This is a genomic window from Aeromonas sp. 25-AL00135 (assembly GCF_054052385.1).
This window is the reverse complement of the sequence record NZ_JBSTYQ010000005.1, coordinates 171,632-286,974: the sequence shown is the minus strand read 5'-3', so window position 1 is coordinate 286,974 and position 115,343 is coordinate 171,632. Positions and strand designations below refer to the sequence as shown.

Sequence of the window (115,343 nt, the reverse complement as noted above, 5' to 3'; positions counted from 1 at the left end):
CCAATGCGCCGACCCTGCGCACCATAGATACCGACCCCAACATCGCCGACATCAAGCTGATTGCCGAGGCCTGGGATGCGGGGGGACTCTATCAGGTGGGGTCACTGGCCGGCGCCCGCTGGCGTGAGTGGAACGGCCAGTTCCGGGATGATGTGCGCCGTTTTCTGCGCGGGGATGACAACAGCGTCACCGCCTTTGTCGAGCGGCTGTGCGGCAGCCCCGACATCTACCACTATCACCACGCAGATCCCGAGAAGAGTATCAACTTCGTTACCTGCCACGACGGTTTTACCCTGTGGGACTGGGCCAGTTACAACAGCAAGCACAACGAAGCCAACGGGGAGGAGAACCGTGACGGCTGCGATCACAACTTCAGCTGGAACCACGGCCATGAAGGGGTAACGGAAGATCCCCAGATCAACGCCCTGCGGATGCGCCAGGCCAAAAACATGATGGTGGCGACCCTGCTCTCGGTGGGATCCCCCATGCTGCTGATGGGAGACGAGCTGCTGCGCACCCAGCGGGGCAACAACAACGGCTACTGCCAGGACAATGCCACCTGCTGGATGAACTGGCTGCCCAATGCCCGCAGTCAGGAGATGTTCCGCTTTATGAAGGAGCTGATCCAATACCGCAAACACCTGTTCCAGCGCCCGGAGCAGGAGAGCATGCCGCTGTCGCTCACCGAGATCCTGCGCCACAGCGAGATCTGCTGGCATGGGGTCAACGCCGGCCAACCGGATTTCAGCTCCCACTCCCACGCCATCGCCATGTCGGCGCTGTCGAGCGAAACCAAGCTGGCGCTCTATGTACTGTTCAACGCCTACTGGGAGCCCCTCACCTTCAACCTGCCGAGCCCCCCCAAGGGAGTCGGCGGCTACTGGCGGCGGATCCTCGATACCGCCCTCCCCTCGCCGCAGGATATCTGCACCTTCGGCATGCCGCTGGAGGGGCTGACCCGCGAATATCTGGCCCAGCCGCGCAGCAGTTGCCTCTTTATCTGCGGGGCCGACGATTTCTATTGATCGATTGCTGTGAATTGATAGCAGCGATACCTGCAAGCCAGATATGCAAAAGCCCCGAGTGTTGGCTCGGGGCTTTCTCTTTTCAGCGCCAGTGTCAGATCAGCTGGTGCAACACACTGGTAGCGGCAATCTGGGCGATCAGCAGGCCACACAGGGAGGTGGAGACCACCACTGGCGCGGTATCACGCTGCAAATAGAGCGGGCTGAACCAGAGCAGCAGAGAGGCCACCAGCAACGCTGCCTGGGTCACCACCGCCGGGATCAGGGCATCGAGATTGGCCTCCCCCCCTTGCCAGCCCACCAGCACTGCCAGCCAGACAAGGCTGGCCATCGCCCCCACCAGACCGGCCAGCGGCAACAGGGTGTTGAATGCCTTGAGACGATGACGGGCCCGCAGCAGCATCAGGTGGGCAAAGGCCGCCCCCAGTATCGCCATCTGCAGCAGGCCGCTCACCCAGCCCTGCAGTTGCAGCAGCCCGATGCCATAGAGAGCGAGCGGCAACGCTGGTAGCCAGAGCAGTGTCGAGGGGACTGAACGCTTGCCCTCCAGCCGTGACTGAGCCAGTGACAAGCCGACGCCGAGCACCAGTGCGCCCCCACCACTCCAGATGAGCCAGCTGGCCGCCTTGGCCTCTACCGCCAGCATCAGGGAGAGCGCGGTAATCACCCAGATGGAGAAGAGCTGCTGACTGATGCGCGAGCGCTGGCCAGGGCAGATATCACCGCGCCACAGCACGATGCCGAGGGCGATCAGGGCGCCAAGCGCCATCAATCCGGTGAGAGGAAAGAGCCAAAAAGGGAGTTGGACGAACACGACGCCTCCAGCAGTAAAGATTCGAGGTGCGCCACCGGGGCGCCAGAGAGGGGCGAGTATACCCAAACCGAGGGCTATCCCCAATCGCGACAAACAATCGTGGGCAAACAATCCGGGGCAATTTGCTGCCAGCAGAGCCCACCTTGAGGGGCGCACTGCTGGCAGCCATATCCATAGTGACGGGATGCAGCGCTGGCTTTAGCCCTGACCGCGGGCCAGCGCCACCACCCGGGCAAACATCTGGCGGATCACCGGCGGAATATGTTCGGCGCCGAGCCGCTCCGCCTCTTCCACCACCGCCAGTGCCATTCCCGGCTTGCTGCGGTGATGGATCGCCTTGTTGATGATGTGGCTGGCGCTCCACATGGCGCGCCCGCCCACCCCGGCCTCGCGGCGAAACACAGCTTCAAAACCGTTGTGATAGAGGTAGTGCTCGATGTCGGCGGCAGGGAGCTGAGTCAGTCGGTCCCGCTCCCGCTCGCCCTTGAGCTGGCCACGGGCCGAGGTGGCATACTTGAGCCCCGCCTCGTCGCCATCGGTCAGCAGGTGCCACTCGATGCCAAAATCCCGCGCCACCTTGATGAGCGGCGACTGGCCGCACTGGGCAAACTCGATGATCCGTACCCCCTCGGCCCGCAGACTGTAACCGCAGATCTGCGCCAACTCGGAGAGCAGCCAGATCTCGGTCTCCCCCTCCACCAGCAGCCAGCAACGGGCAAACAGCGACATGGGGCGGTTGATCCGCACGTGAAAGGCGATCTTGCGCAGATCGTCGCTGCTGTAACGCTCCCCCCCCAGCTGGTGACAGAGGATATCCTGCTGACGGCGCACCAACCGCCGCACCTGATTGAGCGGCAGGGAAGAGAGCAAGTCCCCCGAGTTGGTGGTGAGCAGCTTCTGGCCCGGCAGTTGTTCCAGCAGCCCCCACGCCAGCGCCAGCATGGTCGGGTGCAGCCGGCTCTCCGGGTCCTCCAGGATCATGATGGGACGGGCCCCCTCCTCCAGCTCGCGGTTGCCCCGCGCTTGCAACAGGGTAGCCGCCATCCCCGCCATCGCCAGCTGCAGCGCGCGGTTATCGGCGCGGCGCAGCAGGGTATGAAGGTTGCCCGGATTACGCAATGTCATGGGGCGATTGATGATGTCGCGCTGACTGCGCGGCTTGTTCTTGATGGGGGCCAGGGCGTTGAAGTAGTGATCCATCAGCTGGCGCACCGCCTGCAACGCCTCTTTGAGCTCCGGTTCGCCGATCCGCTGGGGTTCGTCGATCAGCTTGTCCGCCAGCTCGCTCAGGCGATGCTCGGAGAGATCTCCCCACTGCAATGTCTCCACCCCGTTGCGAGCGGTACGGGCGTCCCGCAACCGGAACACCGGGTTCATGGTGATGAGCATGCAGACCAGCTCGTGGGTGTTGGCGATGGGCAGGCTCTTGCCTACCCCGTCGAGAAAGTCGTGAATGGTGAGCACAGAGCCATCCGCCTGCAGCTCGGCGCTGGCGCGATAGTGAATGCGGTGGAATTTGTCCTTGTGCAGCACCCAGGAGGGGCAAAGACGGGCCAGCCGACGGGAGTGCTGACACATCTGGGGTCTGTGCTCACTGAAGGTGAGCACCAGTTGCAGGTGGCGCGCCGGGGCCAATTCGGGATCTTCCGGTTGGTGAAAATCCTCGGCGGTGAACTGATAGGGCTCGGCATCCTGCCCCAGCAGACACCAGAGGGCGCGCAGCAGGCTCGATTTACCCCAGGTATTCTCGCCGATCAATACTGTGGTCTGATCCAGCCCGAGCGACAGGCGATTTATACCGCGAAAACCTTTGACTTCAATACGTTCCAGAAACATCCAGCCATGTCCACATCATTGTGATGGGGCAATAGTGGCAAAGTTACCGGAAAAATCCTATCGCAGGCGGGGCTTTTTCAACGTGAACTGTGAGGCACTGCAGGTTCGGGAGGGGTAACAACAGCGGTGCGATCTTGCGGGGCATTCCAGTGGCTGAACCAGAGATGACGGGTACGGATTTGACGTTTGCGATAATTCAATGGGCATTCCTTTCAATGGATAAGTGGTAGAGAGTACACCTCTTTTGCCCAAAGTCTCAGGGTTATCTGTGACGAGAAGATGACAATTGCGCCCGCCACTGCCCCGGCGTCAAACCAAACGCCTCGCGAAAACGATTACCGAAATGGGCCTGGGAAGAGAAGCCACACTGACTGGCGATACTGGCCAGCGGCTCGGGGCCAACCAACAGCTGCTTGGCCCGTTTGAGGCGCAGCTCCAGCAGATAACGATGGGGCGGGCAGCCGAGACTCTGACCGAACATGCGGGCAAAGTGATACTCGCTCAGCCCCGCCTGCTGGGCCAGCTCTGCCAGCGTGACCGAATCGGCCAGATGGGCCTGCAGATACTCCTGCACCCGTTTGATCACCACGGGCGCCAGCCCGCCGCGTAGAGGCGGCAGACCGGGAGCCTCCTCGGTGTGGTGGCGATAGGCGTGGAGGATCAACATCCAGGCGCCGTGGGAGAGTGCCAACCGATCGACCCCGTGCTGCCACTGCAGTTGCATCAACTGGCGCTGCACCAGTCCGGCCGCCTGCGGATCGTCGATAAAGGTCTTGTCCACCAGTTGCAGGTGGCGCCCCTCCTTGTCACACACCTCCTCGGCGATACGGGTGAGGTGAGCCGGGGTGAAGTAGAGATGAAAGAAGCGAAACTCTTCGCGCACCAGCCACTCGGATCTGTGGTGATCCGGCATGATGCACACCTTGCCGGTGCCACCGTGGCCACCCGGCCCATCGAGTCGCTCGGTCTGCTCGCCTCCTTGCAGATAGACACTCAGGGTGTGGTGGCCCGGCTTGTGATAGCGGGTCTGGTCATAGCAGTTGCGCCAACTGGCGACACCAAGCCCGGGTTCGAGCCAGCAGGCGTCCTCCAGCCGGGCGCCGGTGCTGACCAGTGCATCAAATACCCCTGCTGTTTTCATTCTCCCCTGCCACCTGTTCCGGTTATGTGTACGGGTTATCTCGCTGCCATCCATCTTACCGACCGCGCCCGCAGATGACAGCGCAGGGCGATGAAAAACCGCAAGATGGTGCAATCCAGTCATCAGGGCTCGCCCCATAGTGGGTCATCTCTCCCTGACTCACCGGAACTGTGATGAACCTGATGCTCTATCTTGCCACCGTGCTTATCTGGGGCAGCACCTGGATTGCCATCGCCTGGCAACTTGGCCCCATCCCCATCGAGGTGTCGGTGCTCTACCGTTTCCTGCTGGCAGCGGTGGCACTGTTTGCCCTGCTCACCGCCAGCGGCCGCTTTCCACGCCTCCCCTGGCACGGCCAGCGTTACGCCGCACTGCTCGGTGCCCTGCTCTTTTCCACCAACTTTCTCTGCTTCTACCACGCCACCCGCTATATCCCGAGCGGCATGTCGGCGGTGATCTTCGCCAGTGCCAGCATCTTCAACGGCCTCAACCTCTGGCTGTTCGAGAACAAGCGCCCCACCCTGCGCTGGTTGCAAGGCTCCTTGCTGGGGCTCTTTGGCACCCTGTTACTGTTCTGGCCGGTGCTGGCAGATGCGCAACTGGGTGCAAACGGCTGGAAGGGGCTGCTGCTCGCCTGCGGCGGCACCCTCTGCTTTTCGCTGGGCAATCTGGTCTCGGCACGAGGCCAACGCCACGGCTACCACGTACTGCAACTGGTGCCCTGGGGCATGGTTTACGGCGTGGTGCTGTTGCTGGGCTGGGTCATATTGCTCGGGCAGCAACTGGTGGTGCCGACCGATGGCCACTATCTGGCGGCCATGGTCTACCTCGCCCTGTTTGGCTCGGTGATCGCCTTTACCGCCTATCTGACGCTGGTGGGGCGCATCGGTGCCAGCAAGGCCTCCTACGCCACCGTGCTCTTTCCGCTGGTGGCGCTTACCCTCTCCACCTTTTATGAAGGCTTTGTCTGGCAGCCGGTCTCGGTGGCCGGAGTGGTGATCAGCCTCATCGGCAATCTGGTGATCTTCGCACCGCCCTTAAGTGAATGGCGCATTCGACCGGCCAAGGCAGCAAACGACCCTTGCTCCTGAGCCAGTCAGCCCCTAAGGTAGCGCTGATCAATCTGTGACGATCCTGATGGCGATAAACAAGGGGGCGAGATGTTACTGGAAGGGCTGGAGACGCTGAGCCTGCTGGCAAGTGAAGGAACCATGGCCAAGGTGGCCAGTCGCCTCTATATCAGCCAGTCGGCGGTGAGCAAGCGGATTGCCCAGCTGGAGCAACGCCTTGGCAAGAAGTTGATTGAGCCGGAGGGGCGCCAGACCCGCCTCACCCCGCAGGCAAAGGAGCTGCTGGAACGAGTGGCCCCGAGCTTGGCCGAAATGAAGGGGGTGCTGGCCGATAGTCAGGATCTGGCGGATCAGAGCCCCCTCCCCATCGCTTGCTCCGAAACCCTGCTGGCGGGTTATCTCGCCTACTTTATGCGTGACTATCTGGAGCGCGATCCCCACCTTGCCCTCTCTACCCACCACACCCCGGTCATTCTGGCGCGGGTGCGCAGCGGTGATGCCCTGCTCGGCATCTGCGCCGGTCGGCTCCCACCCGGCCATGGCCTCGGCGCCGATCTGCTACTGGAGGAGCCCTTTTATCTGGTGGGCGAAACGCAGCAGAGCCTGCCACCAGCCAGCGCAGAAAGCAGGCGCAAGATCCTTACCATGGATCTGGAGAACCCCTCCAACCGCTACCTGCGCGAACCGCTGGCAGATATGGGATTGGAGCCCACCATGGAGCTCGACTCCTATCTGGCGCTCATCGAACTGGCCAAGGCAGGCATTGGCCCTGTGCTGCTCCCCGCTGGCCTGCTGGGGCTGGTGGGCGAACAGGGGGAGATGGCCCGCCCACTGCCCGGACTGGGCCGTCCCCTGCATCTGGTCTACCGACCAAACAGCCTAAAGCGAGAGCGGATCGCCCGGCTGGTGAGCGCCCTGCGCCAACACTTTCGCCACTGCAGCGACACGCCGCGCTAACTGTCTCGACCCACCAGATGTGACAACGGGGCCAAAAGGCCCCGTAAACATCCGATTTGTCGCCCACTCGCCGCGGCTCAGATCCAGGCAAACAGCTCCGGATACTGGCTCCACACCAACTTGGCAGACATCAGCAAGGAGACGGTCACCAGCAGCGGCTTGATCAGCTTCACCCCTTTTTTCAACACCATCTTGGAGCCGAAGCGGGCGCCGATAAACTGCCCCAGCGCCATGCAAAAACCGACACTCCACACCACCTTGCCACCGAGGGCAAAGAACAGCAGGGAGGCGATATTCGAGGTGAAGTTGAGCAGCTTGGTATGGGCGGTGGCGCGCGCCATGCCAAAGCCCGCCAGCGCCACGAAACCGATGGCAAAAAACGAACCTGTGCCCGGCCCGAAGAAGCCGTCATAAAAGCCGACACCGCCCCCCACCAGCAACGCAAACAGCATGGGAGTCAGACGGCGGGAGCTCTCGGCATCGCTTACCCGCGGCGAGAAGTAGAAGTAGCAGGCAAAGGCCATCAGCAGGAAAGGGAGCAGGCGCTCGAGAATGGCGGCGTCTATGGTCTGCACGGCCAGCGTGCCGATGGCCGCACCGATAAAAGTGCAGATCACCGCAGGCCAGATCATGGCCCACTCCAGCAGCCCCTTGCGGGCATAGAACCAGGTGGCGGAGAAGGAGCCAAAACTGCTCTGCAGCTTGTTGGTACCGAGCACCAGCGCAGGGGGCATGCCGGTGGCCAGCAGGGCCGGCACCGTCAACAGGCCGCCGCCACCGGCGATGGCATCGATAAAGCCGGCGACAAGCGCTACACCGAACAGGGCAAACAGGGTAACCAGTTCCAATTCCATCCATAGACCTCACGAGAGTGGGTTGCCCGAAGGGTCGGGCAACCGGAGATAACCAAAACGACGTTGTGCGGGGGGCTGCACAGGCTGTCCGCTATCCTAGCGGGCCACTGACCATGAATCTAACGAAACAGTGGCAGCCAATTGATTCCTGATTTTCATTAATTTGAGCGGCCACGTCCCTGGCCCAACCCTCAGAGTGCCCGTTAGCAAGCCGTTGAAGCGACGTTCGCTTCCTTGATGGCCGCCAGTGCCTCACAGAGATGATCCTCATCGGCACCGGGGAAACGGCTGACCCGACCGGCCATGTAGCGGCTGCTGAACAGATTGAACCAGTGCTGCAGTGCCTGCCCCGCCTTGAGCTCCCCCGCCACTTCCAGCACGCAGGCCGCCACTTCGGCGGTGCAGAGGTGCTCCTCGCTGTTGGCCACCCGCATGCCGTAGGTGGAGAGCGCATCGGGTTTGATGGCAAGCACCGGAAAACCGTCCAGGTAGGGGCTCTTGTTGAACATCTTGCGCGCCTCCGGCCAGGTGCCATCGAGCAGGATAAAGAGCGGTTTTTTACCCGGTGTCAGCGTCACCTCGCCGGTCAGGCGGGCAGGCTCCTTCTCGCAAGCGGGAAAGACCACATAGGGCTGCCAGGTGGGATCGGCCAGCAGGGCCAGCAACTCGGGATGGGGCTGGGTACGTGACCAGAGAAACGCCCAGGTGGTATCCGGCAACACATCGGCGATGAGGCGACCGGTGTTGGAGGGCTTCATCGGCTCGCTGTCATACATCAGCAGGCAGAAACCGGCCTCCGCTTTGAGCTCGGGGCGCCACTCGCAGGCACACCAATCCTCGCGCAGCTGACAGGCCGGACAGCGGGCCAGGGTGCCGCCACGGGCAAGAAACGGTCGGGTAGAGATACTCTTGCGCCAGGCCCGCAGGCGGTTGACGGCGTGATCAGGAACAGGCTTCATCTAGGTTCACAACTGGAGTCAAAACAGGAACGGCAGCGGTGCCAACATGTCATGGCGCCACGGGGGCGCGATAACAGGGGGGACTGCCGGAAAAGCGCAAGATTGTACCGAGTTACGCGCTGGCGGAACAGCAATCCCTGCCCCTTTCGCCAGACGCAGCGCCAACACCTCTTGCCTTACGACTCCTGACAGCTGCGCAGCAGCTCCAGCAACAGGCTGCCATCGCGCAGTGCCTTGTGCACCTGCACCGAGGTGGGCTTGGTGGGGTCTTCGTAGAAGTGGGTGGATTCAATCTGCAGCCGCACCAGATATTCGGCGGGCAACTGGCTGGCCAGCGACTGGTGCAGCATGGGGAACAGCAGCCGATCGGCACGGGTGATTTCTCCCCCCAGCAGCAGCTTGCCCGGATTGAGCAGGCAGATGAGGTTGGAGAGCACCTTGGAGAGGCGACCCGCCGCCTGATGGAGAATATCCTGACAAAGGCCGTTGCCTGCCAGTGCCAGCTCGCACAGCTCGCGAATGGTGACGCTCTCGGGCAAGTCGTGCTCCTGCATCCGCTCGCGCAGATCCCGGTATTGCGCCTCCAGCGCCTGATTGGTCACCAGGGTGCAGGCGCAGCCAAAGCCGCCGCAGTAGCAGCGCTGGCCATAGGGCTCGAGCTGCAGGTGGCTGAGATCCCCGAGCAGCGCATTTTCGCTCTCGATGAGCTGGCCATTGACCACCATGCCAACACCGATGTCGTTGTGGACAAACACCAGCACCGCATCGGCGCAATTCTTGGCGGCTCCCCACTCCCGCTCGGCCTGGATCCAGGTGCGCACGTCTCCGCTCACCAGCACAGGTACCGAGAACGCCTGTTGCAGAGTCGGGCCAAGGGGCCAGTTGCGCAGATCGTAGAAGGGGAAGTGTTTGACCATGCCGGAGTGGCGCTCCACCTGACCCGGCAGGCAGAGGGCGATACAGGCCAGACTGAGGGACTTTCTCGGCAAAAACACCTTGATGGCGTGCACCAGACTGCCCAGCAGATCGGCGCGCTCCTCCTCGGTAAAGAGGTGGCGCTGGCGGGCCAGCGAACGGCCGGAAAAGTCAAACAGCGCCATATCCACGTAGCCACGGCCAAGACGCATGGAGAGAAACTGGAAGCGGCGTTCGTTGATGCGCAGCAAGGTCTGACGACGGCCGCGCCCCACCGAACTTTCACCACAGGTGACCACCAGCCCCCCATCGAGCAGTTCCCTGGTGATCTTGGTGATACTGGCAGGCGAGAGGCCGGTCAGGCGGGAGAGATCGGTGCGCGACAGCTCCTTGTGCTCTTCCAGGCTGGCATAGACCAGGCCGTAGTTGAGCTGCCGGATCAAATCGATACTACCTTTCACGATCTCATTCATAGGGTATGGGGCAAAGGCTGAAAAAAAGAGGCTGGCAATTTTCACACATTATTGGTCAATCCCCAAATAAAGTGCGGCCTGAACCGGAGGTCAGGCCGCATCTTGTGGTTGCCGTCACGGACCATTGCAAGATCAATAGCGGAATTGCGAGACCAGTTTGCGCAATTTGTCGCCGGTACTGGCCAGATCGCGAGTGGTGCTGTTGGATTCCACCGCCGCGCTGGTCAGCTCGCTGACAATCTGCTGAATGGCCACCAGGTTCTTGTTGATCTCCTCGGAGACTGCGTGCTGCTCCTCGGCGGCGGTGGCGATCTGGATGTTCATGTCGTTGATGGTACTGACCGCCATCACCATGCTGTCGAGGGAGCTGGCGATGTGGCTCGCCTCCTGCACCGTCTCCTGGCTGCGCTCCTCGCTCGCCTGCATCACGTCCACCGCCTGCTTCACCCCGCCCTGCAGCCGCTGCAGCATCTCGTTGATCTCCTTGGTGCTCTGCTGGGTGCGACCGGCGAGAGAGCGAACTTCGTCCGCCACCACCGCAAAGCCGCGCCCCTGCTCGCCAGCCCGGGCCGCCTCGATGGCGGCATTGAGCGCCAACAGGTTGGTCTGCTCGGCAATGCCGCGAATGACCTCCACCACGGAGCCAATCTTGCCGGTCTCGTGGGCCAACTGCTCAATTACGCCGGAGGCGGTGTGCACCTCACCCACCAGCCTGTTGATACTGTTAATGGCTGTGCTGACCACGCCGCGAGCGGCATCGGATTCGCGCGCCGCATCGCTGGTGGCGGTGGCCGCGTTGGAGGCGCTGGCTGCCACTTCCTGGGCGGTGGAGCTCATCTCGGTCACTGCGGTGACTACCTGATCGGTCTCTCGGCTGTGGCCGTGCATCTGATGGTCATAGTGTTCGCTCAGGTGGTGCAACTTCTCTACTGCGCTGAACAGATGATTGCTGGTCTCCCCCACCTGGCTCACCACCGACTGGATCCGCGTCACGAAGCGGTTGAAGGCGCTGGCCAATTGGCCAATCTCGTCCTGACTCTGCACCTTGAGCCGCTGGGTCAGATCACCCTCCCCGTCGGCGATATCATTAAGTGCCGACACCGCATCCGCCAGCGGTTTGGTGACCCGGTTACCCACAATCACCGTCACGACCAGAGTGATACCCAGGATCAGCAGGATCACCAGCACGCTGCTCTGCAACGATGCATACATATTGCTCTCGCGCTCGGCGCGCAGGGCGGCCAGATCGTTGTCAATATCATCGATATAGAAGCCGGTGCCGATCACCCACTGATACTTGTCCAACACCATGTTGAAGGCCAGCTTGGGGGCGTCGCGACCGATGGAAGGTTTGGCCGTCCAGTACTCGGAGAATCCATCCCCCTGACGGGCCACCTTGAGGATATCCTGGATCAGCAACTTGCCCTTGGCATCCTTGTCGTTCCAGCGGTTTTTCCCCTCCAGCTCGGTACGGGTCGGCAGCAGTACGGTGTTGCCCTCGAAGTCATAGACAAAGAAGTAGCCGTCACTGCTGTAACGCAGCGGCCTGAGCAACTCTTTGACCTTTTGACGATTTTCCGGTGAATCCGGCAGGGCATAGACAGCATCGACGGCGGTCTTGGCCATCATGATGTAACTGCTGAGCAGCGCTTTACGCTCCTTGATGGCATCTTCCCTCGCCACCACCAGTTCCGACTCCAGCGCGCTTTTGGAGACCATGTAGTTACTGAGGTTGACCACCAGGGCCATCAGCAGCACGGGCACCACACCCAGTAACAGGATTTTCTGTTTTAGCGTCATCTTTCACATCCTTGCAGCTGTTTTTATTGGAATTTCTAGCCTACTCATCAGTATAGATGCTGGCAGGGCAAGCCCCGCTTTCGTTACAATTCCCTTAAACAAATCGGCCAGAACGTGAAAATCATGAATCTTTGTCCTTGCGGCTCAACCCTTTCTCTCGAATTGTGCTGTGGCTCACTACACGATGGCGCGGTGGCTGACACCCCGGAGCGGCTGATGCGCTCGCGCTACAGCGCCTTCGTGCTCGGTTTGGGGGAGTATCTGGTCCATAGCTGGCACCCTGCCCACCTCGGTGGCCTCACCGCCGAAGAGCTCTCTCACACTGACACCCAGTGGGATGGTCTCGAGATCATCGCCAGTCAGGGTGGCCCACAGGATGAAACCGGGATGGTGGAGTTCAAAGCCTGGTTTCTGGAGGGAGATGAGCGCCACTGCCTGCATGAGCGCTCCCGCTTCGTGCGTTATCAGGGGCGCTGGGTCTACACCGAAGGGGAGATCGATCCCCTGCCGCTCAAAACCGGCCGCAACGATCCCTGCCCCTGTGGCAGCGGCAAAAAGCACAAGAAGTGCTGCGGCTGACGCACCACACACCGACCTGACTCGTTAAACACCAACAAGGGGCATCAGATGCCTCTTTCTTGTCCCTGCCATTCGCCACCAGCCCAAAAACCGATGGGATGACAAGCGTGACAAATGTCACATAATGCTGATTAACGCGCGAGCAAATGAGCGTTTGCGAGCGCAAATTTGGCCCATATCAAACATTTTCACTCAGAAGTGCGCCACACTGGCCTCATCTGGAAGAGATGAGACGGGCAACAATGAAAAGAATAACCACACAAGTCGTCATCATAGGCGGCGGTGCCACAGGGGCCGGCATCATGCGCGATTGCGCACTGCGCGGCATCGACTGCATCCTGCTCGAGCGCGATGATATCGCCGCTGGCACCACCGGCCGCAACCACGGCCTGCTCCACTCCGGTGCCCGCTACGCGGTGACGGATCAGGAATCCGCCCGCGAATGCATCCAGGAAAACCGCATCCTCAAGCGGATTGCCAGCCACTGTGTCGAGGACACCGGCGGTCTCTTCCTCACCCTGCCGGAAGATGACATCAATTTCCAACGCACCTTTATGGATGCCTGCGCCCTGGCCGGCATTGAAACTCGCCAGCTCGATCCCCGCGAAGCGCTGCTGCTCGAGCCCAATGCCAACCCGGCGATGATCGGCGCCATCCATGTGCCGGACGGCACGGTCGATCCATTCCGCCTCGCCGCGGCCAACGTGCTGGACGCGAAAGAACATGGCGCCCGCATCTTCACCCACAGCAAGGTGCTGGGGCTGCTCCGCACGCAGGATCGGGTGCACGGGGTCAAGGCCATCAACACCCGCACCGGCGAAGCGTTCGAGGTGGAGTGTCAGGAGGTGATCAACGCAGCCGGCATCTGGGGCCAGCAAATTTGCGAATACGCCGATCTCGGCATCCGCATGTTCCCGGCCAAGGGCTCCCTGCTCATCATGGATTACCGCATCAACCAGCTGGTGCTCAACCGCGCCCGCAAACCGGCGGATGCGGACATTCTGGTACCGGGCGATACCATTTCCCTCATCGGCACCACCTCCAGCCGTATCGATTACAACAAGATTGACCAGCTCACCGTCGAACCGGAAGAGGTAGAGGTGCTGCTGCGCGAGGGGATCAAGCTCGCTCCCATCATGGCGCGCACCCGTCTGCTGCGCGCCTACGCCGGCGTTCGCCCGCTGGTAGCGGTGGACGGTGACGACACCGGCCGCAACATCAGTCGCGGTATTGTGCTGCTGGATCACGCCGAACGCGACGGTCTCAAGGGCTTCAACACCATCACCGGTGGCAAGCTGATGACCTACCGCCTGATGGCTGAGTGGGCCACCGATCTGCTGGCCAAGAAGCTTGGCAACAACAAACCCTGCCAGACCGCCGAACTGAGTCTGCCCGGCTCGCGGGATCCGGAGAAGGTCTCCGCTCCCGGTCTCTCGGTGCCGGTCGAAGGCTCAGCCCAATACCGCCACGGCGAGCGGGTCATTGCCTTCTTCCGTGACAATCCCAAGGCCAACGCCCTTATCTGCGAGTGCGAAATGGTCACCGCGGGCGAAATCGAATACGCCCTGCGCGAGCTCGATGTGGACAACCTCATCGATCTGCGCCGCCGCACCCGTCTGGGGATGGGGCCCTGTCAGGGCGAGCTGTGCGCCTACCGCGCCGCCGGTCTGATGCAGGAGTATGGCAAGGCTGACGGTCGTCAGGCCTGCGTCATGCTGCGCCAGTTCCTCGAGGAGCGTTACAAGGGGACCCGCCCCGTCCTGTGGGGCGATGCCCTGCGCGAGGCCGAGTTCACCTACTGGATCTACGAAGGGCTGTTTGGCCTGGGGGAGTGGACGGCGCCGCAGCTGGTTGCCGATACGCCTCGCAGCCCAACCAGCGAGACCACTCACAAGGAGAGCCGTCATGAAGTTTGACAATATCGTTATCGGCGGTGGCATGGCGGGACTCTCGGCCGCCCTGCGGCTGGTAGAGGCGGGCCAGAAGACCCTGCTGATGGCCTCCGGCCAGAGTGCCCTGCACTTCTCCTCCGGCTCAATCGATCTGCTGGAAAGCGAGGGCGATCCCCGCGCTGCCCTGCCCGCCTTTATGGCAGCCCATCCGGATCACCCCTACAGCAAAGTAGGAATGCAAAATATCGAAGCGAGCCTGGCCGATCTGCAGCGCCACTGCGCCGAGCAGGGGCTGCCGCTGGTTCGCCACGAGACCAATCACCAGCGCCTGACTCCCATCGGTACCCTCAAGCGCACCTGGCTCTCCCCCGATACTTGCGCCTGTGTCACCGATGCGCCGATCCCGGACGTGCTGCTGCTGGCCACCCTCGAGGGCTTTCGCGACTTTCACCCGGCACTGGCGGCGGCCAATCTGGCGACCCATCCGCGCTTCGCCCACTGCCGCATTCTGACTGGCGAAATCCGCCTGCCCCAGCTGGCCGAATTCAGCCGCAATCCCCATGAGTTTCGCTCTGCCGACATCGCGCGCCTGTGTGACAAGCACCATCTGGTGGCGGACCTGGCCCGCGAGATCAGTCGAATGGTGCAGGAGAGCGGCGTGCCCGACTGCCGCCACATCGTGCTACCCGCCTGTCTGTCGCTGGGGCTGGTTGGCCCGCGCCTGGCGGAGCTGGAGCAGCGTACCGGCTGCACCATCAAGGAGGTGGCCACCATGCCGCCGTCGCTGATTGGCATGCGGATGCAGGAGGCGCTCAAGCGCCGCTTCATGGCCCTTGGCGGCACCTTCCTCACCAGCGAGCGGGTGCTGGGCGCCCGTTACGAGGGGGATCGGGTTGTCGGCGTACACACCCAGAATGGTGATGATCAGCTGTTTGAAGCCGACAACTTCGTGCTCGCCTCCGGCAGCTTCTTTAGCCGCGGGCTGGAGTCCCGCCTGCGCGGCATTCGCGAACCCATCTTCGATGCCGATGTGCTGAGTCTGGAGGAGCGCGACGCCTGGGCCGGTCGCCGCCTGTTCGACCACCACCCCTTTATGGGGTTCGGGGTCAAGACCGACGACAAGCTCAGAGTGCTTCGCGGTGGCAAGCCGCTCGCCAACCTCTACGGCGCCGGCAGCGTGCTGGCGCACTATGACCCCATCAAGGAGGGGTCAGGCTCAGGTGTCGCGGTTGCCACCGGCTGGCAGGCCGCCGGTCATATTCTGGGCGCCGCCCAATGATTACTTCGTCCCATATCCCGTGCCTTCACACCCTACGGGAGGAGAACTGACATGCTACTGGATCATGCCAACCAAACTTTCGATCAGTGCATCAAATGCACCGTCTGTACCGCCTACTGTCCGGTGGCCAAGGCCAATCCCGCCTACCCCGGCCCGAAACAGGCGGGCCCGGATGGGGAGCGGCTGCGGATTAAGAGCCCGGAGCTGTTTGACAACGCCCTCAAGCACTGCACCAACTGCAAACGCTGCGAAGTGGCCTGCCCGAGCGGAGTGCGCATCGGCGACATCATCGCCAAGGCCAAAGACAAGTACAGCGGCTTCAAACCGGGGATCCGCGAGTTCGTGCTCTCTCACACCGACCTGATGGGCAGCATGTCTACCCTGATGGCTCCGGTGGTCAACTTCACCACCGGCCTCAAGCCGATGAAGCTGGTGCTGGACAAGGCGCTGGGGGTCTCCTCCCACCGCGACCTGCCCAAATACTCCCAGGGCACCTTCCGCGGCTGGTACAAGAAGCAGAAAGAGACTCAGGCTCGTTATGAGCGCCAGATAGCCTATTTCCACGGCTGCTACGTCAACTACAACCACCCGCAACTCGGCAAGGAGCTGGTGCAGGTGCTCAACGCCATGAACATCGGCGTGCAGTTGCTGGAGCGGGAGAAGTGCTGCGGCGTGCCGCTGATTGCCAACGGCTTCATGGACAAGGCCAAGCAGCAGGCGGCCTTCAATATCAAGCAGATGGAGAACTCCCTGCTCGGCAACGAGATGCCGCTGCTGGCTACCTCCTCCACCTGCGGCTTTACCCTGCGCGATGAATATCCCCACCTGTTGGAGCAGGACAACCACAAGGTGCGAGATCGCATCTCACTAGTGACTCGCTTCCTGTGGAACGAGTTCTACAAGGGCAACAAACCGGCGATGAAGCCGCTCAATCTGCACATCGCCTACCACACCCCCTGCCACATGGAGAAGATGGGGGGCGTCATCTACACCCTCGAATTACTGCGCGCCATTCCCGGGGTCAAGGTGACGGTACTGGAGTCCCAGTGCTGCGGCATCGCCGGCACCTACGGCTTCAAGTCGGAGAACTACCAGACCAGCCAGACCATCGGCGAGGGGCTATTTGATCAAATCAACCGCCTCTCCCCCGATCTGGTGATCACCGACTGCGAGACCTGCAAATGGCAGATCGAGATGAGCACCAGCTTCCGCTGTGAACATCCGATCCACCTGCTGGCCCAGGCGCTGGCCTGAATCCCCTCGGCCCTTGCGGCCGCATAAAAACAATCCACGCAGAGATAAACAAAGAGCCGGCAATTGCCGGCTCTTCTTTTTACGCTTCACGCTCGCTATCAGGGGTGCTGGATGATCAGGCTATGTTGATCTTCCAGCATGCTCTGCAGGATATCGTGGGACGAGGTGCTGGTGAGATTCCAGCTGGTCAGGTCCACATCCTTCAGGGTGATCTGTTGGGTTATCTGGCCATCACCCGCGGGGGAAATCGAAAGATTCACATCGCTCAGGCCATTGCTCCCTGTGGTCACCGAGGCGGAGAGATGCTTGAGCAGATCATCGACACCATTGCCAGTGACCCCTTGCAGCATGTCAGCCAAATCGATCTTGTCCCCTTGCTCCGGATGGAAGTCGGTGATGGTATCGATGGCGGGCAGCCCCTGACTACCCTCATCCCCTTGCTGCCAAACGAAGAGATCGCTGCCAGCCCCGCCGGTGAGAATGTCGTTGCCATGGCCCCCCAATAGACGGTCATCGCCGGAGGAACCAAACAGCCAATCCCCCTGATCGGAACCGACCAGCTCATGACCACTCTGGCCGTGCACCGTAATGGTCTCAAGGGGCGTGCTGACGGTTGAACCGCCGACATTCGACTCGGCACTGATCCCCAGCACATGGTCACCGTCACCAAAACCGCTGAAGTAGAGCGGAACCGAGTGATCGGCCGGGATCAGCCAGTCGCCATTGCCATCGGCATGACCGACGCTCTGACCATGCTCGTCCTGCACCTGCGCCCCATTCAGGCCGCTGATGCGGATGGAGAGCTCGCCGGTGGCCGGATTGACCACGCTGGCGTTGATGCCAAGGGGGATAACGGCCCCCTGCAAGGCATGGAACGCATGCTGATCTACCGTCAGACCCGGCATATCCGGCTCGGGAGTGACCGTGATGGTCACCTGATCGGTGTCGCTCAGAGAACCGCCCGCACCACTGTTGCCCTGATCGGAGGTAGTAACGGTAAGGGTATCTTCTCCCCAGAAATCTTTGGCCGGTTCATAGTGCAGGTTGCTTGCCAGCAACTGGTTGAGATCAGCCAGCGACCCCACCAGAGTGATCTCGCTGGTACCCGCCCCCTGCACCATCACGGCACCGGTTGCACCCAGCAAGGTCAGTACACCATGTTCGACCCGCAGCACCATGGAGACAGGCGCACTGCCTGCATCCACATCCTTCACGCTGACGCCGGAGAGCGACAGGGAGCCATCTTCCTTCACCGTCATGCTGCCAGGCAGCTGATTGACCGGGGCATCATTGACCGGCTGCACTTCGATGGCTACCACGTCGGTATCGCTGAGCGCGCCGCCGCTACCACTATTGCCAAGATCATTGGTCACCATGGTGAGCTGATCCTGGCCATTGAAGTCCTGCTCACCCTGATAGCTCACCCCACCAGAGAGCAAGGCATTGAGATCGGCCAGCGTGCCGGTCAGCACCAGCGAACCGGTGCCGTTGCCGACCACCGTCACGCCACTGCCAGCAGGTAGCGTCAGGGTGCCATGTTCCACCGACAGGGTGATCTTGATGGGGCTGTTGCCCGCATCCACATCTTTCACCTGCAAACCGTGGATGACGAAGGGCTGATCTTCCTGCGCGACCTGAGGGGTCGTTGGCAATACGTTGATTGGCGCATCGTTGACCGGGCTTACATCCACATGGATGGTGCCATTAACCTCGGGGCCAAGGGCGCCGTTGTCGAGGCTCTGGGCGGTGATCTTGAGATCCAGTGCACCGTTAGCATCATTGGTCACCAGCTCGACCGCACCCAGCTTGCCGCCCTCGGTAGTGACCTGCCAGCGACCGCCACCCAGATCAACAACCGTCCCCGCCACGCCATTTGGCAAGCGGATCTCGGCACCATCAGGCACCCCTTCGATAGTGACCCGCACCTGCTCGGGCTTGTTCTCATGCACATTACCCGCACTGCCGCCGGTTGGCTGGTTATCCCGGGTCTCCAGCCCCAGATCCAGCGTGATCACATCCCCTTCGGTACCGCTCGCCTGATCCTGAATGTCGGCGATAAGGGCATCCCCCACCGGATTGACGGTGACGGTAAAGCTGCCACTGGTTTCGAGCGGAATGGTGAGCCCCTTGTCGAGGGTAAAGGCGCTCAGCGACAGCTCCACGGTGCCGCTGAAATCAGCTGGCGGGATCAGGGTCAGCTTGGAGAAATCGGTCCCCACCGGGATCTGCCAGACGCCGCCGCCATTGTTGACCGCCGGAGCCGACAGGGTGAAGCCATCCGGTACCCCCTTGATCTGCAGAGCGACTATCTGCTCCGAGCCATCGTTATCGATGAGGGTTGCGCCAAATCCGGCAAGGTTGACCGTGCCATCCTCGCTCCCCGTGACGCTATGCACCGAAAGCTGGGCCGGATCGTTGACCGGTCTCACCTCAAAGCCGACCTGGCCGCTCCAGCTGCCGCTGTCAGTCACCTGTTGGCCGCCGACCAGCGCGGTATCGACGATATCGACCTTGATGTCGAGCGGTACCTGACCGCTGAAATGCTCTTTGGGCACAAACACCAAATCCTTGAGCGCCGCCACGTCGTTGACCACCAGGGTGTTGACCGGCTTGCCGCTGCCATCGAGGAAGTAACCATATCTCGCATCCACCGTGATGGTGACCCGCTCCACGGTTTCGAGACCGCCGCCCGCGATGGAGGGGCTGATATCGGCCAGTTTCACCGAGAGATCGAGGTGGATCTCGCTATCTTCCAGATTGTCCGGCTGTCCGTCGCCGTTGACATCCTTCACATCCAGCTGCAGGCTCGGCATACCATCACGACCACCGTTGACGTCCACCTCGGGGGTGATGGAGAGCGACACGTCCTTCTCCACCACCTTGGTGTCGCCACTCACCGTATCCGTGTTGACCAGCCGCACATTGAAATGCAGGCCATCACCGGCGTAGTCCTCTGGCAGGGTCAGGGTCAACTTGTCGAGATCACCGAGGCCGCCAGGCAGCTTGATCAGATACTCGCCATTGACAAAGTCATAGGTCAGCCCCTGTACATTCACCCCTGCTGGCAGGCCAGTAATCACGATGCTGAGCTCGTCGTCAGCAATGTCTGCAGTCCCTAGGGTTACCATGCTCTTGAGCTGGGTGCCGAAGTTGACGCGATAATCTTCCACCCCGGTGATGGGGCTGGCGTTGTCGAAATAGACGTCGGCCGCAATTTGCCCAGAGTTGGTCGAGCCACTGAACTCGGCCTGGACGGTCAGCTCCCGATACACTGGCGCGCTGACATCCCCCTCGCTGTTGTCACCCAGATCGATCACTTTGGCACTGACCTTGAATGTGACGATACCACCAGGATAACCATCGGGAGCGTGTAAAGAATAATTGCCTAGCGCACTACTCGGCACAGTCCAGTTGCCCATGCCATCGTTGATCCCACCCACCACAACGAAGCCGGGTGGCAGATCGCTGATGACCAGATAGTCGATGACTTCATCGCTGGTCGGATCCCTGTCATCGAACACGAAGACACCATTCAAGGGAATATCCTGCCCATGGTGGCTCTCAAGGGGGCCGCCGGTCTGCACCAGCTTGCCATCGGACTCCACCACGGCCTGGATATCGACATGCAGATTGCCATCGATCACCTTCTCGGCCACGGCGCCCGAATCCACATCGTGCTGGGTCACGGTGACGTGGCTCTGGATATTGGTATCCCGATCGCTATCCTCCGGCGCCTTCATCAGCAGCTGGCTCCCTTTGAGCAGGCTGTCGAGCTGGGCGGCTGTCAGGGTGACCTTGCCACTGACTACGGTCAACTGGCTCTCGACACCGCCGACTCGCAGCCAGATCTGGTAACCATCCTCCACCCCGGAGAGACTCAGCGCCGTGACCTTCTCGGCACCGTCAGTAAGGGTCGGATGCCAGTCCAGCACGGTGAACTGATCTTCCAGGCCATGGCTGGTTTTGCTGTAGTCGGTGGCGTCAATCTCGGGTTCCACCTTGATATGCAGCGGCACATCGAAGCTCTTGTGGTCGCCATCGTTCTCGGTCACCACCACCTTGGCGATCAGGTTCAAATCCGCCGTGCTGTTGTGAGGCGGCTGGATAAGCAGGTTGCCAAAATCGGAGACATTGACCTGATAGGTCGGTTTACCGCTGGCATCGAGCCCGGCAAAGGTAAGGGTCAGCTCCTTGCCGTTGGCATCAAAGACTCGGGCACCTTCCGGCAGCCCTTGCAGCACCACGTTGAGGCTCTCGGAAGTGTCGTGCGGGGTATCGACCCACTCGCCCGAGGTGAGGGTAAAGTTGAGCGGTGCCCGTCCATCCTCACCCACTGTGGTGGCATAGCCTGTCCCCTCGACCACCCAACCGGTATTGCCAAGCTCGAAGTGAGGCTGATCCACCACCCCCACCAGATCCACATGAATGGTCTGGGAGCCGGTCTCCTTCTCGTTCACCACGGTATGGGTCTGGCCATTGGCATCGGTCAAGGTCGCCGTGTCTTTCACCACCCCCTTGATGGTCAGATCGAAATCGACGTTGCTGTTTTTGGGCGGCAGCAGCTTGAGCTCATTGATGCGCTCAAAGGGCACCTCGTAATACCCGGCAGCATTCTGGCTGACGGCAACGCCCCCCAGCAGCAGCGTCGCACCGGCGGGCAGGCCGCTGATGCGGACAAACATCTGCTCGGAGCCATCAAGTTTGTCACCCAGATGAGCAAGGGCGATCTTGCTGCCCAGATCGAGCAGGGTGTCTTCCTTGCCCTGAATGTCACGCACGGTGAGCTTGGCGTCATCGGCCACCGGATTGACGTTGATCACCAGATCAATTTTGTCTCCCTGCGCCGTACCCTGGCCCGTAGCGATCGGGTTCTTCTCGGTGCTGATCGGCGTCACCGACAGCTTGATGTCACCGCTGAAATCCTTGCCCGGAACCACAGTCACCTTGTTGATGTTGCCGGCCGAAACGGTGTAGATGCCACTGCTATTTGGCTTGAGCTCGGCACCGTTGAGCATCAGGGTTCCCTTGCCCGCTTCCAGCTTGATCTGATAGGTCAACGTCTCGGATCTGTCGGTATCAGTCAGGCTCGCCTTGACGTCCAGCTTGATACCCGTGCTGTCTTCATTGGTGTCATAGTGGCGAGTGGTGTTGGCTGTGTCCCACATCGGCTTGTCGGCCACGCCGCGCACTGTCACAGCCAGATCCCCCGTTACGGCCGCAGGTGCCGCCCCTTCGGTGACACCGACCTGCAGTTGCACCTGGAAGTGCAGTGGTTGACCGCCATTGCTCCAGCTCGACCAGTTGCTTGAAGGCACAAAGGTCACCCCCTGAGTGCTGTAGTGAACATTATCACTGGTCACCATGGCCGCAGGCGGCACGATAAACCACTTGCCATCAGCCGTAGTGGTAAGCGCTACGCCGTTGTAATAGAAGGTGCCATGGGCATTGGCAGGCGCCTGAATCAGGAGCTGATCCACATGCTCACCGCGATCGAAATCGCCAATATCGAGCTGCATGTTGATAGGGATACCCAGCCTCGGGTCTTGCGACCCCTGATCTTCGTTACCAATGGCTGCGCTAACGGTAAAGCGCACCGCTTCATCCTGCAGATTGAGGGTCAGTGTGCTGTCTGCACGATCGCCATCGCCATCGACCAGATGGGCTGTCACCACCTGACTGAGCTGACTTGCATCGTGATTGAAACCGGCCGCAGGCTTGAAGGAGTAGGAGCCATCGGCAGAGATGGTCAGGGTTCCCATCACCTGCTTGCCATCGGGGCTCATCACATCTTGTATCAAAGAGCCATTGATGGCGTACGTCTGGCCATTGATGGTAATCGACTCGACGCGGGCACCATCCGCACCTTCATTGGCAGTAGGCAGCAGATCGCCGGTCACGGCACGGCTCCCCTCGCTCAGGGTATGAGCCAGCACGGAGCCGATGGGCATATCGTCCTGCACCGTTACGGTCACACTGACGTTCGGACTGCGATCACCATCATGATCGGTGACAAACAGCGGCACTTCGATGGTCAACTCATCCTTGCCCTGTGCACCGTGATCAAGCTGGCCTACCAGATGAACGCTGTAACTACCGTTAACATCGAGGTGGACCCAGAAAACGGGTTTGCCCCCCTCGGCCGTAGCCAGATACCAGCCTGTGCTGTGTGGAGCCAGCGTAACCGCTTTGCCACCCGACGTGAGGTGATTGACCTGATTGAATGCAGCCACATCCAGCTCAAGGGAGGCAACCCGATCCGAACCGGCTGTGATGGTCACCTTGCCACTATCGGTTTCTCCACTCTCTGCAGGTGTGGTCCCCGGATGCTGACCGTTCACTGCATCGAGATCCGACTCCTCGACCCGAACCGGTTCAATGGCGGATATGATCGGGTTGATGCCATCAGTCACCGTGACAGTGGTGGTGCCCTGATTTTTGCTGCCATCGCTGTCGGTCACCTTGATGGGCAAGGTCAGGTTGAGTTTGTCATCCGCCCCGTGATCCAGGTTGGTATGCACTGTCACCTGATAACCTATCTCTGCGCTAGTGTGAGCGGCAATGCTGGCTGGCACAGTGGGGATGGACACCGTCATCACTACCAGGCCGCCGCTGGTCACTGCCTGGAAGGTGTGACCATCCGTGCCAACCGCTTTCCAGGTCAATGCTTCGCCATTGTGGGTAATGAGTTTGCCGCTGGCATCCATAACCTGACCGGAGAGGGTCAGTCGAACATCAGTCACCGGATCCGAGTCAGCCTTGATGGTGATCTTGCCGCTCGTCTGCTGGTCATCCACGGCCGAGTTGGCACCATCGAAACGCCCTTCGCTTAAGGTGACGCCAGTCAGGGTGAGGGTCGGTTTCTCCCCTTCCCCAATCTGGATATTGAGGGTGCCGCTGGTGCTGTCGTTGTTGCCACCCGCCTTGTCGTAATCGTTGACGATCACCTTGATGGGCAGCTCGGTCACGGCGTTGCCGCCCTGATGAAGCCCCTGATAAAGGGTGACCTGATAGTCAAACCCGTTCTTGCCTGCCTGATCGAGGCTGCCAACCAGCTTGACCTCGAACACCTCGACCCGCTGGCCATCCACCATCACATAGCCCTTGATGAGCTGGCTGCCAGGGATCAGCGGGTCACCATCCACCAGCTCGTACTGCACCGGTTTACCCAATGCGGTCAGCGCAGGCTGTTCGCTGGCATCGGCAAAGGCCACCTCGACCACCCGATCCGACCCGGCTTGCACATCGAAGTGACCGGTTTGACTCAGACTGTTGCTGCCAGTGAGGCCCCCCTCATCCAGGGTCACACCAGCGCCCGGGATAAAGCTCGGCGCCTTGCCGTCCGCAATGGTGAGCGGCAGCGTGGTACCGATGCGATCGCCATCCTTGTCAGCCAGGGTGACGGCAAGCGGCAGGTTGAGGGATTCACTCCCCTTGTGATCCAGCTCGCCGCTCAGGGTGACCTTGGCGGTGACGCTCCAGTTACCGTTGTTATCGACCAGGCTCAGCTCGGCGCGCAGCACCACCTGGCCACCGGCGGTTCCGACCAGCTGGCCGGTTGCGGGATCGACGGTGAAAGTGACCGGGTTGCCGTGACTGGTGAGTCCGGTCAGGGTGCTCTGGATAGCGGCGATATCAAAACCAAGAGAGTTGGGGTCAAGGGCATCGCTGCCGTGCGCGACCGAGAAACTCATGGTGCTGACGGCAGCCGTCTCCCCTTGCGCCATCTCGGTGATGGTGGTGCCGGTCACGGCGGAGATGGTCGGATTGGCACCATCCCCCACCGCCACGGTAATAGTGGAGGAGACCTTGTCACCATCGCTGTCGAGCAGGGTAAAGCCCGCCTTGAGCAGGTTGTCGGCACTGCCCTGATCCAGCGGTTGATGGAGGGTAAAGCTGTATTTGCCATCGTTACCGAGGGTCAGCTCAAACACCAGCTTGCCATCTGGGGTACGCCCCTCGATACGATGATCGGCCACCGTGATGGTCACGGCCTGCTTGCCCGAAGTGAATCCTTGCAGCCCCAGTTGGTTGGCATCGAAGGTGATGCTGGCCAGCGGATCGCTGCCTGCGGTGATGGTCAGATCACCGTCAAGAGTCTGGCCCTGCTGCCAGTTGCTATCTTCGGTGAGCGTGAGGGAGACAGGATCGACCTGCGGCAAGGCACCATCGGTAATGGTGATATTGAGGGTACCGAGGTTGCTCTTGTCGTCGTCAAAATCGGTGCCCTGTACTTTCAGGCCTAGATTGAGGCTGTTGGTCGCTTCCGGTTCGTCAAACACACCGTTCAGCGAGACGTTGTATTTGCCATCCAGCCCGATGGTAACAGTGAGGAGCGTCTTGCCCAGCCAATCCTTGACGATCAGCTGGTTGTCTTGAACCTCGTAACTCGTCGCCTTGCCCTGGCTGGTGAGCCCCGCCAGCGCCGGTTGGTTAGCCTCAAAGTTGAGGGAGACCAGACGATCACTCCCCACCGTCACCGGCAGTTGACCATCGATGCTCTGGTTGCCCCCTTCTTGCAGGGCGACCTCCTTATCGATGCCCAATGCGGGATCACTGCCATCATTGACGGTCAGGGTCAGGTTGGCGCTGGTGCTGTCCCCATCTATCTCGTTGGCGCTCACCTGCAAATCGAGGGAAAGCATGTCGCTCCCCTGATGATCGAGCGGGCCGGTGAGGGTGACCACCACCCGCCCAGCCAGATCGCTGCCCTGCTGCTGCGCATTCAATTCGGCGCGCAGCACCTCCACCCGTTGGCCACTGCCATCCAGGTAGTAACCCACCAAGGTGCGATCATCGGCAAATTCAAAGGTCAGCGGATGACCATCGCTGGCAAGACCCGAGCCGTTGAGGGTAGTCAGGGTACTGTTCTGATTACTGAACACCAGCGAATCCACCAACAAAGGATCGACACCGTGTTTGACTACAAAACGGCTCTCACCCACTACGGCAGCACCGTTGATAAAGGCATCTTCGGTCAGGGTAATGGGCGGGAGATCAACGTCAAAGTTGGGCGGATTGCTGTCCACCAGATTGATCACCAGCGGCGCCTTCACCAGATCGCCGTCGCTGTCGCGATATTCGAGGTTGAACGGCAGGCGCAACACGTCCTGACCGTGATCCAGGCTTTGACTCCAGACGATGCGGTAACTTCCGTCATTGTTGAGGGTCAGGGTGAAGACAGTCGCCCCACCAGCACTGGCGGTCAGGGTCTGACCGTTGATGGTGTAGCCAAGGGGCGCGCCATGGCTGATGAGCCCCAGCCCTTCCAAGGCACTCTGATCAGCGGCGAACTGGACTTGCAGATTGCCATCCTGGCCAGCACCGGTATTTAGACTGCCGGTCGTGGTGATCGGGCCACCTGCCAATCCGGCTTCGGAGAGCGTCAGGGTTTCGCTCTGACCGATCAGCGGCGCCCCATCGCTGGCGCTGTTGCCCGCCAGATCGGTGACACTGGCACGCACTTCAAAGGATTGATTGATACCGGAGAGATCAAGACCTGATACCTGCCAGCGGCCATCGGCCCCCACCTGTGCCGAGGTGGTCAACAACGGCTGGCCATTGCTGTCAACAAGTGTGATGGTGACACTCTGACCCGCTTCCACATTGCTGGTGGAGCCGCTCAGGGTGGCGCTGCTGTTGCCAAACAGGGCAGTGGTATCGAGATCATCGATGTCGATAGATGCCTGAGTATCGACATTGATAACGAGGGTATCGCTGGCGCGGTTGCCGGCAATATCCACGGAATTGACCTGAAACTGGTACTGGCCATCGGCCAGGGTTTGCGGCAGCTGATATTGCCAGTTACCGGCGGCATCCACCGTCAGGACGGTGAGCACGCTGCCGCCAAGGCTCAGGGTTACGATGGCGCCGGGCTCCCCCTTCCCTTGCAGCAGCGGGGTATTGTCGCGGGTCAGATCATCGATCTGGCTGGCGCCGGTGTCGCTCTCATCGGCGAGATCGAGGGTAATGGTGGTGATGGTGTCAAGCAGAGTCTGTCCGGCGTCGCTGGCATTGTTGCCCGCCTGATCCTGGGTATTGGCCACAATCTGCAACGGGCCATCCACCAGCTTGCCGGTCACATCGCCAAAATTGGCTTCCCACACCAGGCCGGGCAGTACCACAGTCGTCACCGTCAGTGAATTGCCCGCCTGATCGATAAGGGTGACGGTGACCGGCTGGCCTACCTCCACATCATCCACCACACCACGAATGATGACGCCAGCCGCTTCATCGGCGTTGATAATGTTGTCGCTGGTTTGGGGCTCAGTGATGGTGATGGCGGCAAAGAAATCGCGCTCTTCGGAAAACAGCAGCTCATCGCCGACAGGTTGCACCGCATGGTCGGTATCAAAACCGGCCTCGGCCAGGGTGGCATCATTGGTACGATCGACCACAACAAAACCACCCGAGCTGGAACCGGCTACACCACCGATATTACCCGCAGCGGCTGCATTACCGGCGGCGGTCTCCTGGAACAATTCGGTCGGGTCAATACCCTGACGGATCGCCTCTTGCAACGAGGCCAGTTCCGGATCGGCCGGTTGCCCATCAGCAGCAGGTGTGGCGGGCTCAGGTTTGGCGGCCATATCTTGCTCACCAGCAGGCTCACTGCCCGGCTCGGTTAGTTGAAAGTGGCCACCTTGGGCAGCTTGCAGGCGATCCCCCGGCTGCAATGCCATCCCCACCTTTGCTCGTATGACAGATCCATCTGCACTGATGACAAACACGGAGCCCTCGAGTTGGGTGATCACCGTGGACTTTTCAATTTGCAACTCTGCCATACAACCTCCAGCAAAACCTTAACCACCAACATCAGTACCTACAGGGTACTTGTCTGTTCAATAATCATACCGCACCAGACTAAGTGGGTCTTTTCGCTATTTTCGACAATGATTGCCATAAAATGGCCATAACTTACAAGATTGTGCATCTAACAGGCCTTTTTAAATGAAATGAGATTTGGATGACCCCAATCGCATCACCTTTATTAACAGGTCTACCAGACTCCATGTGACTATTTCTGTCGTTTGACGATAAATCCACTGCAGCTTCAATAAATGGATCATAATCCGAAGGTCAACAGCTCATGCCATAACACCGCAATATTGCATATTTAGTCAATTATTAGCATGAAACATTGCCAGAATGTGTGAACAATACGGCAGCAATCAGGATCAGCAGCAAAAAGTGCCAGTACGTAGCTGTACCGTTCAAACTCCTGCCATCGAATGCTCGGCAGTTAACAAGAAGTTGAGTTTCCATAAAATTTAATCCAGATCTCATTTCAGCGATCAATCCTGTGCACCAATTGATCTGGCACAACTCTCCCTCCGATAAATCATCATTAAATTTACCTATTTGTTAGGGTAACCCTCGAGCAATCATATATTGCGCGGTTTTATTCACCCGCAAGCGAATGTCTGCCCACCCCGCCGGACGGGGGGAAGATCCACACCAAGATGGAACGGGTCAGACGAGACCAAAACATTTATCTGGGAGTGATAAACGTGGGTTCACAACACAGGCATATCAAACTGGGCCTCGCCGCCCTGCTGCTGACCAGCTGGCTTGGTGCAAGCGGCTGGGCACTGGCTGATGACGCAACCACCAATGGCAAGATAGAGGCGCGCAGCGAGCTGTTCGCCAAGGATCACGCCGATCAGTTCACCAGCTGGCAAGCCACCAGCGAAAGCAAGGAACGCACCGATGCGCTGGCGGAAGATCCCAACATGGTGGTGCTGTGGGGCGGTTACCCCTTCGCCAAGGATTACAACAAGCCGCGGGGTCACTTTTATGCGCTGACCGATGTGCGGGAAACCCTGCGTACCGGCGCCCCCAAGACCGCCGAAGATGGCCCCCTGCCCATGGCCTGCTGGAGCTGCAAAGGCCCGGATGTGGCCCGCGTTATCAACGAGAAGGGTGAGGATGGCTACTTCAAGGGGATGTGGGCCAAAGGCGGGCCGGAAGTAGTCAACACCATCGGCTGCGCCGACTGCCACGACACCGCCTCGAAGGAGTTCAAGGAGGGCAAACCTGCCCTGCACCTCTCCCGTCCCTATGCCGATCGGGCCATGACCGCCATCGGCAAGCCGTTCAAGGATCAGGGGCGCTTTGATCAGCAGTCCCAGGTGTGCGGCCAGTGCCACGTGGAGTACTACTTCAGCGGCCCCACCAAGGCGGTCAAATTCCCCTGGGACAAGGGCACCACTGTGGAGCAGATGGAGGCCTATTACGATGAAATCGGCTTTGCCGACTGGACCCATGCCCTCTCCAAAACCCCCATGCTGAAAGCCCAGCATCCCGAGTACGAAACCTGGCGCGCAGGCATCCACGGCCAGAACAACGTCGCCTGTGTCGACTGCCACATGCCCAAGGTGCAGAACGAACAGGGCAAGGTCTATACGGATCACAAGGTGGGCAACCCCTTCGATCGTTTCGAACAAACCTGCCGCAACTGTCACACCCAGAGCAAGGAGATGCTGCAAGGGATCGTCAAGCAGCGCAAAGAGGCGGTAATCGAGACCAAGCTGAAGGTCGAGAAGCAGCTGGTACACGCCCACTTTGAAGCCAAGGCGGCCTGGGATGCCGGCGCCACCGAGGCAGAGATGAAGGATATTCTGCAGGACATCCGTCACGCCCAGTGGCGCTGGGACTACGCCATCGCCTCCCACGGGGTGCAGATGCACGCTCCCGAAGTGGCCCTCAAGGTACTTGGCAGCGCGCTGGATAAAGCCGCTGACGCCCGCACCAAGCTGGCGCGCCTGTTGGCCAGCAAGGGGATCAGCCACGAAATCGCCATCCCCGACATCTCCACCAAGGAGAAAGCGCAAGCGGCCCTTGGCATGGATATGAAGCAGTTCAACAGCGACAAGGCCCAGTTCCTCAAGACCACGGTCCCCGCTTGGGATGCCGAGGCTAAAGCGGCCGGACGGCTGGCACAGTAACGTCGCCTGCGGGCACGGCCAAACCTGGCCCGCAATGGATGGAGGCTTCCTATGGGTGATTTAACGATGGATTTTTTACGACTGATGCTGATGGCAGCCATGTTGCTCACCAGCCTGCAGGGTCAGGCGGCCGAGCCGGCAGCTACCCCTGTTCCAGCTACACATGAGGTGGAATTTTTACGCAATCCCGACAAGGCCTGTACCGACTGTCACAAGGAGCAGAGCGAGGGGATGCACGGCAAGCATGGTCAGGCGACCAATCCCAACAACCTGGCACCTGTCACCTGCACCAACTGCCACGGCCAGCCCTCCCCCCAGCACCGGGAAGGGGTCAAGGATGTGATGCGCTTCAGCCACAGCCTGAAGGATAAAGAGAGCATCAAGCTTTATCCCATCAGCGAGCAGAATGGAGTCTGCATGAGCTGCCACGAGCCCAAACCACTGCGCGAGGCGCTCTGGGCCCACGACGTGCACGCCACCAAGCTCACCTGCACCAGCTGCCACCAGTTGCATCCGGCCAAGGAGCCCATGGTGGGGATCCCGGAAAAATCCCGCATCAAGCTCTGCGTCGACTGCCACAGCAAGCAGCATGAGGCCAGCAAGGCCCGGCAGGAGCAGTCCAAACCGGCTACCGGCAAGGAGGCATCATGAGCTGCTCTCGCCGTGACTTTATGGCGGGCATGGGCGCGGGGGCCCTTATCATGATGACGGGGCCGACTCGCTCCCTTGCCACTCCCCTTGCCCACAGCCAGACCATCGACGGGATACGCTATGGCATGATCCACGATGAGACGGCCTGCATCGGTTGCACCGCCTGCATGGATGCCTGCCGGGAAGTGAACAAAGTACCGGAAGGGGTCTCGCGCCTCGAGATCATCCGTTCAGGCCCCATCGGTGAATTTCCCGATGCCGAGTACCGCTTCTTTCGCAAGTCCTGCCAGCACTGCGACAACGCCCCCTGCGTCCACGTCTGCCCCACCGGCGCCTCCCATATCCGCAAGGAGGATGGCATCGTCGATGTCGACGCGGATCTCTGCGTCGGCTGCATGTATTGCCTCGCCGCCTGCCCCTATCAGGTGCGCTTTATCAACCCTGTGACCCGAGTGGCAGACAAGTGCGACTTTTGCCGCAAGACCAACCTGGCGGCGGGCAAGGAGCCGGCCTGCGTGGAATCCTGCCCCACCAAGGCGCTGGTGTTCGGCAATCTGGATGACCCGGACAGCCCCATTGCCCAACGGCTGGTGAAGGAGACCACCTATCGCTACAAGCAGGCACTCGGCACCTCGCCCAAGATGTACCGCGTGCCCAAAGGGGAGATAACGTCATGACCATGCAAGCGGCATTTCACTTCCCTTCCCTTGTCTGGGGATTTGTCCGAACGCCATCTACCGCAGTCATAGAAGGAGGAATGGATCATGTTGCATGACGCATTTCACTTCCCTTCCCTTGTCTGGGACTGGCCCATCGCTATCTATCTCTTTCTGCTCGGCATCTCCGCCGGGGCCACCACCCTCTCGGTGCTGCTGCGCCGCAAGGGGGCAGGCAGCGAGAGCGGCATCATCAAGGCGACCGCCATTCTGGCGCCAGCGAGCGTGATATTGGGGCTGCTGATCCTTATCTTCCATCTGGCCCGCCCCTGGACCTTCTGGAAGCTGATGTTCCACTACCAGTTCGACTCCGTGATGTCGATGGGGGTCATGCTGTTTCAGCTCTATATGGCGGTGCTGTTCGCCTGGCTGGCGGTGGTGTTTCGGGCCGAGATCGAGACATTGCGCGGCCGGTTGCTGCAAGAGAAGTTCGCTTTTGTGGATGGGCTGATTGGCTGGCTTGCCCGCATCGAGCGGCTGCTGGCGCCGCTCTTGCTGCTGCTTGCCGTGCTGCTGGGGGCCTACACCGGCTTTCTGTTGTCGGCCCTCAAGACCTATCCGCTCTTGAACAACCCGGTGCTGCCGGTGCTGTTTCTGGTCTCGGGCATCAGCTCTGGCATCGCCTCCACCATCTTGCTGGCGGTGACGCTCTTCAAGGAGAACCATCACAGCCAGGGGGTGAGCTTTGTGCATCGCTTCGAGCGACCCGTGCTGGCGGTGGAGGTGTTGCTGCTGGTCTGCTTCTTTACCGGCCTCTACTTCGGTGGCGGCCAGAAAGAGGTGGCGATGTGGGCGGCCATCGGCAGCGGTTTCTGGGCTCAGGTGTTCTGGCTCGGGGTGGTGGGCATCGGCATGCTGCTGCCCCAGCTGCTGGCTCTGCTGACCCCGGCGCCCCTGCGGGAGCAAAACGGCCATCTGGTACTGGTCTGCAGCCTGACCCTGGTGGGGATCCTGCTGCTGCGCTACTTCGTGCTTTATGCTGGCCAGATGACAGTCGTGTAACCGTATACTCACCGGCGCCAGCCGCCCTTCGGGTGACTGGCGCTTATTTGTGGCGATGAGTTGTTGCGATTGGTTGTTGCCAGGAGTGTGGATGTTATCCCCCAGCGCCGGTACGGTGCAGACGCTGCGGCATAACATAGACGAATGATTGACTGGAGGTTATGTGCTGGCGGAGCTCGGCTATCTCTCACTGTTGCTGGCGACCGGGCTCGCCCTGCTGCAAGGGCTGCTGCCCTGGCTGGGATTCCGGCTCGCCTCCCCGACTCTGCTGCGCAGCGCCACGCCGCTGGCGCTGATCAATGCCATCCTGCTGCTGGCCACCCTGCTGCTGCTCGCCAGCTGCTTTGGCCAGGATGATTTCACCGTCAGCTATGTGGCCCAGCACGCCAACAGCGCCCTGCCTCTTGGCTTCAAGCTGGCAGCGGTATGGGGCGGCCATGAAGGCTCCATGCTCTTTTTCGTTTTTGCGCTGGGGCTGTGGGGCGCTCTGGTGGCCCTTTGCTCCAAGCGGGTCGATCCGCTGATCACAGCCCGGGTATTGGCCATCATGGGGCTGATCGTCGGGCTGTTCGGCCTCTATACCCTGATCTTCTCCAGCCCGTTTGACCGCCAGTTCCCGGGGCCGCTGGAGGGGCGCGATCTCAACCCCATGCTGCAGGATATCGGCCTTATCATCCACCCGCCCCTGCTCTATCTCGGTTACGTCGGCTTTTCGGTCAACTTCGCCTTCGCCATGGCGGCGCTGCACTCGGGTCGGCTCGATGGTGCCGTGGCCCACTGGAGCCGCCCCTGGGCGCTCGGCTCCTGGGTGTTTCTCACCGCTGGCATCGTGTTGGGTTCCTGGTGGGCCTACTACGAGCTCGGCTGGGGCGGCTGGTGGTTCTGGGATCCGGTAGAAAACGCCTCCCTCTTGCCCTGGCTGCTGGGCACCGCCCTGCTGCACGCCCTGATTGTCTGCGAGAAGCGCGGCGCCTACGGCCACGCCGTGCTGTTGCTCTCCATCTTCACCTTCGCCTTGAGCCTGCTCGGCACCTTCGTGGTGCGCTCCGGGGTGCTCACCTCGGTGCACGCCTTTGCGGTGGACCCCAGCCGCGGCCTCACCCTCTTGTTGCTGCTCGGTTTGCTATTGACCTGCGCCCTCACCCTGTTTGCCCTGCGGGCGGACATTCGCGCCCCCTATGCCCGCTTTGGCTTACTGTCAAAAGAGGGGCTGCTCGGCGCCGCCATCCTGCTGCTCTGCGTGGCCTGCGCCAGCGTGCTGCTCGGCACCTTCTACCCCATGGTGTTCCAGTCGCTCCATCTGGGCTCGCTGTCGGTGGGCGCCCCCTATTTCAATACCATCTTCGTGCCGCTGGCCCTCTGCCTGATGGGGCTGATGACCCAGCTGCCGCGCCTGCGCTGGCAGCAGCTTGCGGCAGGTTCCCGGCTCAACTCGCTGTTGCCGCCGCTGTTTGGGCTGCTTGGCGGCGGGCTGCTTAGCCTTGCCTATCTGGAACAGGGATCGTTTTCCGGTAGCTGGATTGGCATCCTCGCCAATATGGTGAGCCTCTGGCTGATGGCCAGTCTGTTACTCCCGCTCATGCAACCGACATTGCTGCGCGAGTTCACCCTCAATCGGTTTGGCAGCTTGCTGGCCCACCTCGGGGTGGCGGTGTGCGCCCTTGGCATCGCGCAGGTGAGTGACCACAGTCAGGAGGGGGGCACAGTGCTCGGTGCCAACCAACCCTACCAGCTCGGCGCCTTCGAGTTTCGCTATGAGGGGCGCGAGCCGGTGATCGGCCCCAACTATACCGCCGAGCGGATCACGCTTAGCGTGCACAAGAGCGGTAAAGAGGTGGCGCGGCTGACGCCTGAGCGGCGCCACTACAGCGTGCGCACCATGAACATGAACGAACCGGGCATCGCGTGGGGAATGTTCGGCGATCTCTACGTGGTGCTGGGTGAGAAGATGGGGCCAGATGCCTATGCCATGCGGCTGCACTACAAGCCGCTGGTACGCTGGATCTGGTTCGGCGGCCTGTTGATGATGGCGGGCGGCACCCTGCGCCTGCTCGCCCGTCGCCCCTTGCTTGCCTCCCGCCCCGTTGTGGTTAGCGCCTCCCATCCCCGGCTCGAACAGGAGGCGTTATGAGATCCCGCCTGCGCCTCTTTCTTCCCTTGCTGCTGACCCTAAGCCTCGGCATCCTGCTCTGGCTCGGCCTTGGCAACAATCCCTACAGCCAGGATGAGGCGACGCTCGGCCGTACCCTGCCTGCGTGGCAGAGCGACAATCTGCTGGACGGGAGCCAGATCCAGACCACCAGCCTCAAGGGGGAGCCCTTTGTGCTTAACGTCTGGGCCAGCTGGTGCGCCAACTGCCGCGCCGAGCATCCGCTGCTCAGCGAGCTCGCGGCAACAGTGCCCCTCTACGGTCTCAACTACCGGGACAAGGGGGATGCAGCCCGCGCCTGGCTTATCCAAGCGGGCAACCCCTATCGCGCGATACTGGCCGACCCCGACGGCAAACTGGCGCTGGAGCTCGGCGTCTACGGCACGCCGGAAACCTATCTCTTTGATGCCGATGGAGCCCTGCTCGCCCGCCATACCGGCGAGCTTACCAAAGGGATCTGGCTGCGCCAGTTTGTCCCCCTGCTCGACAAGGCGCGAGCGGACACGCAAATGAAGGCCGCTACAACGGCACCCGCGATTGCGCCATCTATTGCAACATCAGCTCGGGAGACACAGCCATGATGCGCCGTTCTCTTGCCTGCACCCTGCTGGCCCTCGGCATGCTGCTGAGTGCAACTGCATATTCCAGCGGGGTCGATACCTATCAGTTTCGCCACCCCGAGCTGCAAAATCGGGCGCAAGAGCTGGCCCGCGTCCTGCGCTGCCCCCAGTGCCAGAACCAGAATCTGGTGGAGTCCAACTCCCCCATCGCCCGAGATCTGCGGCTAGAGGTCTACCGCTGGGTGGACGAGGGACAGTCTGATGAGCAGGTGATCGCCCGCATGACGGAGCGCTTCGGCGATTTCGTCCGCTACGATCCCCCCTTAAAGGCCAGCACGGCGCTGCTGTGGGGCGGTCCCCTGCTGCTGTTGGGGCTGGCACTGTTGACCCTGTTTCGCCGCCTGACACGCACTAAGGCGCAACCCATCCCTGTCGTTAAGGCAATCGATGAGTCAATCTATCAACCCGCCGCCGATCCGCGCAGCGAATTGAATTTGCTGATCATGCACGGGGAGCAGGCAGGCCTCTCCCCCGACCAACCACTCTACAGGGAGCTGAGCGCCGCCCGCCTGGCCAACGCCATCCCGGCGGCTGAGCTGACCCTGCGTGCGCAACTGGCCAGCCAGCATGACAATCGCGGCCGCAATAACCGGCACGGGCGGGCCTTGTTGCTGCTTGGCATCATGGCCATCGCGGCCGTTGCCGCTGTGTATTTCAGCAGCGGCCGCTATCAGGCATGGCAGGATTATGCATCCCGTCCCGATCCGCTGGCGGGGTTGAGCCCGCGGGATCTGCAGGACAAGGAGCTGGGGAGTCTGCATCAGAAACTTCAGCGCAACCCCGCCGACCTCGACAGCTGGGCGGCGCTGGGCCAGCTCTATCTCTATCGGGGCGAGTACGACAACGCCCTGCTCGCCTACCAGCGTCTTGCTCTGCTGGAGGGAGGCGCCAGTGCAGCGACCCAGGCCGCGCAAGCCACCGTGCTCTACTATCAGGCGGGCCAGCAGCTGACTCCCGAGGCAACACGCCTGCTGGAGAGCGCCCTCAAGCAGGACACGGGGGAAGTGAGTGCCCTGATGCTGCTCGCCTCCGATCACTTCCTGCATGGTCGCTACAGTCAGGCCATTGCGCTGTGGCAGCAACTGCTCGATGGCGAGCGCCCTCGCATCAATCGGGCCGCGCTGATAGAAGCAATTCAGACAGCGCGGATGATGGGGGGCTAGCCCGACAGATCCATTGCTTCTTTTCAGGACGTTAGCGCCTTCTTCCTGCCAAGCCCTGCGGTATGCCAATCAATGCAAAACACCCCCATGCGGGGGTGTTTTGTTATTGGTTCACCTTGGCAGGTTTATCTCGACGTGCGCTTAAGGCCGCTCGCCAGCAGCCAGACGGCGGTTGATATCGGCGATAACCGGGGCGATGTCGGCAAGGGTATCAATCACATAGTGTGCCCCCGCCGCCCGCAGTTTGGCCTCGGCCGGTGCGCGCCGGGCGGCGATCTCCACCTCGCCCATAGCGGCAAACTCTTCCCAAGTGGCACCAAATTCGTTGCCGGAAACCGACAATCCCACCGTCCACATGCCCGCGTTAAGCCCTTCGCTGATACCCGGCACGGCGTCATCCACCTTGATGCAGCGATGCACGGCGCTCACTCCGAGCTCAATTACGTTGGCCAGCGCCATCCAGGGACCGGGGCGACCACCAGCCTTGAGGTCATCGGTGGCGACCCAGTGATCCGGGCGATAGCCGTGATCGGCCGCAGCAGGTACCAGCGCCTCCATCACCGGACGGGGATAACCGGAGCAGGAGCCGATTTTCATCCCCTGCACCCGCAGAGCATCCAGCACCGGCAGCACACCGGGGATGGGGGCGGCAAAGCGGGTCACCGCGGCAATCTGCAGCGGCATAAAGGTGTGATAAATGTGGTCCACCTCGGCGTGGCTCATGGGGTGGCCAAAGCGGGCCTGCCAGCGCGCATCCACCGAGGGCAGACGGCCCAGCGCGGCGATATGATCCCACTTGCCAAGGCCCATGGGCTGGCGCGCTTCGTCCAGGGTCACAGCAAAGTCATAGGCGCGGGCGAAGGCCTCGACGAAGATGGAGGTGGGGGCGAAGGAGCCGAAATCGACGACGGTGCCAGCCCAGTCGAGGATCAGTGCCTCTACGTCGGTGATCGGATCTACAGCAATCTGCAAGTCAGTCATGGTGGTGTTCCTGTTTCGGTGAAAGTGCGATCTCGCCAAGGGCGCGATCGAGAATGGTGATGGCGCGCACCAGATCGGCGCGGGCGATATTGAGCGGCGGCGAGAGCTGGATAACGTTGCCCTGGGAGACCTTGAAGCTGAGCCCCAGCTCCAGACAGCGGTAGAGCAGCCGCTCGGCGGCCTGGCTATTGCGGGTGCGACTCTGATGATCGACCACCAGATCGAGCGCCCAAAGCATACCGATACCGCGCACCTGCCCGATCAGCGGGTGACGCTTAGCCAACTTGCCGAGCTCAGCCGCCATAAAGCGGCCATCCTCCTGCGCTTTTGCCAGCAATCCCTCTTCACGGATGGTAGCGATGCTCGCGAGGGCCGCCGCGCAGCCGATAGGGCTCTTCTCGTGGGTGTAGTGACCGAGCGAAATAGCTGCCGCCTGATTGAAACGGTCGCGGGTGATGAGCGCCGCAAACGGCACCACCCCGCCCCCCAACCCCTTGCCCAAGCAGATGATGTCGGGCTCGATGCCGAACTCTTCAAAGCTGAACCAGTGGCCGGTGCGGCCCAGGGCATTGGGGATCTCGTCGACGATCAACAGCACCTTGTGGCGATCGCAGATCTCCCGCACCCGCTGCCAGTAGGCTTTCGAGGGCACCTGTACATCTGTGTTGCGGATGGGCTCGGCGATAAAGGCGCCTATTCCTCCCTCCTTCTCGATGACGTACTCCAGATAATCGGCGTAGTGCAGGTCATCCCCCTCCCCGCGATACCAGACACCGCGATAACGGGTGGGCGGCGGGATGCGCTCCACTCCGGCCATCAAGGGGCCCATGCCGGCGCGAAAACAGGCCTCGCCACCGACCGAGATGGCATCGAGGGAGGCGCCGTGAAAGGCATCCCAGAGGGACACCACCTTGCTGTTGCCGGTAATAAAGCGGGCAAGCTTCAGGGCAATCCCCACTACCTCGCTGCCGCCGGGGGCGAACAGCACCCGGTTGAGATCGCCAGGAGCCAGTTCGGCCAGGGTGCGGGCACAGTCGATAGCAACCTGATGGGTGTAGCGGCGGGGCGCAAACGGCAGATCGGCGAGTTGCTGCTGCACCGCGGCCACCACTCTGGGGTGGCCGTGGCCCAGCTGATGGACGCTGTTGCCGTGAAAATCGAGGTAACGCTTGCCCGATACGCTGGTCAACCAGCTCCCCTGCGCGCGCTCAAGCAGATCGAGACAGGGGGTGGAGAGGGCCTGATGGAGAAAGTAGCGACTATCCTCCGCCAAACCCGCCTGCACCGCCTCGCTCTGACCTGCCAACCAGCGCGCCCGCCCCTCACCAAGGTTGATATCCCCTTCGCTGTCGGCGCGGCCGCTGCCGTGCAGCTTATGGTCATGCAAATCGCGGCCACGCAGATCGCAACCCTGAGGCGCCATGCTGGTCATCGCGCATCCCCTTGCCAGTAGCAGGCGCTGGCCATGGCGGCGAGCAGATCGCGCACCCGCCCCGGGGTCACATCACCGATATTACCGATACGGAAGCAGTCGGCCTGGGAGACCTTGCCCGGGTAGATGACAAAGCCCTGCGCCTTGAGCCGCAGGTAGAAGTCGGCGAAGCGGTAATCAGGGTGGGTCGGAGAGTAGAAAGCTGTGATGATGGGAGATTGCCACTGTTCTGGCAGCAGTGGCGCAAAGCCGAGGGCAGCCATCCCCACCACCAGCGTGCGCTGATTTTCACTGTAACGCTGATGGCGGGCGGCAATGCCCCCCTCTTCATCCAGCTCGCGCAGCGCCTGGGCAAAAGCGAGTACGGTATGGGTGGGCGAGGTAAAGCGCCACTTGCCCCCCTGCTGCTCCATGGTCTGCCACTGGGCGTGCAGGTCGAGGGAGACAGAGCGGGCGCGTCCGGCGCAGGCCGTCAGCGCGGCGCGGCGAGCGATGACAAAGCCAAAACCCGGCACCCCCTGAATGCACTTGTTGGCCGAGCTGATGAGAAACTCGATGCCAAGGTGTCCCATGTCGATGGGTATACCGCCAAAGCTGCTCATGGCATCGACGATCAGGCGGATGCCGCGACGCTTGCAGAGCTCAGCTACCTCATCGAGCGGATTGAGCATGCCGGTGGTGGTCTCGCAGTGCACCATAGCCAGATGGGTGATCTCGGGGTGGCGCGCCAGCATCGCCTCGATGGCGGCGGGCTCCGGGCGGGTGGTCTCGCCGCAGTCCAGCTCATGGTGACGCAGGCCAAGGCAGCGGGCCATCTCCCCCATGCGGGCACCATAGGCGCCGTTGTTGATGATCAGCAGACACTCATCGACGCCTATCGCCGAGCCCAGCACGCTCTCTACCACATAGCTGCCACTCCCCTGCAGCAAGACGGCGCTGTAGTCACTTTGATATTCAGGGCCAGTTGCAAGCCGCACCAGCTCGCGGCGGATGGGCTCCACCACACCCAGGTTGTAGTCCGCATCCCAGGTGCAGCTGTCTTGCAGCATGGCGGCGCGCACCGTGGCAGTGGTCGAGAGGGGGCCCGGGGTCAGCAGCAGGTAATCGACGGCGGCGGAGGCCGCAGGAATATGGGTCATGACTTCGCTCCTTTGGTATATACCAGAATGAGCACATTCTGGGTAACTGCCCCGCCAAGGTCAAAGGGGTGGCGCTACATGCAACAAAAAATTCATTTTCAGCGCCGGGATCGCGATAATCTAGGAAGCCTGAACAACAGGGGCGATGCTGGTATCTACCAATATTTTTGACGCCGCCGTTTAACGACCGCGCAAATGACCTGCCCTGTGCCCAGCCCATTGCCCAACTCATTACACAACTTATTGCAAAACCAGGGATTTTCATGAGCAAACCGCAATACCTGCAGATCAAGGATGCCCTCGCCAACCAGATCCTGGCGGGGGGTCTGGCCCCCAACGACAAGCTCCCCTCCGAGCGGCTGCTGGGGGAACTCTATGGCACCACAAGGGTCACCATCCGCGAGGCACTGGTGCAGCTGGAGGCGAACGGCCTTATCTATCGGGAGGATCGCCGCGGCTGGTTCGTCACCCCGCCGCGCTTTCGCTTGAATCCCAGACGCACCTCCAACTTTCACCAGATAGTGCGGGAGCAAGGGGGTGAGCCGCGCACCGAGCTGCTGGAAAAAAGCCGCCAGGCAGTGCCGCCCGCGTTGATGGCGCAGTTGCAACTTAAGCCGTTTGACAGCCTCTTTTTGCTCAAGCGACTGCGCTACGCCAACGGGCGCGCCATCTGCTACTGCGAGAACCACTGCCTGCCAGAGCGGGTGCCCGGCCTGCTGGAGCTGGATCTCAACGGCAGTCTGACCGAGATCTACCAGGCCCATTACGATCTCCACTACGCCCGCATGCAGGTGCGCTTCTTCCCCACCGCCCTGCCGGACGAGGTGGCCAAGGCGCTGGGGGCTACCGCCGGTCTGCCCGCCCTGCGCCTCGAGCGACTCAACTTCGATCAGTATGGCCGGGTGCTCGACTTCGATCTGGAGTACTGGCGTCACGACAGTCTGGAGATCGAGGTGGATACCCAGGATTAGTCACGGACAAATCAGGAACGGCAAAACGTCACGGGGCTGTCACGGTCACGTCATAAAGATCCCCTAGCCTCTCTCTCGACCAATCTGGTTTATACCAAGCCAATTTAACTGGAGAAGAGGATGAAACAGGGAACCCATCTGCTGGCCGCCGCCGTGCTGGCTGCCATGACCACCCCGACACTGGCCGCAACCGATCTCACCGTCTATACCGCCTTCGAACCGGAGCAGCTCAGCGAGCTGAAAACCGCGTTCGAGCGCCAGCATCCGGATATCAACATCAAGTGGGTGCGTGACTCCACCGGCGTGGTCACCGCCCGCTTGCTGGCAGAAAAAGCCCAGCCCAAAGCGGATGTGGTATGGGGACTGGCGGCGACCAGCCTGATGCAGCTCGATCAGCAGCAGATGCTCAATGCCTATGCACCGAAAGGGCTGGATAAGCTCGACAGCCGCTTTCGCGACAGCAAGGCCGAGCCGCACTGGATCGGTCTGGACGCCTTCTTCAGTGCCATCTGCTTCAACAAGGTAGAGGCAGAAAAACAGGGGATCCCGGCGCCGACCAGCTGGGCCGACCTCACCAAGCCCATCTACAAGGGCAAGGTGATCATGCCCAACCCCAGCTCCTCCGGCACCGGTTACCTGAGCGTCTCTGGCTGGCTGCAGACCATGGGCGAGAAGCAGGGCTGGCAATTTATGAACGGTCTGCACCAAAACATCGACCGTTACACCCACTCGGGCTCAGCCCCCTGCAAGCTGGCCGCCAGCGGCGAGACGGTGATCGGGATCTCCTTCGACTTCCCGGCCACCAGCCTCAAGGCCAAGGGTGCCCCCATCGAGGTGGTGTTCCCGAAAGAGGGTTCGGGCTGGGATATGGAAGCCGCCGCCATCATCAAGGGCACCCCCAAGCTGGACGCCGCCAAACAGCTGCTCGACTTTGCCGCCACCGAACAGGCCAACGCCCTCTACAACAAGTCGTTCGCAGTGGTTGCCATTCCGGATGTGGCCAAACCCAGAGCCGGCTATCCCGCCAACATCAAAGGCCAGATGATCGACAACGACTTTGGCTGGGCTGCCCGCGAGCGCAATACCATCCTGGCCCAGTGGAGCGCCAGCTTCGACGGCAAAACCGAAGCCAAGCAGTAAGCGTGAAGGGCGGCGGTTTGTTCACGCCCCACACACTGCCGCCAATAAACTGCCAGTCGAAGGCCAACAGGTGTTGGCCTTCACTTTTTGGTTTTAACTTCCCGAGTTTGCATTGCCTTCAATTAGCGATGCTTAGTCCATTCGCACAGTGCCCAGCCACTTGCTGGCGACCCGATGTCATTTGACTGTCATCAAGCTGTCATCCCCCGATCACCTGACCGTCACACTTCACCCGCAAACTGGTATATACCAAATCAGTAGCGAGTCGAACCATGACCCAGCCCTATCTGGACATTCAACATCTCAACAAGCAGTTCGGTGCTTTTCAGGCCCTTAAAGGGATCTCTCTGACCATTGAGCCGGGAGAGTTTATCTGCTTTCTCGGCCCCTCCGGCTGCGGCAAAACCACCCTGCTCAGAGCCATCGCCGGGCTGGATCTACCGGACAACGGCGAGATCTGGCAAGGAGGGCGCAATATCTCCCGCCTGCCGCCCCAGGAGCGCGACTTTGGCATCGTGTTTCAGTCCTATGCCCTCTTCCCCAACTTGACGGTGGCCCAGAACATCGCCTTCGGCCTTGAGAATCAGGGGCTGGCGCGGGATCTCATCAAGGAGCGGGTCGATCACTGGCTGGGGCTGGTGGATCTCACTGCCCAGTCCCACAAATACCCGAGCCAGATCTCAGGCGGCCAGCAGCAGCGGGTGGCGCTGGCCCGGGCCTTGGCCCTCTCCCCCGGCCTGCTGTTGCTGGACGAACCGCTCAGCGCGCTGGATGCACTGGTGCGCACCCATCTTCGCAGCGAGATCCGCGCCCTACAGCAGCGCCTTGGCATCACCACCATCATGGTGACCCACGATCAGGAAGAAGCGCTGACCATGGCTGATCGCATCGTGGTGATGGAGGGCGGCCGCATCGTACAGGTGGGAACCCCGCAGGAGATCTACCACCAGCCTGCCAGCCGTTTCGTGGCAAGCTTTGTAGGCACCATGAACTTCCTCGACACCCTGGTGCTGAGCCCCAATCAGGTGCGCCTCAACGAACAACCGCTGACACTTGCCAACCAGGCCGCTGCCGGCAGCAAATTGCAGGTGGCGATCCGCCCCGAGGCAATCACCCTGAGTGCGCCGAGCGAGCCGTATCTTGGCCAACATGGCGTTGAAGCAACCATCGATCAGGTGGAGTTTCTCGGCGCCGCCCAGCGCCTGATCTGCACCGCCGACACCTATCTGGGCCCGCAGCAAATTTTGGTGGAGCGCCCGACCCACGAGCTGCCCCGCCACGAACAGGGTGGCTGGCGCAGCGGCATGCGCTGCTCGCTGCACTGGCCTGCCGGGGCGATGCAACTGTTTGAAGGAGAGCGCCCATGACTGCCCCCTTTGCGACCTCCTCCCTGCTGCCACCAGTGACAGCCCGCCAAGACTCTCGCTGGCAGCGGCTCTGTCGCGGCTGGAGCCGGGATCAGCTGCTGCAACTGATCCTGCTGGTGCTCGGCATCGCCCTGCTCACCGGCGGTCTGCTGCTGCCACTGCTCACCATGCTGCAAAAAAGTCTGCAGGATGAGAACGGCCTCTGGGTGGGCCTTGCCAACTTCAGCGCCTACTTCGACTCCCCTCATCTGGGGCGCACCATCGGCAACACCCTCTGGCTCGGGGTGCTGATCACCGCGCTGGTGGTGACCATCGCCTTTGGCTACGCCTACGCCCTCACCCGCACCTGTATGCCGGGCAAGCCCCTGTTTCGCCTCATCGGTTTGATCCCGCTGTTGATGCCCTCCCTGTTGCCCGCCATCAGTCTGGTCTACTGGTTTGGCAATCAGGGGATCGCCAAGGGGCTGCTCGGCGGCGAGAGCATCTACGGCCCCATCGGCATCGTCATTGGCCTTGGCTTCTGGTGCTTCCCCCACGCCCTGATGATCCTTATCACGGCGCTGGGTCAGAGCGACGCCCGCCTCTATGAAGCCTCCCGGGTGCTGGGCAGCAGCGGCTGGCGCACCTTTGTCACCGTCACCCTGCCTACCGCCCGTTATGGCCTGCTCAGCGCCGCCATCGCCGTCTTCACCCTCACCATCTGCGACTTCGGGGTAGCCAAGGTGATTGGCGGCCAGTACAGCGTGCTGGCTACCGATATCTACCGGCAGGTGATCGGGATGCAGAACTTCTCACTCGGCGCCGTTGCCAGCGTTACCCTGCTGCTGCCGGCACTGTTGAGCTTTGCCCTGGAGCACAGGGTGCGCAGCAAGATGCAGGAGCAGAGCAGCACCAAGGCGGTGCCCTATCAGCCCAAACCCCATCGGCTGCGGGATCTGCTGGCGCTCGGCTGGTGCACGCTCTGGGCCCTGCTGTTTCTGGCGCTGGTGGGGATGGCCGTTTACGGCTCCCTGGTGCAGTTCTGGCCCTACAACCTCGAGCTGACGCTGGATCACTACGCCTTTGACAGCAACAGCGTCTACGGCTGGCAGCCCTTTACCAACACCTTGCAGCTGGGCCTCTATACCGCGCTTATCGGCACCGTGCTGGTGATGGTGCTGGCCTGGGCGCAGGAGAAGGGGCGCCACTTTGCGCCGCTGCGCCAATTGCTACATCTGCTTGCCATGCTGTCGCTGGCGGTGCCCGGCATGGTGCTGGGGCTAGGTTATATCTTCTTTTTCAACGGCAATCCGCTCTTTGGCGGCCTCTATGGCACTCTGCCACTGATGGTGCTCTCCTGCGTCATCCACTACTACACGGTGGGTCATATGACGGCGCTGACCAGCCTCAAGCAATTGCCCAAGGAGTTGGAGCTGGTGGCCATCTCATTGCGCATTCCGCTCTGGAAGGCGTTTTGGCGAGTCACCCTGCCCGCCTCCCTGCCCGCGCTGCTGGAGATCTTCATCTATCTGTTCGTCAACGCCATGACCACCACCTCGGCAGTGATCTTCCTCTATTCGAGCGACAGCGTGCTCGCCTCCATCGCCGTGCTCAATATGGAGGATTCCGGCGATACCGCCGCGGCCGCCGCCATGGCCACCCTGATCCTGCTGGCCGCCGCCACCGTCAAGCTGCTCCAGCTCTTTTTGAGCCGCGCCCTGCTGGATCGCACCCAGCGCTGGCGCCACCAATAACCTTATCGAGGAGTCATCATGTCCACTCTCCCCTTCTGGCTGGCCGAAGCGCTCGCCGCCGAACAACCCGCGCCGCCCACGCCCCTAGTCGGCAACCACGAGGCCGATGTCTGTATCGTCGGCGGCGGCTTTACCGGGCTGTGGAGCGCCATCGCCCTTAAACAGACCGAGCCACACTTGCGCATCATGGTGCTGGAAAAAGATCGCTGCGGCAGCGGCGCCTCCGGGCGAAACGGCGGCTGTTTGCTCACCTGGTCGGCCAAATATTTGACGTTAAGGCGCCTCTTTGGCGAGCAGCAGGCAGCCTGGCTGGTACAAAGATCCGAGCAGGCGGTGCACGAGATCGCCCACTTCTGCGAACAGCACAACATAGAGGCAGAGCTGAGGGTCGAGGGCACCTGCTACACCGCCACCAGCGAGGCCCAGCGTGGCCTGATGGAGCCGGTATTGCAGGAACTCAAGCGCGCAGACCTTAACCAGTGGCAGGCTATTGAAGAGGGTGAACTGGCTAGCCAGTGCGGTTCCCACGTTCATCTGGAGGGGCTCTACAGCCCCCACGCCGGTTCGGTGCAACCGGCACTGTTGGTGCGCGGCCTGCTGCGGGTAGCGCGGGAACTGGGGGTCGAGGTCTATGAGCACTCCCCCATGCAGCGCCTTGAGGCGGGCCAGCCAGCGCGGGTGCAAACGCCGCAGGGTGAGGTACGTGCCCGCAAGGTGGTGCTGGCCCTCAACAGCGCCATGGTGCAGCACTTTCGCGAGTTTCGCCGCAGCATAGTGCTGGTCTCCTCCGATATGGTGATAACCGACCCCGCGCCGGATGCACTGGCCGCCCAGCAGCTTGAGCACGGCCGCTCCGTGGTGGATGGCCGCACCTTTGTGCATTACTACCGCTCCACCCCGCAAGGACGGCTGATGCTGGGCAAGGGGGGCAACACCTTCGCCTTTGCCAACCGCCATCTGGCCGAGTTCGATGCGCCGAGCCGCTATCTTGCCCCCCTCACCCGCACCCTGCGCCGCTTCTTTCCGGCACTTAAAGAGGTGCCCATCGCCGCCAGCTGGTGCGGCGCCTCCGACCGCTCGGTAGATGGCCTCCCCTTCTTCGGCCACTGGCGAGGGCAGCCCAATATCGTCTATGGCCTCGGCTACTCTGGCAACGGAGTGGCACAAAGCTGGATCGGCGGCCAGATCCTGGCGGCCCTGGTGAGAGACGAGGTGCGGGAGGAGGACAAGCCGTGGCGCGACTGCGCCCTGGTAAGCGGCCCGCGCGGCTACTTCCCGCCCGAGCCGTTTCGCTGGCTGGGGGCCATGGCGGTACGCAATGCCATCCGGCGCAAGGAGCGGGCGGAAGATGAGAACCGCCCGGTGGCCTGGTATGACAAACAGCTTGCCAAACTTGCCGATGCAGCGGGCAAGGCGGATAAATAGCCCGGCGATAGAGGGCAACCATTTCTCATACTGTTTCGCCCCACCCCCTATTTCTTGAAAATGCCGACCCGAGGGTCGGCATTTTTACAGGTGAAATCTGAGGGAGCATTATCGCCAAGCGTGATCCGCTGATGGGCCCCAGCGGCGCAGGATTGAGATAACGTGACTTGTAGGTTGGCGCAGAGCGTAGCGAAGCCCAACAAGCGAGCATGATTACGCCAATCAGAGCGGAATAAACAAGGATGTGGCTAAGCCATAAAACTGATTGACAAGCATCTTTCACGGTAAACGTTGGGCTTCACTACGTTCAGCACCAACCTACCCTTTTTAGCCCAGCATACGAGATGATCACCAACCGGTAATTGCATAACCACATGCCTTGAGCTCTTTAGATACTGCAAGTTTCCAGCCACCAGCGGCATCTAAGCCCACGTATACTACGCCACTGATGTCATTTGGGGTTTCAATTTCTCCCTTAACCAAGGCACAAACATTTTCCCTACCGAGTTTTGCCATCAGGTAGCCATGTTCGAAAACAACGTTCTGTCGAGCTCGGTTTTTAGGAGGGATTTTTGATTCGTGAACACCCCGACCAAGATCACAGGGCGTATATAAAATTAGAGCAAAGTCGGCATCGTTTGAATAATGCTCAATCTTCTCAATGATTGTCATACCTGAACTAGCTTGCTCATGAAGTATGATTGCTTTAAGACCTAAACTTTCTATGAAACGGCTAACTTCATATTTAGCTTCATTATCCCTTCCATGAACAATAAAAACATTTCTTTTGTTTCTAGCTATAGGTTCATTTATTCCGCCTAAGACCTTGCCTTGATTTTTTAATGGCTCTGACACACCGAACTCAAGCGCGTCCAGCAGCGGTGTGAATTGCTCAGAAAGGTAAGTTCTTCGTTCAGCATACGTAGCGAATTTCGGCTGTATGAATCCCCAGAAAGAGTCAAGATTTCTATGTAGTTTTAGCCATGCTGGTAATTGAGTAGCAATAGCGTGATTACTAAGTAACTCGTAGCGAAGTTGTTCGTATTCACTGGAATCTGCTGTTTTTCCTGTGGCATGAGCAATCAACAAATTTAACAGATAGTTAACTTTTTCAAAATCACTTTCTAGGAAATTTATGCTCATTCACAGAGTACCGGTTCAGTTTTTATGGGCCTAATTGTTGATTATACTGTGAGTTAACGCCTATTTACAGAGTGCTTATTACCTAACCCGTAAGGTCACAAACAACAAATCATATTCTAACTTCCAGAAATAAAGATAACTGCTTCAAATGATTAATGATAAAAAAAGCCGCCCATCGGGCGGCACTTTTATTAGAGATAACGGGGTAACAGAAATTACCAGCCGGTCACTTCGCGCAGGGCCTTGCCGATATCGGCCAGGGAGCGGACGGTTTTCACGCCAGCATCTTCCAGCGCGGCAAACTTCTCGGCGGCAGTACCCTTGCCACCGGAGATGATGGCGCCAGCGTGGCCCATCCGCTTGCCGGGAGGCGCGGTAACTCCGGCGATATAAGATACTACCGGCTTGGTGACGTGGGCCTTGATATAGGCGGCCGCGTCTTCCTCGGCGTTGCCGCCGATCTCGCCGATCATCACGATCGCTTCGGTCTGCGGGTCGTTCTGGAACATCTCCAGAATGTCGATAAAGTTGGAGCCCGGGATGGGGTCGCCACCAATACCGACGCAGGTGGACTGGCCAAAGCCCTCGTCAGTGGTCTGCTTGACCGCTTCGTAGGTCAGGGTGCCGGAGCGGGAGACGATGCCCACCTTGCCCGGCTTGTGAATGTGGCCCGGCATGATGCCGATCTTGCATTCACCCGGAGTGATCACGCCAGGGCAGTTGGGGCCGATCATCCGCACGCCGGTCTCTTGCAGCTTCACCTTGACGTCCAGCATATCCAAGGTCGGGATGCCTTCGGTGATGGTGACGATGAGCTTGATGCCCGCATCGATCGCTTCCAGGATCGCGTCCTTGCAGAACGGCGCCGGCACATAGATGACGGAGGCGGTGGCGCCGGTCGCTTCGACCGCGTCACGGACGGTGTTGAACACCGGCAGGCCCAGATGGGTGGTGCCGCCCTTGCCCGGAGAGACGCCGCCCACCAGCTGGGTGCCGTAGGAGAGCGCCTGCTCGGAGTGGAAAGTACCCTGACCGCCGGTAAAGCCCTGGCAGATGACTCGGGTGTCCTTGGTGATCAGTACGCTCATCAGTTGGCCTCCGCTGCTTTGACGACTTGCTGCGCGGCATCGGTCAGACTCTTGGCCGCAATGATGTTGAGGCCGCTCTCGGCCAGCTTGATACCACCCAGCTCGGCGTTGTTGCCTTCCAGACGGACCACGACGGGCACCTTGACCCCCACTTCCTTGACCGCACCTATGATGCCTTCCGCGATCATGTCGCAGCGCACGATGCCGCCGAAGATATTGACCAGCACCGCTTTGACGTTGCTGTCGGAGAGGATGATCTTGAACGCCTCGGTTACGCGCTCCTTGGTGGCGCCACCGCCGACGTCAAGGAAGTTGGCCGGTTTGCCGCCGTGCAGGTTGACGATGTCCATGGTGCCCATGGCCAGACCCGCGCCGTTGACCATGCAGCCGATGTTGCCATCGAGGGCCACATAGTTCAGCTCCCACTGGGCGGCGTGCGCTTCGCGGGGGTCATCTTGTGACGGGTCGTGCATCTCGCGCAGCTTGGGCTGACGATACAGTGCGTTGGCGTCGATGTTGATCTTGCCATCCAGGCAGTGCAGGTTGCCCTGCGCGGTGATCACCAGCGGGTTGATCTCCAGCAGCGCGAAATCGCAATCCAGGAACATCTGGCCCAGACCCATGAAGATCTTGGTGAACTGTTTGATCTGATCGCCGACCAGACCCAGTTTGAAGGCCAGTTCGCGGGCCTGATAAGCCTGCGGACCCACCAACGGATCGATAGCCGCCTTGTGGATCAGATGGGGGGTTTCGTGGGCGATCTTCTCGATATCCACGCCACCTTCAGTCGAGGCCATGAAGACCACGCGGCGCGAACCACGGTCAACCACGGCGCCCAGGTAGAGCTCTTTGGCGATGTCGGTGCAAGATTCCACCAGGATCTTGGTGACCGGTTGGCCGTTGGCGTCGGTCTGGTAGGTCACCAGATTTTTGCCAAGCCAGTTTTGGGCAAAAGCACGGATCTCATCCTTGCTCTTGGCCACTTTCACGCCGCCCGCTTTACCGCGGCCACCGGCGTGTACCTGGCATTTGACGACCCAAGTATTGCCGCCAATCTTGTCGGCCGCTTCGGCCGCTTCTTGTGGGGTAGCACAGGCATAACCTTCGGAGACCGGCAGGCCATACTCGGCAAACAGCTGTTTTGCCTGATATTCATGCAGATTCATAGATGCTCTATCCGTGTTGTAGGTATTTCCGTCCGGGGCTGGTGTTTCTCAATCCCCTGTGAATGGGGGCCTGGGCGGCCCCTCGTTATCTTTCAATCGCTCGGGTATTACTCAAACGTCCAGCAGCACATTCGGCTCGGGGCGCAACCCCCTTGCCCGGGTGCCACAGGCTTAGACGTCCAGCAACAGACGGGTCGGGTCTTCCAGCAGCTCCTTGACGGAGACCAGGAAGCCTACCGATTCGCGTCCGTCGATGAGACGGTGATCGTAGGAGAGCGCCAGATACATCATCGGCAGGATCTCGACCTTGCCGTCAACGGCCATCGGGCGATCCTGGATCTTGTGCATGCCCAGAATGGCGCTCTGGGGCGGGTTGATGATCGGGGTAGACATCAGGGAGCCGAACACGCCACCGTTGGTGATGGTGAAGTTGCCGCCAGTCAGTTCATCCACGGTCAGCTTGCCGTCACGGCCCTTGCCCGCCAGATCCTTGATGGCCTTCTCGATGTCCGCCAGGCTCATGTTGTCGCAGTCGCGCAGCACCGGCGTCACCAGACCACGGGGGGTAGATACGGCGATGCTGACGTCGAAGTAGTTGTGGTAAACCACGTCATCACCATCGAGCGCCGCGTTCACTTCCGGATAGCGTTTGAGGGACTCCACGACCGCCTTCACGTAGAAGGACATAAAGCCGAGCTTGATGCCGTGCTTCTTCTCGAAGATCTCGCCGTACTGCTTGCGCAGATCCATGATGGGCTTCATGTTGACCTCGTTGAAAGTGGTCAGCATGGCGGTGGTGTTTTTCGCTTCCAGCAGACGCTCGGCAATGCGCTTGCGCAGACGGGTCATCGGTACCCGCTTGTCGGTGCGACCACCCAGCGGGGCAACCTTGGCTGCCGGGGCTGCAGTTGTGACCGGTGCGGCTGCCGCAGGCTGGCTCTTGGCCTTGATGAAGGCTTCCACATCATCCTTGGTGATGCGACCGCCCTTGCCGGTACCGGTCAGCTTGGTCACGTCGATGTCGTGCTCGCCAATCAGGCGGCGCACCGAGGGGCTCAAGCCATCGGCACCATCATCGGCAACCGCTTCAGCGGGTTTCTCTTTGGTCTCTTCACCGGCCACCGGGGCGGCGGTGAGGATGGCAATCAGTTGACGGGACAACACGGTCGCCCCTTCCCCTTGCAGAATATCCCCCAGCACACCAGCTTGCGGTGCCGGCACTTCCAGCACCACCTTGTCGGTCTCGATGTCGACCAGCACTTCGTCACGGGCGACCAGATCGCCCGGTTTTTTGTGCCAGGTGGCGATAGTGGCATCGGCCACTGATTCCGGCAGATCCGGTACCTTGATTTCGATAGTCATCCAATCAGTTCCTTTTTACTTCTATGCCAGAGGCTTTACAGGGTAAGGGCATCTTCCACCAAGGCTTTTTGCTGCTTGGCGTGGACAGACATGTAACCGACGGCCGGTGAGGCTGACGCGGGGCGACCGGCATAACGCAGGGTGGCTCCGGCTGGCAGCACGCCATCGTAGTGGTGACGGGTGCAGTACCAGGCGCCCTGGTTCTGCGGCTCTTCCTGACACCAGACAAAGTCGGTGACGTGGCTGTAATCGGCCAGAATGGCGCGCACTTCCTCTTCCGGGAAGGGGTAGAGCTGCTCGATTCGCACCAGTGCCACATCTTGCTGCTCGGCCTTGCGACGGGCATCGAGCAGGTCGTAGTAGACCTTGCCGGAGCAGAAGACCACGCGCTTGACCGCTTTCGGATCCAGCGCATCGATCTCGCCGATGGCGTTCTGGAAGGTTCCTTCCGCCAGCTCTTCGAGCTTGCTCACCGCCAGCGGATGGCGCAGCAGGGATTTGGGCGTCATGACGATCAGCGGACGGCGCATCGGACGTACCACCTGACGACGCAGCATATGGAACACCTGCGCCGGGGTAGAGGGCACGCACACCTGCATGTTGTGCTGGGCACACATCTGCAGATAACGCTCCAGACGGGCGGAGGAGTGCTCCGGGCCCTGCCCCTCGTAACCGTGCGGCAGCAACATGGTCAGGCCGCACATCCGGCCCCACTTCTGCTCACCGGAGGAGAGGAACTGATCCACCACTACCTGGGCACAGTTGGCGAAATCGCCGAACTGGGCTTCCCAGATGGTGAGGCCAGCCGGCTCGGCGCTGGCGTAACCATATTCAAAGGCCAGTACCGCGTTCTCGGTCAGCACAGAGTCATACACCTCGAACGGGCCTTGCTCGTCGTGCAGGTTGCACAGCGGGGTGTAGGTGCTGGCATCGGTCTGGCTGTGCAGCACGGCGTGGCGGTGGAAGAAGGTGCCACGGCCGGAATCTTCACCGGTAAAGCGGATGCGGGACCCCTTGTCCACCAGAGTGGCGTAAGCCAGGGTTTCGGCAAAGCCCCAATCCACCAGCTTCTCACCCGCGGCCATCAGACGGCGGTCTTCGTAAATCTTCTCGACCTGACGCTGCAGCACGTGAGTGGCCGGATACTGGCTCACCCGCTCGCCAAGGCTCTTGAGGTGATCCATCGGCACGGCACTCTCATAGGCCATGTTCCAGTCGTGGCCCAGATAAGGGGTCCAGTCGACGGAGTGCAGCTCCATCGGCCGCCACTCTTTGCTTACGCGCTCGCCGCGATCCAGCGCTTCGCGATACTCGTTGACCAGTTCGGTCGCCCGCTCCTGAGCGAGGCTCCCCTCGGCCACCAGCTGATCGGCGTAGATCTTGCGCGGGGTCGGGTGCTGCTTGATCTTCTGGTACATCAGCGGCTGGGTCGCGCTCGGCTCGTCCGCTTCGTTGTGACCGTGACGACGGTAGCAGACCAGCTCGATCACCACGTCGCGTTTGAAGGTGTTGCGGTAATCCAGTGCAATCTGGGTCACCAGCACCACGGCTTCCGGATCATCCCCGTTGACGTGCAGCACCGGCGCCTGCACCGCCTTGGCGATGTCGGTGCAATATTCGGTGGAACGCAGGTCACGGATATAGGAGGTGGTGAAACCAACCTGGTTGTTGATGACGATGCGCACCGTCCCGCCCACGCCATAGGCACGGGTCTGGGACATGTTGAAGGTCTCGGCCACCACGCCCTGACCGGCCATGGCCGAGTCACCGTGAATGGTGATGGGCAACACGCTGGAGCCATCCTTGTCACCGCGACGATCCATACGGGCACGGACCGAGCCGATGACCACAGGGTTGACGATCTCGAGGTGAGAGGGGTTGAACGCCAGCGCAAGGTGGACGTTGCCACCCGGGGTGGCGAAGTCGGAGGAGAAGCCCATATGGTACTTCACATCACCGGTTCCCCAGGATTCGCCATGCTTGCCGGCAAACTCGTCGAACAGGTCCTGAGCGCGCTTGCCCAGCACGTTGATCAGCACGTTGAGGCGACCGCGGTGGGCCATACCGATAACGGCCTCTTTGCAGCCCTGCTCACCGGCGCGACGGATCAGCTCCTTGAGCATGGGGATCATGGCGTCGCCACCTTCCAGCGAGAAGCGCTTGGCTCCCGGGAACTTGGCGCCCAGATATTTCTCCAACCCTTCGGCGGCGGTCAGGCTCTCTAGGAAACGGGTCTTCTCTTCGAGGGTGTAACTCCCCTTCCCTTCGATGGATTCGAGACGCTGTTGCAGCCAGCGCTTCTCTTCCGTGGAGGTGAGGTGCATGTAGTCGGCGCCGATGGAGCCGCAATAGGTCTTCTTCAGCGAGGCGTAGAGGTCGGAGAGCACCATGGTCTCGCGACCGATGGCGTAGGAGCCCACATTGAAGGTGGCCTCCATATCTGCGCCCTGCAGGTTGTGGAACGCAGGATCCAGTTCGGCAACGGTTTCACGCTGCCACAGGCCCAGCGGGTCCAGATTGGCATTCTGGTGACCACGGAAACGGAAGGCGTTGATCAGCTGCAATACCCGCACCTGCTTGGCATCCACTTGCGGATCGGAGACGGGGGCACTGTAGCGAGAGGGATCCTTGGCCAGACGACGGAAATAATCGCGGACCTGGGAGTGGGGTTGTTCAACCGCATGGCCATTGACCTGGGGCAGCTCACTAAACAGGCTGCGCCACTCGTCGGACACGGAGTCAGGATTTTCCAGGAAGGATTCGTACAAATCCTCGATATAGCTTGCATTCGCACCAGCCAGGTGAGATGACTCCAACCAGGCCTTCATCACGCCGTTATGCATTTCTATCCCTTGTACTTCTTGTTACTGCTGCGCAGCTTGTAGGGGTCAAATAGCCATCCTGCCACGGGTCGGATGGCTATCCAGAGGTCGGGCCAGCACCTGGCCGGCCCTGATACTAAACAGCCCGATTGAGCAACATCGACTTGATCTGGCCAATCGCCTTGGTCGGGTTCAAGCCTTTCGGACAGACGTTCACGCAGTTCATGATGCCATGGCAGCGGAACACGCTGAATGCGTCGTCCAGATTCCCCAGTCGTTCGGTGGTCGCGGTGTCGCGGCTGTCAGCCAGCCAGCGGTAGGCGGCGAGCAGCCCGGCCGGACCGATGAACTTGTCGGGATTCCACCAGAAGGAGGGGCACGAAGTGGAGCAGCAGGCACAGAGAATGCACTCGTACAGGCCGTCAAGCTTGGCGCGCTCTTCGGGGGATTGCAGGTGCTCACGCACCGGCGGCAACTTGTCATCATTGATGAGGAAGGGTTTGACCTTCTCCCACTGGGTGTAGAACTGGGTCATGTCGATCACCAGATCACGGATCACCGGCAGGCCGGGCAAGGGGCGGATAACGACGTTATTGCCCTTCTTCAGCAGGTCGGAGAGCGGGGTGATACAGGCAAGACCGTTCTTGCCATTCATGTTGAGACCGTCTGATCCACAGACCCCTTCGCGGCAAGAGCGGCGGAAGGCGAGCGTGGGATCCAGCTCTTTCAACTGGATCAGTGCGTCGAGCACCATCATGTCGGAACCTTCAGGAATATCAAGACGATATTCCTTCATATGGGGGACGTTATCAACATCCGGATTGTATCTGTAGACAGAGAATGTGACGTTCATAGGGCTGGCTCCGCAATCAGTAAGTCCGGACCTTGGGCGGGAACGCCTCACGGGTCTTGGGTGACATGTTGACAGCGCGACGGGTCATGGACTCGGTGTCCGGATGATAGAGGCTGTGGCACAGCCAGTTCTCATCGTCGCGATCCGGGAAGTCGAAGCGGCAGTGAGCACCGCGACTCTCGGTACGGAAGTTGGCGGCAACCGCCGTGGCAAACGCCGTCTCCATCAGGTTGTCCAGCTCCAGGCACTCGATGCGCTGGGTGTTGAACTCTTTGGAGGTGTCATCCAGACGGGCTGACTTGAGGCGCTCGCGGATAACCTTGAGCTCGGCCAGCCCTTCTGCCATCGCCGCACCTTCGCGGAATACGGAGAAGTTGTTCTGCATGCAGCGCTGCAGGTCTTTGCGGATCTGCACCGGGTCTTCCCCGTCACGGCAATTTTCCCAGCGGTTGAAGCGGGACAATGCGGCATCCAGATCCGACTCGGAAGCATCACGGCCGTGATCCATCTCGCCCAGGGTGTTGACCAGATGCATGCCGGCAGCGCGGCCGAACACCACCAGATCCAGCAGGGAGTTGCCACCCAGACGGTTGGCACCGTGCACCGAGACGCAGGCAATCTCGCCCACCGCAAACAGACCGACTACCGGCACATCATTGCCGTTCTTGTCCTGGGTCAGGCACTGGCCATTCACGTTGGTCGGCACGCCGCCCATCATGTAGTGGCAGGTCGGGATGATCGGGATCGGCTCTTTGACCGGATCCACGTGGGCGAAGGTGCGAGAGAGCTCGCAGATCCCCGGCAGACGGGATTCCAGCACCTCTTTGCCGAGGTGATCCAGCTTGAGCTTGATGTGCGGGCCCCAGGGACCATCGCAGCCACGGCCTTCACGGATCTCGATCATGATGGAGCGGGCCACCACGTCGCGACCGGCCAAGTCCTTGGCGTTCGGCGCGTAACGCTCCATGAAGCGCTCGCCATCTTTATTGAGCAGATAACCACCTTCACCACGGCAGCCTTCGGTTACCAGCACCCCTGCCCCGGCGATGCCGGTCGGGTGGAACTGCCACATCTCCATGTCCTGCACGCCGACACCGGCACGCAGCGCCATACCGACACCGTCACCTGTATTGATGTGGGCGTTGGTGGTGGACTGGTATATACGACCGGCACCGCCAGTCGCCAGCACAGTGGCCTTGGCCTTGAAGTAGACCACTTCACCGCTCTCCATATCGATGGCGGTACAACCCACCACGTGGCCATCCTGGTTTTTCACCAGATCCAGCGCATACCACTCGGAGAAGACAGTGGTCTTGTTCTTGACGTTCTGCTGATAGAGGGTGTGCAGCAGGGCGTGACCGGTACGGTCGGCGGCCGCTGCGGTACGAGCAGCCTGCTCGCCACCGAAATTCTTGGACTGACCACCAAACGGACGCTGGTAGACAGACCCGTTATCGAAACGGGAGAAGGGCAAGCCCATGTTCTCCAGCTCATAGATAGCCTCGGGACCGGTTTTGCACATGTACTCGATGGCTTCCTGATCACCGATGTAATCGGAACCTTTTACCGTGTCATACATATGCCACTGCCAGTTGTCATCGTGGGCATTGCCCAGCGCAACCGTGATCCCGCCCTGGGCGGAGACAGTGTGAGAACGGGTTGGAAAAACCTTGGACAACAGAGCGCAGCTCTTGCCGGACTGGGCAATCTGCAGCGCGGCGCGCATACCGGCACCACCGGCACCAATCACCACCGCATCAAATTCACGAGTTGGAATAGTCACCTTACACACCCCACAGCACGACGAAACCCGTCATCAGATAGACAAACAGCACCACGACCAGGGCAAATTGCAGCGCCCCGCGCAGCCCTACCGGCTTGATATAGTCAGTCAGCACCTGCCACAGACCAATCCAGGCGTGGATCAGTACGCAGAGCAGGGTCAACAGGGTGAATACTTTGGTGAATGTTTTGGCGAAGAAGCCTGCCCACACCTCGTAGGTGATGTCGTTGAACGCGACAAAGCCCACCAGATAGAGGACATAACAGGTCATGATGAGGGCGGTGGCGCGGATCAGGATGTAATCATGAACGCCGCTGCGCCCGAAGGTTGCAGAATTGGTTACCATACAAGCACTCCCGCCAATACAGCCAAGATCGCGGTGATCACGAAGGCCACGCGGGCGCTCTGATTGCCGGATTCCAGCTCTTCCCAATAGCCCATATCCATGACCAGATGACGCAAGCCACCCACAATGTGGTATGCCAGCGCAGTCAGAATCCCCCACAGCACGAGTTTGACCAGGAAGTTGTCCATGATGGCAACCACGGTTTCAAACCCTTCGGGAGAGGCGAGTGAAGTACCAAGCATCCACAGCAAGATGCCCAGTGCAACAAAGGTAATGACCCCTGAAACACGGTGCAGGATGGATGCAATGGCAGTGACAGGAAAGCTGATCGTCTGTAGGTCGAGGTTGACCGGTCTCTGTTTGTTTTTCACGCTTGCCCACTCAGCTCCATTGAGCACGTTAGTTATTGTTTTAACTCACACTTGAGGGCACGGAATGGTGATTGTTGGTTTTTTGTTACCAAAACACTCTGAAAAAGCCAAAACGCGAGTTTTCGGTTTCACATCAGGCTTTGCCAAAGCGTTTCAAACACCCGCAGCCATGACCCACGTGGCGCAGTATATCGGCGGCCTTAACCGAAGACAATCAATTAGCTACAAAGAAAACACAAAACCGCAAACTCGATCGCATATTTAATTTAACATTTCATTAATGCCATTAATGGGGTTCCAGCAAAATTGACATTGATAAGGAACTCTGTTTCAAATAAGGCGCTCCAGCCACTTCGGTATGGGTAACAACCTTTGCCAGCGTCATAAAAGTCGTAATAGAGTAGGACTGGAACCAAATTATAAAGAGCAAAGGAGACGTGCTATGGCTGATAAGATAGCCACCCTACACCTGCCCGGAAAAGATCCGGTCGAACTGCCGATCCTCTCCGGCACCATCGGCCCGGATGTCATCGATGTCAGAAAATTGGGATCACAGGGGTATTTCACCTTTGACCCCGGTTTTATGGCCACCGGTTCTTGCAAATCTGCCATTACCTACATTGACGGGGATCAGGGTGTCTTGCTGCACCGTGGTTACCCCATCGCCCAGTTGGCCACCCAGGCCACCTATCTGGAAGTCTGCTATATCCTGCTGTACGGCGAAGCGCCGACCAAGGCCCAATATGCTGAATTCGAACGCCTGGTCACCCGCCACACCATGGTGCACGAGCAGATCGCCTTCTTCTTCCGCGGCTTCCGTCGCGACTCCCACCCCATGGCCATCATGTGCGGTGTAGTCAGCGCCCTCTCCGCCTTCTATCACGATGCCCTCGACATCAATAACGAGCAGCATCGCGAGATCTGTGCCTTCCGTCTGCTCTCCAAGATGCCGACTCTGGCCGCCATGTGTTACAAGTACTCCATCGGCCAGCCGTTCATGCAGCCGCGTAACGCCCTCTCCTATGCCGGTAACTTCCTGCACATGATGTTTGGCGTGCCGACCGAAGAGTACAAGGTCAACCCCATCGTTGAACGCGCCATGGATCGTATCTTTACCCTCCATGCGGATCACGAGCAGAACGCCTCCACCTCCACCGTTCGTCTGGCTGGCTCCTCCGGTGCCAACCCGTTCGCCTGTATCGCCGCGGGGATCGCCTCCCTGTGGGGACCGGCCCACGGTGGCGCCAACGAAGCCTGCCTGCGCATGCTGGAAGAGATCGGCTCGGTGGATCGCATCCCCGAGTACATCGCCAAGGCCAAGGACAAGAATGATCCGTTCCGTCTGATGGGCTTCGGTCACCGTGTCTACAAAAACCACGACCCCCGTGCCACCGTGATGCGCGAAACCTGCCACGAAGTACTGACCGAGCTGCAGATCAAGGATCCGCTGCTGGACGTAGCCATGGAGCTGGAGCGTATTGCGCTCTCCGACCCCTACTTCGTCGAGAAGAAACTCTACCCGAACGTGGACTTCTACTCCGGCATCATCATGAAGGCGATCGGCATCCCGATGAGCATGTTCACCGTGATCTTCGCCATCTCCCGCACCATCGGCTGGATTGCCCACTGGAACGAGTTCCACTCAGACCCGGACAGCAAGATTGGTCGCCCACGCCAGCTCTACGTAGGCCACCCGCTGCGCGAGTTCACTCCACTCGAGCAGCGCTAACCACTGCGCTGATATGGTTTGTTACAAAGGCGGTCATTGACCGCCTTTTTGTTTGCCGCTCTAATGCCCCCTTTCGCGTTAAGGAGTCCATTATGAAACCACTGTTTATCAGCGCAGCCTTGCTGCTGACCGCCTGCCAGAGCGCCCCCGCCTCGTCACAGGGGGAGACCCTCTATATCAACAGCCAGCTGGTCGATTGCGTCGGGGTTGGCCCAATGCAGTGCATGCAGGTTCGCAGTGATGAGCAGCAGCCCTGGACGCTGTTCTACCAGAATATTGAAGGTTTCCAGTTCGAGCCGGGTTACCGCTATCAGCTCACAGTCAGCAAGGAGCAGCTCACCGATGTGCCGGCCGATGCCCCCTCCGTGCGCTATCAGCTGATCAAGGTAGTGAACAAGGTCGCCAGCAAGTAACAAACACGATCAAAAAAACGGGGGATGGCTGATGCCATCCCCCGTTGGTTTATGGGTACTGCGCCTCATCAGGCACGATCAGGTCGGCGCCAGCGCCATATGCAGCAACGGATAGGGCTTGCCCTGACCATCCAGCGGCGAGCGGCCCGTCACGGTGAATCCCATCTTCAGATAAAAGCCCACCGCCTGTTCGTTCTGCTCGTTGACGTCAACCTGAGTCGCGCCGCCCTGCGTGATGGCATGCGCCACCAGCAAACGCCCCACGCCACTACCGCGCGCCCCGGGAGCCACAAACAGCATCTCCAGCTTGCCATCGTGCACTCCGCTAAAACCCGTAATGTGCCCCTCTTCTGTGCGGGCAAAGTGCAGTGTCACCGCATCGAAGTAGTGCTCCAGAATAAGCGGTTTGAGAGCCAGGATCTCGGCCTCGGGCAGGAAGTGGTGGGTCGCCCGAACAGAGGCCTCCCACAGATCGATCAGGGCCGGATAATCGGCCCGCGTTGTAGTATCAATCTTCATCAATGACTCTTTGTTGCAGCCAGCAGGATGGCTGTGGCCTCCCCGCTAGCCAACCTGATTAGCGCGCCTGCACCGCCTGCAGCAGCACCGACATATCAGCGCCAAAGTTGCGGCTGCGGATCGCTTCGCGAATATCCGCTTCGCTATAACGACTGCCCGGATAGACCACTACGCAGGAAGTGTCGCCCGGTTTGAGGAAGTGGGTCTCGCCAAACGGGGTATAGCGGGTGGCACCGATACTGATGAGCGCATGGGGAGGATGTCCCGCCTGCGCCAGCAGCCCCTGAATGTGCTCCGCTGGCCCTTCATCCTGCTGATGATTGAACTTGTCGATGGCCCAGTCGAGCAGCTTGCCGTGGAAGTAGCTGTAGTCGATGGCGGCGCTGTCTACCCCGTAGGCGTACAGCTCACCGTCCCGCTCCAGATAGCAGGCGATACGATAGTCATCGAGCTCGCAACCGGCGGCAAAACCGGAAAGCGGCAGCAGCTTGTCCGCCAGCCCCTTGCTCTCTTCGCCCCAGTTCTTCTTCTCGCTGATCTTCTTGGCGTTGGGACGACGGATGGAGCAGTCGTTATAGGCACCAAAGGCGCGGGGATGGATCGCCACCACCTGCTTGTCGGCATACTCCAGCTCGCACCAGAGGGCCACTTCCGGCTCAATCTGCACCTTCTCGTCACCGCTGACCGCCGCTTCCGGCAGAAAGATCGCCTTGTCGCTCAACGGGAATACCCCGAGCTGACCCGGATGGCCCGGCACGAAGAAGGGGAACAGCGCCTTGGGCGCCGTGGTGTCGCGCACGACTACCGCTACGAAGTCCGACGCTTCACCCGCCTGCTCCAGATGACCGGCGAAATTGCCCGCGACCCCGAGTCCGATAAACTTGCTCTCTGCTGCTATCTGCATCTTGCTCACCTGCATCTTGCCAACGCAAGGTAGCAGGCTCGTCGCCTACTACCGCTAAAGTGGCAAGATTAAACCACAAGGACCCCGCCTTCGCCCAGTCCGGCCCTGTCGTGATGTGCGTCAGTCCGCTTTTTAGCGGTCGAAAAGTCTGTGGTGAACCAGCCATTGCGCACTCATTCAGCTACGCGGTCACCGCGCTGGAAACAGTGCGTTTCCGGCATCTCCCCTCTTTCTCCTTGGGACTCAACTTCATCTTTGTTAGGCTGCCGGCATGCAAAACAACTGTGCGCTTGAATGCGCCACTGCTCATCACGGCAACCCCATTGGAGAGAAAACGGATGATCGACAAACTCGCTTGGCTCACCTTTAAAGATCAGCAACTGCTCTGCGCCCGCTCCCACGGCAAGGACATCTATTACATCCCGGGCGGCAAGCGGGAACCGGGCGAGAGCGACGAGGCGGCGCTGATCCGCGAGATTGCAGAGGAGCTGGCTGTCACCCTGCAACCCGATACCCTGCGCTTTGTCTGCGAGTTCAGCGCTCAGGCCGATGGCAAACCGGCAGGTGTCGAGGTGCGACTGCGCTGCTACACCGGCGAAGCGAGCGGCACCCCGATCGCCTCGGCAGAAATTGCCGAGCTGCGCTGGCTCGACAGCTCTCACCTCGATGAGCTCTCCCCCGTCTCCCGCCTGCTGTTCACCTGGCTCGTTGAGCAGAGGCTGATCCGCTGACAAGCCGTACTCGCGGCGAGCATAAGTACCTCCCTCATATGAACCAACGGTGGCAATCAGCCACATAGCAACGCAACGACAAGGATGTCAGATGGACATTGTAGAAGTTAAGAGCGCAGCGACCTACCAAAGTGCGCTCATCACCCTGCTGCAAGATTGTGTCGATAGCGGCGCCTCGGTCGGATTTTTACCGCCGCTGACCACGGAGGAATCTACCCGCTACTGGCAAGGAGTTGAAGCGGATCTGGCAGCAGGTCACCGAAAGCTGTGGCTGGCCCTTGAGCAACAACAGCTCGTGGGAACGGTTCAGCTCGCGCTCTGTGGCAAGGCCAACGGTCGCCACCGGGCCGAGGTGGAAAAACTGATGGTACTGCAAACGGCGAGAGGCAAAGGTGTCGGTCGTGCGCTGATGCAGGCAATGGAACAAGGCGCCCATGCCGCGGGCCGTTCGCTGCTGGTGCTCGATACTCGCGCCGGTGATGTGGCCTCCCACCTCTATCGTCAACTCGGCTATCTGGAAGCCGGCCAGATCCCGAGCTTTGCACGCAACGCCGATGGCTCCCTTGCTGCGACCGTCATCTTCTACAAACCGCTCTGACCATCCCCTATCCCTTATCCAAATACAGCAGGGCCGCACCAAGCGGCCCTGCTTGTTGCCAGCGTGACTGTTTGTTGCAGCAGTATGGCTTGCGACGGATTGCCACGATACAGCCATTGCGCCTGTATGCCTCAACACCGCCAATTGCTCGCCCCAAAAAACAACCAAACAAACAGAAAGATTAATTAATGATTAAAACGCCCCCCCTTTTCTTCTTCATCTATTGCCTCATCAGGCGTATCGTGAGAGACCCATTTGATAATCAAATCTATGTTATTCACTGCCTTGAGGAATAATGGATGCCCACTTTGCCCCGTACAGTTACCTCCCCCAAAAAGTTCATCATCGGTCAACACCTTCTCCCGCAACTCCATGAGCACGTTAAAGATTTTGGTGACTATGCGTTGCTCATCAGCGATGAGTTCATTCTGGAGCGGGTACGGGAAGAAGCTTTGGCGGGGCTCCTGCAGGCAGGCCTCAGGGGAGTGGTCGACAAGTTTCGCTACGAATGCACCGAACAGGAGATCCACCGCCTGACCCACCTTGCAGAGCAATATGGTGCGAACGTGATTGTCGGGATCGGCGGCGGCAAGACGCTGGATGTCGCCAAGGCCGTGGCCTTCTATCTGCGCCGTCCGGTTGTGCTGTTTCCGACGATTGCCTCCACAGATGCCCCCTGCACGGCACTGGCGGTGATCTACAACCAGGCGGGGGAATTTGAGCGCTATCTGTTCCTGCCGCAAAATCCGGACGTGGTGCTGGCTGACACAGCCATCATTGCCGCCGCCCCTCCCCGCTTCTTTTCCGCAGGCGTTGGCGATGCCCTGGCCACCTATTTCGAGGCGCGCGCCTGCTATCGGTCAGACGGACTCAATCTGGTCGGCAAGCGCCCTTCACGCACTGGCCTTGGTCTGGCACAGCTCTGTTACGAGCTGCTTGGTGAGAACATCGAGCTGGCCATGGATGCGATACGCCACCATGTCTCGACTCCGGCGCTGGAGCAGGTTATCGAGGCCACCATCTACCTCAGCGGGGTCGGCGCAGAAGCCGGTGGACTGGCCGCCGCTCATGCCGTCAACAACGGCATGTCACTGATAGCGGAGCTCCATCGCGCCCAGCATGGCGAGAAGGTAGTCTTCGGCCTGCTGACCCAACTCGTGCTTGAGCGTGCCCCGCAACACGAACTTGATGAGGTGTTTCGCATCATCGACTGTGCAGGCCTGCCCATGACGCTGCAAGAGCTGGGGCTCACCCACTTTGATGAAAGCGAGTGGCGCAAGGTGGCGCAGCTGGCCTGCGATCCCCTCGATACCATGGGCAACATGCCGATGACAGTGAGTGAACAGGATGTCTACGCCGCCATGGTAGCGGCCAATGCCATGGCTGAGCGTTATCGCCTCCGCCATCCCCGCGCCTGATTGCTTGCCGCACTAAATAGGCAAACAGTAAAAAGGCTTGCCCATTGGCAAGCCTTTTTTATCTGCATCCCACCCCCTTGTCGGGATAGACGAAAGTCCGCGTTGACTCAGGGCAGTTTCACCGCTCGCACTTCAACCTCTGGCAGGGCGAAGGCATCTTGCGCGGCGATGAGTTGCAGCTCGTAAGCCTGCTGGCGCCAGGTCTCCTGCAGCACCGCATCCACCGAGGCGTTGGTGCGCTCGAACGCGCTGACCGCATCGTGACCGGCCAGCAAATTCGCCAGCATCAGGGCGCTGATAAGATCGCCCACCCCCACCGGCTGGCGGGCAAAGTCATAGAGCGGACGGGCAATCAGGTAATCCCCTTGCGGGGTGGCCAGCAGCATCTCGAAGCGGCTGGAGTCCTGCGCCGCACGACCGAGATGCTTGACCAGCACCAGCTTGACGCCGCGGGCCAGCAGCTGATGGGCAGCCGCGCGGGTCTGATCCAGATCAGCCAGATGGGTATCACAGAGGGTCTCCAGCTCCAGCAGGTTGGGGGCCATCATGTCGGCCACCGGCAGCGCCTGCTCGGTCAGGAAACGGGTGACGCCGGGAGCGACGATACACCCCTTCTCCGGATGACCCATCACAGGGTCGCAGAAGTAGATGGCATCGGGGTTGGCCGCCTTGACGGCGTTGACCACGGTCAGGATCTCGTCTCCCTGTTCGGCGGAGCCAAGGTAACCGCTCAGCACGGCGTCACACTGACTCAACACCTCGATATTGCTCAATCCTTTCACCAGCGCACTGATATGACCCGCCGGCATCGCCATCCCCTGCCACCCCTGGGCATATTGGGTGTGGTTGGAAAACTGCACCGTGTTGATGGGCCATACATCCATACCGAGGCGGCGCATGGGGAAGACGGCCGCGCTGTTGCCGGCACAACCAAAGACCACGTGGGACTGAATAGAGAGAACGGATTTCATCGGGAATACCACAGCAAAGGATCAGCAAGGTGGGCAATATATCGGATGAAGATAACGATGCGCCACCTTGGCGCGGGATGAACAGGCAATTTCCTGACTAAAGACAGGTTTTTTGCGCCATTTGGCCCGCGTCCACAGGGTGAGCGGCGCCATGATGTGCCACGTCCCCGTCGTCACATGCCGCTGTGCTCTACAGCATGACGGGCAAAGTGATAGACCCATCCCTCATCACACAACATGTCACTGGGTGGCGAAATCAGCTCAGGCAATACCGTCACCTTGCCACCAGCGGCATATTGCAGCGCCATCAGGGCGCAGAGCGCCGCATCATAGCGATCGGTGCCGACCAGCACATCCGCAGGCAGCTGCGCCGCCAGCTCGGGCCGTGCCTGGGAGGCCTTGCCGCCCACTTTGGCCAATGCCGGATAGACCTCCAGCACGGCACGACTGGCCTTCGGGGCAACGGTCGGCACCAGTTGCAGATCAGAGAGCCGCGGCAGCATGGAGAGCGCCAGGGTGGCGTTGTTGCCAAGCCGGTCGAAGGTGGCCGACAGCGGCTTCTTGCCGTACTGCTGATACAGCCAGCGCTCGCAGTCGCGATAGGCATAGGGGTTGTCTATCTCCCGCTCGGGCACGGCGCAGCTGTGTGGCTGGCCGTTGAGCAGATCCCGCAAGGCGCGGGGAAAAGCGAGCGGCGCATCTATACCGAGCGCCAGTTGCGGGCAGGCTTCTACCTGCATCAGGGTCAGCTCGTTTTGCAGGGCGGGACGCAGTAGAGCGGCCAGATCCGGCGCCACCCGCGAGCTCAAGCGAAACAGCGGCGACACCCCGAGCCAGTGCAGGCGGTTGGAGTCGGCCTGCCAGCCCACCACGGCCACCGCCTGGGCACTGCCCTGCCAGCCACGCACATCCCAGCCGATCCCGATTGCACTCATCTGCCCTGCCGTCATCAATTACCTCTGTTCGCCTGTCACAAGTTGCAAGAGGCACAGGGTAATCAGCAGAGGCCCTTAACGCAAAGCGAACCGCCCACTCAGAACGATTTCTGGAAGTTCACCAACGGCAGAATGGGGAACACGCCGTTGGCGGCATAGTTGGCCAGCCCGATCTGCAAGCCATCGAGGTGCTTGGTCGCATTGATAAAGCCAATCTGGAAGGTGGTACGCTCGGCATAGTTGACCAGGCCGACGTTGGCCAGCGCATTGCCCTTGGCGATATTGACCGCCCCCCAGTTAAGCCCCTGCACATTGTTGGTCAGGTTGACCAGCCCCAGATTGACGCCGGTATCCTGCCCTTCGTGCCAGTTGATGGCATTGATGGCGACCCCGCCAAACTGGTGACGCACCCGACCAGCACCCAAGAATACCCCGAGCTGCAGGCCGCTGAACTGATCCACATCTGAGAGGGCGAAGATCGGCAGATCAATACCCTTCACCTGACCGGTCCGACCGTAGAGCAGCGAGGCGCGAGCTCCTTCCACCTGATGGGACGAGGGCAAATTGACCCCGGGCAGCGAGACCTGTACCGGAGTACTGGCCTGCGCGACACCGCAAAGAGTCAGGGCGCTGCATGCCAGCAGCAGGCGGGAGAGTGTCATGGAAAGTTCCTTGGGACATTGAGAGTGGCCCGATCCTAACAGTCAGGGGCTAATGTGGGCACACCAGCAGGGACGAGGTGCGTCACGATACGTCACGGTTGGCCCTCTCACCTCTCCATCAGGACTTGCGAAAGCGCCACCTCAAGGACGATCGGCCACTTTTTCGCAGCGAGTGGCCCCTCTTCCTTTCTTTGCCTGAGCGAACTGCCTAAAATAGTCGCCCTGCTGTATCCGGCATTCATCCATCTAGAGGATTTCCCATGGAGACGTTTCTGCTCGAAGGTCACCCCTTCGTTGCCTTGTGTGACCTTATCAAACATCAGGGGTGGGCCGATTGTGGCGGCGCCGCCAAAGCCCTCGTTGCCGAAGGGCTGGTCGAGGTGGACGGTCAGGTGGAGACCCGCAAGCGCTGCAAGATCGTGGCCGAACAGGTGGTCAACTTCAACGGCATGAAGGTCGTGGTGAAAGAGGGCGTCAGCCCGGAGATTGGCTAAACCCGTTTCGGGGAGCCACTCTCCGGCAACCCGCTAGCTGACCTTGACTGACAGGGTCAGCACAAAACGCGCCATCGCCTCATCCCCGTTCAATGACGGACAGGTAGCCACCACCCGGATGGGGCGATTGATGCGCTGACCGCTTGCCAGCGATTCATCGATCATGGCGTCAATCTCCTCCCCCGCTGCGCAGTCGAACTGCACATCCCCCTCCGGTCGTTTCAAAAACTCCCCCTGCACATCCTTGAAGGCGAAGTGCACCTTCTTGCGCCGCTGCCGCCCCTTCTCCATCACCAGTAGACCACCTACCAGATCGGCGCCGGTCGCCAGTGCGCCAAAATACATGCTGCCCAGGTGATTGCGGGTACGCCAGCCAAGGGGAATGCGAATGCGCAGCGCCTTGGCGTTCATCTCTTCGATGATCGGGGCACAAAACCCGATGACGGGAATGTAGCGCCAGGCAAACAGCCGAAGCGCCAGATTGGCTTTGAAGCGTTGCAAATCCATATGCGAACTGATCCGATGAGTTAATGTAAACAACATGTTGCCTGCATCTGCGCCATTCGACAAGCACAGGGATCACGGTTACGACCTTTGCCCAACGCAAAAAAACAGAGGGAACCGCACTGGTTCCCTCTTTTCGTTCATGTCGCTGTTACAGCAAATGTGCCGATCAGGCGCGCTTCTCTTCCAGCCAGGCCCCCTGACTCTGCATCTCGAACAGCTGGGCATAGTGACCGCCGAGGGCCATCAACTCACCATGGGTACCCCGCTCATTCACCTGACCGCGGGAGAGCAGCAGGATCTCGTCCGAATCGACGATGGTCGAGAGGCGGTGGGCGATGGCGATGGTGGTGCGGCCACGACGGGCAGCAGAGATCGCCTGCGACAGCGCCAGCTCGGTCTGGGAGTCCACGCTAGCCGTCGCTTCATCCAGAATGAGGATACGCGGATCCCCCACCAGCGCGCGGGCAAAGGAGAGCAGTTGGCGCTGACCGGCGGAGAGGTTCTTGCCCCCCTCCTCCATCAGGGTGTTGATCCCCTGTGGCAGGCTGCGCACAAACTCGGCCAGCTGCACCTCGCTCAGCGCCTGCCAGAGCCGCGCTTCGTCTATTCCGGCACGGCCGAGACGCAGGTTCTCCGCCAGGGTGCCGACGAAGATAAAGGGATCTTGCTGCACCAGCCCGATACTGCGGCGCACCGCCGCCAGCGACAGGGTATCCAGTGCGTGCTCATCGAAGCGGATCTGCCCCTGATCCAGCGGATAGAAGCCCATCAGCAAGCTGATGATGGTGGACTTGCCGCTGCCGGTATGGCCCACCAGCGCCAGCATCTGGCCCGGTTTTGCGGCAAAACTGACCTCCCGCAGCACCTGCTGCTCACCATCGTAGGAGAAGCTCACCCGCTCGAAACTGACCCGCCCTTCCAGCGGGCGCAGCTCGCCCTCGGTGCTCTCGCGGGTTTCATCGAGCAGGGCAAAGACACGCTCCCCCGCCACCATCGCCTGCTGCAACTGGTTAAGCTGGTTGGTCATCTCGATGAGCGGCTCTATCATCCGCCCCAGATAGCTGATAAAGGCGTAGAGCACCCCTACCTGAATGGCACCTGCGTGGCTGACCCCCTCGTGGGCGAACAGCGCCAACAGACCGATTAGCACCATCATGTAGAAGAGATCGATGAGCGGGCGCAGCAAAATGCCGTTGATCTTGAGGCTCTTGATCCGTGCCGACCAGTGCTGCTGGTTCACCTCGGCAAAGGCGTTGGCAAAGTGGCGCTCCTGCACCATGGCCTGAATGACCGGCATCCCCTGCAGCGACTCGTTGAGGCGGCTGTTGATGTCGGAGAGCAGGCTGCGAGTCGCTCGCACCACCGGCACACTCAGTTTCTGGTAGAGCCACATCACCCCGCCCACAGCGGGCAGCAACAGGGAGCAGACCAGCATCAGCCGCAGATCCAGCAGCGCCATGGAGATGAGGATGCCGCACAAGAGCACCACCTTTTGCACCAGCAAGCCGATCACCTGCACATAGAGATTCATGATCGCCTCGGTGTCGTTGGTGATGCGGGAAATCAGCGAGCCGGAGCGATGCTTGTCAAAGTAGCGGGCCGGCAAGCGGATGGCGGTAGCAAATACCTGCTCGCGCAGGGTTTGCACCACCGCCTGAGCGATGCGATTGAAGCGCAAGGATTGCAAATAGAAGCCCGCCGCCGAGAGTACCTGCAAGCCCAGATAGCCCGCTGCAATCAGGGCTATGGTGGGCAGCACGATATTGCGAGGCGCCAGATAGTCATCGATAAAGAGCTTGATCAGCAGCGGCCCAGCCACTTCGGCGCCGGTGGCGAGCAGCAGGCAAATCCCCGCCTGGATCAGCCAGCGAGGATACTGGGCGCAGTAGGCGAGCAGTCGTTTAATGGTCGGATTCACAGGCTCTCCTCCACCGCTTCTTCGAGACGCTGATAACGCACCATATCTGCGTACCAGCCATTGTGCGCCATCAGGGCACCGTGATGACCCCGCTCGCTAACGGTCCCCTGCTCCAGCACCAGGATCTCGTCGGCCTGCTCCACCGCTGTCATGCGATGGCTGACCAGGATCAGGGTGCGACGATGGGCTTTGAGAGCGTGCAGAATTTGCTGCTCGGTGTGGGCATCCACCGCCGAGAGCGCATCATCGAGCACCAGAATGGGCGCATCCAGCAGCAGGGCGCGGGCAATGGCCAGCCGCTGTTTCTGGCCGCCGGAGAGGGTCACCCCTTTCTCCCCCACCTCGGTCTCATAGCCCTTGGGGAAACGCACGATATCATCGTGGACACAGGCAATGCGCGCCACCCGTTCGACCTCCTCGCGGCTCGCATCGGGTTTGCCCAGGGCGATATTGGCGGCGATAGTGGTGGAAAACAGGAATGGCTCCTGCGGCACATAGGCAAACTGGCTGCGCAGTGTGGCGAGCGGCAGCTGGTCAATCGGAACGCCACCCATGACAATCGAACCGTGAGTCGGATTGGCAAGGCGCATCAACAGCTTGAGCAGGGAGCTCTTGCCTGCCCCGGTGCGCCCCACCACCCCGAGCATCCCCCCTTGCTTGAGGGTAACGTCGATATCCGCAAGCAGGGTGCGCTGCTCGAGTCGATAGCTCACCCCCTTGATCTGCAAAGGAAAGGCAGAGATAAACGCCGCCGGCTGGGCGGGATCTTCGATATCGCTACGCTCCCCCAGCAGGCTTTCGATACGGGAGTAGGCGGCGCTGCCCCGCTCGATGATGTTGAACAGCCAGGCGATGGCAAACATCGGCCAGATCAGCTGGCCAAGGTACATGGTGAAGCTGGTGAGCTCACCCAAGGTCAACTCATCGCGCAGCACCAGCACACTGCCCCCCGCCACCGCGAGGAAGTAGGAGCAACCGATACAGAGATAGATGACCGGATCGAATTTGGCATCGATGCGGGCCACCGCCATATTGCGCTCCCCCGCCTGTTTGGTCAGCTCGGCAAAGCCTTCATCTTCCAGCGATTCAACCGCATAGGATTTCAGCACCCGCACGCCGGAAAGGGCCTCCTGGGTCTTGTTGTTGAGCTTGGAGAAGGCCCCTTGCGCCGCCTTGAACTGGGTGTAGATCTGGGTACCGAAGCGGTTCATGAAGTAGGCCATCACCGGCAGCGGCAACAAGGAGACCAGCGTCAGCTGCCAGGAGTACTGGCTGCACATGATGGAGAGCACCAGCACCCCGACCATGATGGAGTCCACCAGCGTCAGCACCCCTTCGCCAGCGGTCATCTCCACCGCCTGAATGTCATTGGTGGCATGGGCCATCAGATCGCCGGTACGGTGACGCTGATAAAAATCGGGGCTCATCCGGGTGAAATGGCTGAACAGGCGATTGCGCAGGACATAGGCCAGCCGGTAGGAGGCACCAAACAGCATCACCCGCCAGACGTAGCGCAGTAGATAAATCAGCACACCCAGACCAAACAGCCCGGCCAGATAGCGCATCAGGGTACCATTGTCGAGACCGCCCTTGGTGATGCCATCCACCACCCAGCCCACCACTTTGGGTGGAATAACGGTCAACAGGGCTACCATCAGTAGCAGGGAGATGGCAGCCAGATAACGGGGCCACTGCTCCTTGAAAAACCAGCTCAATCGTAGAAATACGCTCACACCACCAACCTTTAGCGCTCTCTGCCCATGACCGCTCCAAGGAGCGGCCATCAGAGAAGCCACGCAGAAATAGAAGAATGAAAACAATCGCCTCCGGCTGGAGGCGATTCGAACGAAAGCTCATCATATCCCGAACCGGGATGGTTGAGAATAATTACTATTTAATTCACTGTGACATGCGATCATCCCCTGATGAATAGGGATTATACGAATTTTCATGCTGCTCACCGGTCAACAGGAAGTGTGACACCTCTTCCCGGGTCTGGCTGAACACCTGTTGCAACTGCTCCAGATCCGTCTCGCTTAGCACCTCGTTTTGCCGCAGGCGCCACTCCAGCTCGCCAGCCACCAATTGCAGACGGGCCGCCGAGATATTGGCAGACACCCCCTTGAGGGTGTGCAGCAGCTTGCTGGCCACCTCGGGCTGCTGACGGCGCAGGGCAGAGCGGATCTCCCACAGGTCGTCCTTGTGCTCCGACATGAACAGCTTGAACAGGATCTGCAATGCCTCCTTGTCCTGCTCCAGCCGCTTGAGGGCATCCTGCAGATCGAGGACTCCGATCATATCCGGCGGTTTCACCTCCATGATCCCCGCCTGCTCCACCCCTTGCGGCTTCACCCACTGCAGCAGGTTGTTGTAGAGATCCAGCTTGCTCACCGGCTTGGTGACATAGCCATTCATCCCCACCCCCAGGCAACGCTCCTTGTCACCGGGCATGGCACTGGCGGTGAGGGCAATGATGGGCACATCGTGTTTGTCGACCATCTTGCGGATCTGGCGGGTGGCATCGAGTCCGTCCAGCACCGGCATCTGCAAATCCATCAGGATCACGTCAAAAGGCTGCTCTGCGACCCGCTCCACCGCCTCCCGACCATTGCTGACCACACACACTACCGCATCGACGCGCCGCAGATACTCGATGATGAGCTGCTGATTGACCCGGTTGTCTTCCGCCAACAGCACTCGGGTGCCCTGCAACAGGGATTTGAAGTGTTGCTGATCCCCCTGTGCCTCGGCCTTGCGCAGGTTGAGCTCGTAGGAGCTCCCGTTGAGCAGCTCGTCCACCTTGGCCAGCAGGGCATTTTCAGTCATCGGTTTGGGCAGAAAATGGGTCAGCCCCATGCTGTCCATCCGGGCGTGCAGCCCCTCTCTGGCCCATGCACTGATCATCAGGATGGGGATCCGCCGCCACTGGCTGTGCTGATACATCTCCAGCGCCAGATCGAGCCCATCCTCCTGACCCATGCGCCAGTCGAGGATCGCCAACCGCAGATTCGGTCCCTCTTCACGGAGCAGCTGACGGGCACGGGAAAGGGAGTTAACCGGCAGCACTCGCACTCCCGCGCGAGTCAGAATGTCCCGGGCCAGATCCAGCACCAGTTCGTTGTCATCCATCACCATCACCAGCGGCTGGTTCTCGAAGAAGACTTTCCGTCCAGCCACGCCGTAGACCGCCTGCGCCATCGGGATATCGAACTTGAACAGAGAGCCGACGCCAGGCTTGCTCTCTACGCTGATCCGCCCCCCCATCAGCTCCACCAGCCGCTGGGAGATATTGAGCCCGAGCCCCGAGCCGCCATATTTGCGGGTATTGCCCGCCTCCAGCTGGGTAAACGCCTGAAACAGTTGGGTCTGCTTCTCTTCGGCAATGCCGATGCCGGTATCGCGCACACTGAAGCGGATCCGCATTGGGTGAGGATTGGCCAGCTCGATGCAGACTTCGACTTCACCGCGTTCGGTAAACTTGATGGCGTTGTTCACCAGATTGACCAGCACTTGTCCCAATCGCAAGGGATCCCCACGCAAGAAGACCGGCACTTCCGGTGACTTGCGAATAACCACTTCCACATGCTTGCGCTCCGCCAGATCGGCAAACATGCCCGCCAGCGAATCGAGCTGCTCGCTGAGATCGAAGTCGATCTCCTCCAGTGTCAGCTTGCCAGACTCCACCTTGGTCAAATCAAGGATGTCGTTGATCAGCAGCAGCAGGGTATCGGATGAGGATTTGATCTTGCCCAGATAGTCCCGCTGTTGCTGATCCAGTTCGGTCTGCAGTGCCAGCGAGCTAAAACCTATGATGGCATTCATGGGGGTGCGGATCTCGTGGCTCATGTTGGCCAGAAAATCGCTTTTCGCCTGGGCCAGCAAGCCGGTCTGGCGCGACAACTCGCTCAGCTTCTGGTTGCGGCGCCACAGGGTGAAGGCCACCAGCGCAAAGCAGATCAAAGCCCCGCACAGCACCATCAGATAGAAGCGGTTCATCAAAGAGGAGGCGCGCTCCAGCTTGTCGAGTTTCCAGCGCACCAGACTCTCGATCACATGCATGTCGATGAGCTGGTAACGCAAGGTGTGATAGGCAATCACCTGCTGGCTCATCTCCTTGCTCAGACGGATCAGGGTAGCGATCTCCGGCAAGTTGCCATAACGGGATTGCAACTGCTGTTGCAGCTGGTCCAGCGTAGTCTGTTCACGTTTGTCCCAACTGCGCTGCAGATAGTTGCTCAGTTGCGCCAGCTCCTCCAGGTCGCGATGAAGCGCACTGTCTGACGGGCTTATCCCCCGCACCTTTTTAATCTGGGCCTGCAGGGGCGCATTGAGGTACTCGATAGCCATCTCAATGGCATGAAGCCTGGCCAGCGCCATCAGATAGGCGTCCATGTCATCAAGCAGAGCCTGGGAAAGGTCGTCTTGCACCAACTCGGGATCGCTTCTGACTTCCCGTACAAAACCGTCAAGGGTGATGGATAACTGGTTCAGTCGCTGCTGGACATTGCTGTCATTGGCCTGCTCCCGCCCAAGCAGATAGAGGGTATCGGCGTTGATCCTGTTCAGCACCACCTCGGCCGCTTCGTTCAGGTTGTGGGCCTGCTGCTGCTGACTGAGCGACTGCCAGCAGTAGCCCGAAAAGGCAAGCAGCAGGGCAACAATCAGCCCTGGCACAGCACGGTTTTTCCGTGATCCTTTATTCATCCCGTCTCGACTCTCATCTGGTGGTCGCTGAATTATCCGGTCAGGCAATGAACCCTGGGGGAATTATCCACTCCCGCTGGGCACTGTGTTACCGTTATTGCTCTGATATTTCGCTATTGTTTCGCGATTGCTTCATTCTGGCTTTTCATCATATCCCCGGCCAGAGCTGATTTAGAAGGAACCAATTATGTCATTTATCACTACTTATTGTAGCCACTGCTTTACCAGGAACCGCCTGCCCGTTACCCATATCGATACATCTGCCAAATGCGGGCGCTGCAAAGCCCTCCTGTTCAGCCAGACCCCTTGCCTCGGGAATGCGGATAACTTCGATACCCTGATCAACTCAGATATCCCGGTCGTGGTCGATTTCTGGGCCAGCTGGTGCGGCCCCTGCCAGCAGTTTGCTCCGGTATTTCATGAGGTTGCCCATGAACTCGAACCACGGATGCGCTTTGCCAAAGTCGATACCGAGCAACAGAGCACCATTGCCGCCCGTTACGCCATTCGCAGCATCCCCACCCTGATGGTCTTCCAACAGGGCAAACTGGTGAACCAGATAAATGGCTCCTTGCCCAAGAGCATGTTCAAGCAATGGCTGGAACAGTTCATGGATGTTTGATTTATATTTCGCACATGTTTTATTTATGTGTTCATTTCCTCATTTTTATCAATGAGTATGTGAGTAGAGGCTGATTTTCAACATGTGAGTCTGTTTCAAACAAGTGAATGGATGTAATCTCGGCAACACAAAAACAACCATAAATTAACCGAGAGAACATTATGCACACATCAGCTGTACCCTCTGCTCCATCTCGCTGGCTGGACATCAAATCAGGGATCGTCATCCTGGATGTCTTGCTACTTTGCGCCATGCTCGCCTGGCTCCCGTTTGACCCCATGGTCAACAAGGGGCTGGGCATTCTGGTCTTTATCGCCATCCTCTGGCTGACCGAAGCACTGCACGTCACCATCACCGCGCTGCTGGTGCCCTTGCTGGCTACCGTGCTCGGGGTGTTTGACATGAGCAAATCCCTCACCGATTTTGCCAACCCGATCCTGTTCCTCTTTTTTGGCGGTTTCGCCCTCGCGGCAGCCCTCTCAAAACAGGGACTGGATACCCTGATGGCAGGCAAGGTGATGCACCTGGCCAATGGTCATCTGGGTTGGGGCGTCATCCTGCTCTTTACCATCACAGCCGCCATGTCGATGTGGATCAGCAACACCGCTACCACCGCCATGATGCTGCCACTGGCGATCGGTATGCTGGCACGCCTCGATAGCAAAAAAGAGCGCGCCACCTTCGTCTTCGTATTGCTGGGGATCGCCTACAGCGCCAGTATCGGCGGCATCGGCACCCTGGTGGGTAGCCCACCCAACGCCATCGCAGCCGCCCAGATGGGGATTGGCTTCACTGACTGGATGAAATTCGGTGTTCCAGTTGTGCTGATCCTGATGCCCTGCGGCATTGCCCTGCTCTATCTGGTGACCCGCCCGCGTCTCAGCCACCGCGTCGAGATCCAGGATGTCACCATCAACTGGACCCGCGAGCGTAAAGTGACGCTGGCAATCTTCCTGACCACCGTTGTGCTCTGGATCGGATCACAACCCATCTCCAACGCCTTTGGCGGTATTCCGCAACTCGACACCCTGATTGCCATGGGCGCCATCGTGGCCATCGTGGTCAGCCGTGTCGCCAGCTGGGATGACGTCAACCAGAACACCGACTGGGGCGTGCTGATGCTGTTTGGCGGCGGTCTGACCCTGAGCGCCATTCTCAAGGCCACTGGTACCAGCGCATTCCTGGCCAGCCATCTGTCGGCCGTACTCTCCAACGCCAACATTTTTGTCGTGTTGCTTATGCTGGCCGCCTTCGTGGTGTTCCTGACCGAGCTGGTCTCCAACACCGCCACCGCCGCACTGTTGGTTCCCCTGTTTGCCGGTGTCGCCGAGGCGCTGGGTGTATCACCTGTGGTGATGTCGGTGTTGATCGCTATCGGTGCCTCCTGTGCCTTTATGCTGCCAGTCGCCACGCCGCCCAATGCCATCGTCTTTGCCAGTGGCCACATCCGCCAAAGGGAGATGATGAAAGCCGGTATGGCTCTGAACGTTGTCTTTACCGTGTTGCTCGCCCTGCTGGCCTACTTTGTTGGCGATATCCTTTGATCCAGCTTCCCCCAATAAACAAAAACCCCCGCATTGCGGGGGTTTTCTCATTTATGAATCCGATTAGCTGATGTTGCAGGCCTTCAGATCCCAGATCCGATCCACATAGTCCTGAATGGAGCGGTCGGAGTTGAACTTGCCCATGGTGGCCGAGTTGATGATGGCCTTCTTCGCCCACAGTGCCGGATCCCGATACCAGGTATCGATCAGCTTGTGTGCATCCGAGTAGGACTGGAAGTCCGCCAGGGTCAGGTAAGGGTCTCCCCCTTCCAGCAAGGAGCGCTTGATGGAAGCCAGTTCACCCGGACGACCAGGCGTGAAGTAGTCGGTATCAAACCAGTCCAGCACGGCTTTGAGCTCGGAGTTGGCATAGTAGAAGTCGTACGGGTTGTAACCGCGCGCCTTCAGCGACTTCACTTCGTCCACGTTCAGACCGAAGATGGCACAGTTTTCGGCACCCGCCTCTTCAGCGATCTCGATGTTGGCTCCATCCAGCGTCCCGATGGTGATTGCACCGTTGAGTGCCATCTTCATGTTGCCGGTACCGGATGCTTCATAACCTGCTGTAGAGATCTGCTCGGAGACATCTGCCGCCGGGATCAGCTTCTCGGCCAGACTCACGCGGTAGTTCGGCATGAACACCACTTTCAGCTTGCCCTGGATACGAGCATCGTTGTTGACCCGATCCGCCAGCTTGTTGATGGCATAGATGATGTCTTTGGCCAGCTTGTAACCGGGCGCCGCTTTGGAGCCGAAGATAAACACGCGCGGATGCATGTCATAGTCCGGGTTGGCCAGCAGACGACGATAGAGTGCCATGATGTGAATGAGGTTCAGCTGCTGGCGCTTGTACTCGTGCAGACGCTTGATCTGAACGTCAAAGATCGCCTCGGCACTGACATCGATACCTGTTTCGTCTTTGATGACCTTGACCAGCTTCTCTTTGTTGTGACGCTTGATGGTCATGAACTGCTGCTGGAACGCCTTGTCGTCGGCAAACTTCACCACGCCACGCAGTTTGTCCAGTTGCAGCGGCCACTCCTTGCCCACCACTTCGTTGTAGAGGCCAGCCAGTTCCGGGTTGCACGCCAGCAGCCAGCGACGCGGGGTCACCCCGTTGGTCACGTTGCACATTTTTTCCGGCCACAGCTCGGCATACTCGGGGAAAAGATCTTCCTTCACCAGCTTGGAGTGGATCTCGGCCACACCGTTCACTTTGGACGAACCGATCACGCACAGGTTGCCCATGCGAACCTTGCGCACATCTCCCTCTTCGATGATGGAGAGCTTGGCTTTGATAGCATCGTTGCCCGGCCACTTGGGCTCCACCAACTCGTTCAGGAAGCGGGCGTTGATCTCGTAAATCACCTCCAGATGGCGAGGCAGTACTTTCTCGAACAGGCTGACCGACCACTTCTCCAGCGCTTCCGGCAGCAGAGTGTGGTTGGTATAAGAGAAGACCTGATAGCAGATGGCCCAGGCGGCATCCCAGTTCAGATCTTCCTCGTCAACCAGCACCCGCATCAGTTCCGGGATGGCGACAGTCGGGTGAGTATCATTGAGCTGAATGGCAATTTGCGCGGCAAAGTTGCTGAAGTCACTGCCATGGACCCGCTTGTAGCGGCGCATGATGTCCTTGATGGAGCAAGCACAGAAGAAGTACTGCTGGATCAGACGCAGCTCTTTACCAGCATCGGTCTCATCGTTCGGATAGAGTACCTTGGAGATGGTCTCGGCCTGGGCTTTTTCAGCCTGGGAGTCGATATAACCACCAGCGTTGAACACATCCCAATCGAAAAACTCGGAGGCGCGGGATTCCCACAGACGCAGGATGTTGACGGTATGACCGCCAAAACCGACCACCGGAATATCCCAAGGCACCCCTTTAATCTTGCGACCGGCGTGCCATACCTTCTTCAGGCCGCCATTGTCACCAAACACGGTCTCGACGTAGCCATAGAGCGGCACTTCTTGCACCGACTCGGGACGGCAGATCTCCCAGGGGTTGCCATATTCACGCCAGGAGTCCGGACGCTCGATCTGGCGGCCATCCTGGATTTCCTGACGGAACAGACCGTGTTCGTAGTGGATACCGTAACCAACCGCCGGATAGTTCAGAGTGGCCAGCGAGTCGATAAAGCAGGCAGCCAGACGACCCAGGCCGCCGTTGCCAAGTGCCATGTCCGGCTCTTGTTCGCACAGGTCGGTCAGTTCCAGACCGAGTTCGCCCAGCGCCTCTTCGCAAGTCTTGTAGAGGGAGAGGTTGTGCAGGTTGTTGGAAGTCAATCGTCCCATCAGGAATTCAGCAGAGAGATAGTGAATCGCACGAGTATCTTTCTTGAAATGAGTCTGCTGAGTGCGGGTCAGGCGCTCGTACACCTGTTCATTGACGGCCGCCGCAGTGGCTTTCCACCACGCTTCGGGAGAGGCTTTCTGTTCGCTTGTTCCCAAGGTAGAACGCAGGTGACGCACGATACTCGCCTTGAGCTGATCTTTATCCAGTTGGAGATCCTGGTCTGTCTTCTTCTTGGTAGCCATAAACCATATTCCTTCGTTACAAATAAAATTGTTATCCCGCTTGCGGGACCGGCGCTGTTGTTATCTCAAAATATGTACCGGCGTGAGAATACTAACTAAAGCGGCAGAATTAAAAGTTAACGCAAGTCACACTTTAACCGATAAAAACAGCCTGAAAAGCTTGAAAACCCTTTCCTTTAATTGATCGCATAAAAACAAGCATTCCCTTTATTATCATAAACTTAATGAAACAATAAAAATATTCTGGCATGAATAGGTTTTCAGAGATTGCCAAGCCTTGAAAATCCCTGAAAATAGGCAGCAAGACGGCACATTGAAACCGGTTTCAATGTGCCTGAAAAATTACCGTATAAATATGAAGCAATCATTGCACCCTTAAAGATGTGCCTTGAACTGATTACTCAATGGATCGTAATGGTACCCAATCTGATCCAGACGTCCTGCCAACTGCTCTTCACTCATATCGTAATAGGCCAGCAGCTCCTCCAACCCGTCACACTCAAGCCTTAGCTTCTCATTGATGATGCCCAGCAAGATGTTGGCATCAAGATGTTGCAAGGTACTGATATCCATGGCGGCACCTCCTGTAAATGACCTGTATAACCATGGGCGGTTACGCAAGGTTTGTCCATAGTACGAAAAACACCCAACCAGCTTTATATTAAATAGTGTTTAAAAACATAACCTTACTAACGACACATGCCAACACCATCACATTTTTCAGCAAAAACACCTTGTCACTGCCACAGGATATAACTACTGTATACACATACAGCTTGGATATTCATACAGGAACCCCATATATGAACCAGCCCCTGCACTCACTGCCCTTTGCGATGAATCGTGTCATGAGCAAGCCCTGGCCCACCAGAACCGCCTGCAAAGCGGAGTTGGCTCATTATGGTGTGACTATCCAGTCTGATGATCAGTTTCTGAGCGAGCTGACAAAGCTTGGGGAGGCTCATACCGGCTGGATCTTGCTGATCGCCCCGCCGGGACGCCCCACAGTCAGCCGTCTGGAAGAGCGAGGTATCGATCCCAAGAGAGTGCTGGTGGTACATAGCCCCAAAATCAAGAACTGGCAGCAAACCCTGGAGCGCAGTCTGGGCAATGGTCACTGCGCCGCCGTATTTACCTGGCTGCCTGAGCAGATCGAGCTGGATCACGTCAAGCTGCAGCGACTGGGACAGCAATCTGGCGTACTCACCCGCTTCTTTGGCGCGAAACGGACTAACCTCGGCACACCTCTGCTGGCGTATGCAGAGCAAGATATCTATCTAAATCACTAAGTTAAAATTTGGCCATTCTTGGGCATGGCTGCAACGACAAAGCCATTGCCATCATTACTCAGTAAAATCCCAGCAAAATGAAAAGCGCCTGCATTGCTGCAGGCGCTTTTCATTGGCGGCCAAGCGGGCCATTGGGCCCATCTACGCTTTCACAGCAAGATTACTCTTCGGGACAAGGAGCCAGCATTACCCGGCGGCGACCCATCACCACCGGACGCACCAGCAGCTGTGCCAGCAAGACCCCCAGCAGGGTCAGCCCCCCCCGATCAGGTGATAGCTGGTCAACCGCTCACCCAGCAGGGTGATGGCAAGGCCAGCCGTCATCACCGGCAGCAGGTTCATAAAGATGGCGGTACGGTTGGCGCCGAGCAGGGCGATCCCCTGCATCCAGAGCCAGGGGGAGAGCGCCGAAGTGGGGATACCGGCATAGAGGATCAGCCACAGGGCCCGACCATCCGGCCACTGGCCATCCACCAGCAAAAAGAAGGGGGTCAGGATCACCACACTGCAGATCACCTGACCGTAGAGCAACGACCAGTTGTCGAGCCCCAGATCCCACTTCTTGAGCAGCACGCTGTAAAGGGCATAAGTACCGGCCGAAATCAGCATATAGACAGAGCCGATATGAATGCCTTGAGTGAACAGCCGGGTAGGATCCCCCTGCCCCAGCAAGATAGACAAGCCAAGGATGGAAAGCAGCGCCCCCAGCACAGCGCCCCAGGTGGGCCGCTCGCGCAGCAGCCAGATGCTGAACAACACGGTCAGCAGCGGCGTCAGACCCATCATCAACCCCATCTCGGTGGCACCCAGCGTTTGCGCCGCGTAGTAACCAAAAGTCTGGTTAAGCACCATGCCCAGCGAAGCCAGCATGGCGATCTGCCAAAGGCCAGCGCGCAGACGGGCACGCGCACGCCATACCCGACGGGCCAGAAACGGACTTAATACCAGCGCAGCCACCACCCAGCGCGACCAGGCCAAGGCTGCAGGAGACAAAACGCCAACCGCCAGTTTGCTGACGATGCCATTGCCAGCCCAAATGGCAATGCAGGAGAAGGGAAACAGAAAGGCAAGGGGCATGAGAGGATCCAGACCGAAGAGACAACAGCGGGCCAGTATAGGGGGCGATGGAAGAGAAACAAAGATGTGGGCCTGAACAGCCACATGGTGAACGCCAGTCGCCAGAAACAAATATGCCCGCAAAAGTGCGGGCATATCAGTGCAGAAACAGGTTCAGAAGCGCATCACGCGGCATCCATGTGCAGTCTGGAGATCAGCTCGTTGACCTCGGTGACTGTCTGGCGGTGGGGAATATCCGCCGGATTCGGCATCAGCAACAAACCGGATTGGAAATCAAACCGCCCCCGACCATGGATGTAAATCCGACCTTTAAAGAAGGTTTTGACATGCTTTGCCACCATCAGTGGCAGGTACTTCTTGAACACTCTCATCGTTTGCAACCTCTTGCAGTTGTATCCGTATGACAGCAGCTTCTGCGAATTAATTCCGTAAAGTATTTATAAAAATCCGGAAAACTCGCCCATCTCTTCCCAAAAAATTCAATCCATAACTTTTTATTAACTTTTAGCCTATTGTATGCGGCCCTTCGAGCCAGAGCAAGGCTCCTTTGCCATCGTGCCACTCGATACAGGCGATCCCCGAGGTGGCGAACATGGGTGCTCCTGCGGCCGGGCAGAGGCTTTGCACCAGATAACCCACCAGCGGCAGATGGCTGACCATCAGGATCTGGTCATGTTGCTGCGCCAAAGTGGTGAGGTAGCTGGCCACGAAAGCGGGATCACCGTAAGGGGTAATGTCGCCACTCTCTTCAACGGCTGCTGCGTCAGGCAATTCACTGCATATGGCTTGCCAGGTCTGGCGTGCCCGCAGATAGTTGCTGTGGATCACCCGATCCAGCGGGCCAATCAGCTGAGGCGCCAGCCAGCGGGCCATCTGGATAGACTCTTCAATACCCTGCTCGGTCAATGGACGCTGTTCATCTGTTTTCGCATTCATGCCAGCCTGGCCATGACGCATGATATAGATCTTCATTACAACCTCGCCCAACGGGCCTGTTTTGATAGCCGGGGGATCTTACCCCGCCACGGGTGTGGAAACAATTGCGCTACCTCTCAGAAAAGGGTTTGCCTGACGGGATAGCGGGGTCGATAATCATGTTTAAATTCAAATAAATCCAACGTGAGTCACACGCCAATGAGCCCATATGCCAGTCCCAATGACCATCGGCAATACCATTTTCTGGAGCTGGCCAACCGGCTCAGGGTCTTGTTGATTTGTGATCCCGACACCGACAAATCTGCCGCCTCGCTGGCGGTCAATACCGGCCATTTTGACGATCCCGCCGACCGGCAGGGAATGGCCCATTTTCTGGAGCACATGCTGTTTCTCGGCACCTGCACCTACCCCAAGCCTGGTGAGTACCAGCAATTTATGAGCCGTCATGGCGGCAGCAACAACGCCTGGACCGGTACCGAGTTCACCAACTTCTTCTTCGAGATCGACAACGGCTTCTTCGAAGCGGGGCTGGATCGCTTCTCCCAATTCTTTATCTGCCCCACGTTTGATCCGGAGTGGGTGGACAAGGAGCGCAACGCGGTCGACTCCGAGTATCGCCTCAAGCTGCAGGACGATATGCGCCGCAGCTATCAGGTGCATAAAGAGACGGTCAACCCGGCACACCCCTTCTCCAAGTTCTCGGTGGGCAACCTCGATACCCTGGCCGATCTGCCGGGGCGGGATCTGCGCTCCGACCTTATCCGTTTTTACGAAAGCCACTACAGCGCGGATCGCATGGCGCTGGTGATGATCTCGCCGGAATCCATCGATACCCAGTTGCAGTGGTGCTGTCGCTACTTTGCTCCCATTTTGAATCGCAATTTGGGAACCCCGACCCTCACCATGCCACTCTACCGGCTCGATGATCTCGGCGTGCGCATCCACATCAATCCGGTCAAGGAGACCCGCAAGCTGTCGCTGAGCTTCCCCTTGCCCAATGTGGACGAGTTTTACGACAAAAAGCCCCTCACCTTCCTGAGCCATCTGATTGGCTACGAGGGGGATGGCAGCCTGCTCTCCCTGCTCAAGGCGAAAGGCTGGGTCAACCAGCTCTCGGCAGGTGGTGGCATCAGCGGCGCCAACTTCAAGGATTTTGGCGTCAACTTCGGCCTCACCCCTCTGGGCCTTGAGCATGTGGATGACATCCTCGCCGCCCTGTTTGGTTATCTGAAACTGATTGGCCGCGAAGGGCTGCAGAGCTGGCGCTACGACGAAAAACGGACCGTGCTCGAATCGGCGTTCCGCTTTCAGGAGCGCGGCCGCCCCCTCGATACGGTGTCGGGGCTGGTGCTCAACCTCTTTAGCTACAAACCAGAGGATCTGCTCTACGGCGACTACATGATGCGCGAATATGACGAGGGGCTGATCCGCCGCTTCCTCGCCAAGCTCACCCCGCACAACCTGCGTATCACCATCACTGCGCCGGAAGTGGCGACCGATCGGCTGGCCCGCTGGTATCAGACCCCCTACAGCGTGACAACCATTACCGAGGCCGAGAAAATTCGCTGGCAGCAGAGCGAGCCCGATCCGGCGCTGGCGCTGCCCAAGCCCAACCCCTTTATCAGCAGCCGGCTCGATCCGCGCACGCCAGAGCTTGCCGCCGACATGCCCGCCTGCCTTATCGATCGCCCCGGTTTTCGCCTATGGCACCTCCATGAGCACCTGTTCAGCGTGCCCAAGGGCAATCTCTATATCTCCATCGACAGCGAACATGCGGTCAAAAATCCGCGCAATATCGCCATGGCGCGCCTCGCCGTGGAGCTGTTGGCCGACCACCTCAACGCCCTCACCTATCCGGCGGAGCTGGCGGGACTGGGTTACCAGATCTATGCCCATCAGGGGGGCTTTACCATCAACCTGAGCGGCTTTGCCGACAAGCAGCCGCTGTTGCTCGACATGATCCTCGGCAACCGCACCCTGGGGTATCCGGATCCGGGCCGCTTCGCCGAGATCAAGGAGCAGCTCATCCGCAACTGGGATAACCAGTCCAAGGCGCGCCCCATCTCCCAGCTCTTTAACCAGCTCACCAGTTTGCTGCAACCCAACAACCCGCCGTTCGAGCAGTTGCTGCGCCACCTGCGCACCGTCGAGCTGGAGGAGATGCCCGGCTTCGTGGCCCAGCTGTTTGGCGAGGTGCATGTCGAGGCGCTGGTACACGGCGACTGGACTGCCGCCGAAGCGCTGGAGCTTGCAGCCCTGATGGAGCGTCACCTGAGTGACATCAATGGCACCAGCAGCAAGCCGAGCGGCGAGACCCGCCGCCCGCTCATCTCCATTCAGGACAGGGGCACCCTTATTCGCGAGCAGGGCTGCGATCACGAAGACTCGGCGCTCCTGGTCTACTACCAGTCCCGCACCATCCGGGCGCGGGATCTCGCCTGCTTCACCCTGGCGAACCACATCATGTCCTCCACCTTCTTCCACGAGCTGCGCACCCGCCAGCAACTGGGGTATGTGGTGGGTGCCGGCAACCTGCCCCTCAATCGCCATCCGGGCCTGATCTTCTATATCCAGTCGCCGGTGGCGGGGCCGCAGATCCTGCTCGATGCGGTGGAGGAGTTTATCGACCTCTTCCCACTCGCCATGCTCGAATTTACCGAGCAGCAGTGGCAAGAGAGCAAGGCGGGGCTGCAAGCCCAGCTCAGTGAGCGGGATGCCAACCTGCGCAGTCGCGGCCAGCGGCTGTGGGTCAGCATCGGCAACAAGGATCTGGGGTTTGATCAGCGCGAAAGAGTCTGCGACGAGGTGGGCAAGTTGAGCCGCGCCGATCTGGTGCGCTTTATCACCCAACTGCGCTCGCGCACCTCCGATCGGCTGATCCTCTGCAGCTATGGTCAGGGGCACGAACATGACGAGCGGATCACCGGCCAGTTTATCGACGATCCACGGGCATTTCGGCTCAATGCCGCCACCTTCGAGGCCTGATCAGGCCTCGACATCCCCCGTTTTTCCATTCCCACGGCATATCGCAGGCAATAAAAAGCCGACCCATCAGGGTCGGCTGGAAAAACCATAACAATTGCGACCAAAGCCGCCAAAAGTGAACATGAGCGTGAAAATCAGACACTGAGTTGCTGATCAGCAAGCGGGAAAGACCCGATACTCGCTTTGCAATGCCAACAGTGATTGAGAAACAGCCTCATATTAGGCACTCCCCCTGCCAGTCACGTTGATCTACGTCAAAGGAGGTAGCGAAGAGCGCACAGCCCGACGATTTGTCGGCGCAGATCACCCTTTGCCTGACCGTTAGCTGCCCGTTAACCCCGGCGAACCAGCCGGTAGGCTACCTCATCGAAGTAGGAGAGCTGACCCGACAGCACCCGCGGGTGATCCACCTCGGCAGCGCGCCCCAGCACCTCGATACGAAAGTCCCGTTCGAACAGCGCCCGAACCTCCATCTCCCCCACCGAGAAGGGGGGCTGACTCTGCTGCTCCGGCTGATATTCAAGGGTCACCAGCAGGATCTGGCCACCGGTCTCGACCAGCGAACTGATCAGGGCTGCATACTGGCGGCGCATCGCGGTCGGCAGGGCGATCAGCGCCGCGCGGTCATAGACCAGCCGGTAACGGCGACCCAGAATGGGGGCGGCGAAAAAATCCCCCTGAAAAATGCGCAGGCTGTCCACCTGATGGCACTGATAAGGGCCCACTTCGCTCACAGTCGCGGCGAGCTGGTTTTCACTGAAGAACTGGCTGATGGCAAGGCTCGATAGCTCGAAACCGTCGACCGGATGGCCCTGAGCGCTCAGCCAGAGCATGTCGCGGGACTTGCCGCACAGGGGAACCAGCACCGGCTCGTCCGCTTGCTGGGCCGACCACCAGGATTGCAGCCAGTGGTTGAAGTCCGCCTGATGAAAGCCAATCCGGTTCTCTTCCCAACGCTGATGCCAAAACGCAGCTTCCATCGTTATTACCCTTCTGTACTAAAGATGCCTCAATATCACAACTTAACCGGCACCGCGCAACCCTCTGCCCTCCCCTTTTTGCCGCGCAGTCTCTGCGTGTTATCGGGCGAATGATGGGACATCCCCTTGCCGTGCGCCTCGCTGTCGCAATGAGCGCTATTGGGTACGTTTATGACGGACAGAGGTATACCAACCCATGCAAAAACGTCATGGGTGTATGGCGATGAATGAATAAAGGGAATGACGTTGGCAGGCCAAACGTGCTCGCCAACGCCAGGAAGATCACGACAGCGTGGCGCGAGCGGCCGCCAGCTGACGCTCGATATAAGCAAAATCGGGACGATCGGCAGGGAGTTCCGAGAGGCAGGCCGCTTTGAGCTGATGCAACCCATCGAGCGGTGAGTCTTGCGTATCGCAATGGGCCTGCAGCTCCTCCAGCAGGCAACCAAAGGCGCGCACTTCCAGTCGCTCAAGGCCCACGGCCCGCTCGCGGTTGCTGCGCTCATACAAAGAGGCGGCACCAAAATCCCCCAGCAGGGCGTGAGCCGGCGCGTCAGGCCCGCGGGTAAACAGAATATTGTGGCCGTAGAGGTCCCCGTGCATGATGCCCGCGCGGTGTAGATGGCCCGCCACCGAGGCGATGCCGTGGGCCATCGCCAGCGCATCCGGCACACTCAGGCGCAACCCTGCGGGATAGACATCCCGGGTGCAGGAGTCCAGACTCGGCGGCCCGGCCAGATTGGCAAAGGCCGGATCGATCAGCTCCATCACCAGCGCCGGAATGCCGGAGGGGTGATCCGCCACCTTGCCTATCACCTTGATAAGGTTGGGATGAGTGCCCGCCGCCAGCGACGCCGCCATCTCGCACTGGGGCAAGCCATCGCTGGTCACCGCCCCCTTGAACAGCTTGACCGCCACCTGACTATCATCGCCTCTATCGCTCGCCTGAGTCACTTCATCAGCAGGATTAGCCACTAGGGTGGCGCGATGGATAACGCCGGATGCTCCCTGCCCCAGCAGCTCGCCCAGCGCCAGCGTCTCCCAGGCAATCGGCGTGACATGGGCATCATCGATGGCCCGCGCCTCCTCCCCTTCGCTAAAGGGGTTGCCGGAGTAGGCAAGCCATGAAAGGCGCGGCAGCGAGAGCAGCCACTCGGGGAAGCGTTCGATGCGGTTGGCAGCGATGCGCAGCAGCTCCAGATTGCGGCAGTTGGCAAGACTTGCGGGCAGCTCGCGCAGGCGGTTGCCCGCCAGCATCAACTTTTGCAGGGCGTCGCACTGACCCAGCTCATCAGGCAACTGTTCCACCGCGTTATCGGTCAGGATCAGCCAGCGCAAACCGGCGGGCAGCGCCTTGGCCGAAACTGTGTCGATCTGGTTGGCCTTAAAACCCACCATGGTTAGCGCCGGGCAGCGCCCCAGCACCTCGGGTAGCTCGGTAAAGCGGTTCTCGGAGCAGAAGATGATGCGCAGTTTGCCAAACCCGGCCAGCTCGTCGGGGAGCGAGTTCAGCTGGTTGCCGGTTAAATCCAGCACCTCCAGCGTCTCTTTCAGGCTCAAAATCTCGGTGGGGAACTCCGTCAGGTTTTCAGATAGCTTCAGATGGCGGGCACCGCACAGTTCACCTGCGCGCAGCTGTTCCAGAGTATGCATAACCGTTTCTCAATCCTGATGATCTGCCTGATGGCACAGCGACCATCAGCGCGCGCCAAACCCGGGTCCGGCGGTTTTAAAGGGGGGCATTATAAAGAATTCGGGGCTCAGTTCTCCCCTTTTGTTGCCGCAAAGGCCTGTATCGACATGTAGCAAAACGAGTGGGAGAGAAAGAGAGCAAGATTCGGGTCGTTCCAGCGAGGAGTGGTTGCCATAGTGGGGGCCAAACCCAAGTCGGTTGGAACCTATTGGGATTCCAATCCACAACCAACCTTGTGCGCCACTTAGCTGGCACACAACACACTCAGCGAGGGAACTGCCATGTCATTACTGTCTAACAAGGTCGCCATCATCACCGGCGCCAGCTCCGGCATCGGTCGCGCCAGCGCCATCCTGTTTGCCCGCGAAGGGGCTTGCGTCGTCGTCGGCGCCCGCCGCCAGCCCGAGCTGGATCTGCTGGTGGAGGAGATCCGCCACGAGGGGGGCCAGGCGGTGAGTCTGGCGGGAGATGTGAAAAGCGAGAGTTACGCCCGCGCTCTTGTTGATCTCGCGTTAACCCGTTTCGGCAGGCTCGATATCGCCTTCAACAACGCAGGTACCACTGGCACGCCGGGCAGCGTAGAGGAGCTTGAACTGGCGCAGTGGCAGGAAATTCTGGATACCAACCTCACCAGCGCCTTTGTGGGAGCCAAGTACCAGATCCCCGCCATGCTGGCGCGTGGCGGCGGCTCGCTTATTTTTACCTCTACCTTTGTCGGCCATACCCTGGGGCTGCCCGGTATGGCGGCCTATGCGGCGAGCAAGGCAGGCCTCATTGGCCTGACCCGGGTGCTGGCTGCCGAATATGGGGCACAAGGGATTCGGGTCAACGCCCTGCTGCCGGGGGGCACCGACACTCCCATGGGGCGGGCTTTTGCCAATACGCCAGAGAGCCTCGCCTTTGTGCAGAATATGCATGCCCTCAAACGGCTGGCACAACCGGAGGAGATCGCCCACTCGGCCCTTTATCTCGCGTCCGATGCATCCAGCTTTACCACCGGCATTGCCTTGCTGGCCGATGGTGGGGTATCAATTTGTCGCACATGACGTTGCCGCCCCCAAGATCCTGCGACCGAAACCTTATCGTGAGAGCGCCTTATGTCTGATTACGCCCGCATCGCCGATGCCATCCGTTTTATCGCAAGTCAGGTGGAGCGCCAGCCCACTCTGGACGAGATAGCGGCGCACGTTCACTTAAGTCCCTTTCACTTCCAGCGGCTGTTCAGCCGCTGGGCCGGAGTGACGCCCAAACGCTATCTGCAGGTGCTGACCCTGGAGCGGGCCAAGGCGCTGCTGCAGGAGTCGCGCCCCCTGCTGGAGGTGGCCGATACCCTGGGCCTTAGCAGCGGCTCGCGGCTCTACGATCACTTCGTGCAGCTCGAAGCGGTGACGCCGGGCGAGTACAAGCAGCGCGGGGCCGGGCTGGTTATCGATCACGGGGTGCACGACACCCCCTTCGGCCAGGCATTCGTCGCACTGACCCCGCGAGGGGTGTGCAACTTCTCGTTTCTCGATGAAAAGGCCCCAGAGGTGCCGCTGGCCACCCTCGCCCGCAACTGGCCAGAGGCAGAACTTAGGGAGGCGCCATCACGCACCCAAGGGGTCATCCACACCATGTTCGATGGCAGCAAGGCGCCAGATCGCCCCATCTCGCTGCACGTGAGCGGCACCAACTTTCAGATCAGCGTCTGGCGGGCGCTGCTGCAGATCCCGCCCGCCAAGGTGGTGAGCTACGCCCAGGTGGCAAGCGCCATCGGCAACCCCAAGGCCGCCCGCGCCGTGGGGCTGGCGGTGGGCGCCAACCCCGTCGCCTTGATGATCCCCTGCCACAGAGTCATCCAGCAAAACGGCAAACTCGGCGGCTATCACTGGGGCGAGACCCGCAAACAGGCGATAAACGCCTGGGAAGCGGCGAGGTATGAGTGAAGGTGGCCTTTTTCTGTCCGGCCTAATGAGGAAAACAGGCATCTTGGTAGTGAGTCAGCAGACAATCAGGCCACGCCAGACAGCGGGCGGCGATATAAAGCAGGGAGATCAGAAGAATCGGGGCGCAAATCGCCCCTTTTGCTGCTTTGGCGAGGTATGGTGCTCAGCGACACCCCAGCGAATTGACGAAGAGACGTAGGATGCAATAAGCGCAGCGCATTGCACCGTTTGCCGAGCGGCTTTTGTGCAAAAAATGAAGCATCAAATTAGCGATGCAATTTCATTGCACCCTACGGTATGTCGGCTTAATCAAGTGTTAGAGCGTGTCCCTCAATCCTGAGACTTGAAGCCTGATAACCAAGATTCATAGTTTTCCCTAGGTGGCATTAGCCCAGACTGGCGTGGACCAGAGAAATCTATAGCGTTGGCTTTTGGGGCTTCACGTCGAATCTGGAGCAGCTTTTCGCGCATACGCAACGCGTGAGCCTGAAGCTCCTCGGCGAGCTCTGTACTGAAAAAGGCGACATCATCTGTGTTCTGAGAAACAGCGACCATAGTGTCGTGATACATGGCATTCATATTTCCGTCAGGCCGCTTCAATCCGAAGTAGTCAAGGCAGAGAATCTGGGATGAAAGATTTGCTTTATGAAAAGCATCGATCATCTCTGACCGGGTGTTGAGAGCATGCGTAAGATCGGTAATTGATTGCTCAACCATCGAGACCAGTGCTAGTGCCCGTCCAGGCATGAGTTGGGCGGAAAACGTCAAGTTCTTGAGTGTTTCGATTGGAAGAGTCAGCGGAGTGATCTTCGTTAGTTGAATTTGGAAGCTGATAGGCTGCACAGGCGCAACGCCTACAAAGTTACTCTGTAAGGCTTCGGCAACCTCACGATCTTTAAAATATTGGTCAGAGAGTGGCTTAATTTGCTGCTTCTTTACCGAAAGAGCTTGATTAGCAATTGTCGATGCTAAAACGACTATAGCATTTGCCTGTCGTAATGCTTCAAGGAGCTCTTTGGCCCTAGCCGATCGTTCCGCAAGTTTTTGCGCCCCCCAAACGCCGAGTCCCGCGCCAGCTAGCGCGGATAAAAACGCGCTTATAAAGGACGAATTAAGGAAGTTCACAATGCTTTCCCATACAACGTACATTGAGTTTGGCAAGTCGAGACAGAGCATATTGTTTGTTCTAACAGTTATTGTGTAATAGGCTATGTAAATCAGCGAGTAGAGTCATCAGTATAACTCCCCCGTCTTTATAACCGCCAAAAATATATTTTAAAACCATAATCTTACCAGACATCCACAGGTATTTTAACCTATTCTTATAACACAACTTTTATTTTAAATAAAACAATGAATGAATTACAATGCTAGTGCCATTGAATAACACTCTTTGATCTGCTAAATACCTATAATTTTTCTTAGCAATCCAATCAATAAGCTGACGACATTAGGGCCTGGATATAAAAAGACGCCCTAAGGCGTCTTTTTATATCCAGGCTTTGGAGCAAACCGGTTAGGAGATTTTACCTCCCCACCTTGCCCGCAACCCGATCAGATCGGGGTAATGGAGGTGATATGGGCCGAGCCATCCAGAGACTGGAAGATCTGCACCACGGCTTCGCCATGGATCGGCTGGGCGAGCGGCACAGTGCTCTTGCACTTGAAGCGGTAGTTGGTGCCAGCCACCACCTGGGTGGAGACTTCAAAGGGTACATATTGCACCCCCACAAATCCTTTCAGCGCCTGATCAAATACCGCCTGATCCTCGGCGGTCAGCTTGTGATATGCGGTCCATCCACCAACCAACACTGCTTGTTCTGACATATCAAACTCTCCGTGCTCTATGATCCCGACTCGTTTGGCCGTTCGGGCTGCGCCCCGTTGATTCAAGTGGTTTCCGGTCTCCACCGGGGTGTCATCAGTGCCGGTTGGCGCGATGACGATGGGCAAATTTGCGCAGCTATCTGCAACTGGATAAACCCTCCCCCTTGCCACAAGCCGCTGTTGACTGCGGGCTCAATTGGCATGAGAGAGCCTAGTGCGGGATGGCAAAAATGCCCCTGTCACATATAACAGGGGCAAGGTGGCGAAAAAGCTGCTAGAAAAAAGAAGATGTGTTGCGCAAACGATTGAGAAAAGAAAAGACGCCTCAAGGGCGTCTTTTTGCATTTTTATGCTCGAAGGGCAGAAGGGCGTGAGCCGCTTATTCCCATTCGATGGTTGCGGGCGGCTTGCCGGAGACGTCGTACACCACGCGGGAGATACCGTTGATCTCGTTGATGATGCGATTCGATACGTGACCGAGGAAGTCGTACGGCAGGTGAGCCCAGTGGGCGGTCATAAAGTCGATGGTTTCGACGGCACGCAGGGCAATGACCCAGTCATATTTGCGACCATCGCCCATCACGCCAACGGAGCGCACCGGCAGGAAGACGGCGAACGCCTGGCTGACCTGGTTGTAGAGGTCGGCTTTGCGCAGCTCTTCGATAAAGACCGCATCGGCGCGGCGCAGAATATCGCAGTACTCTTTCTTCACTTCCCCAAGGACGCGCACGCCCAGACCCGGGCCCGGGAACGGGTGACGGTAGAGCATGTCGTAGGGCAGACCCAGCTCAAGACCAACGCGGCGCACTTCGTCTTTGAACAGCTCGCGCAGCGGCTCGACCAGACCCATCTTCATCTCTTCCGGCAGGCCGCCGACGTTGTGGTGAGACTTGATGACGTGGGCTTTGCCGGTCTTGCTGGCAGCGGATTCGATAACGTCCGGATAGATGGTGCCTTGTGCCAGCCACTTGGCGTTTTTCAGCTTTTTCGCTTCATCATCAAACACTTCAACGAAGACGCGGCCGATGATCTTGCGCTTGGCTTCCGGCTCGTCAACACCGGCCAGGGCAGAGAGGAAGCGATCTTCCGCTTCAACCTTGATGATGTTCAGACCAAAGTGGTCACCAAACATCTCCATCACCTGCTCGCCTTCGTTCAGACGCAGCAGACCGTTGTCAACGAAGACGCAGGTCAGGCGATCGCCGATGGCGCGGTGCACCAGCATGGCGACCACGGAGGAGTCGACACCACCGGAGAGGCCGAGGATCACTTTATCGTCACCCACCTGCTCGCGGATGCGGGCGACGGCGTCGTCGATGATGGTGGCCGGGGTCCAGAGGCATTCGCAGCCGCAGATATCTTTGACGAAGTGCTCCAGCATGCGGGCACCCTGACGGGTGTGGGTTACTTCCGGGTGGAACTGCACGCCGTAGAAGCGCTTGGCCTCACACGCCATGGCTGCGTGCGGGCAGGTCGGGGTCTGGGCGATGGTGGTGAAGTCGGCCGGAATGGTGGTGACCTTGTCACCGTGGCTCATCCAGACATCCAGCAGGGCATTGCCGTTGTCGGCGATGGCATCTTCGATATTGCGCAAGAGGGCGCTGCTCTTGCCAGCTTCGCCCAGCACTTCCACCTTGGCGTAACCGAATTCACGCTCGGTGGAGGATTGCACCTTGCCACCCAGCTGCTCGGCCATGGTCTGCATGCCATAGCAGATGCCGAACACAGGGACACCGGCGTTGAACACATACTCGGGGGCGCGCGGGCTGCCCGCTTCGGTCACGGACTCGGGGCCGCCGGAGAGGATGATGCCGCTCGGATTGAATTCGCGGATCTGCTCTTCGGTTACGTCCCAGGCCCACAGTTCGCAGTAAACGCCGATTTCGCGCACACGGCGGGCGATCAACTGGGTGTACTGGGAACCGAAGTCGAGGATAAGGATACGGTGCTGGTGAATGTCTTTAGTCATTTTATTCCTGCATCAGGCTGATGTTGTCACAAAGGGCACGGGATAAAAAAAGGGTGGAAAAACGGGGCGCAGGGCCCCGTTTTATCAGCCCATCCGATAGTTGGGGGCTTCTTTGGTAATGGTCACATCGTGGACGTGGGACTCTTTCATCCCGGCGCCGGAGATGCGCACGAACTCAGCTTTAGTGCGCATGTCGTCGATGGTGGCGCTGCCGGTCAGACCCATGGAGGAGCGCAGGCCGCCCATCTGCTGGTGGATGATCTCTTTGAGGCGACCCTTGTACGGCACGCGGCCTTCGATGCCTTCCGGCACCAGCTTGTCGGCGGCGTTGTCGGTCTGGAAGTAGCGGTCGCTGGAGCCTTTGGACATGGCGCCCAGAGAACCCATTCCACGGTAGGATTTGAAAGAGCGACCCTGATAGAGCTCGATCTCGCCCGGCGCCTCTTCAGTACCGGCGAACATGGAGCCCACCATGACGCAGCTGGCGCCCGCGGCAATGGCCTTGGCGATGTCGCCGGAGAAGCGGATACCGCCATCGGCAATCACCGGAATACCGGTGCCTTCCAGCGCGTCAACGGCGTCGGAGATGGCGGTGATCTGGGGCACGCCCACGCCGGTCACGATACGGGTAGTACAGATGGAGCCCGGGCCGATACCGACCTTGACGGCGTTGACACCGGCAGCAGCCAGCGCCTTGGCGCCCGCGGCGGTCGCCACGTTGCCACCGATGATCTGCAGATCCGGATAGGCGTCGCGAGTGGCCTTGATGCGATCCAGCACGCCCTGGGAGTGGCCGTGGGAGGAGTCGATCAGCAGCACGTCAACACCGGCTTCCACCAGCGCAGCAACGCGCTCTTCGTTACCGGCACCGGCACCAACGGCAGCACCGACCCGCAGACGACCCTTGTCATCTTTACAGGCGTGGGGCTTGCGCTCGGCTTTCTGGAAATCTTTAACGGTGATCATGCCCTTGAGTTTGAAGTCGGCGTTCACCACCAGCACTTTTTCGATACGGTGCTTTTGCATCAGGGCTACCACCTCTTCGCGAGGGGCACCTTCACGCACGGTGACCAGACGATCTTTCTGGGTCATGATCTGTTCAACGGTCTGGGAGAGGTCAATCACGAAGCGCACGTCACGGCCGGTGATGATACCGACCAGCTGATTGCCGTCAGTCACCACGGGGTAACCGGCGAAGCCATTCTTGTGGCTCAGCTCCTTGATTTGGGCGATGGTCATGTCAGGGCGCACGGTGACGGGGTCTGTGACCACGCCGCTCTCGTACTTCTTGACCTTGCGCACTTCGGCAGCCTGCTGCTCGATGGACATGTTCTTGTGGATAAAGCCGATACCGCCTTCCTGGGCCAGTGCGATAGCCAGACGGGCTTCGGTCACTGTGTCCATGGCAGCGGAGATCATCGGGATGTTCAAGCTGATGGCGGAGGTCAGCTTGGTACGCAGATCGGCAGTATTGGGAAGAACTTCGGAGTGGGCGGGAACCAACAGTACATCGTCGAAGGTTAACGCTTCTTTGGCAATCCTGAGCATGGCAATATCTCACCGTTGAGGAAGTGGGGGTGTAAAATATTGCCGACGAAGTTTACTCACGCATTGGTCACTGGTAAAGAAGTTTTTTGAATTTTTTATGGCATAGCCCTCTTTTAGGCGGCCAAAACGCCAAAAAACCAAGATTATCAGTACGAAAAGCGCCATTTCGGGGCAAAAGAGTTGGCTAACCGGTGATTTATGCAAAACCGGTAGGTGCCGACACAGCCCAACCCCCATGCAACGGGATGATCGACAGGGGCTCAAGGAGCAAGCGGCCTCTGACCCCCCTCCCCTTGTCTTGTGTCCTTGTATTCTCTCTTGCCCTCGCGGCGACCACTCGCACCGGTATCATTATCTTCTCAATCTCCTTTGCTCGGTCTGGATAATAAATTTCGCCCGCTGCCAATATATATTTTCTGGAACAACAAGGGTTGACTATCTTTATTATTTTCGCCCCACCATCCGCAGCAAGGTATTATCTTTATCCAGCAGATGATGTTTCAACGCCCCGACAATGTGCACCAACAAAAATGCCAGCATGATATATGGCAAATATATATGGACTGTGTGAGCAATATCCCGAACGGATTCACTGAATGGAATCACATTGGCAGGATCATGGATATCTGGATTCATCGGGATAATAGACCAGCCAAATATCGCGACACCTCGGCCAGCCGCTGCGGAATAACAGAGACCGGACACCGGAATAAGCAGCGTTGAAATCAGCAAACCCCAGTGGATCGCCCTGGCTGCCAATGCCTCGTAAACAGGATATTGACGCACAGGCTCAGGCCACCCTCTAACAAGGCGGAGAATGGCGCGGGGCAGGATCAAGATCAGTGCAATCACCCCCAGAGATTTATGCAGGGCATAGAGATCCCATATTTCAAATTTAACCATCAGATAACCCACAAGGGTCAGGCCAATCATCAGCAAGGCAACCGACCAGTGCAGCAAACGGGTCGTCAAACTTAAGCGGGTTGAAGGATTCATAAGCTACTCCAAACAGGGGGCGAGTGAACGCTGGTCAAGATGGTGGCGCCGTGAACATCAGCAGCACCTGAGATATCAACGGCATCGAGACAAGCCGCAACTTGGCCAGATGCGGGCAAGCGCGAGGGCTTTTATCGGGAGCCATACTGCCTGCCCGGATAAACGGCAGCGTTTCCAATCTTGCTTTTCTGCTGCTGGCGCCTCCTGCTTAACGCCCTCCCCCTGTTTCGGGTTAAGATAGCGGCCATCGTTTTATCCCGGCCCCGCCGGAGCAGACCACAGGTACGCCATTGAACCGATTTACCCCATCCAGTGCGGCGAACGGCCGCGAGCAGCAGGTCTTTACCGTCACCCGCCTCAACAGCGCCGTGCGCATGATCCTGGAGCAGGATCTGGGGCTGGTGTGGCTGACCGGCGAGCTCTCCAATCTGGCGATGCCAAGCTCCGGCCACTGGTACTTCTCCCTCAAGGACATGTCGGCGCAGGTGCGCTGCGCCATGTTCAAGGGCAATAACCGGCGGGTGGCGTTTCGCCCGCAGGATGGCATGCAGGTGCTGGTGCAGGCGCGAGTCTCTCTCTATGAGCCGCGCGGCGACTACCAGCTGATCATCGAGTCGATGCAGCCGGCGGGCGACGGCGTATTGGCCCTGCGTTTTGAAGAGCTCAAGCGCCGCCTCGGCGCCGAGGGGCTGTTTGACGAAAGCCGCAAGCGGCCGCTGCCCCGCGAACCGCGGGCGGTGGGCCTTATCACCTCCGCCACCGGCGCGGCTTTGCACGATATGCTCACCGTGCTCAAACGGCGTGCGCCGGATCTACCGATCTTTATCTACCCGACGCAGGTACAAGGCAGCGCCGCCATCAGCCAGATCGTCGCGGCGATCGCCAAAGCGAACCAGCGCGCCGAGGTGGATGTACTGATCGTTGGCCGTGGTGGCGGCTCCCTCGAAGATCTCTGGTGCTTTAACGAAGAGGCGGTGGCGCGCGCCATTGCCCACTCCGCCATACCTGTGGTGAGCGCGGTGGGCCACGAGGTGGATGTCACCATCAGCGACTTTGCCGCCGACTTGCGTGCCCCTACCCCGTCGGCTGCCGCCGAGCTGGTGGCGCCGGATCAGAGCGCCCGTGCCCAGCGCCTCGCCCACCTCAAGCAGCGACTGCTGCAGGCGATGAACCGCCAGCAGACCGCCGCCCGCCACGATTTCATCCTGCTGCAAAAGCGGCTCGACCATCAGGATCCGAAGCGGCGGCTGGAGCAGCAGTCCCAGCGCCTCGACGAGCTTTCCACCCGTTTGCAACAGCTATTGCGCCAGCGGCTGCATCAGGGTGAGCGGCGCCTCACCAACCTTGAGCTGCGCCTGCAGGGCAAGAGCCCGGAGCGCCTCTTGGCAGCTGGCAAGCGCCGCCACCAGCTGGCCGAGGAGCGACTCTATGCCCTGATTGCCAAGCGGCAAAACCTTGCCAGTCACCGCCTCGCCATGCTCACCACCCGCCTCGACGGGGTAAGCCCGCTCGCCACCCTGGGGCGCGGCTACTCCATCACCCGCACTGCGCGTGGCGAAGTCATCAGCCGCACCGATCAGGTCAGCAGCGGCGATCAGCTCGTCACCACCCTGGCACAAGGGAGCCTGCAGGTGCGGGTCGAGGAAGTTATCAAAGACTCAGCGCAGTAGATCAGCAGCATCAAACCACCAGCCAATCTGCTATTTAGCCCGGCATCGACCCGTTAATCGGTCAAACAAAAAGGCCACCACCGCAAACACGGTGGTGGCCTTTTTTATCTCGGGTGCTGCCGCCCGCTCACCCCTTGGCGCGGCGCGCCACCAGGGTGAACTTGTAATCATCGCTCTTGAAGAAGTTGCGACTGAACTCGAACACGGTGCCATCTTGCAAGAAGCCACGGGAGACCTTCTCGATAATGGGCTTGGCAGGGTCGATACCGAGCGCCTCCACCACCTGCGCCGAGGGGAGCACCGGAATGATCTCCTGCTCGCTGCGGTCAATCACCAGCTGCTTCACCTCTTCGATGTAGTGGTACTTGGAGCCCTGCATCACCGCATAGCTGAGATCGGGGAAGAGGGCGAGCGGCATCCAGGTCTCCTCCAGCGTTACCGCGATCTGGCGAATAAAGCGCACCCGCTTGACGTAGTAGACCAGCGCCCCTTCCAGCAGATTGAGCCGCTCGGCCAACTCACTGCTCGCCTTGATCACCTCGAAGGCGAGAATGTCACTGTGGGTCTCGGCCGCCGGATCGGTCACCTTCTCATAGAGGCTGGTGAGCTGATAGATGTCGTAGTTCACCTTCTCCTGCCGCACATAGCTGCCGCTGCCCTGAATGCTCTCGATGACGTTGAGTTCGGTCAGCTGCTTGAGGGCCTGGCGCACCGTCACCCGGCTCACCCCGAACTGCTCGCGCAGCTCGGCTTCGGTGGGCAGGGCATCGCCGGGGGCCAGCTCCCCTTGCGCAATCCACTGCTGGATGGTGTCGGCTATCTGGCGATACATAGGTTTTTTCGACACGAAAGGCCACCTCGTCGGCTCTGCGCCATGATAAATGGAAGAGGCGTCATTCTACCCCAGTTACCCGGCAGACAAAACGGCTCAGCCTCATTTGACCTAACAAATCACCTTGACCAAACAATACAAAAACAATACAAATAGTGAATTGTATGATACCACTCACAAAAATCAGTCGGCCGGTTTGTTAGCATCGCTGTCACTTTCACCATGACGGCTTGCTGGCAAGCCAACCTGACAGAGGATCATCATGAATCTGACCAGTCTTACCGGCCCCCATCTCATCACGCTGCAAACCCGGTTTGCCGATCGGGATGCGGCCATTCATGCCCTGGCTGATCGGCTCGATCAGGCCGGCAAGCTGCACGACAAGGCCGCCTTTCTGGCCGCGGTCATGGCCCGCGAGGCACAGGGCCCCACCGCCCTTGGCGAAGGGCTGGCAGTGCCCCACGGCAAGTGCGATGCGGTGCGCGAAGCGGCCTTTGCCGTCGCGACCCTGAGCGAGGAGCTGGGCTGGGAGGGGATCGACGGTCCCGAGCCTGTCAACCTGATCTTCATGCTGGCGATCCCAACCGATCAGGCGGGCTCCACCCACATGCAGCTGCTCACCACCCTCACCACCGCCTTGGTGGATGACGATACCCGCGAGGCGGTGCTGGCAGCCCAAAGTGCCGAGCAACTGATGGCGCTGCTCGATGGTGAAGGGGATAGCGGCAAGCAACCAGAAAAAGAAGACAACTTAGATACAAATAAACCCACTGTGGTCTGTGTCACCGCCTGCCCGGCGGGGATCGCCCACACCTATATGGCCGCCGAGTATCTGGAAAAGGCGGGGCGCAAGCTGGGCATTCGGGTACTGGTCGAAAAGCAGGGTGCCAACGGCATTGAGGATCGCCTGCCGCAAGAGGCGCTCGATGCTGCGGTGGCCTGCATCTTCGCCGCCGAGGTGGCCATCAAGGAGCAGGAGCGTTTCGCCGGTATCCCCCGGATCGAGACGCCGGTGGCCGAACCCATTCGCCATGCCGAGCGGATCCTCAATGATGCGCTGGACGCGGCCAAGGCTGGGCGCACCACCCCGACGCCCAACCCCAGCCAGAGCGATGCTCCAAGCGGCAAAAAGGTGGGCCTCAAGACCGAGCTCAAGCAGGCGCTGCTGAGCGGCATCTCCTTTGCCGTGCCGCTGATCGTGGCGGGCGGTACCGTGCTCGCCGTCTCTGTGCTGCTGGCCCAGATCTTCGGCCTGCAGCATCTGTTTGATACCGAGAACTCCTGGCTCTGGATGTACCGCAAGCTAGGCGGCGGCATGCTGGGCACCCTGATGGTGCCGGTGCTGGCGGCCTATACCGCCTATTCGCTGGCAGACAAACCGGCGCTGGGCCCGGGCTTTGCAGCGGGACTGGCCGCCAACATGATTGGCTCCGGTTTTCTCGGCGGTGTGGTCGGTGGTCTTATCGCCGGTTACCTGATGCGCTGGGTCAAGCAGCATGTGCGCCTTAGCCCCAACTTCAACGGCTTTCTCACCTTTTACCTCTATCCGGTAATCGGCACTCTGGTGGCGGGCAGCCTGATGCTGTTTGTCATCGGCCAGCCGGTGGCCTGGCTCAACAACAGCCTTACCGAGTGGCTCAACGGCCTCTCCGGCACCAATGCGCTGGTACTGGGCGCCCTGCTCGGCTTTATGTGCTCGTTTGACCTGGGTGGCCCGGTCAACAAGGCGGCCTACGCCTTCTGCCTCGGCGCCATGGCCAACGGGGTCTACGGCCCCTACGCCATCTTCGGCGCGGTCAAGATGGTCTCGGCCTTTACCGTCACCTTCTCCACCCTGCTGGCGCCGCGCCTGTTCCAGACCTTCGAGATCGAGACCGGCAAGTCCACCTGGCTGCTGGGGCTGGCGGGGATCACCGAGGGCGCCATTCCGATGGCCATCGAAGATCCAATCCGGGTGATCGGCTCCTTCCTCGCAGGCTCGGTGGTCACCGGCGCCATGGTGGGAGCCATGGGGATTGGTCTCTCCACCCCGGGGGCCGGCATCTTCTCCCTGTTCCTGCTCCACGATGGTGGCCATGGCGCCCTGATGGCTGCCGCCGTCTGGCTCGGTGCGGCACTGGTGGGCACCCTTATCTCCACTGTGGTGCTGATCGGCTGGCGCCGTCACGCCATGCAGCGCGGCACCTATCAGGTGGTCGCCGCAGAGTAAGGCGCATCTTCACCACCACTTTTTCAACAGACTATTTTTCCGCACGGCAGGCAAAGGCCGCCGTGCGTCAGCAAAGGATCATTGTCATGACAGTTTCACGAGTTCACATCACGCCGCACATGCACTGGGATCGGGAGTGGTATTTCACCACCGAGGAGTCCCGCATCCTGCTGGTCAACAATATGGCGGAGATCCTGGCGCGTCTTGAATCCGACCCCGACTACAAGTTCTATGTGCTGGACGGCCAGACCGCGGTGCTGGAGGATTACTTCGCCATCCAGCCCGAGAACAAGGCCCGGGTGAAGGCGCTGGTGGAAGCGGGTAAGCTCATCATCGGGCCCTGGTACACCCAGACCGATACCATGCAGGTGAGCGGCGAGTCCATCCTGCGCAACCTGCTCTACGGGATGCGCGACTGCCTTAGCCTTGGCGAGCCGATGAAGATCGGTTACCTGCCCGATTCGTTCGGCATGTCCTCCCAGCTACCCCACATCTTCAACGGCTTCGGGATCGATCGGGCCATGTTCTGGCGCGGCTGCTCCGAGCGTCACGGCACCGACAAGACCGAGTTTCTCTGGCAAAGCAACGATGGCAGCGAGGTGACCGCCCAGGTACTGCCGCTCGGCTACGCCATCGGCAAGTACCTGCCGGAAGATGAGGCGGGTCTGCGCAAGCGGCTCGAATCCTACTTTGAGGTGCTGGAGAAGGCGTCGGTGACCAAGGATATCCTGCTGCCCAACGGCCACGACCAGATGCCGCTGCAACAGAACATCTTCGCCATCATCGACAAGCTGCGGGAGATCTACCCCCTGCGTGAATTCCACATGAGCCGCTTCGAGCAGGTCTTCGAGCACATCGAGGCGTGCCGCGACCAGCTGGCCACCCTCAAGGGGGAGTTCAACGACGGCAAATACATGCGGGTACACCGCACCATCTCCTCCACCCGGATGGACATCAAGCTGGCCCATGCCGCCATCGAGAACAAGATCGTCAACATCCTCGAACCGCTGGCGAGCATCGCCTGGGCGCTCGGCTTCGAGTACCACCACGGGCTTTTGGAGAAGATGTGGAAGGAGATCATGAAGAACCACGCCCATGACAGCATCGGCTGCTGCTGCAGCGACAAGGTGCATCAGGAGGTGATGACCCGCTTCATTCTGGCCGACGACATGGCCGAGAACCTGATCCGCTTCTACATGCGCAAGATTGTCGACAACATGCCGGTGGAGCTCTGTGAAGACGGGGTACAGGTGGCCGACAAACTCTGCCTGTTCAACCTGATGCCCTTCCCTCGTCAGGAGGTGATCAATACCAGTATCCGCATTCGCGCCCAATCCTTTGCCCTGCGCGACGATGCAGGCCAGCCGGTCCCCTACTTCATTCGCGCCAGACGCGAGATTGACCCGGGTCTGGTGGACAGACAGATCGTGCACTACGGCAACTACGACCCCTTTATGGAGTACGACATCCAGCTCTGCCATCCGCTGCCGGCCATGGGCTACTGCACTCTGCATATCGAGGGCAATCAGCCGGGACTGGAGCAGCCGGTGACGGCCAGCGGCGAGCTGCTGGAGAACGATTTTTACCGCATCGCCCTCAATGACAACGGCACTTTGCAGATCCTGGACAAGCTGCGCGGCACCACCTTTGATCAGGTGCTCACGTTGGAAGAGGGCTCCGACGATGGCGACGAGTATGACTACTCGCCATCGCGGGACGAGTGGCTGCGTTACTCCACCGAGTTTGCGGTGACCCGTGAGGTCACCCATGAAGCGTGGCAGAGCATCGCAACCCTCAAACTGCGCATGGTCTTGCCGGCCAACCTAGCCGAGCGGGCCAGCCGCCAGTGCAGCGGCCACCTTGATGTCATCTGCCGCATCACCCTGGCGCATCAGAGCCCGCGTATCGATATCGAGCTGGAGCTCGACAATCAGGCCGATGATCACAGAGTGCGGGTGCTGATCCCCACCCCCTTCCCGAGCGACACCGTGGTTTCCGATAACCAGTTTGGCTGCATCACCCGCCCCACCCGCGACAGCGCCATGGCGAACTGGGAAGCGGAGGGGTGGAAAGAGGCTCCCATTCCGGTTTGGCAGCTGATGAACTTCGTCGCCCTGCAAGATGGCAAGCAGGGACTGGCGGTGCTGAGCGACGGTCTGCGCGAGTTTGAAGTGATCGGTGAGCAGTGCGACACCCTGGCACTCACCCTGCTGCGCGGGGTCGGTGTACTCGGTAAAGAGGAGCTGCTGCTGCGCCCGGGTCGCCCCTCCGGCATCAAGCTGCCGACCCCGGACTCCCAGGTGCGTGGCAAGCTCAGCTGCCGTTTCAGCCTGCTGGCGTTTGCCGGCGATCACATCAGCGCCAACGTGATGCAGGCGGCGCGCAGCTACCTCACCCCGGTGCGCTGCTACAACAAGATCCCGTTCGATGCCATGAAGCTCAACAAGGCAAGCTTCACCACCCCGCTCCACTTCAGCCTGCTCACCATGGATCCCTCCGGTCCGGTGCTGAGCGCCCTGAAGAAAGCCGAAGATGAAGAGGCGCTGGTGATCCGGGTCTACAACCCGAGCGAGCAGGCGGTACTGGAGGGTGGCAAAGTGAGCGGCGAACACGCCCTGAACGACTGGCAAGCGGTGCGGATGGACGAGCAGCCCCTGCCCCTTGAACTGGCCGCTGGCGAGTTTGGCGAGCTGGCGCCGTGCCACTCCCGCAGCGTGCGCTTTCGGGTGGCTCGCGGCTAACCGCCGGTAACACCCACAGGTAGCAACAGGCGGGGAAGAGTCATCCCCGCCTGTTTATCCCTTCAAGCTGGCCTGCCCCGCTTGATAAAGACATAAAAAATCCCCGCCAATTGGCGGGGATTTTTTATTGGGTCCTGCTTCATCCCGCGAGCGGGAGAGCGCGCTTAGCTGGCCTTGCGCAGGATCTGCTCAAGGTAGTCGGCGAAGCGGTGGCCGTGATGCTCCAGCAGTTTCGGGAACATGGAGATGGAGGTCATGCCCGGGAAGGTGTTGATTTCATTCAGCAGGATCTCCCCCTCCTCGGTCAGGAAGAAGTCGATGCGCGAGAGATGGGTCAGTTTCAGCTGACGGAACGCCTTGAGGGCATACTCGTGAATAGCTTCAGCCTGCGCCTCGGTCAGCCCCTCGGCACGCAGTGCCGTCTCGGTATGGCTGGCACTGCTGTACTTCTCTTCATAGGTGTAGAACTTGTCCTGCGGCACGCAGATCTCGCCCGGATAGGTGGCCACCAGCTCGTCACCATACTGGTAAACCGCCACTTCCAGCTCGCGCGGCTTGACCGCCTTCTCAATCAGTACCTGTTCGGAGTAACCGAAGGCATCGGCAATGCCTTTTACCAGATCCGCTTCGTTGCTGGCGGAGTAGCAGCCAACGGAAGAGCCCTGGGAGGCAGCCTTGATAAAGACCTTGCCCCACTTGGCCAGCGCGGCTTTGGCCTCGGCAAGCGCCGCCTCATTTTGCTCGGTCAGGAACAGGTATGGGGTGTTGGGAATGCCGATGGCGGAGAGCCACAACTTGGTGCTGATCTTGTTGAAGCAGATCTTGCTCGCCTCGGCATCGCAACCGAGATAAGGCAATCCGGCCAGCTCGAGGAAGGATTGCAGATCGCCGGTCTCACCCGGGTAGCCGTGGATGCAGGGCACCACGTAATCCACCGGACGGGCCACGCTGTCAAACGAAAGCAGCTTGTCGAGCCCCAGCTTGCACTCGCGGCCATCGGCACTGAGCCAGCGATCGGCGAACATCTCGACGCGGGTCACTTCGACACCGGGCAGAAGGCCCAGTTGTTGCTCGAGGAAATTGGCGCTGCGCAGAGAAACCTCGTGCTCGGAGCCACCGCCGCCGCACAGCAGCAAGACATGCATGTTCTTCATTAGATGTGATCCCTTGGGAAAAGCGGCCTCGTCATGACCATTTGATAAGCCAACCACCATAAAAACCGGACGAAGCCAGATACGAACATAAGTGCGCGCCAGTGTAGCAAGGGAGATCAACCCTTGTCAGCTGATGGGAGACCCATGACCCCACTTCTTGCAGTGAAAAGTCTCCCCTGTGTCAAAATCGGGACACATTGCACCTCAGCGCGGGGGATCGACCCTTCCCATGCCGTTGCCATTGACCCGAAACCAGCCGGCAATGCTGTAGCGCTCCTGATTGGCAGGCAGTACCTCGTGGGGAAACTCCTCGGAGAGAAACATGACCAGCCGCCCCCCCTTGGGGCTGACATCCATCAGAAATTGCTCCTTGTCGTCATACATGCGCAGCACTCCACCCGCTTCGGGCAGCCAGTCGTTGTTGAGGTAAAACACGGTGGTAAGACGGCGGTTGGAACGACCGGCAAAGGCATCCCGATGGGTGGCGTAAAAATCCCCGCTGCGATAGCGGGCGAAGTGGGCCTCGTAGTCGAACAATCCCAGCATCAGCATCCGGTTGGCGGCAAGACGCAGGGACTCCATCCGGGCGAGGTAGTCAGCCACCGGCGCACCGAGGGAGGGCTCCAGCCAGTGGATCTGGTCACGGCGAATGTCGGGATTGCCCTGATGCAGGGCGTCACGGCCGATCCCGGCCGGTTGCCATTCGCCTGGCAAACAGGCTTTAAGGGCATCCACCTCGGCGGCGGTCAAAAAATCATCCACTATCACCCATCCCCGGGTGTAAATGGCATCCATGGCAGCTTGATAGTCCAAGATTGGCTCACAATGAGTGGAAATAGGGCGCTTTGTAGCGACTTACCGGCAAAGTCACAAACCGGTTTGCTTCTCTTGAGAAGTCCCAACATCAATACGCGAGTTGCTGCTCGCCTCCCCGCTTTTTATCGCCAGTTGTGATCCCGCTCCGCCAACAGGCGTGTTGGATGTCGAAACTGTGATGGCCCTTGCAATCGGGACGAGGAGGCGCCGCGGCCTCCTTGCGGTGCCAAGAGCCAGCCGATACCGTATCCGCATCGCCATGTTGCTGTTCATCCGGCGCTTGTCTCTGTCACCGACCGAACCACTCACGGCACAACCCGCGCATCACCCACGAAAGGATCTTCATATGCCTCTGCCCGATCTCACTTTGCAACGACTGGATGGAACCCCCTACCCGCTAACTCAACTGGCGGGCAAGGTAGTGCTGGTGGTCAACGTGGCCAGTCGCTGCGGCTTTACTCCCCAATATGAAGGGCTGGAAACGCTCTATCGGGAGCTCGGCCCCAAGGGGCTGGTGATTTTGGGCTTCCCCTGCAACCAGTTCGGTCAGCAGGAGCCGGGGGATGCGGACGAGATCGCCCGCTTCTGCTCCCTCGACTATCCGGTCACCTTCCCCATCATGGCCAAGTGCGATGTCAACGGTGAGCATGCCCACCCCTTCTACCGGTGGCTCAAGCAACAGAAACCGGGATTTCTTGGGCTGGAAAACGTCAAATGGAACTTCACCAAGTTCCTGATCGACCGCGATGGCAACGTGGTGGAGCGTTTCGCCCCCCAGGCCAAACCGGAGAGTCTGGCCGAGCAGATCCGCGAGATACTCTGACTCTCCTGAGCCGTTTTACGCCACTGCGTTGAACGATTGTGTGGCGGCCGGTGCGACAGCTACTGCGCAGCGGCCGCTCTTTTGCTATATTACGGCCCCACTATCTTTTCCATATCGTGGCTGGCCCCAACATGCTGGCTGCCCGTTGAGCCAAAGGCTCATCTCAGGAGTTTCTCTCGAACATGTCATTCAACGAACTGGGTCTGTCTCCGCATATTCTGCGGGCCGTCAAGGAGCTGGGTTACGAACAGCCAACCCCCATCCAGCAGCAAGCGATTCCGGCCATTCTGGCCGGTCAGGATGTGCTCGGCGGCGCTCAGACAGGCACAGGCAAAACGGCCGGTTTCACCCTGCCGATGTTGCAGCGTCTGCTGGCCAACCACGGTCGTGGCCGTCGTCAGGTGCGCGCACTGGTACTGACCCCGACCCGTGAACTGGCGGCACAGGTGGGCGAGAGCATCATCAAGTATGCCCACCACCTGCCGTTCAAGACTCTGATCGCCTATGGCGGTGTCAGCATCAAGCCCAATCTGGACGCCATCAAGCTGGGGGTGGACATTCTGGTCGCCACCCCGGGCCGTCTGCTGGATCTGCTGACCCAGGGCGCCCTGACCCTGAGCCAGCTGGAAGTGCTGGTGCTGGATGAAGCGGACCGCATGCTCGACATGGGCTTTATCGTCGACATCCGCCGCATCATGAAGGCGCTGCCTGCAGAGCGGCAAACCCTGCTCTTCTCTGCCACCTTCTCAAACGACATCAAGGCGCTGGCGGACGATCTGCTGAACGACCCCACCCTGATCGAGGTGGACCCCAGCAATACTGCCGCCGAGCAGGTGACCCAGCGCATCATTCAGGTGGATCGGGAACGCCGCCGCGAGCTGCTCTCCCACATGATTGGCCGTGGCAACTGGCAGCGGGTGCTGGTGTTTGTCCGCACCAAGCAGATCGCCGACCGCCTCGCCCAGCAGATGCAAAAAGATGGTCTCAATACCGTGGCGATCCACGGTGACAAGAGCCAGGGAGCCCGCAACCGGGCGCTGGCCGATTTTCGCAGTGGCGAGGTGCGGGTGCTGGTAGCGACCGATATCGCCGCCCGCGGTCTCGATATCGATCAACTGCCCTACGTGATCAACTTTGAACTGCCCCAGATGGCGGAGGATTACATCCACCGTATCGGCCGCACCGGCCGCGCCGGTCGTGGCGGCGAGGCCATCTCGCTGGTCAGTCAGGACGAGCTGGGTCAGCTCAAGGCGATCGAAGCCCTGATCGGCCAATCCCTGACCGTGGAGATCCTGGAAGGGTATGAGCCAAGCGGCAAGCCGAGTCGCCAGACTCTGCCGGGCAGCAAGCCGGTGCAGAACCCGCCTCGGGCTCGCGGTCATGCCAACGCCAAGAGCAGCAATGCCAAGGGCAAGCCAGCCGCGGGCAAGGGCAAAGCCAAGGGTGACGCCAGCAAAAATCCTGCCCAGGCTCCTCAAAACAAGTCCCGCAAGCGGGAAGTTGTGGGCGAGGATATCGGCTTTGCGCCAATGCGCCGCTTGCCCAAAGCAATGCGCGACAGCTATCAGGAGAGCAGCGACGAGTAAGCTCGCGCGACGCTAACTGCCAAGCCAAAAGAGGGGGCCTGCAAGGCTCCCTCTTTCGTTATGGATCGCTCGGAGCCATGCAAGTGCTCCGTGCAAATGCTCCGCTCGGGCTCAAACCAGCGAATGGCGTACCGCGGCAGTACCATGGCTGGGCGGCGCAGAACCATCAAGCGGATTGAGCTGCAAGAACTCGAACAAACCAGCCTGCATATTGACGTTCCAGAAGCGTCCGGCGAGGGTGAGTTGCAACCGTGTGCTCTCGATCTCGGCCAGCCCGTGCTGCTGCCAGGCGGAAAAAAGCGGCATCAGATGGGTCAGCAAAGGCGCTGGCAGACGATCCAGCGCCAGCACACCGCTGTCGAGGGCGCCACGCAGCAGACCGTCCATCCTTGCATTGGGATTGCGCCCCATCACCATCCCGGGCGCCCGCTTGCCACTGGCCAGCGCATCGTGCCAGGGGGCCAGATCCCGCCCATACATCAAGCCGTGACCAAGAATACTGCCCCCCGCACCGGCACCAAAAGGGAGGATCTCCGCACCGCGCTTGGCCATCTGGTTATAACGACTCTGCTCGGCCGGACTGCGCCGCCAGTGGCTGCAAGATAGACGCTCCCAGCCGTGGGCTTCCAGTTGCGCCCCGCCATAGGCATACATGGCCGCCCGCTGCTGGCCATCGGCGAGCCAATCCAGGGTGCCCTTCTCCTGCGCCCGCTCCAGATTGGTGCCCTGCATGGCGATGAGCTGATAGAGATCGACCCCGTGTACACCGCTCGCCATCACATCGCGGATATCCTGCTGCCACACGGCATCATCCTGACCGGGCAGACCAAAGATGAGATCCGCCACGATCACAGCCGCATCATCCCGGGTCAGCTCACCCAGACGGGTCAGTAGCGTCTCCCTGTCATCGAAACGGGCCGCCTGCTGACGCACCCGGGTATCAAAGCTCTGCACCCCGAAGGAGAAGCGGTTGAAGCCCCCCGCCAACGCCACCTGCCATTTCTCATCATCAAAGCCGTTGAGGCGCCCCTCCAGCGTCACCTCGGCATCCGCCGCCAGCGGAAAACGGCGGATCACGGCGGCCAGCATGGCCAGCTCGTCGGCGCTCATGTCGGTCGGCGTACCGCCCCCTACATAGACGGCTGAAAACGGCATGCTCTGCGCCAGCGGGGTGTCAGCGGCCTGCGCAAGGGAGGCGCACAAAGCGTTGACATAGCGGTTGATCCGCGCCGGGTTGGCGCCATTTTCAAAGAAATTGCAGAAGCTGCAGCGCTTTCGGCAAAACGGAGTGTGGATGTAGAGGGCGCGCTCCTCAGCTTCACTCTCTCGCTGCCACCAGCTCTGCCAGCCAGCCTCATCCAACGGGAAGGGGCGCATCCCTCCCCGACTGGCGTGAGCCGAAGTCTTGGCGCTAAAAGCAAACTTGAGGGGATCCGGCGTGGCAATGCCGGTCATGGAAGGGGTCAGATTCATGATGGTCACTATTATCAGCAAATAATGACAATGATAACGATTATCGTTACCGGCAATTTGTTCTGGATCAACCCGAGGAGCAGCGCCCCTCCCGAAAGGCATTTTGGCAACCTGCATTACCGATCTGCTTAACAGATTATTTACTCAAGAGTGGTTATCGTGTGCCGATAGAGAACCATCTCCCGCCGTTTCTTCGTCTACGATCAAGATGATACGGGATCACATAACAACACCAAGCGCATGGAACTTGCCCAAAATGCATAACCTCTCCTTGAACTGGAAAATATTCCTCCCTCTTGCGCTGGTCATCAGCACTACCTTTGGCCTCTGCTTCGAACTCTCCGCTTGGCTGCAACGGGATCTCGCCATCCGGCTGGCAGAGGAGAAAGTTGAGAGCATGGCCAACACCTATATGGATCAGGTGAACGTGCTGATGATGACAGGTGGCATGGCCAACCGGCAGATAGTGCAGACCAAACTCAAGAGTGAAGCGGGCATCGTTGAGGCCCGTCTGGTGCGCGCACCAGCAGTAAGCAACCTGTTTGGCCCGGGTCATCCGGATCAGAAAGCGCAGGATCCCCTCGATGAGCGTGCCATCAATCAGGGCGAAGCCATTCTGGAGCAGCAGGGCAACCGGCTCACCCTGATCAAACCGTTCAAAGCCTACAAGGAGTATCGCGGCACCCAGTGCCTCACCTGTCATCAGGTCAATGAGGGGACCGTGATGGGGGCTGTGCGGATCAGTTATGACCTCAGCCACACCTTCGGCGAGATCCGCCACAACAACCTGATCCTGAGTGGCAGCCTGGCCGCCGTCTTCAGCCTCGGCTTCGGCTTGCTCTGGTGGGTATTGCAACGCTACGTGAAACACCCCCTACGCCAGTTGCAACTCACCATGATCCGGATGGCCAAAGAGCGCGACCTCGCCCTCCCCCTGGTCAATGACAGCCGGGATGAACTGGGCCAGATGACCCGCGCCGTCAATGACATGGTGCAGGGATTCCGCCACAGCCTGCAGGAGGTGGAAGGGGCAACCCACCAGCTCTATCAGGAATCAAACCAGATCCGTCAAGTGGCGACCCAGACCGAAAACTCGGCCCGCCAGCAAGAGGGGATGACCACCCAGGTTGCTGCCGCCGTCAGCGAGCTGGCCGCCAGCTCTCATGAAGTGCGCGAACATGCCCGCCATAGCGCCGAGCTCTCCGCCCTCACCAATCAGGATGCCGCCGACACCAGCCGCCTCGCCCAGCACTCCATCACCGATATGGGCGAGATGTCGGCAGAGATCGATCGGGTGGATCAGGTGATCCAGCAGCTCGACAGCCGCTGCCTGGCGGTTGACGGTGTGCTCGAGGTGATCAAGGGAATTGCCGATCAGACCAACCTGCTGGCCCTCAACGCTGCGATTGAAGCGGCCCGGGCAGGTGAGCAAGGCCGTGGCTTTGCGGTGGTGGCCGATGAAGTGCGGGCCCTCTCCAACCGCAGCCGCGCCGCCAGCGAAGAGATCTCACAGATGATCGCCGCCTTGCAAAATGAGGCCCAGAGCGCAGTTACGGTGATCGGGGATGCAAAAAGCAAAGCCGATGAGAGCATCAGCAAGACCGAAGCGACCCTGGCAGCCATGCAGAACATCATCGAGCGCATCGCCCGCATCAATGACCTCAACGCCCAGATGGCCCAGTCGGCCGAAGAGCAGGACAGGGTCTGCCATGAGGTAGACAGCTCGGTGAGCGATATTCGCAACACCTCCAACGACACCCTGGGTCAGGCACACGCCGCCAACCTCGCCAGCATTCAGCTGGTGGAGCAGTGCCAGAAACTGGAAGCGCTGCTGAAAACCTACCGCTGGTAATCCACTTCACATATGAAAAAGCGCGACCCGAGGGTCGCGCTTTTGCTTTATGGATTCGATTTGGCCAAACGGCCACTTGCTGTTCCAGCGGCGGATAGCTTTAACGGGCGTTACGGGTTGCGACGGCATCCGCCAGGTTGCGCAGCAACACTTCGGTATCAGCCCAACCGATGCAGGCATCGGTGATGCTCTGACCGACGGTGAGTTCACACCCTTCCACCAGATCCTGACGCCCTTCCACCAGATGGCTCTCCACCATCACACCAAACACCGCTTTGCTGCCGGCACGCAACTGACCGGCTACATCTTCAGCCACCACCATCTGGTTCTTGAACTGTTTGCTACTGTTGGCGTGACTAAAGTCGATCATCACCTTTTGCGGCAGACCGGCCTTCTCCAGCCCCTTCACTACCTCGTCCACGTGGGCGGCGCTGTAGTTTGGCTCACGACCACCACGCAGAATGATGTGACAGTCCGGGTTGCCGCGGGTCGCCACGATGGCGGAGTGACCGTATTTGGTGACCGACAGGAAGTGGTGTGGCGCACTGGCAGCGCCAATGGCATCAATGGCAACCTTGATGGTGCCGTCAGTGCCGTTCTTGAAGCCCACCGGGCAGGAGAGACCGGAGGCCAGCTCGCGGTGTACCTGGGATTCGGTAGTACGGGCACCGATCGCGCCCCAGCTCATCAGATCCGCCACATATTGCGGGGTGATCATGTCGAGGAACTCGGAGGCAGTCGGCAGTCCCATGTCGTTGAGATCCAGCAACAGCTTGCGACCAATGCGCAGACCGTCATTGATCTTGCAGCTATTGTCGAGGTACGGATCGTTGATCAGCCCCTTCCAGCCCACTGTGGTGCGCGGTTTTTCGAAGTAGACCCGCATCACGATCTCCAGCTGACCTTTCAGCTCGTCGCGCAATGCCTTGAGGCGCTTGCCATACTCCAGCGCGGCAACCGGATCATGGATGGAGCAAGGACCAATCACCACCAGCAGACGATCATCTTCGCCAGCCAGGATATTGTGAATGGCCTGACGGGATTCAAAAACGGTGGACGAGGCCACCTCGGTAGCCGGAAACTTCTCAAGCACCGCAACCGGGGGTAATAACTCTTTGATTTCACTGATACGAACGTCGTCGGTTTGATGCTGCATGACAAGGCTTCCTGCTAGATGACTGCGATTAGGAAATCTCAACATAGCCCGCGACAACGCATGTGTAAATAGGAAATTACAGCAATCACAAAACTATTTTATATGACAATCTTGCAAGTTATTGAAATGATGCTAAGCGAAATGACGATACTGGTGAGGAAGGCAAAAAGGCCCGCTCAGCGCGGGCCAGAAGCGTCGGTGATGACGGGTTTGTCAGTGATCAGCCACGCTGGCTGATACTGGCCAGCTTGTCGAAGTAATCCGGGAAGGTCTTCGAGGTGCACTTGGGATCATTGATGGTGACCGGGGTATCCGACAACGCCACCAGCGAGAAGCACATGGCGATACGGTGATCGTTGTAGGTATCGATCTCGGCATGCTTGAGCTGGGTCGGCGGGGTCACGGTGATAAAGTCATGCCCCTCCTCCACTTCGACGCCCAGCTTGCGCAGCTCGGTCGCCATGGCGTGCAGACGATCGGTCTCCTTCACCCGCCAGTTGTAGATATTGCGAATGGAGGTCGGCCCCTCGGCAAACAGCGCAGCAACGGCGATGGTCATGGCCGCATCGGGAATATGGTTCATGTCCATATCCACTCCGTGCAGCGGTGCCTGCTCCGCCTCGATAAAATCATCGCCCCAGGTGATGCGCGCGCCCATCTTCTCCAGCACATCGGCGAAGTGAATATCACCCTGAATGCTGTGCTTGCCGATACCGGTGACCCGCACCTTGCCCTTGATGGCGCCCGCCGCGAGGAAGTAGGAGGCGCTGGAGGCATCCCCTTCCACCAGAAAATCACCCGGGCTGATGTAGGTCTGGTTGCCCTTGATGTAGAACAGCTTGTAGTTGTCGTGCTCGATGACCACCCCGAACTGCTTCATGATGTGCAGGGTGATGTCGATGTAGGGCTTGGAGACCAGCTCCCCCTTAATGTGGATCCGGGTATCACCGGCCGCCATCGGCGCCGCCATCAGGAAGGCGGTCAGAAACTGGCTGGAGACGGAGCCATCAACGTGCACATCGCCGCCCCACAGCCCCTTGGCATCCACCACCAGTGGCGGATAACCATCGTGTTTCAGGTACTGGATATGGGCACCTGCTTCACGCAGGGCATCCACCAGATGGCCGATGGGACGCTCTTCCATGCGCGCCTCGCCGCCCAGAGTATATTCACCTGAGCCGAGGCATAGCGCGGCGCAGAGCGGTCGCATGGCAGTACCGGCGTTGCCGAGGAACAGATTGACCGGCTCTTTCACCGCAAAGCTGCGACCCAGACCCTGCACTGTACACTCGGTCTTGTCGGCGGAGAGCTTGTACTTGACCCCGAGCTGGGTCAGCGCAGCCAGCATATGACGAATGTCATCGCTGTCGAGCAGGTTGGTCAAACGGGTGGTGCCACGAGCCAGCGCCGCCAGCAGCAGCGCACGGTTAGAGACACTCTTGGAGCCGGGCAGATTGACCTCTCCGGCTACACGAGAAATGGGTTCCAAACGCAACGAATTCATAGACTTCCTGTGCTATCTCAAAAATAAACGCCTGTCCGGACGTTAACAGCCTGCGTCCCGCTCGGCAAGGGCACTTTCAGGGGAAATCGCACGGCAAACGCCAGCGCGCTGGTTCTGTTGAAAAAAAGACGCCGGGGTATCCCCAGCGTCTTGAATCATTGCAATAGCTGGAAGCGGCTCACGAGATGTCACGAGAGGCCACCAGCAAACAGGTGGAGCTCTCTTCTCAGCCGTGACGCTTGGCAAAGCCATCCATAAAGCTCACCAGGGCCTTAACACCCTCCAGCGGCATAGCGTTGTAGATGCTGGCACGCATGCCACCGACAATGCGGTGTCCTTTGAGGGCCAGCAGGCCAGCCGCTTCCGATTCTGCCAGGAACTGCTTGTCCAGCTCGGCATTTTTCAGCTGGAACGGGATGTTCATGCGCGAACGGCAGCTGACATCCACCTGATTGCCGTAGAAGCTCGACTGATCGAGATAGTCATAGAGGAAGTCTGCCTTCTCCTTATTGCGCGCTTCCATCGCCTCGAGGCCACCCTGTTCCTTGAGCCACTCGAACACCAGACCGGCCAGATACCAGGCGTAGGTGGGCGGCGTGTTGAACATGGAGTCGTTCTTGGCAGTGAGCTTGTAGTCGAAAATCGAGGGGACATCGGCTCTCGCCTGATCCAGCAGATCATCGCGCACGATGGCGATGGCAAGCCCGGACGGCCCGATATTTTTTTGGGCACCAGCATAGATGATGCCAAAGCGGCTCACATCGAGAGGACGGGAGAGAATGGTGGAGGAGAGATCTGCTACCAGCGGCACCTCGCCGGTGGCCGGGATGTCGAACATCTCGATGCCGTCAATGGTTTCGTTCGGGCAGTAGTGAACATAGGCCGCATCGGCGCGAAACGCCGGGGTCGGCAGCAGGTGGGAGATCCCCTGCTCGTTCTTGGCAACCCCCTGAAAGGTCTGGATATCGCCATACTTTTTGGCTTCATCCACCGCGCTCTGAGACCAGACACCGGTCAGCAGGAAGTCCGCTTTCTTGTTGGCCCCACCCAGCAGGTTCATGGGCACGGCGGAGAACTGACCGCGGCCGCCACCGTGCATGAAGAGCACCTTGTAGTTGTCCGGCACTGCCAGCAGCTCGCGCAGATCCGCTTCGGCCTTCTCGGCAACCGCCATGTAGGGCTTGCCACGATGGGAAAGCTCCATGACCGAGGCTCCCAGCCCCTGAAAATTACAAAATTCGCGCTGGGCGCGCTCCATGACTTCAACCGGCAGCATGGCGGGGCCGGCGCAGAAGTTGTAAATCTGTTTGCTCATGACGCTTTCCGTGAGTGGATGAGAGTAATCGATGACTTGTCAGGTTTTACACAAGAGCCGTCACAGGATCAAAGGCTTTTTGGGAGCTGGCTCAACCTTTTACCATCACTCTGCATCCCCCTTGCAGTAGAAAAAGCCCTGAACGGGTCAGGGCTTGCAGGGAACATGCACAGAAATGGCGGGCAGAGCGCATAAACGACCACAGCCCAGCCATTTCTGACAAATTTACAGTTTGGCGGTGAGCTCCGGCAGCAGAGTGAAGAGATCCCCCACCAGCCCGTAGTCCGCCACCTGAAAGATGGGGGCGTCGCTGTCCTTGTTGATGGCAACGATCACTTTCGATTCCTTCATCCCCGCCAGATGCTGGATGGCCCCCGAAATGCCGACCGCGATATAGAGCTCGGGCGCCACCACCTTGCCGGTCTGCCCCACTTGCAGATCGTTGGCGACATATCCCGCATCAACGGCGGCTCGCGATGCCCCCACGGCACCGCCCAGCTTGTCGGCCAGCGCTTCTATTAAAGCAAACTGCGTCTTGGAGCCCAGTGCCCGGCCACCGGAGACA

85 protein-coding genes and 1 pseudogene (2 of these 86 running past the window's edge) are annotated in these 115,343 nt (G+C 59.7%); 37 read left to right on the top strand and 49 right to left on the bottom strand.

Features of this window, described 5'->3' with window-relative positions; all coding sequences use genetic code 11:
• Positions 1-1,025: the 3' end of a glycogen debranching protein GlgX gene (gene glgX, locus ACW5XC_RS06720; protein WP_042055864.1), read on the top strand. The gene continues 1,039 nt to the left of window position 1, outside the view; 1,025 of the gene's 2,064 nt are visible here — the last part of the coding sequence; the start codon falls outside the window, past its left edge; the stop codon is at positions 1,023-1,025.
• A 94-nt stretch (positions 1,026-1,119) separates the two neighbouring features.
• Here glgX and ACW5XC_RS06715 read toward each other — a convergent pair whose 3' ends face one another.
• The 3 genes from ACW5XC_RS06715 to ACW5XC_RS06705 form a co-directional block, all read right to left on the bottom strand.
• Positions 1,120-1,839, bottom strand: coding sequence for a hypothetical protein (locus ACW5XC_RS06715; protein ID WP_042055862.1), 720 nt, complete (start codon positions 1,837-1,839; stop codon positions 1,120-1,122).
• 198 nt (positions 1,840-2,037) lie between these two features.
• Positions 2,038-3,675: an ATP-dependent endonuclease gene (locus ACW5XC_RS06710; RefSeq protein WP_005333463.1), complete on the bottom strand. Its 1,638-nt coding sequence runs from the start codon at positions 3,673-3,675 to the stop codon at positions 2,038-2,040.
• Between the two features lie 262 nt (positions 3,676-3,937).
• Positions 3,938-4,816 carry a helix-turn-helix domain-containing protein gene (locus tag ACW5XC_RS06705; RefSeq protein WP_042055860.1) on the bottom strand — a complete coding sequence of 293 codons (879 nt, stop codon included), beginning with the start codon at positions 4,814-4,816 and terminating at the stop codon, positions 3,938-3,940.
• A 173-nt stretch (positions 4,817-4,989) separates the two neighbouring features.
• On the opposite strand from ACW5XC_RS06705, the gene ACW5XC_RS06700 reads away from it, so the two are divergent.
• Both ACW5XC_RS06700 and ACW5XC_RS06695 read left to right on the top strand, forming a co-directional pair.
• Positions 4,990-5,907, top strand: coding sequence for a DMT family transporter (locus ACW5XC_RS06700; RefSeq protein ID WP_042055857.1), 918 nt, complete (start codon positions 4,990-4,992; stop codon positions 5,905-5,907).
• A 69-nt stretch (positions 5,908-5,976) separates the two neighbouring features.
• On the top strand, positions 5,977-6,843 hold the full coding sequence (locus tag ACW5XC_RS06695) for a LysR family transcriptional regulator (RefSeq protein ID WP_042055854.1): 867 nt from the start codon (positions 5,977-5,979) through the stop codon (positions 6,841-6,843).
• Positions 6,844-6,920: 77 nt separating this feature from the next.
• Here ACW5XC_RS06695 and ACW5XC_RS06690 read toward each other — a convergent pair whose 3' ends face one another.
• The 4 genes from ACW5XC_RS06690 to ACW5XC_RS06675 all read right to left on the bottom strand — a co-directional run bounded on the left by ACW5XC_RS06690 (position 6,921) and on the right by ACW5XC_RS06675 (position 11,844).
• Positions 6,921-7,697 carry a TSUP family transporter gene (locus ACW5XC_RS06690; protein WP_005333472.1) on the bottom strand — a complete coding sequence of 259 codons (777 nt, stop codon included), beginning with the start codon at positions 7,695-7,697 and terminating at the stop codon, positions 6,921-6,923.
• Between the two features lie 203 nt (positions 7,698-7,900).
• A complete protein-coding gene (locus tag ACW5XC_RS06685) occupies positions 7,901-8,656 on the bottom strand; it encodes a tRNA-uridine aminocarboxypropyltransferase (RefSeq protein ID WP_042055853.1) in 756 nt (251 codons plus the stop codon).
• A 176-nt stretch (positions 8,657-8,832) separates the two neighbouring features.
• Positions 8,833-10,044 (bottom strand): ROK family protein, encoded by a 1,212-nt coding sequence (locus ACW5XC_RS06680; protein ID WP_042055876.1) that lies wholly within the window; start codon positions 10,042-10,044, stop codon positions 8,833-8,835.
• Between the two features lie 132 nt (positions 10,045-10,176).
• Positions 10,177-11,844 (bottom strand): methyl-accepting chemotaxis protein, encoded by a 1,668-nt coding sequence (locus tag ACW5XC_RS06675; RefSeq protein WP_042055851.1) that lies wholly within the window; start codon positions 11,842-11,844, stop codon positions 10,177-10,179.
• A 123-nt stretch (positions 11,845-11,967) separates the two neighbouring features.
• On the opposite strand from ACW5XC_RS06675, the gene ACW5XC_RS06670 reads away from it, so the two are divergent.
• From ACW5XC_RS06670 to glpC, 4 genes are all read left to right on the top strand, one after another.
• Complete coding sequence (locus ACW5XC_RS06670; RefSeq protein WP_074042610.1) at positions 11,968-12,423, top strand: YchJ family protein; 456 nt, start codon at positions 11,968-11,970, stop codon at positions 12,421-12,423.
• A gap of 242 nt (positions 12,424-12,665) precedes the next feature.
• Positions 12,666-14,339, top strand: a complete 1,674-nt coding sequence (gene glpA / locus ACW5XC_RS06665; protein ID WP_042055847.1) for an anaerobic glycerol-3-phosphate dehydrogenase subunit A — start codon at positions 12,666-12,668, stop codon at positions 14,337-14,339.
• The gene (gene glpB, locus ACW5XC_RS06660; RefSeq protein WP_042055845.1) at positions 14,329-15,594 is read left to right on the top strand and encodes a glycerol-3-phosphate dehydrogenase subunit GlpB; all 1,266 of its coding nucleotides are present in this window, start codon (positions 14,329-14,331) and stop codon (positions 15,592-15,594) included. Before glpA ends, glpB begins: the two co-directional genes overlap by 11 nt.
• Positions 15,595-15,645: 51 nt before the next feature.
• The gene (gene glpC, locus ACW5XC_RS06655) at positions 15,646-16,848 is read left to right on the top strand and encodes an anaerobic glycerol-3-phosphate dehydrogenase subunit GlpC (RefSeq protein ID WP_042055842.1); all 1,203 of its coding nucleotides are present in this window, start codon (positions 15,646-15,648) and stop codon (positions 16,846-16,848) included.
• 98 nt (positions 16,849-16,946) lie between these two features.
• On the opposite strand, the gene ACW5XC_RS06650 is transcribed toward glpC, so the two are convergent.
• On the bottom strand, positions 16,947-27,629 hold the full coding sequence (locus ACW5XC_RS06650; RefSeq protein WP_042055840.1) for a retention module-containing protein: 10,683 nt from the start codon (positions 27,627-27,629) through the stop codon (positions 16,947-16,949).
• 726 nt (positions 27,630-28,355) lie between these two features.
• Here ACW5XC_RS06650 and nrfA point away from each other — a divergent pair.
• From nrfA to nrfF, 7 genes are all read left to right on the top strand, one after another.
• A complete protein-coding gene (gene nrfA, locus ACW5XC_RS06645) occupies positions 28,356-29,792 on the top strand; it encodes an ammonia-forming nitrite reductase cytochrome c552 subunit (RefSeq protein ID WP_407842920.1) in 1,437 nt (478 codons plus the stop codon).
• A 51-nt stretch (positions 29,793-29,843) separates the two neighbouring features.
• Positions 29,844-30,443, top strand: a complete 600-nt coding sequence (gene nrfB / locus ACW5XC_RS06640; RefSeq protein WP_042055838.1) for a cytochrome c nitrite reductase pentaheme subunit — start codon at positions 29,844-29,846, stop codon at positions 30,441-30,443.
• The gene (gene nrfC, locus ACW5XC_RS06635; protein WP_042055836.1) at positions 30,440-31,120 is read left to right on the top strand and encodes a cytochrome c nitrite reductase Fe-S protein; all 681 of its coding nucleotides are present in this window, start codon (positions 30,440-30,442) and stop codon (positions 31,118-31,120) included. Before nrfB ends, nrfC begins: the two co-directional genes overlap by 4 nt.
• Positions 31,121-31,207: 87 nt before the next feature.
• Positions 31,208-32,161, top strand: coding sequence for a cytochrome c nitrite reductase subunit NrfD (nrfD, locus tag ACW5XC_RS06630; protein ID WP_042055833.1), 954 nt, complete (start codon positions 31,208-31,210; stop codon positions 32,159-32,161).
• Between the two features lie 163 nt (positions 32,162-32,324).
• Entirely contained in the window at positions 32,325-34,292 is a 1,968-nt protein-coding gene (gene nrfE, locus ACW5XC_RS06625) for a heme lyase NrfEFG subunit NrfE (RefSeq protein ID WP_042055830.1), read from the top strand.
• Positions 34,289-34,891 (top strand): DsbE family thiol:disulfide interchange protein, encoded by a 603-nt coding sequence (locus ACW5XC_RS06620; protein WP_042055828.1) that lies wholly within the window; start codon positions 34,289-34,291, stop codon positions 34,889-34,891. Before nrfE ends, ACW5XC_RS06620 begins: the two co-directional genes overlap by 4 nt.
• Positions 34,888-36,093 (top strand): heme lyase NrfEFG subunit NrfF, encoded by a 1,206-nt coding sequence (gene nrfF / locus ACW5XC_RS06615; protein ID WP_042055826.1) that lies wholly within the window; start codon positions 34,888-34,890, stop codon positions 36,091-36,093. The genes ACW5XC_RS06620 and nrfF overlap by 4 nt, the downstream gene beginning before the upstream one ends.
• A 141-nt stretch (positions 36,094-36,234) precedes the next feature.
• Here the strand turns inward: nrfF and phnX are convergent, their stop codons facing one another.
• Genes phnX through phnW form a run of 3 tightly spaced genes read right to left on the bottom strand, consistent with a single transcriptional unit; the run spans position 36,235 to position 39,645 of the window.
• Positions 36,235-37,074 (bottom strand): phosphonoacetaldehyde hydrolase, encoded by an 840-nt coding sequence (phnX, locus tag ACW5XC_RS06610; protein ID WP_042055824.1) that lies wholly within the window; start codon positions 37,072-37,074, stop codon positions 36,235-36,237.
• Positions 37,067-38,506 carry an aspartate aminotransferase family protein gene (locus ACW5XC_RS06605; protein WP_042055821.1) on the bottom strand — a complete coding sequence of 480 codons (1,440 nt, stop codon included), beginning with the start codon at positions 38,504-38,506 and terminating at the stop codon, positions 37,067-37,069. Before ACW5XC_RS06605 ends, phnX begins: the two co-directional genes overlap by 8 nt.
• Entirely contained in the window at positions 38,503-39,645 is a 1,143-nt protein-coding gene (gene phnW, locus ACW5XC_RS06600; protein ID WP_042055818.1) for a 2-aminoethylphosphonate--pyruvate transaminase, read from the bottom strand. Before phnW ends, ACW5XC_RS06605 begins: the two co-directional genes overlap by 4 nt.
• A gap of 263 nt (positions 39,646-39,908) precedes the next feature.
• Between phnW and phnR the strand changes: the two genes are divergently transcribed.
• The 5 genes from phnR to ACW5XC_RS06575 all read left to right on the top strand — a co-directional run bounded on the left by phnR (position 39,909) and on the right by ACW5XC_RS06575 (position 46,281).
• Positions 39,909-40,616, top strand: coding sequence for a phosphonate utilization transcriptional regulator PhnR (gene phnR, locus ACW5XC_RS06595; protein ID WP_042055815.1), 708 nt, complete (start codon positions 39,909-39,911; stop codon positions 40,614-40,616).
• A 120-nt stretch (positions 40,617-40,736) separates the two neighbouring features.
• Positions 40,737-41,756 (top strand): putative 2-aminoethylphosphonate ABC transporter substrate-binding protein, encoded by a 1,020-nt coding sequence (locus ACW5XC_RS06590; protein WP_042055813.1) that lies wholly within the window; start codon positions 40,737-40,739, stop codon positions 41,754-41,756.
• A 272-nt stretch (positions 41,757-42,028) separates the two neighbouring features.
• Positions 42,029-43,123 (top strand): putative 2-aminoethylphosphonate ABC transporter ATP-binding protein, encoded by a 1,095-nt coding sequence (locus ACW5XC_RS06585; RefSeq protein WP_042055812.1) that lies wholly within the window; start codon positions 42,029-42,031, stop codon positions 43,121-43,123.
• Positions 43,120-44,856, top strand: coding sequence for a putative 2-aminoethylphosphonate ABC transporter permease subunit (locus tag ACW5XC_RS06580; RefSeq protein ID WP_042055810.1), 1,737 nt, complete (start codon positions 43,120-43,122; stop codon positions 44,854-44,856). The genes ACW5XC_RS06585 and ACW5XC_RS06580 overlap by 4 nt, the downstream gene beginning before the upstream one ends.
• A gap of 18 nt (positions 44,857-44,874) precedes the next feature.
• Complete coding sequence (locus tag ACW5XC_RS06575) at positions 44,875-46,281, top strand: FAD-dependent oxidoreductase (protein WP_042055808.1); 1,407 nt, start codon at positions 44,875-44,877, stop codon at positions 46,279-46,281.
• A gap of 348 nt (positions 46,282-46,629) precedes the next feature.
• Here the strand turns inward: ACW5XC_RS06575 and ACW5XC_RS06570 are convergent, their stop codons facing one another.
• The 9 genes from ACW5XC_RS06570 to sdhC form a co-directional block, all read right to left on the bottom strand.
• Positions 46,630-47,424 (bottom strand): TIR domain-containing protein, encoded by a 795-nt coding sequence (locus ACW5XC_RS06570; RefSeq protein WP_074042611.1) that lies wholly within the window; start codon positions 47,422-47,424, stop codon positions 46,630-46,632.
• A 215-nt stretch (positions 47,425-47,639) separates the two neighbouring features.
• The gene (gene sucD, locus ACW5XC_RS06565; protein ID WP_042055807.1) at positions 47,640-48,512 is read right to left on the bottom strand and encodes a succinate--CoA ligase subunit alpha; all 873 of its coding nucleotides are present in this window, start codon (positions 48,510-48,512) and stop codon (positions 47,640-47,642) included.
• Complete coding sequence (gene sucC, locus ACW5XC_RS06560; RefSeq protein ID WP_005361097.1) at positions 48,512-49,678, bottom strand: ADP-forming succinate--CoA ligase subunit beta; 1,167 nt, start codon at positions 49,676-49,678, stop codon at positions 48,512-48,514. The genes sucD and sucC overlap by 1 nt, the downstream gene beginning before the upstream one ends.
• 171 nt (positions 49,679-49,849) lie before the next feature.
• Positions 49,850-51,040 carry a 2-oxoglutarate dehydrogenase complex dihydrolipoyllysine-residue succinyltransferase gene (gene odhB, locus ACW5XC_RS06555; protein ID WP_042055805.1) on the bottom strand — a complete coding sequence of 397 codons (1,191 nt, stop codon included), beginning with the start codon at positions 51,038-51,040 and terminating at the stop codon, positions 49,850-49,852.
• Positions 51,041-51,075: 35 nt separating this feature from the next.
• Positions 51,076-53,883: a 2-oxoglutarate dehydrogenase E1 component gene (sucA, locus tag ACW5XC_RS06550; RefSeq protein ID WP_005333548.1), complete on the bottom strand. Its 2,808-nt coding sequence runs from the start codon at positions 53,881-53,883 to the stop codon at positions 51,076-51,078.
• Between the two features lie 115 nt (positions 53,884-53,998).
• On the bottom strand, positions 53,999-54,715 hold the full coding sequence (locus ACW5XC_RS06545) for a succinate dehydrogenase iron-sulfur subunit (RefSeq protein ID WP_005333549.1): 717 nt from the start codon (positions 54,713-54,715) through the stop codon (positions 53,999-54,001).
• A 16-nt stretch (positions 54,716-54,731) separates the two neighbouring features.
• Positions 54,732-56,498, bottom strand: a complete 1,767-nt coding sequence (gene sdhA / locus ACW5XC_RS06540) for a succinate dehydrogenase flavoprotein subunit (RefSeq protein WP_026035029.1) — start codon at positions 56,496-56,498, stop codon at positions 54,732-54,734.
• A gap of 1 nt (position 56,499) precedes the next feature.
• Complete coding sequence (gene sdhD, locus ACW5XC_RS06535; protein WP_005333558.1) at positions 56,500-56,844, bottom strand: succinate dehydrogenase, hydrophobic membrane anchor protein; 345 nt, start codon at positions 56,842-56,844, stop codon at positions 56,500-56,502.
• Positions 56,838-57,215, bottom strand: a complete 378-nt coding sequence (gene sdhC / locus ACW5XC_RS06530) for a succinate dehydrogenase cytochrome b556 subunit (RefSeq protein WP_005333571.1) — start codon at positions 57,213-57,215, stop codon at positions 56,838-56,840. The genes sdhD and sdhC overlap by 7 nt, the downstream gene beginning before the upstream one ends.
• 442 nt (positions 57,216-57,657) lie before the next feature.
• Between sdhC and ACW5XC_RS06525 the strand changes: the two genes are divergently transcribed.
• Complete coding sequence (locus ACW5XC_RS06525; RefSeq protein ID WP_005333572.1) at positions 57,658-58,944, top strand: citrate synthase; 1,287 nt, start codon at positions 57,658-57,660, stop codon at positions 58,942-58,944.
• A gap of 92 nt (positions 58,945-59,036) precedes the next feature.
• Complete coding sequence (locus tag ACW5XC_RS06520; RefSeq protein WP_019446103.1) at positions 59,037-59,357, top strand: DUF4377 domain-containing protein; 321 nt, start codon at positions 59,037-59,039, stop codon at positions 59,355-59,357.
• Positions 59,358-59,435: 78 nt separating this feature from the next.
• Here the strand turns inward: ACW5XC_RS06520 and ACW5XC_RS06515 are convergent, their stop codons facing one another.
• Positions 59,436-59,876 carry an acetyltransferase gene (locus tag ACW5XC_RS06515; protein WP_042055803.1) on the bottom strand — a complete coding sequence of 147 codons (441 nt, stop codon included), beginning with the start codon at positions 59,874-59,876 and terminating at the stop codon, positions 59,436-59,438.
• Positions 59,877-59,934: 58 nt separating this feature from the next.
• Positions 59,935-60,780: a DUF5718 family protein gene (locus ACW5XC_RS06510; protein ID WP_042055800.1), complete on the bottom strand. Its 846-nt coding sequence runs from the start codon at positions 60,778-60,780 to the stop codon at positions 59,935-59,937.
• A gap of 338 nt (positions 60,781-61,118) precedes the next feature.
• On the opposite strand from ACW5XC_RS06510, the gene ACW5XC_RS06505 reads away from it, so the two are divergent.
• The 3 genes from ACW5XC_RS06505 (at position 61,119) to ACW5XC_RS06495 (ending at position 63,527) form a co-directional block, all read left to right on the top strand.
• Positions 61,119-61,511, top strand: coding sequence for an NUDIX hydrolase (locus ACW5XC_RS06505; RefSeq protein ID WP_042055798.1), 393 nt, complete (start codon positions 61,119-61,121; stop codon positions 61,509-61,511).
• Positions 61,512-61,602: 91 nt separating this feature from the next.
• A complete protein-coding gene (locus tag ACW5XC_RS06500) occupies positions 61,603-62,109 on the top strand; it encodes a GNAT family N-acetyltransferase (RefSeq protein ID WP_042055796.1) in 507 nt (168 codons plus the stop codon).
• Positions 62,110-62,408: 299 nt separating this feature from the next.
• Positions 62,409-63,527, top strand: a complete 1,119-nt coding sequence (locus tag ACW5XC_RS06495) for a glycerol dehydrogenase (RefSeq protein ID WP_042055794.1) — start codon at positions 62,409-62,411, stop codon at positions 63,525-63,527.
• Positions 63,528-63,634: 107 nt separating this feature from the next.
• Here the strand turns inward: ACW5XC_RS06495 and pdxY are convergent, their stop codons facing one another.
• The 3 genes from pdxY to ACW5XC_RS06480 all read right to left on the bottom strand — a co-directional run bounded on the left by pdxY (position 63,635) and on the right by ACW5XC_RS06480 (position 66,095).
• Entirely contained in the window at positions 63,635-64,498 is an 864-nt protein-coding gene (pdxY, locus tag ACW5XC_RS06490) for a pyridoxal kinase PdxY (RefSeq protein WP_042055791.1), read from the bottom strand.
• 173 nt (positions 64,499-64,671) lie between these two features.
• Entirely contained in the window at positions 64,672-65,448 is a 777-nt protein-coding gene (locus ACW5XC_RS06485) for a DUF429 domain-containing protein (RefSeq protein ID WP_042055788.1), read from the bottom strand.
• 83 nt (positions 65,449-65,531) lie between these two features.
• Complete coding sequence (locus tag ACW5XC_RS06480; RefSeq protein ID WP_042055785.1) at positions 65,532-66,095, bottom strand: VC2662 family protein; 564 nt, start codon at positions 66,093-66,095, stop codon at positions 65,532-65,534.
• A gap of 260 nt (positions 66,096-66,355) precedes the next feature.
• Between ACW5XC_RS06480 and ybcJ the strand changes: the two genes are divergently transcribed.
• Positions 66,356-66,589, top strand: a complete 234-nt coding sequence (gene ybcJ, locus ACW5XC_RS06475) for a ribosome-associated protein YbcJ (RefSeq protein ID WP_005361116.1) — start codon at positions 66,356-66,358, stop codon at positions 66,587-66,589.
• 33 nt (positions 66,590-66,622) lie between these two features.
• Here the strand turns inward: ybcJ and ACW5XC_RS06470 are convergent, their stop codons facing one another.
• From ACW5XC_RS06470 to ACW5XC_RS06455, 4 genes are all read right to left on the bottom strand, one after another.
• A complete protein-coding gene (locus tag ACW5XC_RS06470) occupies positions 66,623-67,096 on the bottom strand; it encodes a DUF4442 domain-containing protein (protein WP_042055783.1) in 474 nt (157 codons plus the stop codon).
• A gap of 166 nt (positions 67,097-67,262) precedes the next feature.
• Positions 67,263-69,014, bottom strand: a complete 1,752-nt coding sequence (locus ACW5XC_RS06465) for an ABC transporter transmembrane domain-containing protein (protein WP_042055780.1) — start codon at positions 69,012-69,014, stop codon at positions 67,263-67,265.
• A complete protein-coding gene (locus ACW5XC_RS06460; protein WP_042055778.1) occupies positions 69,011-70,747 on the bottom strand; it encodes an ABC transporter transmembrane domain-containing protein in 1,737 nt (578 codons plus the stop codon). The genes ACW5XC_RS06465 and ACW5XC_RS06460 overlap by 4 nt, the downstream gene beginning before the upstream one ends.
• Positions 70,748-70,913: 166 nt before the next feature.
• Positions 70,914-73,718, bottom strand: coding sequence for a hybrid sensor histidine kinase/response regulator (locus ACW5XC_RS06455; protein WP_042055776.1), 2,805 nt, complete (start codon positions 73,716-73,718; stop codon positions 70,914-70,916).
• A gap of 187 nt (positions 73,719-73,905) precedes the next feature.
• Between ACW5XC_RS06455 and trxC the strand changes: the two genes are divergently transcribed.
• Positions 73,906-74,340, top strand: coding sequence for a thioredoxin TrxC (gene trxC / locus ACW5XC_RS06450; RefSeq protein WP_005352560.1), 435 nt, complete (start codon positions 73,906-73,908; stop codon positions 74,338-74,340).
• A 161-nt stretch (positions 74,341-74,501) separates the two neighbouring features.
• Positions 74,502-75,884: an SLC13 family permease gene (locus ACW5XC_RS06445; RefSeq protein ID WP_005333606.1), complete on the top strand. Its 1,383-nt coding sequence runs from the start codon at positions 74,502-74,504 to the stop codon at positions 75,882-75,884.
• A 63-nt stretch (positions 75,885-75,947) separates the two neighbouring features.
• Here ACW5XC_RS06445 and ACW5XC_RS06440 read toward each other — a convergent pair whose 3' ends face one another.
• A complete protein-coding gene (locus ACW5XC_RS06440; protein WP_042055774.1) occupies positions 75,948-78,422 on the bottom strand; it encodes a glycogen/starch/alpha-glucan phosphorylase in 2,475 nt (824 codons plus the stop codon).
• Between the two features lie 375 nt (positions 78,423-78,797).
• Positions 78,798-78,995, bottom strand: a complete 198-nt coding sequence (locus ACW5XC_RS06435) for a DUF4250 domain-containing protein (protein WP_042055771.1) — start codon at positions 78,993-78,995, stop codon at positions 78,798-78,800.
• A gap of 230 nt (positions 78,996-79,225) precedes the next feature.
• Between ACW5XC_RS06435 and ACW5XC_RS06430 the strand changes: the two genes are divergently transcribed.
• Positions 79,226-79,711 (top strand): cell division inhibitor, encoded by a 486-nt coding sequence (locus ACW5XC_RS06430; RefSeq protein ID WP_005333614.1) that lies wholly within the window; start codon positions 79,226-79,228, stop codon positions 79,709-79,711.
• Between the two features lie 160 nt (positions 79,712-79,871).
• Here the strand turns inward: ACW5XC_RS06430 and ACW5XC_RS06425 are convergent.
• The 3 genes and pseudogenes from ACW5XC_RS06425 to sixA form a co-directional block, all read right to left on the bottom strand.
• A pseudogene (locus ACW5XC_RS06425) lies at positions 79,872-80,788 on the bottom strand (DMT family transporter).
• A gap of 164 nt (positions 80,789-80,952) precedes the next feature.
• Entirely contained in the window at positions 80,953-81,159 is a 207-nt protein-coding gene (locus ACW5XC_RS06420; protein ID WP_005336998.1) for a DUF1107 domain-containing protein, read from the bottom strand.
• 133 nt (positions 81,160-81,292) lie between these two features.
• Entirely contained in the window at positions 81,293-81,760 is a 468-nt protein-coding gene (gene sixA, locus ACW5XC_RS06415) for a phosphohistidine phosphatase SixA (protein WP_005351311.1), read from the bottom strand.
• 162 nt (positions 81,761-81,922) lie between these two features.
• Between sixA and ACW5XC_RS06410 the strand changes: the two genes are divergently transcribed.
• Positions 81,923-84,709 (top strand): insulinase family protein, encoded by a 2,787-nt coding sequence (locus ACW5XC_RS06410; protein WP_042055768.1) that lies wholly within the window; start codon positions 81,923-81,925, stop codon positions 84,707-84,709.
• 332 nt (positions 84,710-85,041) lie between these two features.
• Here the strand turns inward: ACW5XC_RS06410 and ACW5XC_RS06405 are convergent, their stop codons facing one another.
• Entirely contained in the window at positions 85,042-85,689 is a 648-nt protein-coding gene (locus ACW5XC_RS06405) for a thiopurine S-methyltransferase (protein WP_042055766.1), read from the bottom strand.
• Between the two features lie 282 nt (positions 85,690-85,971).
• Positions 85,972-87,342, bottom strand: a complete 1,371-nt coding sequence (locus tag ACW5XC_RS06400) for a leucine-rich repeat-containing protein kinase family protein (protein WP_042055763.1) — start codon at positions 87,340-87,342, stop codon at positions 85,972-85,974.
• A gap of 321 nt (positions 87,343-87,663) precedes the next feature.
• Between ACW5XC_RS06400 and ACW5XC_RS06395 the strand changes: the two genes are divergently transcribed.
• Both ACW5XC_RS06395 and ACW5XC_RS06390 read left to right on the top strand, forming a co-directional pair.
• On the top strand, positions 87,664-88,428 hold the full coding sequence (locus ACW5XC_RS06395; protein WP_042055761.1) for an SDR family oxidoreductase: 765 nt from the start codon (positions 87,664-87,666) through the stop codon (positions 88,426-88,428).
• A 51-nt stretch (positions 88,429-88,479) separates the two neighbouring features.
• The gene (locus ACW5XC_RS06390; protein WP_042055758.1) at positions 88,480-89,307 is read left to right on the top strand and encodes a bifunctional transcriptional activator/DNA repair enzyme AdaA; all 828 of its coding nucleotides are present in this window, start codon (positions 88,480-88,482) and stop codon (positions 89,305-89,307) included.
• Between the two features lie 330 nt (positions 89,308-89,637).
• Here ACW5XC_RS06390 and ACW5XC_RS06385 read toward each other — a convergent pair whose 3' ends face one another.
• The 5 genes from ACW5XC_RS06385 to ACW5XC_RS06365 all read right to left on the bottom strand — a co-directional run bounded on the left by ACW5XC_RS06385 (position 89,638) and on the right by ACW5XC_RS06365 (position 95,647).
• Entirely contained in the window at positions 89,638-90,432 is a 795-nt protein-coding gene (locus ACW5XC_RS06385; RefSeq protein WP_143182513.1) for a hypothetical protein, read from the bottom strand.
• 429 nt (positions 90,433-90,861) lie between these two features.
• Positions 90,862-91,134, bottom strand: a complete 273-nt coding sequence (locus ACW5XC_RS06380; protein ID WP_040099652.1) for a hypothetical protein — start codon at positions 91,132-91,134, stop codon at positions 90,862-90,864.
• Between the two features lie 379 nt (positions 91,135-91,513).
• Positions 91,514-93,103 carry a glutamine-hydrolyzing GMP synthase gene (gene guaA, locus ACW5XC_RS06375; protein ID WP_042055751.1) on the bottom strand — a complete coding sequence of 530 codons (1,590 nt, stop codon included), beginning with the start codon at positions 93,101-93,103 and terminating at the stop codon, positions 91,514-91,516.
• Between the two features lie 84 nt (positions 93,104-93,187).
• Positions 93,188-94,651 (bottom strand): IMP dehydrogenase, encoded by a 1,464-nt coding sequence (guaB, locus tag ACW5XC_RS06370; RefSeq protein ID WP_005360033.1) that lies wholly within the window; start codon positions 94,649-94,651, stop codon positions 93,188-93,190.
• 444 nt (positions 94,652-95,095) lie between these two features.
• Positions 95,096-95,647: a cytochrome b gene (locus ACW5XC_RS06365; protein WP_042055747.1), complete on the bottom strand. Its 552-nt coding sequence runs from the start codon at positions 95,645-95,647 to the stop codon at positions 95,096-95,098.
• Positions 95,648-95,937: 290 nt separating this feature from the next.
• Between ACW5XC_RS06365 and xseA the strand changes: the two genes are divergently transcribed.
• Positions 95,938-97,317 (top strand): exodeoxyribonuclease VII large subunit, encoded by a 1,380-nt coding sequence (gene xseA, locus ACW5XC_RS06360; protein ID WP_042055744.1) that lies wholly within the window; start codon positions 95,938-95,940, stop codon positions 97,315-97,317.
• Positions 97,318-97,444: 127 nt separating this feature from the next.
• Here the strand turns inward: xseA and ACW5XC_RS06355 are convergent, their stop codons facing one another.
• Positions 97,445-98,164: a GntR family transcriptional regulator gene (locus ACW5XC_RS06355; RefSeq protein WP_005337027.1), complete on the bottom strand. Its 720-nt coding sequence runs from the start codon at positions 98,162-98,164 to the stop codon at positions 97,445-97,447.
• Between the two features lie 247 nt (positions 98,165-98,411).
• Between ACW5XC_RS06355 and mngA the strand changes: the two genes are divergently transcribed.
• On the top strand, positions 98,412-100,358 hold the full coding sequence (gene mngA, locus ACW5XC_RS06350) for a PTS 2-O-a-mannosyl-D-glycerate transporter subunit IIABC (protein ID WP_042055743.1): 1,947 nt from the start codon (positions 98,412-98,414) through the stop codon (positions 100,356-100,358).
• Between the two features lie 86 nt (positions 100,359-100,444).
• Positions 100,445-103,099 (top strand): mannosylglycerate hydrolase, encoded by a 2,655-nt coding sequence (mngB, locus tag ACW5XC_RS06345; protein WP_042055740.1) that lies wholly within the window; start codon positions 100,445-100,447, stop codon positions 103,097-103,099.
• Between the two features lie 164 nt (positions 103,100-103,263).
• Here mngB and ACW5XC_RS06340 read toward each other — a convergent pair whose 3' ends face one another.
• Both ACW5XC_RS06340 and ACW5XC_RS06335 read right to left on the bottom strand, forming a co-directional pair.
• Entirely contained in the window at positions 103,264-104,253 is a 990-nt protein-coding gene (locus tag ACW5XC_RS06340) for a D-alanine--D-alanine ligase (protein ID WP_042055738.1), read from the bottom strand.
• 204 nt (positions 104,254-104,457) lie between these two features.
• Positions 104,458-105,066, bottom strand: a complete 609-nt coding sequence (locus tag ACW5XC_RS06335; protein WP_019445550.1) for a 2OG-Fe(II) oxygenase — start codon at positions 105,064-105,066, stop codon at positions 104,458-104,460.
• A gap of 349 nt (positions 105,067-105,415) precedes the next feature.
• On the opposite strand from ACW5XC_RS06335, the gene ACW5XC_RS06330 reads away from it, so the two are divergent.
• Both ACW5XC_RS06330 and ACW5XC_RS06325 read left to right on the top strand, forming a co-directional pair.
• The gene (locus tag ACW5XC_RS06330; RefSeq protein WP_042055737.1) at positions 105,416-105,892 is read left to right on the top strand and encodes a glutathione peroxidase; all 477 of its coding nucleotides are present in this window, start codon (positions 105,416-105,418) and stop codon (positions 105,890-105,892) included.
• A 182-nt stretch (positions 105,893-106,074) separates the two neighbouring features.
• A complete protein-coding gene (locus ACW5XC_RS06325) occupies positions 106,075-107,478 on the top strand; it encodes a DEAD/DEAH box helicase (protein WP_042055734.1) in 1,404 nt (467 codons plus the stop codon).
• Between the two features lie 111 nt (positions 107,479-107,589).
• On the opposite strand, the gene hutW is transcribed toward ACW5XC_RS06325, so the two are convergent.
• On the bottom strand, positions 107,590-108,951 hold the full coding sequence (gene hutW, locus ACW5XC_RS06320) for a heme anaerobic degradation radical SAM methyltransferase ChuW/HutW (protein WP_042055731.1): 1,362 nt from the start codon (positions 108,949-108,951) through the stop codon (positions 107,590-107,592).
• Positions 108,952-109,207: 256 nt separating this feature from the next.
• On the opposite strand from hutW, the gene ACW5XC_RS06315 reads away from it, so the two are divergent.
• On the top strand, positions 109,208-110,803 hold the full coding sequence (locus tag ACW5XC_RS06315) for a methyl-accepting chemotaxis protein (protein WP_040066376.1): 1,596 nt from the start codon (positions 109,208-109,210) through the stop codon (positions 110,801-110,803).
• Between the two features lie 100 nt (positions 110,804-110,903).
• Here ACW5XC_RS06315 and aroG read toward each other — a convergent pair whose 3' ends face one another.
• The 4 genes from aroG to ACW5XC_RS06295 form a co-directional block, all read right to left on the bottom strand.
• A complete protein-coding gene (aroG, locus tag ACW5XC_RS06310) occupies positions 110,904-111,959 on the bottom strand; it encodes a 3-deoxy-7-phosphoheptulonate synthase AroG (protein WP_005337046.1) in 1,056 nt (351 codons plus the stop codon).
• 220 nt (positions 111,960-112,179) lie between these two features.
• The gene (aroA, locus tag ACW5XC_RS06305; RefSeq protein ID WP_042055728.1) at positions 112,180-113,463 is read right to left on the bottom strand and encodes a 3-phosphoshikimate 1-carboxyvinyltransferase; all 1,284 of its coding nucleotides are present in this window, start codon (positions 113,461-113,463) and stop codon (positions 112,180-112,182) included.
• Positions 113,464-113,689: 226 nt separating this feature from the next.
• Positions 113,690-114,778, bottom strand: coding sequence for a 3-phosphoserine/phosphohydroxythreonine transaminase (gene serC, locus ACW5XC_RS06300; RefSeq protein ID WP_005345045.1), 1,089 nt, complete (start codon positions 114,776-114,778; stop codon positions 113,690-113,692).
• Positions 114,779-115,003: 225 nt separating this feature from the next.
• Positions 115,004-115,343, bottom strand: the 3' portion of a protein-coding gene (locus ACW5XC_RS06295; protein ID WP_042055725.1) for an electron transfer flavoprotein subunit alpha/FixB family protein. It continues 587 nt past the right edge of the window; only the last 340 of its 927 coding nucleotides appear in the window; its start codon lies beyond the right edge, outside the window; it ends in the stop codon at positions 115,004-115,006.

Bases quoted from the DNA above. Each gene is read 5' to 3' on its own strand.
- ACW5XC_RS06410 (WP_042055768.1), top strand. From the start codon at position 81,923: ATGAGCCCATATGCCAGTCCCAATGACCATCGGCAATACCATTTTCTG.
- ACW5XC_RS06505 (WP_042055798.1), top strand. From the start codon at position 61,119: ATGATCGACAAACTCGCTTGGCTCACCTTTAAAGATCAGCAACTGCTC.
- mngA (WP_042055743.1), top strand. From the start codon at position 98,412: ATGAATCTGACCAGTCTTACCGGCCCCCATCTCATCACGCTGCAAACC.
- ACW5XC_RS06380 (WP_040099652.1), bottom strand. From the start codon at position 91,134: ATGTCAGAACAAGCAGTGTTGGTTGGTGGATGGACCGCATATCACAAG.
- ACW5XC_RS06400 (WP_042055763.1), bottom strand. From the start codon at position 87,342: ATGCATACTCTGGAACAGCTGCGCGCAGGTGAACTGTGCGGTGCCCGC.
- mngB (WP_042055740.1), top strand. From the start codon at position 100,445: ATGACAGTTTCACGAGTTCACATCACGCCGCACATGCACTGGGATCGG.
- odhB (WP_042055805.1), bottom strand. From the start codon at position 51,040: ATGACTATCGAAATCAAGGTACCGGATCTGCCGGAATCAGTGGCCGAT.
- ACW5XC_RS06580 (WP_042055810.1), top strand. From the start codon at position 43,120: ATGACTGCCCCCTTTGCGACCTCCTCCCTGCTGCCACCAGTGACAGCC.
- ACW5XC_RS06705 (WP_042055860.1), bottom strand. From the start codon at position 4,816: ATGAAAACAGCAGGGGTATTTGATGCACTGGTCAGCACCGGCGCCCGG.
- ACW5XC_RS06495 (WP_042055794.1), top strand. From the start codon at position 62,409: ATGCCCACTTTGCCCCGTACAGTTACCTCCCCCAAAAAGTTCATCATC.
- ACW5XC_RS06390 (WP_042055758.1), top strand. From the start codon at position 88,480: ATGTCTGATTACGCCCGCATCGCCGATGCCATCCGTTTTATCGCAAGT.
- ACW5XC_RS06365 (WP_042055747.1), bottom strand. From the start codon at position 95,647: ATGAATCCTTCAACCCGCTTAAGTTTGACGACCCGTTTGCTGCACTGG.
- ACW5XC_RS06605 (WP_042055821.1), bottom strand. From the start codon at position 38,506: ATGACCAGCATGGCGCCTCAGGGTTGCGATCTGCGTGGCCGCGATTTG.
- nrfC (WP_042055836.1), top strand. From the start codon at position 30,440: ATGAGCTGCTCTCGCCGTGACTTTATGGCGGGCATGGGCGCGGGGGCC.
- nrfD (WP_042055833.1), top strand. From the start codon at position 31,208: ATGTTGCATGACGCATTTCACTTCCCTTCCCTTGTCTGGGACTGGCCC.
- ACW5XC_RS06650 (WP_042055840.1), bottom strand. From the start codon at position 27,629: ATGGCAGAGTTGCAAATTGAAAAGTCCACGGTGATCACCCAACTCGAG.
- ACW5XC_RS06430 (WP_005333614.1), top strand. From the start codon at position 79,226: ATGAACCAGCCCCTGCACTCACTGCCCTTTGCGATGAATCGTGTCATG.
- ACW5XC_RS06695 (WP_042055854.1), top strand. From the start codon at position 5,977: ATGTTACTGGAAGGGCTGGAGACGCTGAGCCTGCTGGCAAGTGAAGGA.
- ACW5XC_RS06685 (WP_042055853.1), bottom strand. From the start codon at position 8,656: ATGAAGCCTGTTCCTGATCACGCCGTCAACCGCCTGCGGGCCTGGCGC.
- ACW5XC_RS06445 (WP_005333606.1), top strand. From the start codon at position 74,502: ATGCACACATCAGCTGTACCCTCTGCTCCATCTCGCTGGCTGGACATC.
- ACW5XC_RS06500 (WP_042055796.1), top strand. From the start codon at position 61,603: ATGGACATTGTAGAAGTTAAGAGCGCAGCGACCTACCAAAGTGCGCTC.
- ybcJ (WP_005361116.1), top strand. From the start codon at position 66,356: ATGGAGACGTTTCTGCTCGAAGGTCACCCCTTCGTTGCCTTGTGTGAC.
- ACW5XC_RS06435 (WP_042055771.1), bottom strand. From the start codon at position 78,995: ATGGATATCAGTACCTTGCAACATCTTGATGCCAACATCTTGCTGGGC.
- ACW5XC_RS06510 (WP_042055800.1), bottom strand. From the start codon at position 60,780: ATGCAGATAGCAGCAGAGAGCAAGTTTATCGGACTCGGGGTCGCGGGC.
- ACW5XC_RS06575 (WP_042055808.1), top strand. From the start codon at position 44,875: ATGTCCACTCTCCCCTTCTGGCTGGCCGAAGCGCTCGCCGCCGAACAA.
- ACW5XC_RS06405 (WP_042055766.1), bottom strand. From the start codon at position 85,689: ATGGAAGCTGCGTTTTGGCATCAGCGTTGGGAAGAGAACCGGATTGGC.
- phnR (WP_042055815.1), top strand. From the start codon at position 39,909: ATGAGCAAACCGCAATACCTGCAGATCAAGGATGCCCTCGCCAACCAG.
- ACW5XC_RS06440 (WP_042055774.1), bottom strand. From the start codon at position 78,422: ATGGCTACCAAGAAGAAGACAGACCAGGATCTCCAACTGGATAAAGAT.
- ACW5XC_RS06680 (WP_042055876.1), bottom strand. From the start codon at position 10,044: ATGAATGAGATCGTGAAAGGTAGTATCGATTTGATCCGGCAGCTCAAC.
- ACW5XC_RS06710 (WP_005333463.1), bottom strand. From the start codon at position 3,675: ATGTTTCTGGAACGTATTGAAGTCAAAGGTTTTCGCGGTATAAATCGC.
- serC (WP_005345045.1), bottom strand. From the start codon at position 114,778: ATGAGCAAACAGATTTACAACTTCTGCGCCGGCCCCGCCATGCTGCCG.
- ACW5XC_RS06330 (WP_042055737.1), top strand. From the start codon at position 105,416: ATGCCTCTGCCCGATCTCACTTTGCAACGACTGGATGGAACCCCCTAC.
- hutW (WP_042055731.1), bottom strand. From the start codon at position 108,951: ATGAATCTGACCCCTTCCATGACCGGCATTGCCACGCCGGATCCCCTC.
- glpA (WP_042055847.1), top strand. From the start codon at position 12,666: ATGAAAAGAATAACCACACAAGTCGTCATCATAGGCGGCGGTGCCACA.
- glpB (WP_042055845.1), top strand. From the start codon at position 14,329: ATGAAGTTTGACAATATCGTTATCGGCGGTGGCATGGCGGGACTCTCG.
- sixA (WP_005351311.1), bottom strand. From the start codon at position 81,760: ATGAAGATCTATATCATGCGTCATGGCCAGGCTGGCATGAATGCGAAA.
- aroG (WP_005337046.1), bottom strand. From the start codon at position 111,959: ATGCAGCATCAAACCGACGACGTTCGTATCAGTGAAATCAAAGAGTTA.
- ACW5XC_RS06520 (WP_019446103.1), top strand. From the start codon at position 59,037: ATGAAACCACTGTTTATCAGCGCAGCCTTGCTGCTGACCGCCTGCCAG.
- ACW5XC_RS06480 (WP_042055785.1), bottom strand. From the start codon at position 66,095: ATGACACTCTCCCGCCTGCTGCTGGCATGCAGCGCCCTGACTCTTTGC.
- ACW5XC_RS06315 (WP_040066376.1), top strand. From the start codon at position 109,208: ATGCATAACCTCTCCTTGAACTGGAAAATATTCCTCCCTCTTGCGCTG.
- aroA (WP_042055728.1), bottom strand. From the start codon at position 113,463: ATGAATTCGTTGCGTTTGGAACCCATTTCTCGTGTAGCCGGAGAGGTC.
- ACW5XC_RS06515 (WP_042055803.1), bottom strand. From the start codon at position 59,876: ATGAAGATTGATACTACAACGCGGGCCGATTATCCGGCCCTGATCGAT.
- sdhD (WP_005333558.1), bottom strand. From the start codon at position 56,844: ATGGTAACCAATTCTGCAACCTTCGGGCGCAGCGGCGTTCATGATTAC.
- trxC (WP_005352560.1), top strand. From the start codon at position 73,906: ATGTCATTTATCACTACTTATTGTAGCCACTGCTTTACCAGGAACCGC.
- ACW5XC_RS06395 (WP_042055761.1), top strand. From the start codon at position 87,664: ATGTCATTACTGTCTAACAAGGTCGCCATCATCACCGGCGCCAGCTCC.
- ACW5XC_RS06585 (WP_042055812.1), top strand. From the start codon at position 42,029: ATGACCCAGCCCTATCTGGACATTCAACATCTCAACAAGCAGTTCGGT.
- guaA (WP_042055751.1), bottom strand. From the start codon at position 93,103: ATGACTAAAGACATTCACCAGCACCGTATCCTTATCCTCGACTTCGGT.
- nrfF (WP_042055826.1), top strand. From the start codon at position 34,888: ATGATGCGCCGTTCTCTTGCCTGCACCCTGCTGGCCCTCGGCATGCTG.
- ACW5XC_RS06545 (WP_005333549.1), bottom strand. From the start codon at position 54,715: ATGAACGTCACATTCTCTGTCTACAGATACAATCCGGATGTTGATAAC.
- sucD (WP_042055807.1), bottom strand. From the start codon at position 48,512: ATGAGCGTACTGATCACCAAGGACACCCGAGTCATCTGCCAGGGCTTT.
- guaB (WP_005360033.1), bottom strand. From the start codon at position 94,651: ATGCTCAGGATTGCCAAAGAAGCGTTAACCTTCGACGATGTACTGTTG.
- sucC (WP_005361097.1), bottom strand. From the start codon at position 49,678: ATGAATCTGCATGAATATCAGGCAAAACAGCTGTTTGCCGAGTATGGC.
- nrfB (WP_042055838.1), top strand. From the start codon at position 29,844: ATGGGTGATTTAACGATGGATTTTTTACGACTGATGCTGATGGCAGCC.
- phnW (WP_042055818.1), bottom strand. From the start codon at position 39,645: ATGACCCATATTCCTGCGGCCTCCGCCGCCGTCGATTACCTGCTGCTG.
- glpC (WP_042055842.1), top strand. From the start codon at position 15,646: ATGCTACTGGATCATGCCAACCAAACTTTCGATCAGTGCATCAAATGC.
- ACW5XC_RS06455 (WP_042055776.1), bottom strand. From the start codon at position 73,718: ATGAATAAAGGATCACGGAAAAACCGTGCTGTGCCAGGGCTGATTGTT.
- ACW5XC_RS06470 (WP_042055783.1), bottom strand. From the start codon at position 67,096: ATGGATTTGCAACGCTTCAAAGCCAATCTGGCGCTTCGGCTGTTTGCC.
- ACW5XC_RS06690 (WP_005333472.1), bottom strand. From the start codon at position 7,697: ATGGAATTGGAACTGGTTACCCTGTTTGCCCTGTTCGGTGTAGCGCTT.
- ACW5XC_RS06325 (WP_042055734.1), top strand. From the start codon at position 106,075: ATGTCATTCAACGAACTGGGTCTGTCTCCGCATATTCTGCGGGCCGTC.
- ACW5XC_RS06590 (WP_042055813.1), top strand. From the start codon at position 40,737: ATGAAACAGGGAACCCATCTGCTGGCCGCCGCCGTGCTGGCTGCCATG.
- ACW5XC_RS06620 (WP_042055828.1), top strand. From the start codon at position 34,289: ATGAGATCCCGCCTGCGCCTCTTTCTTCCCTTGCTGCTGACCCTAAGC.
- ACW5XC_RS06700 (WP_042055857.1), top strand. From the start codon at position 4,990: ATGAACCTGATGCTCTATCTTGCCACCGTGCTTATCTGGGGCAGCACC.
- ACW5XC_RS06525 (WP_005333572.1), top strand. From the start codon at position 57,658: ATGGCTGATAAGATAGCCACCCTACACCTGCCCGGAAAAGATCCGGTC.
- ACW5XC_RS06670 (WP_074042610.1), top strand. From the start codon at position 11,968: ATGAATCTTTGTCCTTGCGGCTCAACCCTTTCTCTCGAATTGTGCTGT.
- ACW5XC_RS06340 (WP_042055738.1), bottom strand. From the start codon at position 104,253: ATGAAGAACATGCATGTCTTGCTGCTGTGCGGCGGCGGTGGCTCCGAG.
- ACW5XC_RS06570 (WP_074042611.1), bottom strand. From the start codon at position 47,424: ATGAGCATAAATTTCCTAGAAAGTGATTTTGAAAAAGTTAACTATCTG.
- pdxY (WP_042055791.1), bottom strand. From the start codon at position 64,498: ATGAAATCCGTTCTCTCTATTCAGTCCCACGTGGTCTTTGGTTGTGCC.
- sucA (WP_005333548.1), bottom strand. From the start codon at position 53,883: ATGCATAACGGCGTGATGAAGGCCTGGTTGGAGTCATCTCACCTGGCT.
- ACW5XC_RS06420 (WP_005336998.1), bottom strand. From the start codon at position 81,159: ATGAGAGTGTTCAAGAAGTACCTGCCACTGATGGTGGCAAAGCATGTC.
- ACW5XC_RS06485 (WP_042055788.1), bottom strand. From the start codon at position 65,448: ATGACGGCAGGGCAGATGAGTGCAATCGGGATCGGCTGGGATGTGCGT.
- phnX (WP_042055824.1), bottom strand. From the start codon at position 37,074: ATGACTGACTTGCAGATTGCTGTAGATCCGATCACCGACGTAGAGGCA.
- ACW5XC_RS06675 (WP_042055851.1), bottom strand. From the start codon at position 11,844: ATGACGCTAAAACAGAAAATCCTGTTACTGGGTGTGGTGCCCGTGCTG.